At 62.9% G+C, this 115,343-nt stretch carries 88 protein-coding genes and 4 tRNA genes (2 of these 92 running past the window's edge); 37 read left to right on the forward strand and 55 right to left on the reverse strand.

The genetic code is table 11. From position 1 onward, the window contains the following. The 6 genes from GM658_RS03605 to rpsL form a co-directional block, all read right to left on the reverse strand. A protein-coding gene (locus GM658_RS03605) for a TonB-dependent receptor plug domain-containing protein (protein WP_155452637.1) crosses the window boundary here: on the reverse strand, window positions 1-1,788 show its 5' portion. It extends 1,020 nt beyond the left edge of the window; 1,788 of the gene's 2,808 nt are visible here — the first part of the coding sequence; the start codon lies at window positions 1,786-1,788; its stop codon lies off the left edge, out of view. Between the two features lie 275 nt (window positions 1,789-2,063). Further along, complete coding sequence (rpsJ, locus tag GM658_RS03610; protein ID WP_028101676.1) at window positions 2,064-2,381, reverse strand: 30S ribosomal protein S10; 318 nt, start codon at window positions 2,379-2,381, stop codon at window positions 2,064-2,066. A gap of 117 nt (window positions 2,382-2,498) precedes the next feature. Further along, window positions 2,499-3,689 (reverse strand): elongation factor Tu, encoded by a 1,191-nt coding sequence (gene tuf / locus GM658_RS03615; protein ID WP_155452638.1) that lies wholly within the window; start codon window positions 3,687-3,689, stop codon window positions 2,499-2,501. A gap of 78 nt (window positions 3,690-3,767) precedes the next feature. Then, window positions 3,768-5,873: an elongation factor G gene (fusA, locus tag GM658_RS03620; protein WP_155452639.1), complete on the reverse strand. Its 2,106-nt coding sequence runs from the start codon at window positions 5,871-5,873 to the stop codon at window positions 3,768-3,770. A gap of 102 nt (window positions 5,874-5,975) precedes the next feature. Next, a complete protein-coding gene (gene rpsG / locus GM658_RS03625; protein ID WP_155452640.1) occupies window positions 5,976-6,446 on the reverse strand; it encodes a 30S ribosomal protein S7 in 471 nt (156 codons plus the stop codon). A 109-nt stretch (window positions 6,447-6,555) separates the two neighbouring features. Further along, complete coding sequence (rpsL, locus tag GM658_RS03630; RefSeq protein ID WP_028102972.1) at window positions 6,556-6,939, reverse strand: 30S ribosomal protein S12; 384 nt, start codon at window positions 6,937-6,939, stop codon at window positions 6,556-6,558. 403 nt (window positions 6,940-7,342) lie between these two features. Between rpsL and GM658_RS03635 the strand changes: the two genes are divergently transcribed. Beyond that, window positions 7,343-9,211 (forward strand): phosphoethanolamine transferase, encoded by a 1,869-nt coding sequence (locus GM658_RS03635; RefSeq protein WP_155452641.1) that lies wholly within the window; start codon window positions 7,343-7,345, stop codon window positions 9,209-9,211. A 2-nt stretch (window positions 9,212-9,213) separates the two neighbouring features. On the opposite strand, the gene GM658_RS03640 is transcribed toward GM658_RS03635, so the two are convergent. The 3 genes from GM658_RS03640 to GM658_RS03650 form a co-directional block, all read right to left on the reverse strand. Continuing rightward, window positions 9,214-9,678, reverse strand: coding sequence for a DUF2269 family protein (locus GM658_RS03640; RefSeq protein ID WP_371865024.1), 465 nt, complete (start codon window positions 9,676-9,678; stop codon window positions 9,214-9,216). Further along, entirely contained in the window at window positions 9,666-10,949 is a 1,284-nt protein-coding gene (locus GM658_RS03645) for an SDR family oxidoreductase (protein ID WP_170298662.1), read from the reverse strand. The genes GM658_RS03640 and GM658_RS03645 overlap by 13 nt, the downstream gene beginning before the upstream one ends. An 89-nt stretch (window positions 10,950-11,038) precedes the next feature. Beyond that, window positions 11,039-11,566, reverse strand: a complete 528-nt coding sequence (locus tag GM658_RS03650) for a GbsR/MarR family transcriptional regulator (protein WP_155452643.1) — start codon at window positions 11,564-11,566, stop codon at window positions 11,039-11,041. Window positions 11,567-11,670: 104 nt separating this feature from the next. Between GM658_RS03650 and GM658_RS03655 the strand changes: the two genes are divergently transcribed. After that, entirely contained in the window at window positions 11,671-12,804 is a 1,134-nt protein-coding gene (locus GM658_RS03655; RefSeq protein WP_155452644.1) for an acetyltransferase domain-containing protein, read from the forward strand. On the opposite strand, the gene GM658_RS29645 is transcribed toward GM658_RS03655, so the two are convergent. Beyond that, complete coding sequence (locus GM658_RS29645; protein WP_371865025.1) at window positions 12,801-14,303, reverse strand: MutS-related protein; 1,503 nt, start codon at window positions 14,301-14,303, stop codon at window positions 12,801-12,803. The two genes, GM658_RS03655 and GM658_RS29645, sit on opposite strands and share 4 nt — an antisense overlap. Window positions 14,304-14,521: 218 nt before the next feature. On the opposite strand from GM658_RS29645, the gene GM658_RS03665 reads away from it, so the two are divergent. The 9 genes from GM658_RS03665 (at window position 14,522) to GM658_RS03705 (ending at window position 23,668) form a co-directional block, all read left to right on the forward strand. After that, window positions 14,522-15,787 carry an efflux RND transporter periplasmic adaptor subunit gene (locus GM658_RS03665; RefSeq protein ID WP_155452646.1) on the forward strand — a complete coding sequence of 422 codons (1,266 nt, stop codon included), beginning with the start codon at window positions 14,522-14,524 and terminating at the stop codon, window positions 15,785-15,787. A gap of 18 nt (window positions 15,788-15,805) precedes the next feature. Beyond that, entirely contained in the window at window positions 15,806-16,510 is a 705-nt protein-coding gene (locus tag GM658_RS03670; protein ID WP_155452647.1) for an ABC transporter ATP-binding protein, read from the forward strand. A gap of 1 nt (window position 16,511) precedes the next feature. Then, the gene (locus GM658_RS03675; RefSeq protein WP_155452648.1) at window positions 16,512-17,822 is read left to right on the forward strand and encodes an ABC transporter permease; all 1,311 of its coding nucleotides are present in this window, start codon (window positions 16,512-16,514) and stop codon (window positions 17,820-17,822) included. Window positions 17,823-17,829: 7 nt separating this feature from the next. Beyond that, complete coding sequence (locus tag GM658_RS03680) at window positions 17,830-19,065, forward strand: ABC transporter permease (RefSeq protein WP_155452649.1); 1,236 nt, start codon at window positions 17,830-17,832, stop codon at window positions 19,063-19,065. A 166-nt stretch (window positions 19,066-19,231) separates the two neighbouring features. Further along, window positions 19,232-20,590 carry a sigma-54-dependent transcriptional regulator gene (locus tag GM658_RS03685; protein WP_155452650.1) on the forward strand — a complete coding sequence of 453 codons (1,359 nt, stop codon included), beginning with the start codon at window positions 19,232-19,234 and terminating at the stop codon, window positions 20,588-20,590. A gap of 147 nt (window positions 20,591-20,737) precedes the next feature. Further along, entirely contained in the window at window positions 20,738-22,042 is a 1,305-nt protein-coding gene (locus GM658_RS03690; RefSeq protein WP_155452651.1) for a sensor histidine kinase, read from the forward strand. A 24-nt stretch (window positions 22,043-22,066) separates the two neighbouring features. Beyond that, window positions 22,067-22,219 (forward strand): hypothetical protein, encoded by a 153-nt coding sequence (locus GM658_RS03695; protein WP_155452652.1) that lies wholly within the window; start codon window positions 22,067-22,069, stop codon window positions 22,217-22,219. After that, window positions 22,200-22,955, forward strand: coding sequence for a spermine/spermidine synthase domain-containing protein (locus GM658_RS03700; protein ID WP_155452653.1), 756 nt, complete (start codon window positions 22,200-22,202; stop codon window positions 22,953-22,955). The genes GM658_RS03695 and GM658_RS03700 overlap by 20 nt, the downstream gene beginning before the upstream one ends. Before the next feature lie 86 nt (window positions 22,956-23,041). Beyond that, window positions 23,042-23,668, forward strand: a complete 627-nt coding sequence (locus GM658_RS03705; protein ID WP_229416738.1) for a Crp/Fnr family transcriptional regulator — start codon at window positions 23,042-23,044, stop codon at window positions 23,666-23,668. Here the strand turns inward: GM658_RS03705 and GM658_RS03710 are convergent. Both GM658_RS03710 and pdxR read right to left on the reverse strand, forming a co-directional pair. Continuing rightward, complete coding sequence (locus GM658_RS03710; protein ID WP_155452654.1) at window positions 23,665-24,294, reverse strand: Crp/Fnr family transcriptional regulator; 630 nt, start codon at window positions 24,292-24,294, stop codon at window positions 23,665-23,667. The genes GM658_RS03705 and GM658_RS03710 overlap by 4 nt on opposite strands. 92 nt (window positions 24,295-24,386) lie before the next feature. Next, window positions 24,387-25,871: a MocR-like pyridoxine biosynthesis transcription factor PdxR gene (gene pdxR, locus GM658_RS03715; RefSeq protein ID WP_155452808.1), complete on the reverse strand. Its 1,485-nt coding sequence runs from the start codon at window positions 25,869-25,871 to the stop codon at window positions 24,387-24,389. Between the two features lie 70 nt (window positions 25,872-25,941). Here pdxR and GM658_RS03720 point away from each other — a divergent pair, with 70 nt between their 5' ends. Beyond that, the gene (locus tag GM658_RS03720; RefSeq protein ID WP_155452655.1) at window positions 25,942-26,583 is read left to right on the forward strand and encodes a pyridoxamine 5'-phosphate oxidase family protein; all 642 of its coding nucleotides are present in this window, start codon (window positions 25,942-25,944) and stop codon (window positions 26,581-26,583) included. Window positions 26,584-26,602: 19 nt separating this feature from the next. After that, a complete protein-coding gene (locus GM658_RS03725; RefSeq protein WP_155452656.1) occupies window positions 26,603-27,052 on the forward strand; it encodes a GNAT family N-acetyltransferase in 450 nt (149 codons plus the stop codon). Here GM658_RS03725 and GM658_RS03730 read toward each other — a convergent pair. From GM658_RS03730 to GM658_RS03780, 11 genes are all read right to left on the reverse strand, one after another. Then, window positions 27,049-27,837 carry a PPK2 family polyphosphate kinase gene (locus GM658_RS03730; protein WP_155452657.1) on the reverse strand — a complete coding sequence of 263 codons (789 nt, stop codon included), beginning with the start codon at window positions 27,835-27,837 and terminating at the stop codon, window positions 27,049-27,051. The genes GM658_RS03725 and GM658_RS03730 overlap by 4 nt on opposite strands. 26 nt (window positions 27,838-27,863) lie before the next feature. After that, complete coding sequence (locus GM658_RS03735; protein ID WP_371865026.1) at window positions 27,864-29,552, reverse strand: hypothetical protein; 1,689 nt, start codon at window positions 29,550-29,552, stop codon at window positions 27,864-27,866. Then, window positions 29,549-31,600, reverse strand: a complete 2,052-nt coding sequence (locus tag GM658_RS03740; RefSeq protein WP_155452658.1) for a hypothetical protein — start codon at window positions 31,598-31,600, stop codon at window positions 29,549-29,551. The genes GM658_RS03735 and GM658_RS03740 overlap by 4 nt, the downstream gene beginning before the upstream one ends. Continuing rightward, window positions 31,584-32,642: a hypothetical protein gene (locus GM658_RS03745; protein WP_155452659.1), complete on the reverse strand. Its 1,059-nt coding sequence runs from the start codon at window positions 32,640-32,642 to the stop codon at window positions 31,584-31,586. The genes GM658_RS03740 and GM658_RS03745 overlap by 17 nt, the downstream gene beginning before the upstream one ends. Beyond that, on the reverse strand, window positions 32,639-33,529 hold the full coding sequence (locus tag GM658_RS03750) for a DUF58 domain-containing protein (RefSeq protein WP_155452660.1): 891 nt from the start codon (window positions 33,527-33,529) through the stop codon (window positions 32,639-32,641). Before GM658_RS03750 ends, GM658_RS03745 begins: the two co-directional genes overlap by 4 nt. A 2-nt stretch (window positions 33,530-33,531) precedes the next feature. Continuing rightward, the gene (locus GM658_RS03755; RefSeq protein WP_155452661.1) at window positions 33,532-34,533 is read right to left on the reverse strand and encodes an AAA family ATPase; all 1,002 of its coding nucleotides are present in this window, start codon (window positions 34,531-34,533) and stop codon (window positions 33,532-33,534) included. Beyond that, window positions 34,530-35,150 carry a DUF4159 domain-containing protein gene (locus GM658_RS03760; protein WP_155452662.1) on the reverse strand — a complete coding sequence of 207 codons (621 nt, stop codon included), beginning with the start codon at window positions 35,148-35,150 and terminating at the stop codon, window positions 34,530-34,532. Before GM658_RS03760 ends, GM658_RS03755 begins: the two co-directional genes overlap by 4 nt. A 3-nt stretch (window positions 35,151-35,153) precedes the next feature. After that, entirely contained in the window at window positions 35,154-36,488 is a 1,335-nt protein-coding gene (locus GM658_RS03765; RefSeq protein WP_155452663.1) for a TldD/PmbA family protein, read from the reverse strand. A 9-nt stretch (window positions 36,489-36,497) separates the two neighbouring features. After that, window positions 36,498-38,135 (reverse strand): TldD/PmbA family protein, encoded by a 1,638-nt coding sequence (locus GM658_RS03770; protein WP_155452664.1) that lies wholly within the window; start codon window positions 38,133-38,135, stop codon window positions 36,498-36,500. 70 nt (window positions 38,136-38,205) lie between these two features. Then, entirely contained in the window at window positions 38,206-39,543 is a 1,338-nt protein-coding gene (locus GM658_RS03775; protein WP_155452665.1) for a TldD/PmbA family protein, read from the reverse strand. An 11-nt stretch (window positions 39,544-39,554) separates the two neighbouring features. Further along, window positions 39,555-41,189 carry a TldD/PmbA family protein gene (locus GM658_RS03780; RefSeq protein WP_155452666.1) on the reverse strand — a complete coding sequence of 545 codons (1,635 nt, stop codon included), beginning with the start codon at window positions 41,187-41,189 and terminating at the stop codon, window positions 39,555-39,557. A 315-nt stretch (window positions 41,190-41,504) separates the two neighbouring features. On the opposite strand from GM658_RS03780, the gene GM658_RS03785 reads away from it, so the two are divergent. Beyond that, window positions 41,505-42,293, forward strand: a complete 789-nt coding sequence (locus GM658_RS03785) for a class I SAM-dependent methyltransferase (protein WP_155452667.1) — start codon at window positions 41,505-41,507, stop codon at window positions 42,291-42,293. Next, window positions 42,294-43,157, forward strand: coding sequence for a substrate-binding periplasmic protein (locus tag GM658_RS03790; RefSeq protein WP_155452668.1), 864 nt, complete (start codon window positions 42,294-42,296; stop codon window positions 43,155-43,157). A 217-nt stretch (window positions 43,158-43,374) separates the two neighbouring features. On the opposite strand, the gene GM658_RS03795 is transcribed toward GM658_RS03790, so the two are convergent. From GM658_RS03795 to GM658_RS03810, 4 genes are all read right to left on the reverse strand, one after another. Beyond that, entirely contained in the window at window positions 43,375-44,985 is a 1,611-nt protein-coding gene (locus GM658_RS03795; protein WP_211841807.1) for a serine hydrolase, read from the reverse strand. Between the two features lie 2 nt (window positions 44,986-44,987). Then, on the reverse strand, window positions 44,988-46,829 hold the full coding sequence (locus GM658_RS03800; protein ID WP_155452669.1) for a M1 family metallopeptidase: 1,842 nt from the start codon (window positions 46,827-46,829) through the stop codon (window positions 44,988-44,990). A 60-nt stretch (window positions 46,830-46,889) separates the two neighbouring features. Then, window positions 46,890-55,550, reverse strand: a complete 8,661-nt coding sequence (locus GM658_RS03805) for a GH36-type glycosyl hydrolase domain-containing protein (protein ID WP_155452670.1) — start codon at window positions 55,548-55,550, stop codon at window positions 46,890-46,892. 158 nt (window positions 55,551-55,708) lie between these two features. Next, window positions 55,709-57,523 carry a glycoside hydrolase family 35 protein gene (locus GM658_RS03810; RefSeq protein ID WP_155452671.1) on the reverse strand — a complete coding sequence of 605 codons (1,815 nt, stop codon included), beginning with the start codon at window positions 57,521-57,523 and terminating at the stop codon, window positions 55,709-55,711. A 157-nt stretch (window positions 57,524-57,680) separates the two neighbouring features. On the opposite strand from GM658_RS03810, the gene GM658_RS03815 reads away from it, so the two are divergent. Then, window positions 57,681-59,819: a TonB-dependent receptor plug domain-containing protein gene (locus GM658_RS03815; RefSeq protein WP_155452672.1), complete on the forward strand. Its 2,139-nt coding sequence runs from the start codon at window positions 57,681-57,683 to the stop codon at window positions 59,817-59,819. A 74-nt stretch (window positions 59,820-59,893) separates the two neighbouring features. On the opposite strand, the gene GM658_RS03820 is transcribed toward GM658_RS03815, so the two are convergent. Continuing rightward, entirely contained in the window at window positions 59,894-61,855 is a 1,962-nt protein-coding gene (locus GM658_RS03820; protein ID WP_155452673.1) for an aminotransferase class V-fold PLP-dependent enzyme, read from the reverse strand. Between the two features lie 99 nt (window positions 61,856-61,954). On the opposite strand from GM658_RS03820, the gene GM658_RS03825 reads away from it, so the two are divergent. Further along, on the forward strand, window positions 61,955-62,440 hold the full coding sequence (locus GM658_RS03825) for an Lrp/AsnC family transcriptional regulator (protein ID WP_155452674.1): 486 nt from the start codon (window positions 61,955-61,957) through the stop codon (window positions 62,438-62,440). A gap of 31 nt (window positions 62,441-62,471) precedes the next feature. After that, the gene (locus GM658_RS03830) at window positions 62,472-63,635 is read left to right on the forward strand and encodes an HPP family protein (protein ID WP_155452675.1); all 1,164 of its coding nucleotides are present in this window, start codon (window positions 62,472-62,474) and stop codon (window positions 63,633-63,635) included. Here the strand turns inward: GM658_RS03830 and GM658_RS03835 are convergent. Continuing rightward, entirely contained in the window at window positions 63,632-64,258 is a 627-nt protein-coding gene (locus GM658_RS03835; RefSeq protein ID WP_170298651.1) for a retropepsin-like aspartic protease family protein, read from the reverse strand. The genes GM658_RS03830 and GM658_RS03835 overlap by 4 nt on opposite strands. A 103-nt stretch (window positions 64,259-64,361) precedes the next feature. Here GM658_RS03835 and GM658_RS03840 point away from each other — a divergent pair, with 103 nt between their 5' ends. Continuing rightward, the gene (locus GM658_RS03840) at window positions 64,362-66,647 is read left to right on the forward strand and encodes a DUF1631 family protein (protein ID WP_170298652.1); all 2,286 of its coding nucleotides are present in this window, start codon (window positions 64,362-64,364) and stop codon (window positions 66,645-66,647) included. Between the two features lies 1 nt (window position 66,648). On the opposite strand, the gene GM658_RS03845 is transcribed toward GM658_RS03840, so the two are convergent. Together GM658_RS03845 and GM658_RS03850 are read right to left on the reverse strand one after the other, a co-directional pair. Beyond that, on the reverse strand, window positions 66,649-67,041 hold the full coding sequence (locus GM658_RS03845; protein ID WP_155452678.1) for a hypothetical protein: 393 nt from the start codon (window positions 67,039-67,041) through the stop codon (window positions 66,649-66,651). Continuing rightward, window positions 67,038-67,508 (reverse strand): cupin domain-containing protein, encoded by a 471-nt coding sequence (locus GM658_RS03850; RefSeq protein ID WP_155452679.1) that lies wholly within the window; start codon window positions 67,506-67,508, stop codon window positions 67,038-67,040. The genes GM658_RS03845 and GM658_RS03850 overlap by 4 nt, the downstream gene beginning before the upstream one ends. A 98-nt stretch (window positions 67,509-67,606) precedes the next feature. On the opposite strand from GM658_RS03850, the gene GM658_RS03855 reads away from it, so the two are divergent. Next, the gene (locus tag GM658_RS03855) at window positions 67,607-69,424 is read left to right on the forward strand and encodes a DUF885 domain-containing protein (protein WP_155452680.1); all 1,818 of its coding nucleotides are present in this window, start codon (window positions 67,607-67,609) and stop codon (window positions 69,422-69,424) included. Between the two features lie 123 nt (window positions 69,425-69,547). Here GM658_RS03855 and GM658_RS03860 read toward each other — a convergent pair whose 3' ends face one another. Continuing rightward, complete coding sequence (locus tag GM658_RS03860; protein WP_155452681.1) at window positions 69,548-69,991, reverse strand: acyl-CoA thioesterase; 444 nt, start codon at window positions 69,989-69,991, stop codon at window positions 69,548-69,550. Window positions 69,992-70,138: 147 nt separating this feature from the next. On the opposite strand from GM658_RS03860, the gene GM658_RS03865 reads away from it, so the two are divergent. Then, a complete protein-coding gene (locus GM658_RS03865; RefSeq protein ID WP_155452682.1) occupies window positions 70,139-71,560 on the forward strand; it encodes a sensor histidine kinase in 1,422 nt (473 codons plus the stop codon). Here the strand turns inward: GM658_RS03865 and GM658_RS03870 are convergent. Together GM658_RS03870 and GM658_RS03875 are read right to left on the reverse strand one after the other, a co-directional pair. Continuing rightward, on the reverse strand, window positions 71,504-71,809 hold the full coding sequence (locus tag GM658_RS03870; protein ID WP_155452683.1) for an Mpo1-like protein: 306 nt from the start codon (window positions 71,807-71,809) through the stop codon (window positions 71,504-71,506). The genes GM658_RS03865 and GM658_RS03870 overlap by 57 nt on opposite strands. After that, window positions 71,784-72,419, reverse strand: a complete 636-nt coding sequence (locus tag GM658_RS03875; RefSeq protein WP_155452684.1) for a helix-turn-helix domain-containing protein — start codon at window positions 72,417-72,419, stop codon at window positions 71,784-71,786. Before GM658_RS03875 ends, GM658_RS03870 begins: the two co-directional genes overlap by 26 nt. 243 nt (window positions 72,420-72,662) lie before the next feature. On the opposite strand from GM658_RS03875, the gene GM658_RS03880 reads away from it, so the two are divergent. The 5 genes from GM658_RS03880 to GM658_RS03900 are packed head-to-tail and all read left to right on the forward strand — an operon-like array spanning window position 72,663 to window position 78,267. Beyond that, the gene (locus tag GM658_RS03880) at window positions 72,663-73,643 is read left to right on the forward strand and encodes a hypothetical protein (protein ID WP_155452685.1); all 981 of its coding nucleotides are present in this window, start codon (window positions 72,663-72,665) and stop codon (window positions 73,641-73,643) included. Window positions 73,644-73,663: 20 nt separating this feature from the next. After that, on the forward strand, window positions 73,664-74,977 hold the full coding sequence (locus GM658_RS03885; protein WP_155452686.1) for a hypothetical protein: 1,314 nt from the start codon (window positions 73,664-73,666) through the stop codon (window positions 74,975-74,977). Between the two features lie 26 nt (window positions 74,978-75,003). After that, on the forward strand, window positions 75,004-76,662 hold the full coding sequence (locus GM658_RS03890) for a hypothetical protein (protein ID WP_229416739.1): 1,659 nt from the start codon (window positions 75,004-75,006) through the stop codon (window positions 76,660-76,662). Window positions 76,663-76,678: 16 nt separating this feature from the next. Further along, a complete protein-coding gene (locus tag GM658_RS03895; protein ID WP_155452687.1) occupies window positions 76,679-77,479 on the forward strand; it encodes a peptidoglycan-binding domain-containing protein in 801 nt (266 codons plus the stop codon). Continuing rightward, window positions 77,476-78,267, forward strand: coding sequence for an amidohydrolase family protein (locus GM658_RS03900; protein ID WP_155452688.1), 792 nt, complete (start codon window positions 77,476-77,478; stop codon window positions 78,265-78,267). Before GM658_RS03895 ends, GM658_RS03900 begins: the two co-directional genes overlap by 4 nt. On the opposite strand, the gene GM658_RS03905 is transcribed toward GM658_RS03900, so the two are convergent. Both GM658_RS03905 and GM658_RS03910 read right to left on the reverse strand, forming a co-directional pair. Then, the gene (locus GM658_RS03905) at window positions 78,209-79,549 is read right to left on the reverse strand and encodes a sigma 54-interacting transcriptional regulator (protein WP_229416740.1); all 1,341 of its coding nucleotides are present in this window, start codon (window positions 79,547-79,549) and stop codon (window positions 78,209-78,211) included. The genes GM658_RS03900 and GM658_RS03905 overlap by 59 nt on opposite strands. 180 nt (window positions 79,550-79,729) lie before the next feature. Beyond that, window positions 79,730-81,331 carry a right-handed parallel beta-helix repeat-containing protein gene (locus GM658_RS03910; RefSeq protein WP_170298653.1) on the reverse strand — a complete coding sequence of 534 codons (1,602 nt, stop codon included), beginning with the start codon at window positions 81,329-81,331 and terminating at the stop codon, window positions 79,730-79,732. A 114-nt stretch (window positions 81,332-81,445) separates the two neighbouring features. On the opposite strand from GM658_RS03910, the gene GM658_RS03915 reads away from it, so the two are divergent. The 5 genes from GM658_RS03915 (at window position 81,446) to GM658_RS03935 (ending at window position 85,602) form a co-directional block, all read left to right on the forward strand. Continuing rightward, window positions 81,446-81,811: an MmcQ/YjbR family DNA-binding protein gene (locus GM658_RS03915; protein WP_155452691.1), complete on the forward strand. Its 366-nt coding sequence runs from the start codon at window positions 81,446-81,448 to the stop codon at window positions 81,809-81,811. Between the two features lie 10 nt (window positions 81,812-81,821). Further along, window positions 81,822-82,040 carry a hypothetical protein gene (locus GM658_RS03920; protein WP_155452692.1) on the forward strand — a complete coding sequence of 73 codons (219 nt, stop codon included), beginning with the start codon at window positions 81,822-81,824 and terminating at the stop codon, window positions 82,038-82,040. Between the two features lie 185 nt (window positions 82,041-82,225). Beyond that, a complete protein-coding gene (locus GM658_RS03925) occupies window positions 82,226-83,776 on the forward strand; it encodes an FAD-binding oxidoreductase (RefSeq protein ID WP_155452693.1) in 1,551 nt (516 codons plus the stop codon). An 83-nt stretch (window positions 83,777-83,859) separates the two neighbouring features. Next, window positions 83,860-84,681 carry a hypothetical protein gene (locus GM658_RS03930; protein ID WP_155452694.1) on the forward strand — a complete coding sequence of 274 codons (822 nt, stop codon included), beginning with the start codon at window positions 83,860-83,862 and terminating at the stop codon, window positions 84,679-84,681. Between the two features lie 69 nt (window positions 84,682-84,750). Beyond that, window positions 84,751-85,602: an endonuclease/exonuclease/phosphatase family protein gene (locus GM658_RS03935; RefSeq protein ID WP_229416741.1), complete on the forward strand. Its 852-nt coding sequence runs from the start codon at window positions 84,751-84,753 to the stop codon at window positions 85,600-85,602. Between the two features lie 113 nt (window positions 85,603-85,715). Here the strand turns inward: GM658_RS03935 and rpoC are convergent, their stop codons facing one another. The 13 genes from rpoC to GM658_RS04000 all read right to left on the reverse strand — a co-directional run bounded on the left by rpoC (window position 85,716) and on the right by GM658_RS04000 (window position 99,491). After that, complete coding sequence (gene rpoC / locus GM658_RS03940; RefSeq protein WP_155452695.1) at window positions 85,716-89,939, reverse strand: DNA-directed RNA polymerase subunit beta'; 4,224 nt, start codon at window positions 89,937-89,939, stop codon at window positions 85,716-85,718. A gap of 108 nt (window positions 89,940-90,047) precedes the next feature. Further along, window positions 90,048-94,157 carry a DNA-directed RNA polymerase subunit beta gene (rpoB, locus tag GM658_RS03945; RefSeq protein WP_155452696.1) on the reverse strand — a complete coding sequence of 1,370 codons (4,110 nt, stop codon included), beginning with the start codon at window positions 94,155-94,157 and terminating at the stop codon, window positions 90,048-90,050. Window positions 94,158-94,347: 190 nt separating this feature from the next. After that, window positions 94,348-94,725: a 50S ribosomal protein L7/L12 gene (rplL, locus tag GM658_RS03950; RefSeq protein WP_155452697.1), complete on the reverse strand. Its 378-nt coding sequence runs from the start codon at window positions 94,723-94,725 to the stop codon at window positions 94,348-94,350. A 64-nt stretch (window positions 94,726-94,789) separates the two neighbouring features. Continuing rightward, window positions 94,790-95,287, reverse strand: coding sequence for a 50S ribosomal protein L10 (gene rplJ, locus GM658_RS03955; RefSeq protein ID WP_028103002.1), 498 nt, complete (start codon window positions 95,285-95,287; stop codon window positions 94,790-94,792). A 247-nt stretch (window positions 95,288-95,534) separates the two neighbouring features. Continuing rightward, complete coding sequence (gene rplA, locus GM658_RS03960) at window positions 95,535-96,230, reverse strand: 50S ribosomal protein L1 (RefSeq protein WP_090436077.1); 696 nt, start codon at window positions 96,228-96,230, stop codon at window positions 95,535-95,537. Between the two features lie 2 nt (window positions 96,231-96,232). Next, on the reverse strand, window positions 96,233-96,664 hold the full coding sequence (gene rplK, locus GM658_RS03965; RefSeq protein WP_028103004.1) for a 50S ribosomal protein L11: 432 nt from the start codon (window positions 96,662-96,664) through the stop codon (window positions 96,233-96,235). Between the two features lie 89 nt (window positions 96,665-96,753). After that, window positions 96,754-97,347: a transcription termination/antitermination protein NusG gene (gene nusG, locus GM658_RS03970; protein WP_155452698.1), complete on the reverse strand. Its 594-nt coding sequence runs from the start codon at window positions 97,345-97,347 to the stop codon at window positions 96,754-96,756. Further along, the gene (gene secE / locus GM658_RS03975) at window positions 97,347-97,730 is read right to left on the reverse strand and encodes a preprotein translocase subunit SecE (RefSeq protein ID WP_155452699.1); all 384 of its coding nucleotides are present in this window, start codon (window positions 97,728-97,730) and stop codon (window positions 97,347-97,349) included. Before secE ends, nusG begins: the two co-directional genes overlap by 1 nt. 38 nt (window positions 97,731-97,768) lie before the next feature. Further along, a tRNA-Trp gene (locus GM658_RS03980) sits at window positions 97,769-97,844 on the reverse strand. Window positions 97,845-97,924: 80 nt separating this feature from the next. Next, a complete protein-coding gene (gene tuf / locus GM658_RS03985) occupies window positions 97,925-99,115 on the reverse strand; it encodes an elongation factor Tu (protein ID WP_155452638.1) in 1,191 nt (396 codons plus the stop codon). Window positions 99,116-99,183: 68 nt separating this feature from the next. After that, window positions 99,184-99,258, reverse strand: a tRNA-Thr gene (locus GM658_RS03990). A 22-nt stretch (window positions 99,259-99,280) separates the two neighbouring features. Beyond that, window positions 99,281-99,354 (reverse strand) — tRNA-Gly (locus tag GM658_RS03995). 51 nt (window positions 99,355-99,405) lie between these two features. Then, a tRNA-Tyr gene (locus tag GM658_RS04000) sits at window positions 99,406-99,491 on the reverse strand. 198 nt (window positions 99,492-99,689) lie between these two features. On the opposite strand from GM658_RS04000, the gene GM658_RS04005 reads away from it, so the two are divergent. Further along, a complete protein-coding gene (locus tag GM658_RS04005; RefSeq protein ID WP_170298654.1) occupies window positions 99,690-102,947 on the forward strand; it encodes an EAL domain-containing protein in 3,258 nt (1,085 codons plus the stop codon). 145 nt (window positions 102,948-103,092) lie between these two features. Here GM658_RS04005 and GM658_RS04010 read toward each other — a convergent pair whose 3' ends face one another. The 3 genes from GM658_RS04010 to GM658_RS04020 all read right to left on the reverse strand — a co-directional run bounded on the left by GM658_RS04010 (window position 103,093) and on the right by GM658_RS04020 (window position 108,027). Next, the gene (locus GM658_RS04010; RefSeq protein ID WP_155452700.1) at window positions 103,093-104,667 is read right to left on the reverse strand and encodes an HDOD domain-containing protein; all 1,575 of its coding nucleotides are present in this window, start codon (window positions 104,665-104,667) and stop codon (window positions 103,093-103,095) included. Window positions 104,668-104,691: 24 nt separating this feature from the next. Further along, on the reverse strand, window positions 104,692-106,344 hold the full coding sequence (locus tag GM658_RS04015; protein ID WP_155452701.1) for a tetratricopeptide repeat-containing response regulator: 1,653 nt from the start codon (window positions 106,342-106,344) through the stop codon (window positions 104,692-104,694). A 102-nt stretch (window positions 106,345-106,446) separates the two neighbouring features. Next, on the reverse strand, window positions 106,447-108,027 hold the full coding sequence (locus GM658_RS04020) for a DUF3369 domain-containing protein (protein WP_155452702.1): 1,581 nt from the start codon (window positions 108,025-108,027) through the stop codon (window positions 106,447-106,449). A gap of 144 nt (window positions 108,028-108,171) precedes the next feature. Here GM658_RS04020 and GM658_RS04025 point away from each other — a divergent pair, with 144 nt between their 5' ends. Then, on the forward strand, window positions 108,172-108,663 hold the full coding sequence (locus GM658_RS04025) for a chemotaxis protein CheW (RefSeq protein ID WP_155452703.1): 492 nt from the start codon (window positions 108,172-108,174) through the stop codon (window positions 108,661-108,663). Window positions 108,664-108,710: 47 nt separating this feature from the next. On the opposite strand, the gene GM658_RS04030 is transcribed toward GM658_RS04025, so the two are convergent. Further along, entirely contained in the window at window positions 108,711-109,664 is a 954-nt protein-coding gene (locus GM658_RS04030) for a J domain-containing protein (RefSeq protein WP_155452704.1), read from the reverse strand. Between the two features lie 12 nt (window positions 109,665-109,676). Beyond that, window positions 109,677-110,825, reverse strand: coding sequence for a class I SAM-dependent methyltransferase (locus GM658_RS04035; RefSeq protein ID WP_155452705.1), 1,149 nt, complete (start codon window positions 110,823-110,825; stop codon window positions 109,677-109,679). A 53-nt stretch (window positions 110,826-110,878) separates the two neighbouring features. Here GM658_RS04035 and GM658_RS04040 point away from each other — a divergent pair, with 53 nt between their 5' ends. Genes GM658_RS04040 through GM658_RS04055 form a run of 4 tightly spaced genes read left to right on the forward strand, consistent with a single transcriptional unit; the run spans window position 110,879 to window position 114,213 of the window. After that, complete coding sequence (locus GM658_RS04040) at window positions 110,879-111,652, forward strand: SDR family oxidoreductase (RefSeq protein WP_155452706.1); 774 nt, start codon at window positions 110,879-110,881, stop codon at window positions 111,650-111,652. 22 nt (window positions 111,653-111,674) lie between these two features. Then, window positions 111,675-112,073, forward strand: a complete 399-nt coding sequence (locus GM658_RS04045; protein ID WP_155452707.1) for a dihydroneopterin aldolase — start codon at window positions 111,675-111,677, stop codon at window positions 112,071-112,073. Beyond that, window positions 112,070-112,972 carry a tRNA 2-thiocytidine(32) synthetase TtcA gene (ttcA, locus tag GM658_RS04050; RefSeq protein WP_155452708.1) on the forward strand — a complete coding sequence of 301 codons (903 nt, stop codon included), beginning with the start codon at window positions 112,070-112,072 and terminating at the stop codon, window positions 112,970-112,972. The genes GM658_RS04045 and ttcA overlap by 4 nt, the downstream gene beginning before the upstream one ends. A gap of 56 nt (window positions 112,973-113,028) precedes the next feature. Further along, complete coding sequence (locus GM658_RS04055; RefSeq protein ID WP_155452709.1) at window positions 113,029-114,213, forward strand: hypothetical protein; 1,185 nt, start codon at window positions 113,029-113,031, stop codon at window positions 114,211-114,213. Here the strand turns inward: GM658_RS04055 and GM658_RS04060 are convergent. Beyond that, on the reverse strand, window positions 114,194-115,343 hold the final stretch of the coding sequence (locus GM658_RS04060; RefSeq protein WP_155452710.1) for a GH92 family glycosyl hydrolase. It continues 1,172 nt past the right edge of the window; the window shows 1,150 of its 2,322 coding nt (coding positions 1,173-2,322); its start codon lies beyond the right edge, outside the window; the stop codon is at window positions 114,194-114,196. The two genes, GM658_RS04055 and GM658_RS04060, sit on opposite strands and share 20 nt — an antisense overlap.

The following is a 115,343-nucleotide window of genomic DNA, read 5'->3' on the forward strand; positions in this document are numbered from 1 at the left end:
TGCGCGGAAGCCGCCGGTGGCGGTAGTACGCAGGATCAGGCCGTCGAACGGGGTGTACTTCAGGCCCAGCTTAGGCGATACGTGGGCTTCGGACTTGTTGGTCTTGTCCAGGCGCGCAGCCGCGGACAGCTCCAGGCCCTTCAGCAGAGGCACCAGGGTTTCGCCGAACACGGCGCCCTGGTAACGCGAATCGCTCACCTGCAGGCCGAAGATGCCGACCAGGTCACCGCGCAGCACGTTGTCCGAGCTGGCCATTTCGTAGTGTTCCTTGCGCACGTCGGCGCCCACTGCGAAGCTCATTGGGCCGGCTGGCAGTTGCATCACTTCGCCGGTCAGCAGGCCGTCGATGAAGGTGATTTTTGCCTTACCGGCAGTGGTACGGACCGGGAACATGGAGTCCAGCAGGGCTGGATCGTTCTGCTGGCCGAACTTGTAGGTGCCGTTGACGATGGCGTCGGTGTAGCCGACGGCGCTAGGAGCACGGGTAGCCTTGGTCGCCTTCGAATCCATGTAGCCGACGGCGCTCTTCCAGTCGTAATCGCCCAACGAACCTTCCAGGCGCAGCATGACGCGGTTCTGGTTGGAGTCGGTGCGGTTGAAGTTGAAGCCGTCGCCGGTATCCAGCAGGCGGGCACGGATTTCAGTCGGGGTGGCGTACGGATTATACGCGTGGCCAACCGGCAGCTTAGGATAGGAGAACGGACCTACCATCTTGCCGTCGATCGCGTTGTACCACACGCTGCGGCTGGAGGTGGTGCCGCCGTTCTGGGTCGAGAACGGAGCAACGATGTATTCGGTTTGCGCGCCAGCCGAAGTGATTTCGAAGTTGGCGTCGATGTCGCCGGCGATCTTGAAGTGGGTGTTGCTCAGCAATGCCCAGCGGCGGTTGTCAGTGGTCTGGCCAGCATAAGGCAGGGCGTCCCATTTGCAGGCGCCGTCTTTTGGATCGATGGCGTCAACCGGGCAGCTTGCTGCCGGCTTCAGGACGCCGCCTACCAGGTAGTTGCCGGCTGGCGAATAGGTGCTCTTGGCATCCCAGGTCGAACGGCCCGGGGTCTGGCGGTGCCAGTCAGGTACCAGGCCCTTGTCGCGCATGTCGCCGGTGGACCAGCCGTCCGCCTTGCGGCCTTCCACGGCCAGGTAGGTGTTGTAGCCATCTTTCTCAACGTCGCCGAAGCCGAACAGGCCGGATACGGAACGGGTGCGCTGGTCAGCGAAGTGCTGCGCTTGCGCATAGTTGGCCTTCAGCTTGATGCCGGTGTAATCCTTGCGCAGGATGATGTTGACCACGCCAGCCATGGCGTCGGAACCGTAGGTGGCGGATGCGCCATCCTTCAGCACTTCGATGCGTTCGATCGCGTCAGCCGCAATCGCGTCCAGGTTGGTGAAGTTTTCTTGTGCGCCGTCGGCCAGGCCGTACTGCGCGATGCGGCGGCCGTTGACCAGGATCAGGGTCGCAGCTTTGCCCAGGTTGCGCAGTTCGATGCCGGAGGAGCCGGTGGCAAAGCTGCCGGAGCTGGCGGAGGCGGAGCTGATGTTGGTGTCGACGGCGGAGATCTGAGTCAGCACGCCCAGCACCGAGGTCTGGCCGGTGCGCTCGACGTCAGCATGGGTGAAAGTCTGCAGGGCGCCGGCGTTTTCGCGCGCGCTCTGTTTGATGCTGGAACCGGTGATCTCCACGCGTTGCAGCTTAGGTGCTTCGGCTTCTTGTGCGAAAGCTGGGGCGGCGAATGCGACTGCCACAGCGGCAGCGATTACGCTCTTATTCAGGTTTGGCTTAGCGTTCAACTATTTCACTCCCTAATATTTACTTATGAAAAATAAAAGCCGTGAATGATAATCGAAAAATTGGGAATGTGGCTAGTTTTACCGAACGTTCAATAATTGTCTTAAAGTGTCACCAATATGTATTTGCTGTTCATTTGGCAATTTGCCGAATTTAATTTGTTATCAGAAAACAAAATAAGAAAGCCCGCATATGCGGGCTCTTTCGTTTTCACGCCTCGGCGCAAATAAAAAAGCCCGCCGAAGCGGGCTTTTCTTGTCTTGCGACGAAACCGGGATTACTGCAGTTTGATTTCGACGTCCACGCCAGCTGGCAGGTCCAGCTTCATCAGGGCGTCAACAGTCTTGTCGGTTGGATCCACGATGTCCATCAGGCGCTGGTGGGTGCGGATTTCGAACTGGTCGCGCGAAGTCTTGTTCACGTGCGGGGAACGCAGCACGTCGTAACGCTGGATACGGGTTGGCAGAGGAACCGGGCCTTTTACCACAGCGCCGGTGCGCTTGGCGGTGTCAACGATTTCCAGTGCGGACTGGTCGATCAGCTTGTAGTCGAAAGCCTTCAGGCGGATACGGATCTTTTGGTTTGGAGCGGACATGCTTATTCCTTAAAAGAACGAACCGGCAACAATATGTTTCCGGCAATGTATGTAAATACTGCGACGGGCCGACATGATAGCACATGCCGGCCCGTTTTCGATCAGACTAAAAAACGATTAGTCGATGATCTTGGCAACCACGCCGGCGCCGACGGTACGGCCGCCTTCACGGATTGCGAAACGCAGGCCTTCTTCCATAGCGATCGGGGAGATCAGCTTCACGGTGATGGAGACGTTATCGCCTGGCATAACCATTTCTTTGTCCGCTGGCAGTTCGATGGAACCGGTCACGTCGGTGGTACGGAAGTAGAACTGTGGACGGTAGTTGTTGAAGAACGGGGTGTGACGGCCGCCTTCATCTTTCGACAGAACGTAGATCTCGCCGGTGAAGTGAGCGTGCGGCTTGATCGAGCCTGGCTTCGCCAGAACCTGACCACGCTGAACGTCTTCACGCTTGGTGCCGCGCAGCAGCAGGCCAACGTTGTCGCCGGCTTGACCCTGGTCCAGCAGCTTGCGGAACATTTCCACGCCGGTGCAGGTGGTCTTGACGGTGTCAACGATACCAACGATTTCGATTTCTTCGCCGACCTTGATCACGCCGCGCTCAACACGACCGGTCACCACGGTACCGCGGCCGGAGATCGAGAACACGTCTTCCACTGGCATCAGGAAGGTGCCGTCAACAGCGCGCTCTGGGGTTGGGATGTAGGAATCCAGGGCGTCGGCCAGGCGCATGATGCACTCTTCGCCCATTTCGCCTGGCTGGCCTTCCAGCGCCATACGTGCCGAACCCTTGATGATTGGCAGGTCGTCGCCTGGGAATTCGTACTTGGACAGCAGCTCGCGCACTTCCATTTCGACCAGTTCCAGCAGTTCTGCGTCGTCAACCAGGTCGCACTTGTTCAGGAACACGATGATGTAAGGAACGCCAACCTGACGCGCCAGCAGGATGTGCTCGCGGGTCTGCGGCATTGGGCCGTCAGCTGCGGAGCAAACCAGGATCGCGCCGTCCATCTGCGCAGCACCGGTAATCATGTTCTTGATGTAGTCGGCGTGGCCTGGGCAGTCAACGTGAGCGTAGTGACGGGTGGCGGTCTCGTACTCGACGTGGGCGGTGTTGATGGTAATGCCGCGTGCTTTTTCTTCTGGAGCAGCGTCGATCTGGTCGTAAGCTTTCGCTTCGCCGCCGAACTTCTTCGACAGAACGGTTGCGATTGCAGCGGTCAGGGTGGTTTTGCCGTGGTCAACGTGACCGATGGTGCCAACGTTCACGTGCGGTTTAGTCCGCTCGAACTTTTCTTTTGCCATTTTAATTCTTCCTCAGAACTTTAGATTTAAGGTCAAACCAGGCGGGGGGATCTTCCCCCGCCCGGGTAAATATCAATTTTACTTCGCTTTAGCGGTGACGATTGCGTCGATCACGTGCTTAGGCGCCTCGGAGTAGTGCTTGAACTCCATGGTGTAGGTCGCGCGGCCCTGGGTCGCGGAACGCAGGATGGTCGAGTAGCCGAACATCTCCGACAGAGGTACCTCTGCCTTGATGATCTTGCCGCCGCCGCCTGGGATCTCGTCCATGCCCTGCACCATACCGCGGCGGGACGACAGGTCGCCCATCACGGTACCGGCGTAGTCTTCCGGAGTCTCGACTTCCACAGCCATCATTGGCTCCAGAATCACTGGGTTGGCGCGACGGCAAGCTTCCTTGAACGCCATCGAACCGGCCATGCGGAATGCATTTTCGTTCGAGTCAACGTCGTGGTAGGAACCGAAGGTCAGGGTGACTTTGACGTCGACCACTGGGTAGCCAGCCAGAACACCGTTGTTCAGGGTTTCGCGCACGCCTTTTTCCACCGCAGGGATGAATTCGCGAGGAATCACACCGCCCTTGATCGCGTCGACGAATTCGAAGCCCTTGCCTTGTTCCTGTGGTTCCAGGGTAACAACAGCGTGACCGTACTGACCGCGGCCACCGGACTGCTTGACGAACTTGCCTTCCACGTCGGACACCGACTTGCGCACGGTTTCGCGGTATGCAACCTGTGGCTTGCCAACGGTTGCTTCCACGCCGAATTCGCGCTTCATACGGTCAACGATAATCTCCAGGTGCAGCTCGCCCATACCACCGATGATGGTCTGGCCGGATTCTTCGTCGGTCTTCACGCGGAACGAAGGATCTTCCTGTGCCAGGCGGTTCAGGGCCAGGCCCATCTTTTCCTGGTCAGCCTTGGTCTTAGGCTCAACTGCCTGCTGGATCACTGGCTCTGGGAACACCATCTTTTCCAGGGTGATGATCGAGGATGGATCGCACAGGGTTTCGCCGGTGGTCACGTCCTTCAGGCCCACTGCAGCGGCGATGTCGCCGGCGCGGACTTCCTTGATCTCTTCACGCTGGTTAGCGTGCATCTGCAGAATACGGCCCAGACGCTCTTTACGCTGCTTGACCGAGTTGTACACGGTGTCGCCTGCGTTCACCACGCCGGAGTAGACGCGGAAGAAGGCCAGCTGGCCCACGAACGGGTCGGTCATGATCTTGAATGCCAGGGCAGCGAACTTCTCTTCGTCCGAAGCCTTACGGGTAGCTGGCTGTTCGTCTTCGTCGGTACCGGCAACGTCAGCGATGTCCACTGGCGATGGCAGGTATTCGATCACGGCGTCCAGCATGGCCTGCACGCCCTTGTTCTTGAAGGCGGTGCCGCACATCATCGGAACGATTTCCGAAGCGATGGTACGCTGGCGCAGGGCTTGCTTGATCTCTTCTTCAGAGAGTTCGCCTTCTTCCAGGTACTTGTTCATCAGGTCTTCCGACGCTTCAGCAGCGGCTTCAACCATCTTCTCGCGCCATTCAACGGCGGAATCCTGCAGTTCTGCAGGGATGTCCACGTAGTCGAACTTCATGCCCTGGGACGCGTCGTCCCAGATGATGGCCTTCATCTTGACCAGGTCGATCACGCCCTTGAAGTTGTCTTCAGCGCCGATCGGGATCTGGATCAGGATCGGGTTGGCCTTCAGGCGCGAACGCATCTGCTCGTAGACCTTGAAGAAGTTGGCGCCGGTACGGTCCATCTTGTTCACGAAGGCCAGACGAGGGACCTTGTACTTGTTAGCCTGGCGCCACACGGTTTCAGACTGTGGCTGCACGCCGCCCACTGCACAGTAAACCATGCAAGCGCCGTCCAGAACGCGCATCGAACGCTCCACCTCGATGGTGAAGTCAACGTGCCCTGGGGTGTCGATGATGTTGATGTGGTGTGGCTTGAAGTTGTTGGCCATGCCATTCCAGAAGCAGGTCGTCGCTGCCGAGGTAATGGTAATGCCGCGCTCTTGCTCCTGCTCCATCCAGTCCATGGTGGCGGCGCCGTCGTGCACTTCACCAATCTTGTGGTTCACGCCGGTGTAGAACAGCACGCGCTCGGTAGTGGTGGTCTTACCGGCGTCGATGTGAGCGGAGATACCGATATTACGGTAGCGCTCAATGGGGGTCTTGCGGGCCATAATTGATCCTAAATCTTTGAATGGACAAAACCGAGCAGCATTTTCTTGAGAAAAATGTGCCCGGCTTGAACTAGGCCAGCCACGAATGGCCGGCCAAACGTATTAGAAGCGGAAGTGCGAGAACGCTTTGTTCGCTTCAGCCATACGGTGGACTTCGTCACGGCGCTTCATTGCACCGCCACGGCCTTCCGCGGCTTCCAGCAGCTCGCCGCCCAGGCGCTGTGGCATGGACTTTTCGGAGCGCTTGTTAGCGGCTTCACGCAGCCAACGCATGGACAGGGCCAGGCGGCGCACTGGGCGCACTTCGACTGGAACCTGGTAGTTAGCGCCGCCAACACGGCGGGACTTCACTTCAACCAGCGGCTTGGCGTTGTTGATCGCTGCGGTGAACACTTCCAGCGGGTCCTTGCCGGACTTGGATTGGATGTGGTCGAAGGCGCCGTAGATGATGTTTTCTGCAACCGACTTCTTGCCGGACAGCATCAGGACGTTTACGAATTTAGCGACTTCGGTGCTACCGAATTTTGGATCCGGCAGAATTTCGCGCTTGGGTACTTCACGACGACGTGGCATGTCATTTCCTTTTCTTCAGTTGAGCGCCTCTGATTTGGCACTCGCGGTGGCCATCATAGCCATCCACTTACTCGGTCTCGCGACCGCCTCAACTCAGTTAAACTGCAAATTACTTCTTAGCGGCCTTAGCGCGCTTCGCACCGTACTTGGAACGAGCTTGCTTACGGTCTTTCACGCCCTGGGTATCCAGAGAGCCACGGACCATGTGGTAACGCACACCCGGCAAGTCTTTTACACGACCGCCGCGCAGCAGAACAACGCTGTGTTCCTGCAGGTTGTGGCCTTCACCGCCGATGTACGAAATCACTTCGAAACCGTTGGTCAGACGCACTTTTGCAACTTTACGCAGTGCCGAGTTAGGCTTCTTAGGAGTGGTGGTGTACACACGGGTGCACACGCCACGCTTTTGCGGGCAGTTTTCAAGTGCCGGCGATTTGCTCTTCACGACCAGCTTGGTACGTGGTTGGCGAATCAATTGGTTGATGGTTGGCATCGTTTTAAATCCAACAAAATTACAGCATTGACAACCCGGGCAGCCTTGCCCGGGGGCTAAAACGGTATCTCTTAGGGTGCGCTGAACGTCGCTCAAAAAGAGGCGTATACGATGCGCAGACTAAATTGAGAACTCGCGAGTATATACCTGGTTAACAGCTCAGTCAACCTGAATGCGGAAATTTTAGGCAGCATTGCGTGGCGCGCAACGCCGGCCCGGGCCTATACATTAGGCAGCAAGATTCAATGCAGGATGTCCATCATGCCATCAATCGGCGTCCGGTGAAACGGCTGATTCAGGGCCGGTACGCGCCCGCGACATATTTGCCCTGTTGTAACTTTTCCTCTTCCGCTGCCGGATTTGGCTGGATAATACGGCCTGATCAAGACCACCATTGCCGGAAATGCGACTGCTGCTGCGCCCTTCACACCTGTTTATCCTGATGAGCTACCTGGCCCTGTCGGCGGTGCCGTTCGTGCCGCTGCTCCTGGGCAAGCCGGTGGAGCAGCCCTGGCAGCTGGTGGGCATGGAGCTGGTGGCGTGGATTGCCGTGTGGGCGCTGTTCAAGCGGCCGGCCTATTTCCACTGGCTGCTGATCCCGGCCTTCCTGGCGCTGCCGACCGAAATCTACCTGTTCGTGTTCTACGGCCAGGGCATCTCCCCCCACCACCTGGGCATCCTGGCCGAAACCAGCCCGCGCGAGGCGCTGGAATTCCTGGGCAATAAAGTATGGAGCATGGTGGCGGTGATGATCGCGGTGGCCGTGTGGTGGGTGCTGAGCTTCCGCGCCGCGCGCCAGACCCGCGAGCTCGATTGGCATGACGGCTCGCGCTGGGTGGCGCTGGCCATCCTGGTGGTGCTGGGCGCGGTGGCGGCCTGGGGCTATGAATTCGGCGTCGACGCGGCGCCGCCAAGCGGCCCCTACGCCCACAGCGGCAGCGTCAAGGCCAGCCGCGCCAGCGCGTCGGACGATGCGGACTCGGACGACGACGCCTCCGCCAGCGGGGCCGAACGCGGCGCCCACACCCTGCACCTGCCCGGTCCCGCCCTGCCCCACTGGGCCCGCGTGCCGCTGGAGCCGAAAGCCTTCATCGAATCCTGGCCCTTCGGCCTGATGGCGCGCGGCTACGACTTCTACAAGGAGCGCCGCTACCTGTCCGAGCTCAATGAGCGCAGCGCCAGCTTTGCCTTCGGCGCGCGCCAGCTCGATGGCGGCAATGAGCCGGAAATCGTGGTGATGGTGCTGGGCGAATCGTCGCGCTACGACCGCTGGAGCCTGAACGGCTACAGCCGCGAAACCAATCCCCTGCTGGGCAAGGAAGGCAACCTGGTGCCGTTGTCGGACCTGATTACCTCGGTCTCGGCCACGCGGCTGTCGGTGCCGGTGATCATTTCACGCAAGCCGGCCACGCAAAGCCTGAAGGACGGTTTCAGCGAAAAGTCCTTCCTCACGGCTTACAAGGAAGCGGGCTTCAAGACCTGGTGGCTGTCGAACCAGATCTCATTCGGGCAGTACGACACGCCGGTCTCCGTCTTCGCCAAGGAAGCGGACGTGATCCAGTTCCTCAACCTGGGCGGCTTTACCAACAGCTCCAATTTCGACTCGGTGCTGTTCGAACCGCTGAAGCGCGCGCTGGCCGACCCGGCGCCGAAAAAGCTGATCGTGCTGCACTCGCTGGGCAGCCACTGGAACTACAGCCAGCGCCACCCGAAAGAATTCGACAAGTGGCAGCCGTCGCTGTTCGGCATCGACAAGCCGGTCTACACCGACCTGAAAATCAAGCCGCAGCTGAACAACAGCTATGACAACTCGATCCTGTACACCGACTGGTTCCTGGACCATGTGATCGGCGACCTGAAAGCCACCAACCAGCTGGCGTCGATGCTCTACGTGGCCGACCACGGCCAGACCCTGTACGACGGCTCCTGCCGCCTGGCCTTCCACGGCCACAATACGCAATATGAATTCCACGTGCCGGCCTTCATGTGGTATTCGGAGCAGTACCGCGAGCGCTACCCGGAAAAGGTGCTGGCCCTGTACCGCAACCGCAAGGCCAGGCTGGCCACCGAGAACATCTTCCACACCATGCTGGACGTGGCCAATATCCGCTACCCGGACGACAAGCCGGAATGGAGCTTCCTGAACAAGGACTTCAAGGTGCACAAGCGCGTGGTGGACAGCTACGGCTGGACCAACTACGACAACGCCACCTTCAAAGGCGATTGCCGCGAAGTGATGGACAAGGGCAAGCCTGGCTCACAGGAGAAGTAGCCTCAGGCCGGCTTGTTCACCATCAGCCAGTACACCGCCAGCATGGCGACGAAGGCGGGATAGCCAAGCAATTCCCAGCGCCGCGCATAGCGCCAGTACAGCGCGGGCAGTTCGGTGCTGGCTGCATGGGCGGCCAGCGCCAGCTTGCCCATGCGGATCTGGTACCACACCACGGGCAGCCAGCAGGCGCCGGCCAGCACATACAGCGCCAGCGAAGCCTTGATCCATAAGGCATCCAGCGGATAGCCGGCGAGATAAATCATCCAGGCGCCCGACAGCGGCTGCACGATCACGGCAGGCGTGGTGAACCACCAGTCGGCGCGCACCACCAGCTTCGACACGACGGCGATGGTTTCCACCGAGCCGGAACGGTTGGCGAAATACAGGTAGAACGCCGTGCCAAAGCCGGTGCCGACCAGCAGCACCGATGACAGGATGTGGATGGTCTTGATGGTCAGGTAGTCCACGATTTTTCCTCCGCAAACAAAATGATCAGGATCGCCAGGATCGGCACATTCTTCAGCAAGGGACCGAAGGGATGCCACAGGTATTCCGGCAGGCAGGCCGCGATCACCGCGCTGTAGCCGAGTACCAGCGCGCCTTGCGCCAGCCAGAGCGCACGGCGCGGGCGGGCAATGCAGGCGATGCCGAAGGCGGCGTCCAGCGCCGCTGCGCCGTACAGTGCCGCGGTGGCAGGCCAGCCTTCGATGCCAACCCGGGCCAGCATGGCAAGGCTGTCTGCCGGCGGGTAGGCGAAGGCGCTGACCAGCGCGGTGGCCAGCCAGACGACGGCCAGGCTCCAGCGCAGCAACGCATTGCGCCAGCTTGCCAGCGGGCGCAGGCGGAGCAGTTCGCCGCTTGCGGCTGGTATGAATTCGCTGATAGGGCGCGGCGCGCGGCCAAGCAGTTCGCGCATTGCGGTGGCGGCGCAATGCGCATCTTGCTCGCGTACAGCGCTGCCGGCGCGCAGCATGCGCCAGTTGTCGGGAGTGAGCGGGACGCCGGGAAGTTTCCCGCCCAGCCATGCGGCGCACGCCATTGCCCAGGCGGGGATGTGCAGCACGGGCGCCGGCGGCAAGTGCATGGCGCGGCGATAGGCGGCCAGCATTTGGTCGTAGCTGGCCGCGCTGCCGCCGGCGCATGCGATCACACGGCACGCTGGCGTGGCGGGATCAAGGGACGCTTCCACGGCCAGCGCCAGGTCGTCGATGTGGATCGGCTGGAAGCGAGCCGCGCCAAGTTCCGGCGCGGCCACCATGGGCAGGCTGGCCATCTTGCAGAACAGGGCCGCCGAATCGCCCCCGGGACCGAACACCAGCGACGGGCGCAGGATGATCCATTCAAGCGGGAGCGCCATCAGCGCCTGGTCCGCAGCGCGCTTGCTGGTGAAGTATGCAGTGTCGCCGCTTTCCGCGCCGAGGGCTGAGACCTGCACGACGCGGCACACGCCCGCCTCGGCGCACGCGGCAAACAGGGCCGATGGCGCCACGGCATGCAGGGTGTCGAAACGCGCCGCGCCATGCTCGCTGATGATACCGACCGTGTTGACGACGGCGTCCACGCCGCGCAAGCGTTCGATCCATGCGGCTGTGGACAGGTCCACGCTGTAGTCGATGGCCACATCGCCCGGCTGCGAAGGGCGGCGCACGCCGCGCAGGACCTCATGCCCTGCCGCTGCCAGCCGCGCGCAGACTGCGCGGCCAATAAATCCTGTGGCGCCACATACCAGCACTTTCACCATCAACCCCTCATGACAGTAATTTCTGTCAAAACAGAAATATCAATTTCAAAAAAACGGGCATCACTGCCCGCCGTCCTGCGCTCCGATTACTGCTTGCCGCGAATTGCCCGGCTGATCTTGGCGCTCACGCCCAGTGTCTTCATCAGCGTCTCGGGCTTGTAGCGCAAGAGTTCGTCCGACAGCGTCGCCATGATGTCGATGAACTTCAGGGTTTCTTCAATGCGTTCGCGGGTGCCCTCGTCTTCGTCCGCCATGGCCGGATTGGCCAGGCAATCGGCCAGCGCGGCGGCGGTAGGGTCGATCTCGCGCTGGCGGCGGCCGGCGACGATCAGCTTGAACAGCTCCCACACATCGGTCGAGGTTTCAAAGTGGTCGCGGCGGTCACCCCGCAGGTGCACCACCTTCACCAGGTTCCACGACTGCAGCTCTTTCAGGCTGTTGCTGACGTTGGAGCGCGCCACGCCCAGCGTTTGCTGGATTTCTTCGGCATCCATCGGGCGCGCCGCGAGATACAGCAGCGCGTGGATTTGCGCCACGGTGCGGTTGACGCCCCAGCGCGAGCCCATCTCGCCCCAGTGCAGTACGAATCGTTCGGCTATCGGTTTCAGTTCCATGCCTGCCATTCTATGCTTACATTAATTTCTGTCAAGACAGAAATTAAAAACGCCACGCTCATGTCTTGCTAGAATGACCAGACAACAAAATAACGGGGCAGCATATGGAAAACAGGGGACGGCTCGCCAGCATCGACATGCTGCGCGGTTTGGTGATCGTGCTGATGGCGCTCGACCATACGCGCGACTTTTTCGGCGCCGCGCAGTTCAATCCGGAGGACTTGGCGCAGACGACGCCGCTGTGGTTCGCCACGCGCTGGATCACGCATTTGTGCGCCTCGACTTTTGTATTGCTGGCGGGGAGTTCAGCCTACCTGCGCGGAACCAAGGCCGGCATTCCGGCGCTATCGCGCTACCTGTTCACACGCGGCTTGCTGCTGCTGGTGCTGGAGGTCACCTGGATCTCGTTCAGCTGGCAGTTCGCCTACAACATCACGATCCTGCAGGTGATCTGGGCGCTGGGGATGGGCATGGTTGTGCTGGCGGGACTGGTGTGGCTGCCGCTGCCGGCCGTCGCCGCCGTCGCCGCCTTGTTGATCCTGCCGCATAACCTGTTCGATGGTATCCAGTCCAACAACCCGCTGTGGATGATGTGGCACCAGAGCGGCTTCTGGCCGGTGGCCGGCAATTACGGTGTGTTCATCGCCTACCCGCTGATGCCGTGGGTTGGGCTGATCGCAGCGGGTTACGCGATGGGTCCTGTCTTCAGGTGGGATGCGGCGCGGAGGCAGCGCCTGCTGGTGCTTGCAGGTGCGGTGCTGCTGCTGGCGTTTGTCGTGCTGCGGGCGGGGAATTTCTACGGCGATCCCGATCCGTGGTCGCCTCAGGGACGCGGCCCGGTGTGGGACTTCATTTCCTTCATGCGCGTGCACAAATACCCGCCTTCGCTGCTCTACCTGTGCGCGACCATCGGCATTGCCCTGCCATTGCTGGCGTGGTTCGAGCGCATCCGGCCCGTGCCCATGCTGCTGATGTTTGGCGGCACGCCGATGTTCTTTTACGTGGTCCACATCGCGCTGATCCACTTCCTGTCCGGCGTCTACTTCCTTGTGCGCTACGGCTCGATACCGACGGGCGGGCCGGGCGGTTTGACGCTGCCCAAGGATTACGAGCCGTCGCTGGCCGTGGTCTACATCGCCTGGGCCGCGATGATCGCGATCATGTATGGCTTGACCAAACTGTGGCTGCGCCGCGGCAAGCGCAAGGCGCCTCCTCCGCCGGCAGGCGCCGCCGCTTAAGCGGACACCAGGCGGCCGGAAAGGCGTTTGTAGACGTCGCGGGCGCGCTGTTCGATGGCGGGTTCGAAGCCGGATTGCGCCAGCAGGGTCAGGCCGTTGGTGTCGGCCAGCACGCCGGGCGTCAGGGCCAGGCGACCGGCGCGCTTTTGCACCAGCAGCGGCACGCAGCATGGCTCCAGCAGCTGCGCCAGCACCACATTGTGCGAAGACACCAGCACGGTGCCGCGCGCGCATAACTGCTCCAGCACTGCGGCGGCGGCGGAGACCGACTCCAGGTGGTTCGTGCCGCGGAAAATCTCGTCGATGATGAACACCGCGCGCTGCGGCTCCTTCGCCAGCGCCAGCAATTCTTGCGCGCGGCGCAGCTCCGATTGATAGAGGCTTTCGCCACCTTCCAATGCATCCTCATTCTGCATGCTGGCGTAGACCGGCAGGTTGGGCACCCGCGCTGCCGCCGCGTAGCAGAAGCCGAAGGCGCGTGCGGCCAGCAAATTCAGGCCGACAGTGCGCAGCAAGGTGCTTTTGCCGATCCCATTCTGGCCGCTGATGAAGGCGCTCCTGCCTTCCAGGGACAGGTCCAGAGCCTCGGTGCCGGACAACAGCGGATGATGCACGGCTTGCAGCTGGATCTCCTGCTCCCAGCCTTCCTCCGCCCAGCACCATTGCTGCAGGGCGGACACATGGCGCGCCAATGCGAGGTCGGCATCCAGGCCGGCGACCAGCCGGTAGCTGTCGCGCAGGAAGGCAGCGTGTTCGCGCACCAGGCGGCGCGTGGCGAAGAAGTGCTTCAGGTTGGCCAGCATGAACCAGTCGGCATATTCGGCCACGCCAGGGGCGGCGGCGACTTTGTTGCGTGCCAGCTTGCCGCGCAGCTGGGCGGCTTGCGCCACGCCGGGCGCGTCTTCCTGCCGGCTATGAACGTAGAGCTGCAGCTGCAGTGCCTCGGCGACGGGCTGCCAAAGCTGCATGCGTGCACTGAAAGCGACCTGGATTGCCGCGAGGAGCAGCGACAGCACGAGCGTTGGGACCAGTGCCGGCAGCCAGAAGAAGCTGGCGGCGATGCAAACCAGGAAGGCCAGCGGCAGCAGCCAAAGCCAGCCAGCCCAGCGCGGCGGCGGCGCAAGCGGCGACGCTGACGCCGCGCGGCTGGCGCCATCCGAGCCGGATGCCGCCAACAGCGGCGGCAGGAACAGCGCCTCGCAGACCTCCGCGCTTGCCTCACGCAAGTGAGAGAGCTGGGCGGCGAGGCGTTCACGCACCGCGCCGTCGGACAGCAGCGCGCGGACACGCCCGGACGATGCAGCGCCCGCGTCCTGGCCGCGCCGCAAGCGACGGTACAGCATCTGCCTGCCAAAGATGCTGGCGCCCGCACCCAGTTGCGCGAGGTAAGCCGGCAACAGCAAGTCCTGCCAGGTCTGGCCATCCACCGCGCCATTGCCCTCGGCACCGGCGAGCTCGTCGTACCGCGCCACTGCGCTTTCCGGGAACGGATACTCCACAGAACCACTCCTTGCCACAAAGATAACCCTACAAGTATAGCCGCTTACCAAAAAATCAAGTAGCACGGCTTGCGGACGGGCGGACAGCGTGGACAGGGTGGACGCTCGCGGACAGCCCGAACACCAAGACATGCTCCTTACAAATCAACCACTTAGAAGCTGGCACACTTCATGCATGGGCAAGCTTGACCAAATCACCAGACACCAGGAACAAGAACATGATCCGCGACACCTCACACCAGGACCAAGTGCTCGCCGCTCCCAGCAGCCGCATTCCGCGCCGCAAATTGCTGCTGCTGGCAGGCGCCGTGGCATTGCTGGCCGCCGGCTACCTGCTGCTGAAAGGCTGGAGCAGCAGCGAACATTCGATCAGCGCGGCGCGCCTGCGCATCGGCGAAGTCACGCGCGGCACCCTGGTGCGCGACGCCGCCGTCAACGGCCGCATCGTGGCCGCCGTCAGCCCGACCCTGTATTCCACCTCCACTTCCACGGTCGAACTGAAAGTGCATGCCGGCGACACCGTGAAAAAAGGCCAGGTGCTGGCCGTGCTCGAATCGCCCGACCTGGCCGACGAACTGAAAAAAGAACAGACCCTGTTCAACGAACTGCAAGCCGAAGTCGCGCGCCAGCAAATCCTGGCCCGCAAGCAGAAGCTGGCCGCCCAGCGCGAAGCCGACACCGCGGAAATCGACCGCGTCTCCGCCCAGCGCACCCTGCAGCGCTACGAGAGCGTATCGACCGACGGCATCATCGCCAAGATCGATATGCAGAAGGCCAGGGACGCCGTGGCCGCCGCCGACATCCGCGCCAGGCACACCAAGCAGGCCGCCGAACTGGAAGGCGACAACGTGGCGCTGGAGCTAAAAACCAAGACCGCGCAGATGGAGCGCCAGAAGCTGTCGCTGGCCAACGCCCAGCGCCGCGTCGACGAACTGACGGTGCGCGCGCCGGTCGATGGCTTCATCGGCACGCTGTCGGTGGCCAACCGCAGCGTGGTGCAGGCCAACACGCCGCTCATGACCCTGGTCGACCTGTCCCAGCTCGAAGTCGAGCTGGAAGTGCCGGAAACCTATGTCAACGACCTGGGCCTGGGCATGACCGTGGAAATCGAAGTGGCCGGCGTGAAGACCAAGGGCAAGCTGTCGGCCCTGTCGCCGGAAGTGGTGAAGAACCAGGTGCTGGCGCGCGTGCGCTTTGACCAGCAGCCGGAAGGCGTGCGCCAGAACCAGCGTGTGTCGGCGCGCCTGCTGATCGACGAAAAACACAATGTGCTGATGGTGCCGCGCGGCCCGTTCGTGGAATCGGAAGGCGGCCGCTTCGTCTACCTGGTGCAGGACGGCATCGCCGTGCGCACCCCGGTGCAGCTGGGCGCCACCAGCGTGGCGGCAGTGGAAATCGTCAATGGATTGAAACAAGGCGACAAGATCGTGGTCGCCGGTACTGAAAGCTTTGAGAACGCCAAGCGCGTCTCGATCAATAAATAACCCCTACGGAGATTGAACATGCTGCGCATGACTAACCTGAGCAAAGTGTATCGCACCCATATGATCGAAACCCACGCGCTGCGCGGCTTCGAGATCGATGTCAAGCAGGGCGAATTCGTCACGGTCACCGGCCCTTCCGGTTCCGGCAAGACCAGCTTCCTCAACATCGCCGGCCTGCTGGAAGACTTCACCAGCGGCGACTACGTGCTCGACGGCATCAACGTCAAAGGCATGGACGACAACGCCCGTTCGCGCCTGCGCAATGAGAAGCTGGGCTTCATCTTCCAGGGCTTCAACCTGATCCCCGACCTGAACCTGTTCGACAACGTCGACGTGCCGCTGCGCTACCGCGGCTTCAACGCCGCCGAGCGCAAGGAGCGCATCGAGGACGCGCTGGCCAAGGTCGGCCTGGCCTCGCGCATGCGCCACTTCCCGGCCGAACTGTCGGGCGGCCAGCAGCAGCGCGTGGCGATCGCGCGCGCCCTGGCCGGCTCGCCCAAGCTGCTGCTGGCCGACGAACCGACCGGCAACCTCGATACCCAGATGGCGCGCGGCGTGATGGAGCTGCTGGAAGAGATCAACGCCGAGGGCACCACCATCCTGATGGTGACCCACGATCCGGAGCTGGCGCAGCGCACCCAGCGCAACGTCCACATCATCGACGGCCAGGTATCGGACCTGGTGCGCAAATCGCCATCGCTGGTGGTTGCCAAGGAGGCTTGAGATGTTCCAATACTATTTCCTGCTGGGCGTGCGCAGCCTGCGCCGCAATCCGGTGCTGACGGCGCTGATGGTACTGATCCTGGCGGTCGGCGTGGCGGCCTCCGTTTCCACCCTGACCATCCTGCACGTGATGTCGGGCGACCCGATCCCGGGCAAGAGCGAGCGCCTGATCGTACCGTTGATCGACAACGGTCCGCTCAAGGGCTACACGCCGGGCGAGCGCGATGGCGATGAAATGTCCTACCGCGACGCTGTCAACCTGCTCGCTTCGGGCCAGGGAGACCGCCGCACCGCGATGCGCGGGGCCTCCGGCACCGTGGAACCGGCGCGCAAGGACATGCCGGTATTTACCGTCGAAGGCCTGACGCCGACGCGCGACTTCTTCGCCATGTTCGAGGTGCCGTTCCAGTACGGCGGCCCGTGGAGCGAGGCGGACGACAAGGCCGGCGCCGACGTGGTAGTCCTGAGCAGCAAGCTGGCGGAAAAGCTGTTCGGCAATGCCAACCCGGTCGGCCAGCGCGTGCGCATGTTCGGCTTCGACTATTCCGTGGTCGGCGTGTTCGGCAAATGGGACCCGGTGCCGCGCTTTCACCGCATCATCGGCGGCCCTGGCGCCTTCGGCGCCGAGGACGAGTTCTACATCCCATTCCACAACGCGGTCCGCCACGAGATGGGACAGAACGGCAACATGAACTGCAGCAGCGAACGCGGGCCCGGCTACCAGGCTTTGCTCGATTCGGAATGCGTCTGGATCCAGTTCTGGTTCGAACTGCACTCGGTGTCCGACCGCCCGCAGCTGCAAGCCTGGCTCGACGCCTATGCCGCGGAACAGCGCAAGCTGGGACGCCTGCAACGCAATGCACCCAACAAATTGTTCAATGTGATGGAATGGCTGGAGGAGCAGAAAGTGGTGGGCAAGGACAGCCGCCTGTCGGCCATGCTGGCCTTCGGCTTCCTGCTGCTTTGCCTGGTCAACACCATCGGCCTGCTGCTGGCGAAATTTTCGGTGCGGGCGCCTGAAGTGGGTGTACGCCGCGCGCTGGGCGCTTCGCGCAAGGATATCTTCACCCAGTTCCTGATCGAGAGCGCGGTGGTGGGCCTGGCCGGCGGCATCCTCGGCCTGGTCCTGGCGCTTGCCGCCCTGACCCTGATCGGCAGCATCTCCGAACAGATCGCCGTCACCACCCACATGGACTGGATGATGCTGCTGGTGACCTTCGTCATGTCGGTCAGCGCCGCCATACTGGCCGGCCTGCTGCCGACCTGGCGCGCCTGCCAGGTCACCCCGGCCCTGCAACTGAAATCGCAGTGAGGACAATATGGAAATCAAACCAATCTTTTCCGCGCTGATGCGCTCCAAGACCGGCCCGATCCTGGTGGCCGTGCAAGTGGCGCTCAGCCTCGCCATCCTGGCCAACGCCCTGCACATCGTCAGCGTGCGGCAGGCGGTCACGGCGCGCCCGACCGGCATCGTGAATGAAGAGCAGGTGTTCAGCATCAGCGTGAAGGCCCTCAATCCCGGCGGCCACGAGCAGCAGATCGCCATGCAGAAGGCGGAGGCCGCCGCCCTGCGTGCCGTGCCGGGCATCACCTCCGTTGCCAATACCAACCAGATCACGCTGTCGAGCTCCGGCAACTACAACAGCGTGGCCGCCAACCGCGAGCAGGAGCGCAGCACCGCCAGCCCGACCATGTACGTGACGTCCGATTCGCTGGTCAAGACCTGGGGCCTGAAGATTATCGACGGCCGCGATTTCACGCCGCAGGACGTGCTGGAGTTCGACCAGAATACCAGCAAGGCCTTCCCCACCGTGGCCCTGATCACCAAAGCGCTGGGCGAAAAGGTATGGCCGGACGCGGCCAGCTACGTCGGCAAGAGAATGTATTACGGCACCGGCGCCGAAGCCCGCGAAGTCAGCGTGATCGGCGTGATCGAGACCCTGGAAACGCCAAGCGCCGCGATGGGCGCCGAAGGCGAAATGTCGACCATGGTCCCGGCCCGCAGCTCCGGCGCCTCGCGCACCCTGTACACCCTGCGCGCCGAACCGGGCCAGCGCGACCGCGCCATGAAGGACGCCGAAGAGGCGATGCGCAAGCTGCATAACGGCCAGGTGGTGGTGCACAGCAAGACGCAGTCGGAACAGCGCGTGAACCGCTACAAGGCCGACTACGCGCTGGCCTGGATGCTGATCACCGTCAGCGTGCTGCTGATGGTGGTGACCGCCAGCGGCATTGTCGGCATGGCCAGCCTGTGGGTCACGCAGCGCCGCAAGCAGATCGGCGTGCGGCGCGCGCTGGGGGCGCGCAAGTTCGACATCCTGCGCTATTTCGTGACCGAGAACCTGATGATCACCACCACCGGGATTGTCGGCGGCCTGCTGGGGGCGCTCGCCCTGAACCAGGTGCTGGTGTCCAGGCTTGAACTGGAGCGCTTGCCGGCGGAGTACATGGTGATTGGCGCCGCGGCGTTCTGGGCGTTGGGCATCGCCGCTGTGTACGGGCCCGCGTGGCGCGCCGCCTCGATCTCGCCGGCGATGGCGACACGCTCCGCTTAAACCGGTCAATCTGGGGCCAGCATCTGCCGCCGCGGGTGTCGGCTGTGCGACTTTGCTCTTCGCAAAATGCCGACGGCCCCATCCCAAAGCACAGGTCACAAGACCTTTGGGGGGCTGCCCCTTTGGGTCTGCCCCTGGTTACCGGGTTTTCATGTATCCTGCCAAAATGCCAACCGTACTCATCATCGACGACAACGCCGCCGTCGCAGTCGCCCTCGAAGTCCTGTTCTCCCTGCACGACATCGACTCCCTGCGCGCCGCATCGCCAGAAGAAGGCCTCGCGCTGCTCGACCAGCGCAGCGCCAGCATCGACCTGGTGGTACAGGACATGAACTTCAGCGCCGACACCACCTCCGGCGAAGAAGGCATCGAACTATTCCGCGCCATCAGAAAGCGCCATCCCGACCTGCCGGTCATCCTGCTCACCGCCTGGACCCACCTGGACGCCGCCGTCGACCTGATCAAGGCCGGCGCCGCCGACTACCTGTCCAAGCCCTGGGACGACAAGCGCCTGATCGCCACCGTACGCAACCTGCTGGAACTGGGCCAGGCCAACCGCGCCCTCAACCAGCACCGCAGCGGCGAACTGCGCCAGCGGCGCGAACTGGAACGCTTCAACCTGCGCAAGATGGTCTGGAACGACCCGGCCACCGAACGCGTGATCTCGCTCGCCTGCCAGGTCGCGCGCGCCGACGTACCGGTGCTGATCACCGGCCCGAACGGCACCGGCAAGGAGCGCATCGCCGAAATCATCCAGGCCAATTCCGCCGTGCGCGAAGGCCCTTTCGTGGTGCTCAATTGCGGCGCCCTGCCGGCCGAACTGATTGAAGCCGAATTATTCGGCGCCGACGCCGGCGCCTACACCGGCGCCTCCAAAGCCCGCGAAGGCAAGTTTGAAGCAGCCGACGGCGGCACCCTCTTCCTCGACGAAATCGGCAACCTGCCGCTGGCCGGCCAGATGAAGCTGTTGCGCGTGCTGGAAACAGGCCGCTTCGAACGCCTCGGCTCCAACCGTGAACGCCAGGTGCAGGTACGCGTGATCAGCGCCACCAATGCCGACCTGCCGGCCATGATCCGCGCCGGCAGCTTCCGCGAAGACCTGTATTACCGGCTGAACGTCATCGAACTGCGCCTGCCGCCGCTGGCCCAGCGCCCCGGCGACATCCTGCCGCTGGCACGCCACTTCCTGGGCACCGAACGCCAATTGCGCGCCGACGCCGAAGCAGCCCTGCTGGCGCACGGCTGGCCCGGCAATGTACGCGAACTGAAAAACGTCATGGCGCGCGCCAGCCTGCTGGCCCACGGCGACGCGATCACCGTCGCCGACCTTGGCCTGCCGGCCGCCAGCGCCAGCAACGGCCACACCGTCCCTGGCGCCAGCCACGACCAGGAACCCGACCGCGACGCCATCATCGCCTCGCTGCAGCGCGCCAGCGGCGTCGTCGCCCAAGCCGCCGCCGAGCTCGGCCTGTCCCGCCAAGCCCTCTACCGCCGCATGGAACGCCTCGGCATCGCCCGCCCATGACAGCACCCCGTCCTCCCCTACTGTTCACCCCGTGTACCACCTTGGGGGCACACCCGAAATGGGACACGGGCTCTGCCGCGCGGCGGCCGAGGCCGTGTCCCGATTCGGGTGTGACCCCAGGGTGGGACACGAGGTCATCCGTTTAGTATGCGGCTCTCTCTCTTGACGCGCTGGTCGGCGCTGGTGGGGACGCTGACGGCGACTGGGATCTTGATCGCGCTTGGGTTGGATCAGCTTCTGCCCAGGCATCCGACCATCGTGGTCGGGATTTCTTTGCTGTGCCTGGTGCCGCTGGCCGTCATTACCATCCGGGCGCAGCTGCAGCACCAGCTTTCGCTCTACCGCGCGCTGACGGGCACCGTCACCAGTTACCGCGATGGCGATTTTTCCTTCAGCCTGCACTGGCCGCAGAACGATGAATTGAGCGACCTGGTGGCCGCACACAATGAGCTGGGCCATGTGCTGCGCGAGCAGCGCCTGGGCCTGGTGCAGCGCGAGCTGCTGCTCGATACCATGGTCCAGCACACGCCGGTGGCCATGCTGCTGGTGACCGACAACGACGCCATCGTCTTCGCCAACCTGGCCGCGCGCCAGCTGGTGAACGAGGGCCGCAAGCTGGAAGGCTTGCACCTGCCCGAGCTGCTGGCGCGCGTGCAGCCCGCCCTGCGCGATGCAATGGGCCGCGGCGGCGATGGCCTGTTCACCATCGGCGACAGCGAGGAAGAGGAGGTCTTCCACCTGGCGCGGCGCAGCTTCAGCCTGAACGGCCGCCCGCATGAATTGCTGCTGCTGCGCCAGCTCACGCAAGAGCTGCGCCGGCAGGAAGTGCAGACCTGGAAAAAAGTCATCCGCGTCATCAGCCACGAATTGAACAACTCGCTTGCGCCCCTGACCTCGCTGGCCCATTCCGGCGCCGAACTGGTGCGGCGCGGCCAGACCGAGCGCCTGCCGCAAATCCTGGCCACGATCGAAGAGCGCACGCGCCACCTGGAAAGCTTCATCCTCGGCTACGCCCGCTTCGCCAAGCTGCCCACGCCGCGCCTGGAGCAGCAGGATTGGCGCGCCTTCCTGGCCGCGCTGTCCGACCAGGTGCAGTTCAAGCTGCAAGGCGAGGTGCCGGAAGAAGCGCATGCCTTCGACGCGGCGCAGATGGAGCAAGCCCTGCTCAACCTGCTGAAGAATGCCCACGAGTCGGGCTCGCCGCCGGACGAAGTCGGACTGGAGCTGCGCCGCCAGCAAGGCATGCTGCGCATCGAGGTGCAGGACCGCGGGCCCGGCATGAGCGAAGCGGTGCTGGCCAATGCCCTGGTGCCCTTCTACTCCACCAAGCGCAGCGGCACCGGCCTGGGCCTGGCCCTGGCGCGCGAGATCGCCGAAGCCCATGGCGGACGCATCACACTGGCCAACCGCGAAGGCGGCGGCCTTGCCGTGACTTTGATACTACCCCTCTGATGTAGATCAAACGACGCGTCAATCGTGCGGCCTACCTTGCAGGCGCCCGGCCTGCGCTTTTCCGGAAACTCCGCCGGTCCGGCCTCGGCCAGCTATTCCGGCACGCTCGATATCAGCCCGGTGCGGGCAGGCGGCCGGGCTGGTAAACTAGCGCTCTATGCCATCCCGAAGATTTGACCAGCCTGGTTTTCCTCCCGCCACCATCACCGAGTTTGAAGGCGTGCGCTCGCTGCACCTGGGTACCTCCTGGGTGCAGGGCGCCATGCGCATTGCAAAGCCCGATGTGATCGAGCTGGAGTACGTACGCATGATGATGATGTGGACGCTGTTCCTGCCGGCGCCCCGCCATATAGTCCAGCTCGGGCTGGGCAGCGCGGCCCTGACCAAATTCAGCTACCGCCAATTCCCCAAGGCGCGCGTCACGGCCATCGAGCTCAATCCGAACGTGATCGCCATGTGCGAGGAAAAGTTCGGCCTGCCGCCGAACGACGGGCGCCTGGACGTGCGGCAGATGAATGCCATGGATTTCGTGCTCGACCCGCGCAACCACGGCACGGTCGACGCCCTGCAGGTCGACCTGTACGACGAGGAAGCGCGCGGCCCGGTGCTCGACACGCCGGAGTTCTACCAGGCCTGCTATGACTGCCTGGGGCCGGACGGCATCATGACCACCAATGTCTTCGGCGACTTCGACAACTACGCCAAGAACCTGCAGCATATGGAGCTGGTGTTCGACGCCGTGGTATGGCTGCCCGAAGTGCACGACGCCAACATCGTGGTGATTGCCTTCAAGCGCTCGCCTTCCATCGATTTCTCGGTGCTGTACGAACGCGCCAGCCAGATCAGGAAGACCATGAACCTGAACGCCAAGCCATGGGTCGACGGCTTGCGGGACTGGATGGCCGGCGCGTAGTCCAGCTACACGCGGTCGTGCTATATTGCGGGGTTCGTTGTTTCGCACGAGAAACAACATTGTCAAAAAGACCAAGAGTTTCCGCAATGTCCGATGTCTTCCTCAAGCAGCGCGAAGAGTTCGTCCAGCAATCGATGAGCCGGGTCGGCGTATCGCGTGCATTGTTCGACGAATTCAACCGCATCCTCGCGCCGCACGTGACCCATGTCGAATTCCGCAAGGGCGACTACCTGCAGCATGCGGGGGTGCCGGCCAGCGTGGCCTACTGGCTGTATCGCGGCGTGGCGCGGCGCGGCATGTTGACCAAGGACGGCAGCGAGGTGACGATGGCGTTTTCTTCGGAAGGCGAGTCCTGCGGCTCGCACCACGACCTGCTGGCGGCGCAGGACGGCCTGCCGGCGCAGGAATTCATCGTTGCGGAAACGGCCATCACAGGCGTGCGGGTGGAGTGGGCGACGCTGGCGCGCCTGCGCGAAGAGCACTGCATCATGCGCGAGTATTACCTGAAGGTGTCGGAGCTGTCGATCCGCCGCTATTCGCAGAGCAGCCTGATCCGCAGCATGACGTCGGCCAACTGCCGCCTGGCGGCTTTCCGCGAGCAATACCCAGGGCTGGAGCAGCGCATCGCGCAGAAGTCGCTGGCCTCCTTCCTGGGCATCACCCCGCAATACATGTCCACGCTCCTGAAACAGGAGCAGGACCAGGTGCGTTAAGCGGCTTCCTGCATCTGCTCGCGGCGCATCAGCTGCGACAGGTAGGCCGGCGTGATCTGCAGGTAGGATGCCAGCACCTTTTGCGAAATGCGGCGCTCCAGCTGCGAATACTCTTCCCGGAAATTGAGCAGGCGCTCTTCGGCGCTCGATGCGGTGTGCGTGATGAAGCGGCGCGCCTGGCAGCCGACGGCAAACTCCAGCAGCCGCACCATATAGGCCATCAGCGCCGGGTCACGGCTGCGCAGCTGGCTCATTTGCTCCCAGTCGAAGCGATAGCCCTGCACCGATGTCTCGGCCACGATGAAGGAGCGCGAAGGCTGCTCGCCGCGGTACTCCAGCAAGTCTTCGTAGGCATTCGCGATATGCCCTTCGGTGGCGAAGCGCATGGTCACTTCGTTGCCGCCTTCGCTCACGTAGCCGACGCGCGACACGCCGCCGGTCAGCCAGAATACTTCGCGCGCGGTCTGTCCCACGCGCTGCAGCAGTTCGCCGCGCCGCACCGCAAACGGCACCGCCAGCGGCTCGATCGCGCGGCTGGCGGCGTCGAATAGTTGCTCGTCGACGGCGTAGCGCGCCATCATGTCGGCCTTGAAATGTTGCCGCAGTTTCAGGAAATGTTGATTCATTGCACCCCAGTTCATGTCTCTTGTTTTTGACTACATCTGGTCAGGCCAGATTTACTTCATTCTAAAAACATGGGCGCTCTGGTAAACATCAACTATTTGAACTTTCGGTAAAAATTTTCATAGGCCGTTAAATGAACAACAGCGGCCAGGCGCTTGACCAGGCCATCCATTTGCGCCGGCGCCACCTGGCCATAGCCCAGGGCCAGGCCATGCCAGTTGCTTTGCCCTGTCACGGCGTGCGTGCTGAGCGCGTTGGCAATCATGCCTTCCTGCTCCAGTGCGCGGCGGCTGATCTCGACGTCGGACAGGCGCGGATCTTCCCAGCGCAGCGACAGGTGCATGCCGGCCGAGGCGCCGCAGACGGTGGCGATGCTGCCCAGGTGCTTGTCCAGTGCTTCCACCAGGGCGTCGCGCCGCTCGCGGTACAGGCGGCGCATGCGGCGCAGGTGCAGCGCGAACTGGCCGCTGCGCAGGAATTCGGCCAGCGCCAGCTGGTCGGCGGCGCGTCCGCGCGAGGCCGATTGCTGGCGCATGGTGGCCAGCGGCTGCACCAGCCAGGGCGGCACCACCAGGTAGCCGATGCGCAGCCCAGGGAACATGGTCTTGCTGAAGGTGCCGCAGTACAGCACCGGGGCATCCGGCTGCAGGCCCTGCATCGACGCCAGCGGCGGGCCGTCGTGGCGGAATTCGCTGTCGTAGTCGTCTTCGACGATCAGCGCACCGCAGGAGCGCGCGCCGTCGATCAGCGCCATGCGCCGCGCCAGCGACAGCACAGTGCCGGTCGGGTATTGATGCGAGGGCGTGCTGTAGATCAGGCGCGGCGGGCGCTGTGTCCAGTCCTCCTCGCGCGGGGCGATGCCATCATCGTCGACGTCGATGCCTTCCAGCTTCACGCTGGCGGCGCGGAAGGCGGCCATGGCGCCGCCGTAGCCCGGATTTTCCATCCACAGCGTTTCGCCGGCGTCGGCGCAGGCGCGGCCGCACAGGTCAAGGCTGCTCTGGCTGCCGTCGGTGATGAACACTTGCGCCGGTTCGCAAACCACGCCGCGCGAGGCGCGCAGGTAGTCGGCGATGGCTTCGCGCAGCACCGGCTCGCCGCATGGGTCGCCGTAATTCAGCTTGTCGGTCGGCAGCGAACGCCAGGCGCGTTCCAGCAGGCGGCGCCACAGGCCGATCGGGAAGCTTGGGAGATCGGGCACGCCCGGCACGAAAGGGGCGCCGGTAGCTGCAGAGGCGGTGCTGTGGCGCAGGTTCTGCGCACGCTGCGACAAACCTTTGTACGGCACGACCACGCTGGCCTGGTGCTGGCGCACTGGCGCCACGGCGGCGACGATGGTGCCGCTGCGGTCCGTGGTGACATAGCCTTCACTGGTCAGCTGTTCGTACGCGTACAGCACGGTGTTGCGGGCCACGCCCAGTTCCGCCGCCAGCGCGCGCGTGGCGACCAGGCGGGTGCCGGGAGCGAGCGTGCCGTCGCGGATGGCGGCGCGCAGGCACTCGTGCAGCAGGCGTTGGCGCGGCCAGCCATGGTGTCCGTGACTGGCGGTGAAATTTGAAATCAGCAGCGAGTAGTCCAAACTTGGCTCCATGGTTTTGCGCACCCCTGGACCTGTTGCCGGGGCCAGCGGGACATTATAGTCCGTCGTTATGAAAACGACACTACCCCCTTCCGACCGCACGCGCGTCAAGCGCATCGCCCGTAACGCCAGCTATGAACAGGACCAGGCCCGCGCCATCGTCGATGCGGCCTATATCTGCCATATCGCCTTCAGCGACGGGTACGGCGCGCATTGCATCCCGACGGCCTGCTGGCGCGAAGGCGATTACCTGTATATCCATGGTTCGAACGGCAGCCGCATGCTGCAGCAGCTAGTGGCGCAGGATGCCTGCGTCACCATCACGCATTTGGACGGGCTGGTGATGGCGCGTTCGGCTTTCAACCATTCGATGAATTACCGCTCCGTGATGATTTACGGCCGCTTTGAAGAAGTCGACGAAGCTGGCAAGCGCGCTTCGCTGGCGGCCTTCATGGAGCATCTGGCACCGGGCCGGCAGGCTGAAATCCGTCCCGGCAACGACAAGGAGTTTGCCGCCACCACGGTGCTGCGCATCGCCCTGGCCGAAGCGGCGTGCAAAGTGCGCAGCGGCGGCGTGGAAGACGATGAGGAAGATATGGGTGTGGCTGCGTGGGCCGGCATCCTGCCTTTCACCCAGTTGCGCCTGGCGCCGCAGCAAGACCCGGCCTGCCAGGTGGCGCCGCCAGAGTATGTGCGCAATTGGGCGGCCTGATTTTCACTTGAGGAGATATATGAGTACCATCACTGTTCGCCAAGCCTTGCTGTCCGACCTTGACGCGCTGGTCCCGCTGGTAGACGGATATCGCCAGTTCTACGGCCGCGAGGGCGATGCATCCGCCGCCAGGGAATTCCTGCTGGCGCGCTTCGATCACAGCGAATCGATTATCTTCATCGCATTCGACGGCGAGCGCGCGGTTGGTTTCACCCAGCTCTATCCCAGCTTTTCCACTGTATCGCTGGCACGGACCTTCATACTCAACGATTTGTTTGTCGACCAGCCGGGACGCCGTAAGGGCGTCGGCGGAAAACTGTTGTCGGCTGCAATCAACTATGCCAAAGACCTTGGCGCGATCCGCCTCACGCTATCGACGGCAACCACGAATGAAGCAGCGCAGGCGCTGTACCAGGCCGCGGGCTGGGTGCGCGACGACAAGTTCTTCGTCTACCACTTCGCTGTTTAGCGGACCTTGAGCTTGTGCAGGCGCTTGTCGGGCGGCGGCCAGTCGAGCCGCATCCCGCGCAAGGTTTCCAGCAGCACGCGTGCGACCGCTTCGTTGCGGTAGCGCTTCGAATCAGCGGGGATCACGTACCACGGTGCGTGATCGGCATTGGTTGCGGTGATCGCATCGCTGTAGGCTTTCTGGTAGTCCTTCCAGAGCTCGCGCTGCTTCAAGTCTTCCGGATCGAACTTCCAGTGCTTGTGCGGGTCGTCGACGCGCGCTTGCAGCCGTTCGCGCTGCTCGTCCTTCGATATATGCAGGAAAAACTTGACGATGGTGGTGCCGCTTTCGGCCAGCATGCGTTCAAAGTCACGGATCTGCGCGTAGCGGCGCTTGCATTCGGCCGGCGTGATCATGCCCACTACGCGCGTGATCAATACGTCTTCATAATGGCTGCGGTTGAAGACGCCGATTTCGCCGGCCTTGGGCACTTCGCGGTGGATGCGCCACAGGAAGTCGTGCGCAGCCTCGATTTCAGTGGGGGCGCGGAAGCCGGTCGCGTGCAATCCCATGGGGTTGATGCTGCTGAACAGGTGGCGCACGGTGCCGTCCTTGCCGGAGGTGTCCGTGCCCTGTAAGACGATCAGCAGCTTGCGTTTGCGCTCGGCATACAGCATCTCCTGCAAATCGGAGATGTCATCGAGCACTTTGTCCAGCGCGTCCTGGTCCGGCTTGGCGTCGGCTTTGGCGTCCTTGTCGCGCAGCTTGAGACTTGGCTTGGCCCGGAATTGATCGATCGCTTTCATGCGACGACATTAGCACAGCTTTCCGCTCAGCGGCGTTCGCGCCACCAAAGCAGCAGCAGGCTGGAAGCGAAGGCGAGGCCGAGAAGCCAGCGCGGAACCGCACAGGCCCATGCTTGTTGCGTGTCCGCGACGGCAGCGGGGGCTGCTGCTGCGCTGCCGGCGCGGGGGAGTCTCGCAACTGGCTGGGCGCTGCGGCTGGCATAACGGGCCGTCGCGTCATGCCGCAGCGCCGCTTGCCACGCCGGCCAATCCTCGACGCTGTAGACGAAGACCGCGCTTTCCGTGTCCTGGCTGTTGAGCGCCAGCCAGCCGGCAGCGCGCGGCCAGAACGCCACGCAAGCGGCATCGGCGCGCTCGCTACGCGCCTGCCAGCGCATGGCTTCCTGCCCCACGCTGACGGCGCCGCCTGCCGCCACGCCTTGCGCGCATAGCTCGGTGCGCAAGCCTGGCAGCGGCATCGGCTCCGCCTCGAGCCAGCGCACTTTCTGCAAGCTACCAAGCGCCGCCATGTCCAGTACCTGCTGCCACCATTGTCCCAGCGCCGCAGGTTCGCTGATTGCATGGCGGTGCCAATCGCGCACGCCCAGCCAAAGGAGACGGCCTTTTTGCCATTCGCGCTGCCACAGCCAGGGCTTGCCGTCCTTGTCACGGGCAAAGGCTTGCCAGGCGCCGCCCGCAGCCGGGATCTGCGCTCCTGCGGCGAAATCTAGTGTGGCGCCCGACAGCAGCAGATGCCGCATGTCTTCCCGCTCGGTCGTGGCCGATTGCGGCGCCAGTTTCAGTCCGAGTTCGCGCTGCCACAGCGCCGCATCGCCCGCATTGCCGCCCAGGACCAGCACAGGCATGCCTTGCGCTGCCTGCGCCAGCGCGCCGCGCAGCCCGCCGCTTTCAAGCCAGGCAGCGTCCGCCACCAGCAGGTTCGGATGGACTAGCGGTGCGCGCGCTTCCTCGCTGCGGGTGAGCGACTTGCCAAGCGTGGTTTGCCAGTCGATGATGGAGTTCGAATCCGTCAGCAACTGGTTCAGTACCCGCGTGTCGAACGATGGCGCGCCAAAGCGGCCTTGCACTTGCAGTGGAATCGCGTCGAGGACGCGCAGCGGCACCGGGCCTTGCGCGGCGGTTTTTCCGTCCTTGTCCAGCAGGCGCGCCTGCAGCACCATAGTTTCCGCCATTGGCGGCTGCCATTGCACGCTCAGCGCCTCGGCCACCGCATCGCCAGCACGCGCTTCAGCGAGCAACTGGCCGTTTTCAGCCAGCAGTTGCAGGCGCCAGCCGGCTTGCGGCGTGCCGCGCCGTACGGTTAGCGCAAAGCTGCGCCCCAAGGGCAAGGTGCGCGGAAAATCCAGCCATAGCAAGCCTTCGTTTGACGGCTGCCATTGGACCCGGCGCACAGGCATGTCGCGCCATTGCGCTTCCTGCAGGCCATGCCCCTTGATTTCGATCAGGGCATTCCTCGGCGTCGATGGCAGTTGCGCCAGCGCCGAGGCAAGAGCGTCGCTCGGAACGATGCCGGCACCGGTGGTATCCAAGGCCAGCGGTCCCGCGCTGCCGGAAGCCGTCAACGTTGCGGGTGCAGCCAGCAGGGCCGCGAGCGATATGCCGGCAGCAAAGGCCAACGCCGCATCGGCCCAGTGCTTCCCGCGCAGATACAGCAGGGCGCTGGCCGTACCGGCCAGCGCAGCGCCGGCGTACAGCAGGTTGATGTCCACGTTCACTGCGCCCCCTTCCCTTGCAATGCCAAGCCGAAGCGCGTCTGCGCTTGTGGACGGGCCTGCAGCAAGACGGGCGCTTGCGCGATAGTTGCGCGCAGCCAGGCACGCAATTTTGCGCGGCAAGGCTGGCATCCATCGGCAACATCCTGCACTGCGGCTTGGGCGGCCAGGCGCTGTTCATCGTCCGGCAGCCGGGCCACGGCTTCGCGCGCCGCCTTGCTCCACAGGGCCGGTAAAGCGCCGTCGCCGCCCAGCGCCTGCACCAGGTCGCGCACATCGCCTGGCATGAACTCATCCGCTGCGGCTTGCGCACGGCGGTAGCTTGCGGCGCCCGTCATTTCCCCGGTCATGCGTTTTTCTTCCTTGATCGCTGGCGGCACAAAAGCCGTCCGGTGCAGGTAGACGCGTTCGGCCTGCTGCAGCTCCTTGATTGCACCCAGCGCCTTGTACTCCGGCGGCAGCGCTGCTTTTGGCACAATGGCTCGCAGCTGCTTTTCAGCGTCCCACATCGCGCGCAAGGCGCGGCGCAGGACCTCTTTCGTCGCCGGGTCGAAGATGGTGGCGTTGCCTTCCTGGTCGTGCGTGTGGCCATATTCAGCGGCGATATTGCCGGTACCGAAGCCGCCTGGGCCCTTGGTTTCCGCGGCGCCGCCATGCGCGTGGCCATCGTCATGCTCATCGCCGCCGAACAGGGAAGACTCTTCACCGAGGAACTGGCCGTAGCGCAAGCGCAGCTTGGCCTGGTCTCCGGCGATTGCTTCGCTGCGTGAACGCACTGCGGCGGCGCCAAGGCGCGGCATGTCGGCTACCAGTTGTTCGGTGTCGATGATGATCTGGCGCTGGCTGCGCAGGTTTTCCGGCTTCGCCAGCGACGGCAGGGCGGTTGATTCCTGCGCCTCACCTGGAGGGCCGGGCAAGCGCAGGGTGTAGGTTGGCGACTGAGCGATGTGCGGCGCAGGCGCGTTGTCGCTGGCGCGTACGAAGAAGTACAGCTCGTCGCCTGGTTCCATGCCAAGCTCCTTCAACAGCCATTGCTTGTTCCAACTGCGCTTGCGCGGGTCCGGCGAAGCTGGCAGCGGGGTTTCCTTGTCCGTGAACCGGATGTTTTCTCCGCTGCCGCGTGCGAGCGTCATGTGCAGCGTAGCCCTGGTGATTGCGTAGTCGTCACTGACATTGACGCTGATTTGTGCGCTTTGCGCTTCCGGCTTCAGGACGCTCACCGATTCGTTTGGCGCGGCGATCGTTACCTGCGGCGGCAGGTCGGGCGTCACGCGGATCGTATAGCGCTGGGACGGATTCCTGCGGTTTCGCCAGAATGCTGAATCGATCGCCGTCCATTCAGCGCATTTGCCGGCCGGGGTTTGCAGGGTCTGGCCGTCGCCAAGTTCGATGGCCGCGTCGGCGTTGATGGCGCACCAGCGCACTTTACTGTGCTGAGGGACCTGCAAGTCGCGCGCCCCGCCTTCGCTTGGCTGGACCCCAGTGTATGCAGGCGGCTCCGTGCGCAGGCTGATGCCGGCCACTGCTCCTGCCTGCACTGCCGGCCCGTGGCCTTGCGGCGTCGAGTGCGGCGCGCCATGCGCGGCGGCGTATGCCCAGGCACCCGCTGCGGCGACGATGGCCAATGCCAGCGGGATTGCGTTGAAACGGGATTTTTGTTTTGCGATATTGCCGAGGCGCTCATCGGTGAGCGCGCCGCCGATACGCGCCAGCAGGCGATTGCGTTGCAGTTCCCCCAGGGGCGTGTCAGGCGCCGCCGCCAGCATTGCGCTGCTGTCCTCCAACTCGGGGACGGCGGCATTCAGCCACGATGGCAACTTGTCTTCGATCCGTTTGCGCCAGATGGTGAAGTCGATTGCGGCCCAAAGCGCGGCCGCTGCTGCCAGTGCGGCCAGCACGCTCGGCGTTACCGGTGTCGAAACATTGTTGTTCGCGATGGCTAGCGCGGCGACAGGAAGCAGCGGCAGCAGCCAGCTGGCGGCGCGGCGGCGGACCAGCGCGTGCAGCATGCGCTGGCGCACGCTGGCCAGATGGTCAGCGGCGGCGGGCATGGGCCAGGATCCTTTCGGCTGCGAACAAGGCCATCAGAGCAAGGGCCAGCCAAGCCGGCGAGCGTGCCAGGGGTGTCGGCAGCGGCTTGTTGCGAGCGGGTGCCATGGACTGGGCCGGCATTGGGTAGGCCGCGGGGAGTAATGTGGCGGCTTGCCAGCGCTCGTAAAGGGCGCGGGCGGCGTCGATGTCTTGCAGCGGCCACTTGGCAGCAGTCCAGGTGAGGCCCTGCGGCGTTTGCTTCTGCCCGTCGGCGCCGGCGCGCCACCACAGGGGTGCTTTCCAGGAAGGCGGCGGTTCGGCGTCCTGGCGGTCCCAGACAATCAATTCGGTTTCCGGTGTTGGCGTGTCCGCAATCACATAGCGATTGGCGCCGTCTGCGGCAGTGCTGAAGGCCGCGAACAACGCTTGCCAGTTCGCGATCCGCTGGGGCGGCGCAACGACGACCACATGGCGGTCGCGGGGCGCCACGGTGGGCATCGGCGCGAGGTGGCCCGATGCGCTGGCCGCGGCAGCGGAAGAAGCGAGTGCGGCGGGAGCATGGGCAGAAGCAGCATCCGGGGGCGAAAGGCGCAGCTCGGCGGCGTGGGCCAGGCGCGGGCGGAGCGCTGGCATCGCGGCGCTTGGCGCGAGGATCAGGAAGCGCGCCTGCGGGCGCCATTCATGCTCGTTCAGGGCGAGCCAGTTCCATACGTCGGCCGGCAGCGGCTCGCGTGCGGCGGCGGCCATGCCGGCGGCCTGGATTTGCTGTGCCGTCCATGGCGAGGATTCGATTGCTGGGTCGACGAAAACAGTGTCTCCCTTCCACGGCATTGCCAGCACCGCGAGCCAGGCGATCAGCGCAAGCAGCAGGGCGAGCCGCACCAGCAGGAGCGGCACGTCCGACCAGCGCAGCATGCGCTGCTGCTGCGGCGCTGCGGCCGGCAGGAAGCGGGCGGTGGCCAGGAGCTCGGTACGGGTACGTTCGCGTTTGCGCATATGCCACCACACCGGCAGCAACAGCACCGGCAAGGCGAACCACCACAAAGGCTGCATGCTGGTCATGGCCGGCGCGCCTCCGGATTGCGCAGCCAGGCGCGGAGTACCTCGCCCAGCGGCTGCTCGATACGCGCCTCGCAAAGCGGCACGTCATGCTGGCGGCAGGCGCCTCGGACTGCACCGAAATGCGATTCGAGCGCCGCGCGATAGGCTTCGCGTCCCTCTCGGGCAAAGCTGTGCAGGCCGCCGTCGGCTTCCGGATCACGGTAGGCGTGGCCGGCGGCGATATTCGCCTCGACTTCGGCCTCGGTGCGCAAGGCGAGCATTCGCACGTCATGCCGCATATGCCGCAGGCGGATCAAGGCCTCTCCAAGGGGCGAAGGCCAGTCCAGCGCATCGGTGGCGGCGAACACCATGCTTTGCGAACGCGCGAAATGCAGGCTGGCGCGCAGCGTCTCCGCATCGGGCAATCCTCCCGCCGGCGTGGCGCGCTGAAGCGCCGCCAGCACGCGCTGCAAATGGCGCGGCCCACGCGAGGCTGGTGTGAACTCGACGCGCCCTCCCGACAGCAGCAGCAAGCCGAAAGCATCGCCCTGGCGCTGCGCAATCGCCGCCACGCAAGCCAGCGCCGTGCGTGCGTACCAATGCTTGCTCAGGCCATCCACGCGGCGGCTTGGCTCCGCCATCGATGCACTGGCATCCAGCACGAGCCAGGTAGCGACGTGGCTGTCGCGCTCCGCTTCGCGCACGTAATAGCGGTCGGCGCGCGCCAGCAGTTTCCAGTCCACGCGGCGCCATTCGTCGCCGGGCGCATACGCACGGTACTCGGAAAACTCAACGCCGGCGCCGCGTTCACGGCCAGCGTGGATCCCATGGCCAAGGCCCGCCAGAACGTGGCGGATCACCAGTTCAAGGTCGGCGGAATGCGCCAGCAGCACAGGTGTTTCCAGCATGCTTATTCTGGCTTGATGGCGTCGCGCAGGGCGGCCAGGATATCGGCGATCGCAATGCCGTCAGCTTCCGCTTCGAAGTTGCGCAGCACGCGGTGCGCCAGTACTGGCAGCAGCATATACACGATGTCTTCACGCGTGACGGCAAGGCGGCCCTGCATCAAGGCGCGTGCCTTGGCAGCCAGCACCAGCGCCTGGCCAGCGCGCGGACCAGCGCCCCAGCCGACGTGCTTCTTCACTGCATCGACCGTCGTTTCCCGCGGCCGGGTGGCGCGCACCAGGCGCGTTGCATAGCGCAGCAGGTGTTCGCCGATTTCGATGTCGCGCACCAGCGCTTGCAGGCGGAGCAAGGTTTCCGCGTCCATCGCCGGCTCGGCGTCCTTCAGGCCGGCGTGGGTGGTTGCGGACACCATCGCAATCTCTTCGTCTTCGCTGGGATAGCCAACATCGATATGCAGCAGAAAGCGGTCCAATTGCGCTTCGGGCAGCGGATAGGTGCCTGCCTGCTCGATCGGGTTCTGCGTCGCCAGCACGAAAAAGGGGCGCGGCAGCTTGTGCGTGCGGCCGGCGAACGTCACCGAGCGCTCCTGCATCGCTTCCAGCAAAGCCGACTGCGTCTTCGGCGGTGCACGGTTGATTTCGTCCGCCAGCAGTACCTGCGTGAATACCGGGCCTTGCTGGAAGCGGAATTCGCGCTTTCCTGTCGCGTGGTCCTCCTCCAGGATTTCGGTGCCGACGATATCGGACGGCATCAGGTCGGGCGTGAACTGCACGCGGCGGAATTCCATGTCCGTCGCCTGCGCCAGCGACTTGACCAGCAGCGTCTTGCCCAATCCCGGAACGCCTTCGACCAGCGCATGTCCGCCGCTTAGCAGGCAGATGACCAGGGAGTCGATCACCGATTCCTGGCCGATAATGACGCGGCCCATGCTCGCCTTCAGTGCCTTTACCTTGGCGTGCAGCACGCCGATTTCGTTTTCGCTCCAGCCGCTTTCAGCCACGGTCATGCTCCCAACGCGTATTGAATGATGTTGACTGCGAAGCGCGTGTTGTCGATCGCCAGCCAGCGCTTGTTGCGGAAATCATAGTCCCATTCGCAGCCATAATCCTTGTTGCTATACAAAAGCCTGATGCGGCCGTTGAATTCCACCGCCTTCAGGTACTCGTGCACCAGGTCGTCGCCCCAGCCGTTCAATTCCATCCCAGTATTCGGCGGACCATCGAACTTGAAGAAGGCCGAATACAGCGAGTGATTGTTGGGGATCTTGTGCAGGGCCTTGGGCCCGAAAATTTTCGCCACTTCCGCTTCGAACGACTTCGCGAACAGTCCGTCGATGTCATGGTTGCAGTCGTCAACGAAGACGAAGCCGCCGCCCCGCACGTAGCGCTCGAAATTCTTCCGTTCTGCCGGTGTGAATTGCACCAGCTTGTGGCCGGCCAGGTAGCAGAACGGGGCCTCCAGCATCTTGGGGTCGGACAATGCCACGATGCGCTCGACGGGATCGACTTTCAGGGTCGTGTATTCGACCAGCGAGTTAAGCACGTTGCTGGGCATGCGGATGTCGACGTCCCAGTCGCCTGACTCGTAGGTCAGGCGGGTGAAGTAGAAGTCGTAGGCGGGCATTCCTCAGACCGCGTCGGACAGCGATGTGAAGTTGAAATCACGTACCTTCATCGCCGGGATCATCAGCTTGCGCGAATCGGTATCGCCGATCAGCACCGGACGCCCCAGTTCATCGATATTGTTCAACATCGATACCGGACTGTCGTTGAAGCGGAAGTTCTTGATCGGGTGCTTGATCTTGCCGTTCTCGATGTAGAAGGTGCCATCGCGCGTCAGGCCGGTCAGCGCCACCGATTGCGGGTCCACCATGCGGATATACCAGGTGCGCGTCACCAGGATGCCCTTCTTTGTCGATGCAATCAATTCCTCGGTCGACTTGGCGCCGCCTGCCATGATGATATTGCCGGCCGACGGAGTCGCCGCCTTGCCCTGCTTCTGCGCCCAGTAGCGGTTGTAGTCCAGCGATGTAATCATGCCGCCCTTGATCAGGTCGCGGCGCGCGCGCGCCTGCATCGTTCCCTGGTCCCATGGCAGCACCGGGGCATTGGCATCCCATGGATCGGTCCAGACGTTCACCTGCTCGTCAAACAGCTTGTCACCCAGGCGGTTGGCGCCGCCCTTCTTCGACAGGAAGCTGCGGCCTTCGTCGGCGGAACGCGCATCGAAAGCGCTGAACATGAAGTTCAACAAGTCGTTGGTGGCGGCAGGCTCCATCACCACGGTATAGCGGCCCGGCTCCAGCGCCTTGGCGTCCACCGAACGCAGCGCCTTTTCAATGGCGATCTCGGAAGCTGCGCGCGGATCGAACGATTTGGGATCGTAGGCCGAACGGTTGACCCAGCCCGAACCACGGCCATCATCGGTGCGCGTGGTCACGGTGAAATTCAAGCCGCCCATTTCCTGGAAGCCGAACACGCCATTCGAGTTGGCGATGCAGTCAAAACCGATGCTGTCGTTGAAGAAGCCCGCAGCCTGCAGTCCCGCTTTCTTCGCCGCATCAATGCTGGCAAAGGCCACATCGGCACGGTATTCCGGGCTGAATGCCTCGGCGTTACGTTGGAACGTATTACTGGCCTTGAAGTCCTGCTTGCCCACGGCCGGCATGAACTCAGGATTTTCGGGCGCCAGTCGTGCGATTTCCTCGGCCCGGCGTACTGCCGCTTCCAGCGACTTCGCATCGAACTGGTTGCAGGTAGCAGCACCCTGCCTTTTGCCGAAGGCGACGCTGACCACCAGCGTAGTGTCTTCGATCAGGCCGGCGGTGGAAACACTGTTGTTCGCATAGCGCACATTACCCTTGCGGCTGCCGCTCAGGTTCACGCGGCATCCATCGGCCTTGGACATGGCCATCACTTTGTCGCAAATGCTTTTCGCTTCGTCTTTGCTCAGGAGTTTCATCGGGTGTCCTTAGTCAATCTTGCGGGCGGTGTTGATCACATTGATGCCGTTGAAGCGCGTGGTCGAGGAACCGTGCGACACCGCGCTCACCTGGCTTGGCTGGCCTTTGCCGTCGAAGAAGGAGCCGCCCATGCGCCAGTCGCGCTGGTCGCAAGTCGCCGAGCAGGAATTCCAGAACTCCTGCGTATTCGACTGGTAAGCCACGTCGTTCAGCATCTGGCCTATCTTGCCGTCCTTGATTTCGTAGAACAGCTGGCCGCCGAACTGGAAGTTGTAGCGCTGCTGGTCGATGGAATAAGAGCCGCGGCCCAGGATGTAGATGCCCTTCTTCACGTCCTTTACCATATCGTCCACCGACATGGTCTTTTTGCCCGCCTCCAGCGAAACGTTCGGCATGCGCTGGAATTGCACGCTGCTCCAGGAGTCGGCGTACGAGCAGCCGTGCGACGCTTTCTCGCCGATGATCTTCGCCTGGTCGCGCGTGGCCTGGTAGTTCACCAGGATGCCGTTACGGATCAAGTCCCACTTCTTCGAGGCCACGCCTTCGTCATCGTAGCCCACATAGCCAAGGGAGCCCGGCGTGGTCTTGTCGGCGACGATGTTGACGAGGTCGGAGCCGTACTTGAAATTCTTGCTCTTCCACTTGTCCAGTGTGGCGAAGGAAGTGCCGGCGTAATTGGCTTCATAGCCCAGCACGCGGTCCAGCTCCGTGGCGTGGCCCACGCTCTCGTGGATGGTGAGGAACAGGTGTTCCGGGCTGAGCACCAGGTCGTACTTGCCCGGCTCGACCGACTTGGCCGTCAGCTTTTCGCGGGCCTGCTTGCCGGCCGCGCGGGCGTCTTCGATGATGTCGTAGCCGCCGTTGTACAGTGGTGTGACGCCGCCTGGCGCACGCACTTTGTGCTCCGGCCCGGCGTCAAAGAATTCGTAGCCCATGCCGGCCGGCGACGACAGGCCGTCGCGCGTGCGGAATTTTCCGGTCGCCTTGTCGACTGCAGTAGCGGTGAACGGGGACCACAGGCGGTGGATATCCTGGTCGATGTAGGAGCCATCGGTGGAGGCGAAATATTTCTGCTGGTTGACCTGGAACAGGTTGGCCGTCATGAAGGAGGCCCCGGCTTCCAGGCCAGCCTTGTTCGCGGCCAGCAGCATGTCGGCCTTTTCCTTGATCGGCACGGCGCGCCAATCCTTCTTGAAAGGCGTCTGCCATGCCACTTCGCCCACGCCTTTGACCGGCGCGAGTTCTACCGGCGAGGCCTGCAGCCGTGCGTTGGCGCGCGCGATGGCCACGGCCTGGCGCGCGGCGTCGGCCACAGCGTCCACTGTCAGGGCGTTGGTGGCGGCGAAGCCGTAGGCGCCGTTGGCGATCACGCGTACGCCGACACCGGTCGATTCGGTGTTGATGATGTTTTCGACGCGGGTGTCGCGGGTGGTGATGAACTGGTTCAGGTAGCGGCCGATGCGGACGTCGCAGTAGCTGGCGCCGGCTTTGGTGGCGGCGTTCAGCGCGGCGTCGGCAAGTTCTTTCTTGAACTTGCGGGCCATCGGGTTGAGCAGGTCTTCGGCGGCGATGGCGTTGCCGAAGACGGGGATCAGCATGGTGCTGCCGGTTGCGGCGGCGACTTTCAGGAAGGATCTACGTTCCAATGGGTGCTCCAAAAACTTTTGAACCCGGTAAACCTGGGTCAGACCCAAGGGTCTGACCCACTCAGCGGGTTTAGACTGCGTCGGACAAAGAGGTGAAATTGAAATCGCGCACCTTCATCGCAGGAATCAACAGCGAAAACTGCGACTCATCGCCCGCCAGCACTTCCGGCCGGCCCAGCTCTTCGATGTTGTTCAGCATCGACACAGGGCTTTCGTTGAAACGGAAGTTCTTCACCGGATGCTTGATCTTGCCGTTCTCGATGTAGAAAGTACCGTCGCGGGTCAGGCCGGTCAGCAGCACGGTCTGCGGATCGACCATGCGGATATACCAGGTGCGCGTCACGAGGATGCCCTTCTTGGTTGAAGCGATCAGCTCCTCGGTCGATTTGGTCCCGCCGGACATGATGATATTGCCCGGTGCGCCAACCGCACGCTGGTTCATCTTCTTGCCCCAGTAAGGCGAGTAGTTCATCGAAGCTATCTTGCCGTGCTTGATGATGTCCATGCGTTCGCGCGCCAGCAAGGTCTGGTTATCCCAAGGCAGTACGGCAACATCCTTATCCCACGGGTCGGCCCACACGTTCACCTGCTCATCGAACAGCTTCTCGCCCATGCGGTTGCCGCCGCCCTTCTTGGCGAGGAAGCTGCGGCCTTCGTCCGCCGAACGCGCATCGAAGCTGTTGAACATATACGCCAGCAGGTCGGACGTCGCGGCAGGCTCCAGGATCACGGTATATCGGCCCGGCTCGAGCGCCTTGGCTTCGGCCGAACGGATCGCCTTTTCCATCGCCACTTCAGCCGCAGCGCGCGGATCAAAGCGCGCCACATCCTGCGCGTCGCGCCGTACCCAGCCCGAACCGCGGCCATCTTCCGTGCGCACGGTGCAGGTGAAGTCGATGCCCGTCTGCGTCTGGTGGCCGAACACGCCGCGCGAGTTGGCGATCGTTTCGAACGATGACTGGTCGGTGAAGAAGCCCGCCGCCACCAGGCCCTTCTTCTTGCAGGCCTCGATGCTGTAAGCCGCCACTTGCGCGCGGTACTCGGGGTTGATGGCGTCGGTCGACTTGCTGAAGGTATCAGACCCTTTGAACGCCTGCTTGTCCGGCGTCGGCATGAATTCCGGATTTTCCGGCGCCAGCCTGGCCAGCTCCTCGGCGCGCTGCACTGCCTTGGCCAGCGATTTGTCGTCGAACTCGTTGATGACCGAGGTGCCCTGCTTCTTGCCGAAGGCGACGGATACGGACAGCTGGGTGTTTTCCACCAGGCCCGCGGTCGACACCGCATTGCGCGCATAGCGGATATTGCCGGTGCGGCTGCCGTTGATGGTGACGATGCATTCGTCGGCTTTGCTCAGCGACATGACCTTGTCGGCGATGCGCTTGGTTTCTTCCTGGTTCAGGATTTTCATTCGCAGTCCTTTCAGCCGATCTTGCGGGCAGTGTTGATCACGTTGATGCCGTTGAAACGGGAAGTCGACGAACCGTGCGACACCGCGCTCACCTGCATCGGCTGGCCTTTGCCGTCGAAGAAGGAACCGCCCATGCGCCAATCGCGCTCGTCGCACATGGCGGTGCAGGCGTTCCAGAACTCCTGGGTATTGGACTGGTAAGCCACGTCTTCCAGCATCTGGCCGATCTTGCCGTCCTTGATCTCGTAGAACATCTGGCCGCCGAACTGGAAGTTGTAGCGCTGCTGGTCGATCGAGAAGGAACCGGCGCCCACGATGTAGATGCCCTTCTTCACGTCCTTCACCAGTTCATCCGGCGTAATCTTCTTCTTGCCCGGCTTGAGCGACACGTTAGGCATGCGCTGGAACTGCACATTGCTCCAGGAATCGGCGTAGGAGCAGCCATGCGACTCCTTCTCGCCGATCACCGCCACCTGGTCGCGCGTGGCCTGGTAGTTGACCAGGATGCCGTCCTTGATCAGGTCCCAGTGCTTGCACTTGACGCCTTCGTCGTCGTAGCCGACCGCGCCCAGGGAACCCGGGATGGTCTTGTCGGCTTCGATGTTGACCAGGTCCGAACCGTACTTGAATTTCTTCGACTGCTGCTTGTCCAGCGTGGCGAAGGAAGTGCCGGCGAAGTTGGCTTCGTAGCCCAGCACGCGATCGAGCTCGGTCGGGTGGCCGACCGATTCGTGGATGGTCAGCCACATGTGTTCAGGCGACAGCACCAGGTCGTACTTGCCCGGCTCGACCGACTTGGCGGTCAGCTTTTCCTTGGCCTGGCGGCCGGCGGCCTTGGCATCTTCGACCAGGTCATAGGAGCGGCCGTACAGCGTGGCGACGCCGCCCGCTGCCTTGATCTTGTCTTCCTTGCGGCCATCCAGGTACTCATAGCCCATGCCGACCGGCGTGCCCAGGTCGGAGCGGCTGCGGAATTTGCCGGTGGCCTTGTCGACGGCGGTCGCAAAGAACGGCACCCACAGGCGGTGCAAGTCCTGGTCGATATAAGAACCGTCGGTGGAAGCGAAGTATTTCTGCTGGTTGACCTGGAACAGCAAGGACTGGATGAAGGAAGCGCCTGATTCCAGCGCGCCCTTGTTGGCGGTGATCAGCAGATCGGCCTTGTCCTTGATCGGCACCGTGCGCCAGTCTTTCTTGATCGGAGTGGCCCAGGAAACTTCACCCACGCCCGGCGTCGGCGCCAGCACCACGCCCGCGGCCTGCAGTTTGGAGTTGGCCTTGGCGATGGCGACCGCCTGGCGTGCCGCGCCGGCCACGCCGTCCGGCGACATATCGCTGGTGGCGGCAAAGCCGTAGGCGCCATTGGCGATCACGCGCACCCCCACCCCTGCGGATTCGGTGTTGGTGACGTTTTCGATGTTCAGGTCACGGGTGGTGATGAACTGGTTCAGGTAGCGGCCGATGCGCACGTCGCAGTAGCTGGCGCCGGCCTGGGTGGCGGCGGTCAGCGCGGTATCTGCCAGCATCTTCTTGAACTTCACTTCCACGGGTTTAATCAGCTCGTCGGCCGCAATGGCGCGGCCAAATGGCATCATCATGGCGGCCATCGCACCGCCGCTCATGTTGAGGAATGCACGTCGTTCCATAGTCTCTCCAGGGTTATCGTTTTACCTAAGACAGCTTGCAGGAGACCAATCGTACGCAATTTTTATGCCATTGTGTAAAGCTTGTACAAACCAGAAACATACTGAATAAAAGGAGGGGCGAAAAAGGGGACGTAACGCTTTTTCTTTGAAAAAGCGTTACGTCCCCTTTTTCGCCCCTCCTTTTATTTGTGTCCGGACAGTGTCCGCACGGCGTCCGGAGCGGACACTTGACCGGGCGACCAGCTTGTCCGATCATCAAGTCCCGGGCGACCGGATACACCGTGCCGCCCGCCCAACGAAAAAGGAGACTCCTGAATGAAACAGTATGTCCTGGCCGGCCTGCTGGCCGTTGGCTTCACCAGTTTTTCCGGCGCCGCCCTGGCCGATCCTGCCCTGAAGGCTGCCATCGCCAGCCCTGCCCGCGCAGCCGAAAACGTCAAGCGCGACCAATACCGCCACCCATACGAAACCCTGACCTTCTTCGGCATCAAGCCGAATATGACCGTGGTTGAATTGTCGCCGGGCGGCGGCTGGTACACCGAGATCCTGGCACCTTACCTGCGCGACCAGGGCAAGCTGATCGCCGCCGGCACCGCCAACGGTGCCGAAGGCTTCCAGAAGTTCCTGGCCAAGGACCCGGGCCGCGACAAGGTTACTTACGGCACCTTCATGCCGGGCAAAGGCGTGTACAACTACGCACCGAAGGGCAGCGCCGACATGGTCCTCACCTTCCGTAACGTCCACAACTGGATCGGTATCGGCGACGAGGGCATGAAGAAAATGATGGCCAATATCTACGACAGCCTGAAACCTGGCGGCATCTTCGGCGTCGAGGAACACCGCCTGCCGGCTTCGATGAAGCAGGACGCTGAAGCCAGCTCCGGCTACGTGCATGAAGACTACGTGATCAAGATGGCCGAGCAAGCCGGCTTCAAGCTGGTAGCCAAGTCCGAAGTCAATGCCAACGCCAGGGACGACGCCAACCACGAAAACGGTGTCTGGGCGCTGCCGCCTACCTTCACCAACAAGGACAAGGACCGCGCCAAATATGCCGCCATCGGCGAGAGCGACCGCATGACCCTGAAGTTCGTCAAGCCGCAATAAGTGCTGAAAACGCTGCAACGCGCTGCCGCCGGCCTGCTGCTGGCGGCAGCATCCACCCTTGCCTGCGCCGCCGATACGGCGTCCAGCGCGCCACTGATGCGTTTTATCCTGCCTTCCGTCACGCCGGGCTCGGAAGTGCAGGTGACCTACTTCCACCTGCTGCTGCGCCTTGCGCTGGAAAAGACGGAAGGCCCCTTCTCCATCGAGTTCTATCCCTATGAGCTGACCAGCCCGCGCCGCGCGCTGGAAATCAAGCGCAACGGCGTGATCAACATCATGTGGGATGGCACCAATGTTCAGCGTGAACGCGAACTGCTGCCGATCCGCGTATCGCTGGTGCGCGACTTGAACGATTACCGCGTGTTCATGATCCGCAAGGAGGATGAAGCACGCTTTCGCGACGTGCGCACGCTGGAAGAATTGCGCAAGATGACTGCCGGCGCCGGCGCCAATTGGCCTTCAGTGGACGTGCTGCGCCACAATGGCCTGAAGGTGGAAACGACGGTTAACTACAGCTCGCTGTTCCCCATGCTGAAAGCGAAACGCTTCGACTTCATGCCGCGCGGCGTGCATGAGGCCTGGGCCGAAGAACAGCAATATGGCAAGGAAGGATTGATGGTGGAGCCGACCATCTTCCTGCATTACCGCGTGCCGTTCTACTTCTTCGTCAGCAAGGATAACAAGGCGATGGCGGAGCGGGTGGAGCGAGGTTTGAAGCTTGCCCAGGCCGACGGCAGCTTCGATAAGCTTCTGAATGGCTACCCGGCTTTCCGGCGCGCTCTGGCGGAAATCGCAGGGCACAAGCGCAAGGTATTTGAACTGGAACTCCCTATCGGGATTGCAAGCGACTCATCAAAGCAATAAAACCGTAACCGGCGACAAACATGCCGCACAGCACCACCGCAATCGACAGGATCAGTTCGTTCATTCACACTCCAATGTGCAGATACAGGCATAGGATTATGCTGCATTTGCACATAAAAGAAGCTCTCGAATTCTCACTGCTTTGTATGGAATTTGTCAGGCGCGGGGCCAAGCTGGAAGGTGGCCACGCGGCGCATTTGCCGCGTGGCAAAGCGACTTATGGTTTCTTGACCGGAGTGAAGTTCAGGTCTGCGAAGTCGTAACTGAAGTCCGTTTCGGTGGAGATGGGCGCCATCTTCATGCGTTCGATCGAACCGTCCGGGTTCAGCGCAAACGTCACATAAGCGTCGGCGTTGAAGTTGCGCTCTTTCCAGCGCACGATGAAGGTGTCGTGCTGGAAGTGCTCCAGCGTTCCGGTCAGGTCAGGCGTGCGGCTGAAGCTCATCACCTGCCTGCCGCCCGCCTGCTTGATGCTCACCGTGCCATACCAGTCGTCTTTGTAGTCGCCGTTGTAGGAAGCCAGCGGCAGCGAAGGCTTGGACGCTGCCGCACGGGCCGCGCTCAGCTTGCCCTGGCGCGCCAGTTCCTCCTTGTGCATTTCGGCTTCCTGCTCGGCGTAGAGCTTGATCCAGTCGGTCGGCGCCACCCCCATGTAGTTGTCCAGGATGCGCCACTGCAGCGCCGACATCGACGGGCCATTCTCGGCATTGGTGAAGATGGCCACGCCCAGTTTCTCTTCCGGCACCATCACGATGCGCGAATAGAAGCCTTGCAGCGCGCCGCCGTGCATCACGATCTTGCGGCCGCGGTAATCGCGCAGCTGGAAGCCCAGGCCATATGCGGCGAAGTTCGGCTTGGTGGCCATCAGCGCCGGTTTCGGTTCGCTGACCTTCATCGGCGTTTGCTGGCTCCACATTTCGCGCGCCTGCTTGGCGCTGAACAGCTGCTTGCCATTCTCCATCTTGCCTTCGTTGAGCAGCACCTGCATCCACTTGGCGATATCCTCGGCATTGGTCTGGACGCCGATCGCGCCCACCGCGTTCTGCACCGGCATCGGCTTGACCACGGCAGCCTTGCCATTGATCTTGCTGTGCGGCGCCGAGTAGTCGGCGGTCTTCAGCATTTCCTCCACATTGGTGGTGGTGCCGTCCATGCCCAGCGGGGCCAAAATATGTTCGCGGGTCGCCGCTTCCCAGCTCTTGCCGGACTTCTGCGCGATGATCTTGCCGGCCACGATGTACAGCAGGTTGTCGTAGGCGTAGTTGTTGCGGAAGCTGGTGGCCAGCTTCACGTTGCGCAGGCGGTCGATGATTTCATCGGTGCTGAAAGTAGTGGTCGGCCACCACAGCAAATCGCCGGCGCCCAGGCCAAGGCCGCTGCGGTGTACCAGCAGGTCGCGCACGGTCATCGTGTGGGTCACGTAGGCGTCGGCCATCTGGAAGCTCGGCAGGTGCTTGGTGACAGGATCGTCCCAGGACAGCTTGCCATCGTCCACCAGCTGCGCCAGTTGCGCCGCCGTGAAGGCCTTGGAATTGGAAGCGATCTCGAACAGCGTCTTCGCCGTTACCGGCGCCGGGTCGCCCAGCCTGCGCACGCCGAAGCCCTTGGCGGCGATGACCTTGCCGTCTTTCACGATGGCGATGGCCATGCCCGGCACGTCGAAAGTCTTCAATGCCAGGTTGACGTCGCGATCGAGGTCGTAGGCCGGTGCAGCAGCGGCGCTTGCCGCAACTGCTGCTTCCGGCGCGGCCAGCGCGGAGGTGGTCACAGCGGCGCCGGCGGCAAAGGCCAGCATGAGCAAGGTGGCGAGTGGTTTCTTCAGCAGCATGGTCATTTCTTCAGCAATTTGTCGACGGAACCCTGGGTCTCAGGGTGGTAGCGCGGGCGGGCCTTGGCGTAGACCGACTTGGCCCAGGCAGCTTCGTTCGGATTGGCCAGCAGCGCCTTGTACAGCGGCACCACGAACTTCTGGCGGCCCACGCTCATGAGGAAGGCGTTCAGCGGCTCGCGCACGCCATAGCCAGCGTGCACGGACGCCAGCAGGAAGCGGAAGCCGATTTCATTATTCTTCGTATCGTGCAGCTTGAAGGCGTCATCGAGCTCCTTCATCTGGGCGGCGTTGGCCTTGCCATCGATGCCGTTCAGGAAGTGCATCCACTCCAGCGCGATCCAGCCTGGCGTCTCCAGCAGGCTGGTGGCGAGCTCGCCCTTCAGCCAGGCTTCGCGCTTGGCATCCAGCGCGGCCAGGCGCGGTGAATTCACGTACTGCGCAGTGGACGGGATGCCGCTGCCATGCAGCCATTCATCCAGTTCCGCATCGCCCATGATGACGGGATTCTTCGCCAGCAGGTTCTTGTGCAGGTAGTCGACGAATTCTTCGGTGGTCGCGGACTGGAAGGCATGCTGGTCGAACCAGCCGCGCAGGAACGGGTCGAATACTTCGCGGCCGGCGCGCTCTTCCAGCGTGTGCAGCAGCCAGGCGCCCTTCGGATAAGCCAGTCCCTCGTCGGTATAGGTGTCGGGATTGGTGTCAGGGTCCTTGGTCAGCAAGGCTTGCTTGGCGGGCGGGATGTCTTTCAGCGAAGCGATGGCTTCGGCCTGCTCCACCTGCAGGTTCATGTCCGCCACTTCCTTGCCGTACAGGCTTTCCACGATGCGCGTGGTGACGTAGGTGGTGAACCCCTCGTTCAGCCACCAGTGCTTCCACGAAGCGTTGGTGACCAGGTTGCCGGACCAGCTGTGCGCCAGCTCGTGCGCAATCAGGTCGTTCAGGCTGCGGTCGCCTGCGATCATGGTCGGGGTCAGGAAGGTCATGCGCGGGTTTTCCATGCCGCCGATCGGGAACGACGGCGGCAGCACCAGCATGTCGTAACGCCCCCAGCGATAGGGACCGTACAGCGATTCGGCGGCGCTCACCATTTTCTCGGTATCGGCCAGTTCATAGGCGGCGGCATCAATGCGGCCCGGTTCCGCGTAGACAGCGGTACGCGGTCCGAGGTTGCGCAGCTCGATTTCGCCGATGGCGATGGCCAGCAGGTAGGCCGGTATCGGCTGCGGCATCTTGAAGGTCCAGCCGCCTTTGCCGGTGGCGTGCTGGTCGCCCTCGGCACTCATCACCACGCGCATGCCGGCAGGTGCGTCGATGCGGGCGCTGTAGGTGAAGCGTACGGCCGGCGTGTCCTGCACCGGCGCCCAGGAACGCGCGTCGATGGTTTCCGACTGGCTGAACATGAAGGGACGCTTGCCCGACAGGGTCTGCTCGGGATTCATCCACTGCAGCGCGCTGGCGGTTGGGGCGGTGCGGTAATAGATACGCACTTTTTCGGGCTGGGTTTGCAGGGCGATGCGCAGGGCGCGGCCCTTCTTCGCGTCCTGCTTGTCGAGCATGAAGGAGGCCGGCGCCCAGCTGCCGTCCGGGCGCAGCACCTGCACGCGCGCGATTTTCAGCTGGCGGGTGTCGAGCACCAGGGTGCGGGCCGACTTGTCGACCCAGTTCAGCGACAGCTCAGCGTAACCGTCGAGCGTCTTGCGCGCGAAGTCGGCTTTGAGGTCCAGGTGCAGGTCGGTGGTGCGCACCTGGTCATAACGGGCAAAGCTCAGCGGATCCTGCGCCCAGGCGGGCATCGCAAAAGCTGCGGCCAGCGCAGCGGCCGGCAAAGACAGTCGGAACATGGCATCTCTCTGTTGTTACAAGCGCGCAGAGGATAGCACACCGGCCGCAGACATCGGGTTCTATGCCTTCACCTCGATCTCGTAGGTGTTGCCATCGTCCGCCAGGGCGATCTCGGTGGGCGAAGCGCTGGCCTCGCCGCGCGTGATGCGCAAGACGTAGGTGCTGCCGCCGTGCTTGTATTGCAGCGTGAAGCCGGGCCAGCTGGCCGGCAGGCGCGGTGAGAGCAGCAGCTTGTCGGCCTGGCGCGTCAGGCCAAGCAGGGATTCCAGCAGCAGGCGGTACATCCAGCCGGAGGAGCCGGTGTACCAGCTCCAGCCGCCACGGCCGACATGCGGCTCAACGGCGTAGACGTCGGCCGTCACCACATACGGCTCGACCTTGTAGCGCTGGCTGGATGCGGGATCGGAACCGTGGCGTACCGGATTGATCATCCGCATCAGGTCCCAGGCCCGCTCCACTTCGCCCAGCCGCGCGAAGGCCATCACGGTCCAGATGGCGGCGTGGGTGTACTGGCCGCCGTTCTCGCGCACGCCCGGCACGTAGCCGCGGATGTAGCCCGGGTTCAGACCGGACTTGTCGAACGGTGGGTCGAGCAGCTGGATCAGGCCGAAATCGCGCCGCACCAGGCGTTTGTCCACTTGCTCCATCGCGCCTTCCACGCGCGCCTTGTCGGCGGCGCCGGTCAGCACGCCCCAGCTTTGCGAAATCGAGTCGATCTGGCATTCCTCGTTCTGCGCGGAGCCCAGCGGGGTGCCGTCGTCGAAGTAGGCGCGGCGGTACCATTCGCCATCCCAGGCATGGGCTTCGATATTGGCTGCCAGCTGTTTGGCCTGCTCGCGGCACTCGTTGGCGAAGGATGCGTCTTCGCGCCTGTCCGCCACTTCGGCAAAGCGTTGCAGCACTTCGATCAGGAACCAGGCCAGCCACACGCTCTCGCCCTTGCCATGCTCGCCCACCTTGTCCATGCCGTCGTTCCAGTCGCAGGAGCCGATCAGCGGCAAGCCATGCTCGCCGAAACGCAGTCCGTTGCGGATGGCGCGCACGCAGTGTTCGTACAGGTCGCCGCTCTGCGCCGAGCGCGTCGGCATGTCATAGTACGAATCCTCTTCCGGCGACACCGGACGGCCTTCCAGGTAGGGCGCTTTCTCGTCCAGCACCGACATGTCGCCGGTGCTGGCGACATAGCGCCACGCGGCCAGCGGCAGCCAAAGGTAGTCATCCGAGCAATGCGTGCGCACACCGCGGTCCGACGGCGGATGCCACCAGTGCTGCACATCGCCCTCGATAAACTGATGTCCGGCGCACAGGATCATGTGCTCGCGCAGGATATCCGGCCGCGTGTGCACCATCGCCATCGCATCCTGCAGCTGGTCGCGGAAGCCGAAAGCACCGCCGCTCTGGTAATAGCCGCTGCGCGCCCACATGCGGCAGGCGATGGTCTGGTACATCAGCCAGCCGTTGGCCAGCACGTCGAGTTCAGGTTCCGGCGTCTGCACCTGCACCGCGCCCAGCACCTTGTCCCAATGCGCGTGCACTTCGGACAGCGCCTGCAGCGCAGCGCCGCGCCCGCCGTGGCGCTGCACGATATTGGCCGCATCGGCGTTGCGGCGGCCGCCCATGCCCAGCACGAAGACGATCTCGCGGTCCTGCCCCGGCTGCAGTTCGAATGGCGCCTGGATCGCCGCGCAGGCGTCCAGCCCGGCGCCGGCCTTGCCCGACAGGCGTACACGCCGCAGCGCCGCCGGCCGCGCCAGGCTGCCATTGCGGCCAATGAATTCGCTGCGGTCGCATGTCACGGTGCGCACCGAAGCATCGGCATTGAAGAAGGCCACGCGGCCGGTGAATTCCGTGTTGTAGGCGTTGCGCGCGAACAGCGCGCCAGTCACCGGGTCGATCTCGGTCACGATATGCATGCCCGATTTGGAGCGCATATCGCCCAGCACCCATTCCACATAGCCCGTCACCGACAGCTTGCGCACCACGTCCGACTCATTGTGCACCCGGATCACGGTATAGCGCACCGGCGCGTCCAGCGCCACGAAGGTGGTCATGCGGCTGCTGATGCCCGCCTCCGCATAATCGAAGGAGGAATAGCCGAAGCCGTGGCGCGTCAGGTAGCTGCCTGCGCCCGGCGCCGGCAGCGCGCACGGCGACCAGAAGCGGCCCGTCTGTTCGTCGCGCAGGTAGAAGGCCTCGCCGCTCAGGTCCGACACCGGGTCGTTGTGCCACGGCGTCAGGCGGAATTCGTGGGCGTTTTCCTGCCAGGTATAGGCCTGCCCGCTTTCCGACACCACGCTGCCGAACTGCGGATTGGCCAGCACGTTCGACCAGGGCAGCGGCGTGCGCTGCCCGGCGCGCGTGGAGATGACGTATTCCTTGCCGTCCGCAGTGAAGCCGCCCAGCCCATTGGACAGGATCAAGTCGGCCGGCAAGGCCACGCCGGCGGGCTCGGCGCCGCGCTCGCGCTCTGCGATTTCGCTGCGCGGTTCGGCCAGCAAAGGCGGCATGCGCAGCGAAGGCGCCACTCCGCGTTTGAGCTGCTCGGACAGCGTACCGCGTTCGTCGCTCAACACCGCCCGCGCCACCGTCTGCAGCAGCACGCGGTCTTCCGGCGAAATGCTTTCGGTCGGCCGCACGAAGATGCCGCCGGGACGGTCAATCGCCTGGGCGTCGATGCCCGAAGCGATCAGGCCCATGATCTGGTCATGCAGCGCCTGGCGGTAGCCGGAACGGTCCTCGTACCAGATCACCAGGTCCACCACCAGTCCTTTCAGGCGCCAGTAGGCGTGCGCCTGCACCAGCTGGCGCGCCAGCTCGATGTTGGAGGCGTCGCGGATCTCCATCAGCACGATCGGCAAATCGCCGGAAATGGCGTATGCCCACAGGCCCGACTGGCCGCGCTGGTTGCGCACCAGGATGCCGGGATCGGCGCGCAGCGCGGCATTCGGATAGATCACGTGATTCGCCAGCCGCGCATACAGCTGGGCCTCGGCCTCGCTCGCATTGAGCTGGCGCAGCACCACCTGGCTGTGGGTCCAGGCCAGCTCGAACACGCGGTCGGCCATGTGGCGGTCCTGGTACTTGTCGATCAGGTATTGGGCCGCGTCCCGGGTATCGGTCATGCCGGTCACCACGTCGATGACCGACACTTGTCCCGGTTCCAGCGCAATGCGGTAGCGGATCGCCACCACCGGATCGAGCACCGAGCCTTCGCTGCCGGACAGCGGACCCGGTTGGCGCACCGCCAATGGCGACTGCGCCGTGTTGCCGCGGCCGATGAAGCGGGCGCGGTCCGTCTCGTACGACACCTGCTGCACTTGTGCATCGTGCACCGTCATCACGTGCAGCAGGTAAGGCGTTTTTTCGTCCTTGCCGCGCGGACGGCGCGTACACAGGATCGCGCTTTCGTCCTCCACGATCTCGGTTTGCACGAACAGCTTGCTGAAGGCCGGGTGGGCATTGTCGGCCGGCGCCGGCGCCATCACCACTTCGGCAAAGCTGGTGAATTCGATGATGCGGCGGCGCTCGGAATGGTTGGTCACCCGCGTGCGGCGCATCTCGATATCGTCTTCCGGCGAGACCACGATCTCCGTGTACAGCTCGATGTCGTTGTCGCTGCGGCGGAATTCGGCGCGGCCTTCGGAGAAGATCACTTCCAGCCGTTTCGGTTCGGCCTGGGTCGGCTGGTAGGTGGTGGACCAGACGGCGCCGTCCTCCACGTCCTGCACGTAGCAGAACTGGCCCCAGTTGTCGCAGGTGCTGTCTTCGCGCCAGCGCGTCACGGCCAGGTTGTTCCAGCGGCTGTAGCTGCCGCCGGCGCTGCTCACCATCACGTGGTAGCGGCTGTTGGACAGCAGCTGGGTTTCCGGCACGGGCGGCGTGTGCTGGTTCATGATGCGCATGGGCGCGGCCTGCTCCGGCGCGGTGCTGCGCACCGAGGCCTGCTCGGCGCTGGCCGAATGGAAGGCGCCGATGCGCGGGCTGCGCTCCTGCAGCACCAGCAGCGTCGACTGCAGCAGCGGATCCGATTCGAAGCGGCGCTGCATCGGCCTGTCGTTCAGCACATAGCTCAGCGCCAGGAAGCCCATGCCCTGGTGGTGCACCATGAAGGACTTGATGATGGCGTACTGCTGGCCGCGCGGCAGGCGCGCCGCCGTGTAATCGATCGCCTCGTAGAAACCATAGCGGCCCATGAAGCCCATGGCCGCCATCTTCTGCAGGTTCTGGCAGGAAGCGTCCGGGTCGACCATCAGGCCCAGCATCGTGGCGTAAGGCGCCACCACCAGGTCTTCCGCCAGGCCGCGCTTCAGGCCGATGCCGGGCACGCCGAAAGCGCGGTACTGGTAGTTGAGGGCCGCGTCGGTGGTGTTGTAGCCGGATTCCGAAATTCCCCACGGCACGTTGCGCTGCCTGGCGTATTCCACCTGCGCCGCCACCACCGACTGGTAGGTCTGGTCCAGCAGGGTGCTGGGGTAGGTCGGCATCACCAGCAGCGGCATCAGGTACTCGAACATCGAGCCGCTCCACGACAGCAGCACCGGCTGGCCGTGCACGATGCACAGCTGGCGTCCCATGGCGAACCAGTGCTCCTGCGGCAGCTGGCCCTGGGCGATGGCGACGAAGCTGGCCAGGCGCACTTCGGAAGCCAGCAAGTCGTAGCAGCTGGCGTCGAGCCGGCGCTCGCTCAGGTTGTAGCCGATGGCCAGCAGCTTGGTGGTCGGATTGAACAGGAATCCGTATTCGACCTTGGCGAATTCATTGGCCTGGTGCGACAGGCGGTTCATGGTGTCGAGCCGTTCGCGCGCGCGCGCGGCGCCCTGCTCCACCAGCGCCGACAGCTGCTGCTGGCGCTCGCGCTCGTCCGGCGCCAGGTCGCTCAAGGCGGCGCCAGGCAGCGGCCAGCTGGCCAGCTCGCGCAGCGTCGGGATGCGGTCCAGCGTGGTGTCGTATTGCGCTTCGGTCTGCGCCGTGACCCAGGGGGCGAAGGCATCCAGTTCGTCCAGCGCACCGCGGCATTGCGCGTGCAACGCGCCCGCCCATGCCGCCAGTTGCGGCTCGAGCGGGGCCGACGCTTGCCGGATGAATTGTTCGCAGCCCTCGCAAGCCCGTACCAGCCAGGCGCGCTGCTGGCGCAAGCTGGCCGGTACCGCCGGGATCGGCGCGGCGATGGCGCTTTCCAGGGCGGCCAGCGCCTCGGCCGACACGCCGCCGGCGGAAGCGACCGTCTCCCGCACCAGCGCGCAGGTAGTCGCCAGGCCTTGCGCCAGGTTCGGATGCACGATGGGCAGTTCGGCCACGCCCACCAGGCCGGCCTGCAGCGTGAGCAGATGCCCCGCCAGGTTGCCGCTGTCGACGGTGGAGATATAGATCGGCATCAGCGGCTTCATCGACTGCGTGTCGTACCAGTTGTAGAAGTGGCCCTGGTGGCGCTCCAGCTGCGCCATGCTGTCCAGCGTGCTGACGGTGCGCGCCGCCAGTTGCCCGCCGGTGATGTAGCCAAAGTCGAAGGCGGTCAGGTTGGCCAGCAGCGCCATGCCCATATTGGTGGGCGAAGTACGGTGCGCCACCACCTGGCTCGGATGCTCTTGCATATTATCTGGCGGCAGCCAGTTGTCTTCCGGCCCGACAAACGTTTCGAACCACAGCCAGGTCTTGCGCGACAGCTTGTGCAGGAACAGGTTCTGGTCTTCGTTCAGCGGCGTCTGCACCCGCGCTATCGGTTTGCTGATCCACCAGGCCACCAGCGGTGCGGCGAACCAGGCCACCAGGAAGATCAGCGCCGCCTCGAACGCCCTGGGGCGCTGCAGCGCCAGTGCGGCGCCGGCAGCCAGTGCGATCAGCGGCGATACCCACATCGTGCTCCAGTTGCTGGCCAGGCTGGCGCCCGAGCGGGACAGTGCGGAAGCCCGCCATTCCAGCAGCCGGCGGCGCGAAACCAGCAGGCGCCAGCCGGTGCGGACAATCGCATCCAGGCTGACATAGGCCTCGTACGGCAGGAACACCAGCGTCAGCAAGGCATGCGAGAACTGCAGGCCGCAGCGCTGCAGCGAAGCGGGCACGTGCTGGCTCCACAAGGTGTCGGACGGCTTGCGCAGCACGTCATAGAGCCCGCTCACCAGCGGCGGCAGGAAGATGATAGCCAGCACGGCGCACGTCCAGAACCAGGGGTGCGGCAGCAAGGCGAAGGCCATCAGCAGCGTCAATGTGAGGACAGGCGCCACCAGGCTGCGGCGCAGGTTGTCGAACAGCTTCCAGCGCGACAAGGCCGACAGCGGGTTCGCTTCGCGCTTGCCGCCCGCCAGCGGCACGCGCGGGGCCAGCCAGGCCAGCAGCTGCCAGTCGCCGCGGATCCAGCGCTGGCGCCGGCTCACGTCGTCGCGGTAGCGCGCAGGGTAGTGTTCATACAGTTGCGCATCGCTCAGCAAGCCGGCGCGCAGGTAGCAGCCTTCCAGCAAGTCGTGGCTCAGGATGCGGTTGGCCGGGAAGCGGCCGTCGAGCACTTCCTCAAACACGTCGACATCGTAGATGCCCTTGCCGATAAAGGAGCCTTCCGCAAACACGTCCTGGTACACATCGCTGACGGTGCGGGTGTAGGGATCGATGCCCGGCTCGCCGCCGCACAGCTTTTCGTAATGCGAGGCGTCTTCGCTCGGCAGGCTGACCGTGACGCGCGGCTGCAGTACGCCATAACCGGCAACCACGCGCCGCACGCGCGGGTCGACGCGCGGCATGTTCAGCGGATGGCACATGGTGGCGACGAACTGGCGCGCCGCATCGCGCGGCAGCTGCGTGTCGGTATCCAGCGTGATCACATATTTGAACGATGGCAGGTCGTCGATATCACCCACGATCAGCGAGAACGCGTCCTGCGCGCCGCCGCGCATGAAGCGGTTCAGGTCCGACAGCTTGCCGCGCTTGCGCTCCTCGCCCATCCAGGCGCGCTGCGATGCGTTCCAGCGGCGCGGGCGGTGCAGCAGCAGGAAAGGCGCAGCAGACCCTTCTTCCGTGTATTTCAGGTTCAGGCGCGCGATGTTGGCGGCGGCGCGCTCGGTCAGCGCGGCATCGGTCGGCAGCGTCTCCTCCTGCGCATCGGCGAAGTCGGTCAGCAGGCAGAAACGCAGGTTGGGGTCGCGGTTGGCGAGGAAGCGCACTTCCAGCTGCTCGCACAGCTCGTCGACGTTTTCCTTGTTGAACAGCAGCGTCGGCACCACCACCATGGTGCGCGCGTCCGGCGGAATGCCGTTGCGGAAATCCAGGCGCGGCAAGGGTCGCGGCTCGACAAACAATGTGGCGGCCCAGTTCACCAGCGCCAGCGCCAGCTGGCTGCTGCCCATCAGGCCGAGGATGGCCAGCACCGCCAGCGTCCACGGCTGCACGCCGTCGCGCCAGGCGCGTTCCAGCATCAGCGCAGTCGCAATCACCGACAGCACGCCGATCGCGCCGAGGTAGGACAGCAGGGGCGAAGTGCGCAAGGTGCGCTTGAGGGAACGCAGCGGCGGCAGGCGCACGCCCACCTGGCGCTCCAGCAGCAGCATGCCATCGCCCACCAGGTAGTAGCCGACGTGGTGCAGGCGCGAATCGACATCGCCCGCGCGGGTGCGCGCCAGCTCGAGCGCTTGCCGCGCCACTTCCGCCTCCGTGGCCGGGGAATAGCGCGCCATGCGCTCCACGCAGTGGCGGTATTGGTCGCGCGTGAAGAAGTCCATGTCCGGATAAGTGCCGGCTGGGTCCTCGCGCAGGGTCTGTTCGACCACGCTCATGGTCTCGACGAACTCCTGCCAGTCCATGGTGCTGAGGAAGCGCAGGCTGCCGATGCTGTTCGAAATCGATACCTGTTCGGCCGCCTGCAAATGGATCTCGGCCTGGATCAGCTGCTCGATGGTCTGCCCCGCTTCCGCCAGGCGATAGGTGATCCAGTTCAGCGCCAGCGTCAGCACCGGGCTCTGGCCCTGCAGGCGGCGCGCCAGTTCGGCCACGAAACCGCTGGTGATGGGCGGCTCCGAGCGCGCCATATCGGCCACCAGCAAGATCAAGCCGCTCGGGTTCTTGTCGGCGATTTCCAGCATCTGGTCGGCCCAGCTGTTCGCCAGGTCGCGCTGGAAGCGGTTTTCCGCCACGCGCGCGGCGACGCGGCGCAGGTTCTCGATCAGCGCCAGGCGCAGCATGATCGGGATAGCCCACAGCTCGCCCAGCTTGAGCGTTTCCTTTTCCTGGTAGGCCTCGACGAAGCGGCACAGGCTTTCCGGATCGACGCGGCCGTCGCCGTGGGCGATGATTTCCAGCGCGATCTGGTAGACGCGCGGCGTGCCCTCGGGCGCGCCTTTCGCCAGGCGCGGCAATTCCTTGCTGTAGTCTTTGGGTAAATGGCGCCGCGCAGTGCGGATCTGGTCTTCGATCAGGTAATAGTTATCGAGCAGCCACTCGGAAGCGGGCGTGACCTGGCGGCCTTCCTTCACGGCCTCGGTCAAGCCTTCGCAAGTGGTCGCGATCAGCGCTTCGTTTTCGCTCAGGCGCGCCAGCAGGCGGTCACCGCCGCCACGCTTGCTGAGTTCGTGGCTTGCAGCCAGGGAACGACCATGGTGTTCCATCTGCTGCGCGCTGAACAGTTCCCCGCGCAGCGGCAAATCGTCGTCCTCGCCAGCTCCGCTTTGCAGGGAGCCCGATTCGGATTCCTTGAACCCGGCACTTGCGGCCGGCCATAAAAAAAGACGCTCTTTCAAGGGGGCCTCGCATTATTCTTCGCACTGCCGCGCAGACGGGCAGTATCTTTCAAAGAATGTTATGCGGGCGCACGAAAGATGACTGTTCGCTAGCGTACATATGAAGCCCGGCTCCGGTCGAGCCCGTGTCCGTTTGCTCGACCTGACCCCGACTTTTATCATGGTGTGCTGAACACCGGGTCGGGCAAGCCTTGCAGGCTCAGGGCTTCTTTGGCGCCGTCGAGATCGAGGACGATGATTTCGTTGTCGCCTTTTTTCAGCCATGGCGCTGGAAGGAACAAGCTTTGCTGTGGGCCAACACGCCAATAGCGGCCGAGATGGTGGCCGTTGACCCAGACGTGGCCTTTGCCCAGCATGCGGGTGTCGAGGAACGTGCTGCCCGGTGCATTGACGTTGAAGTGGCCGCGCCAGAAAGTCGGGCCGGCCTTGGCCGGCATGCTGCGCTTGAAGCACAGCCCGCTCAGGTCGTCCAGCGGCAGTGTGAAGACTTCCCAGTCGAGCAGCGCTTTGCCGCCCAGGCTCACCGGGCGCGTGAGGCCCTTGCGCTCGTCCGCCAGCAGCGGGCCGAAATTCACGCGGCCCATGTTTTCCACCACGACGTCCAGCGTGCTGCCGGCCTTGAAGTCGATGTCGGCTTCGTGCTCGTTGCGGCGGCGGTCGAGCGTGGCGATGATGGCGCCGTCTTCGAGCACGTGGGCGTAATCGCGCACGGAACCGAGGTCGAGTTTGCCCGCTGCCGCTTGCGCAAAGCGCTTGCGGTAGACAATGAAGCCGTATCCCTGGCCATACGCTTCCATATTGCGTGCCAGGTGCGAGGCGATCGGTGTTGGCAGGGAATCCGTCAGCGCTGCCGACTCGTCCAGCGTGAAGCGCGGAATAGCGATGCTCGGCGCAGTTTTGGGCAAGTCCGGCAGGCGCTCGCCCGGAGCCAGGTGGCGGGCGATGGCTGCGCGGATGGCGAAGAATTTTGCTGTCGGCCGGCCGGCCTCGTCGATGGCGGCGTCGTAGTCGTAGCTGGTGGTGTCGGGCTGGTAGGTGGTCGCGCTGGCGTTGGCGCCTGGCTGCCAGCCGAAGCTGGTGCCGCCGTGCGCCATGTACAGGTTGAAGGAAATGCCCTGGCCCAGCATCCAGTCGACGGCGTCGGCTGCCATCCTGGGGCTGGTCTGGTGGCGGCGCTCGCCCCAGTGGTCAAACCAGCCGGCCCAGTATTCGCCGGCCATGCGCGGCACGTTCTGGCGGAAGCCGGCCAATTGCGCAAAGGCGTCCTTCACTTCATCCAGGCTGCCGTTGAAGTTGACGACGGCGGTCACGCCAGGCAAGGTGCCGCGGTCGAGCAGGCTTGGGTCGGGGCCGTCGGAAGTGAACAGGGGCGTGTCGAAACCTGCGTCGTGCACTTGTTTCCGGATGGCGGCCATGTATTCGTGGTCGTCGCCGTAGGAGCCGTATTCGTTCTCCACCTGCGTCATCAGGATCGGTCCGCCGCGCGAGGACAGCAGCGGCGCCACTTCCTGCGCCAGGCGCTTGAAGTAGCGCTCGGTCGCGGCCAGGAAGCGCGGGTCCATGCTGCGTACGCGCAGGCCCGGCGTGCGCAGCAGCCAGGCAGGGAAGCCGCCAAAGTCCAGCTCCGCGCAGACATAGGGCCCCGGGCGCAGCACCACATTCAAGCCTTCTTCTTTTGCTGTGCGGACGAATGCGGCGAGGTCCAGGTTGTCGCTGAAGTTGAAGCGGCCCGGCTCCGCTTCGTGCAGGTTCCAGAACACATAGGTGGTTATGGTGTTCAGCCCCATGGCCCGCGCCTGCTGCAGGCGCTCACGCCAGAAGGCGCGCGGTATGCGCTCGTAATGCATGTCGCCGGAGCGGATGACATAAGGTTTGCCGTCCAGCTCGAAGCGGTCGCCCACCACGGCAAAATGCGGCGCCGCCTGCGCGTTCAGCGCCGCCATCACTGCGCCCAGCACCGCCAGGCGTTTCATTATCGTTTTCCGCAAGCTTGCCTCCTGTTTGTGGTAACGCTATCTTATCTGGATTTGCAGCAATTTTGTTATCCGTTTGTAACGAACGATCGATAAGCTGCTGGTTACCTTGTTCCCGGTGTATCCTGCTGGGTTTCCGAAAAGCCAAAACCGTTGTATGAAGAAAATTGCCCTGCCCTTCCTGCTCATCGTGCAAGCCTTGCACCTCGCATATGCCGACGACCAGCCCACCCCAAAGGTTGAGATCAAGGGCAGTGCCGCCATGGATATCCGCCGTAACGACACCGCCACCAAGATCGTGGTGACGCAGGAAGAAATCCTGAAGAACGGCGATACCAGCATCGGCGAAGTGCTGAAGCGTTTGCCGGGCATCACGATCGACGGCGTGCAGGGCCGCGGCGGCAATATCCGCATGCGTGGCCTGGGCAGCGGCTACACCTCCATCATGCTGAATGGCGAGCCGGCGCCACCGGGCTTCTCGCTCGATTCGCTGACGCCGGACATGATCGAGCGCATCGAAGTGATGCGCGCCGCCACCGCGGAATTCAGCACGCAGGCGATTGCCGGCGGCATCAACATCGTCCTGAAGCGCGCCATCTCCACCGCGCAGACCGAGATCAAGACCGGCGTGCAATCGGAAAACGGCCATCCGGGTGCGAGCCTGAACCTGCAGATGTCGGACCGCAAGGGCCCGTGGTCGTACTCCATCGGCGGCGGCATGATCTACAGCGACATCGACCGGCCAAGCCACGTCGTTACCGAGGCTTCGGGCGATGCGCCCCTGCTGCGCCGCGCAGAAGACACCAGCGAAGGCAGCTTCCGCAACTTCAACCTGGCCCCGCGCATCAACTATGCGATCAAGCCGGGCGACGTGATCACGTCGCAAAGCTTCATCGCGCTCAACCGCTTCCGTGCCCACAACACAGAACAAGTCGCTACCCTGACGGGCGAAGAGCCGATGTTCAGTGGCTTAAGCCAGGACATCAAGGCCGACTTCGAACTGTTCCGCACCGACTTGAGCTGGGCCCGTCCGCTGGCCGATGGCGCCAAGCTCGATATGAAAGCAGGCGTCAATTACAACCACCGCAAGTCGGAGGCGCCCAACCTGCAGACCGGCACCCTGTTCGAGCGCACCCGCACCATCACCTCCGCATCGACCGACAAGGGCTTTACCAGCACCGGCAAGTATTCCAGCCCGCTGGTGCCGGGCCACGCGCTGGCCACTGGCTGGGACGTAGGCTACAGCAAGCGCGATGAAGACCGCATCCAGCGCGAAGAGTATTGGCGCGCGCCGGCCGGCACCGCGCCGCAGAACCTGGACCAGGTGTACTCTGCCGACGTGGTTCGTCTTGCTGCCTATGCGCAGGATGAATGGAATGTGACCGACCGCTGGTCCGTGTATTTCGGCCTGCGCTGGGAAGGCGTGAACATCAAGAGCACCGGCAGCGATTACGGCAGCATCGACAGCAATTCCAGCGTTCTGAGCCCGCTGTTCCAGACCCTGTATAAATTCGGCGAGAAGAAGAAGGACCAGGTGCGCCTGGGCCTGACCCGCACCTACAAGGCGCCGGGCGTGGGCGACCTGATCCCGCGCCGCTTTACGTCCAATAACAATAGCTCGACCTCGCCCGACTCGATGGGCAACCCGGACCTGAAGCCGGAGCTGGCCTGGGGCCTCGACCTGGCGTTCGAGCACTACCTGGGTGAAGGCGGCGGCCTGCTGTCGGCCAGCACCTATGCGCGCCGCATCCAGGACATCACGCGCCGCCGTGTCGACTTCATCGATGGCTCCTGGGTGTCGCGCCCGGTCAATGCCGGTACGGCCAATACCTACGGGCTGGAGCTGGAGGCCAAGTTGCCTTTGCGCGCGATCATGAAAGATGCGCCGGGCGTGGAGATGCGTGCCAACGTGACGCGCAACTGGTCGCGGCTGGATACGGTGCCGGGGCCGAACAACCGTCTGGACCAGCAGGTGCCGGTCAGCGGTACCGTCGGCGCGGACTGGAAGCTGGATAAGACGCCGTTGACGCTGGGCGGGTCCTACTCTTACCAGGGCGGCGGCGAGGTGCGCATTTCCGACAGGCAGTATGCCTACGCGGTTCCAAAGCGCGCGCTGGATGTGTATGGCTTGTGGAAGTTCTCGCCGAAGACGCAGCTGCGCCTGTCGGCGGCGAATACGCTGCACCAGGAGAACCTGGCGCGGTCGTCCTACGCCGAGGCGAATGGGCTGCGCAGCGATACCACCTTCACCCCGACCTACACCCAGTTCCGCGCGATGCTGGAGATGAAGCTCTAAACCCATAAAACCCGGGTTTAAAAAAAAAGCGGCGACCCGAAGGCCGCCGCAAACAGGATACCACTTCGCAAAATTTACGCAGCCAGCGCCAACCCCGGCGCTGCCAGGGCAATCCCCCCGCCCAGGCTGAAAGCATTACGGTAGCCAAGCCTGCGCATGCACTGCGCCGCCTTGGCGCTACGATTCCCGCTGCGGCAGAAGAACACCAATGGCGGCTGTTCTGCAGCACCCAGCCACCCCGGCACAAACGCGGCCAGCCGGCTCAAAGGCACGCTCTGCGCCGCGCGTCCGCCTGGAATGCAGGCCGCCTGCTCATACGACTCGCGCACATCCACCAGCACCGCCTGCGGCTGCGCCTCCAGCAAGCGTGCCAGCGCCACGCTGTCCAGGCTCAAGTCAGCGCCAGCGACCCCGCCCTGCGCCTCCGCACGCAAGCTGGTGCAGCAAGCATTCAATTCTTCACGGCCAGTGCACAGCAGGGCATCGGCAGGCACCGCGCCCGCCAGATCGCGCAACGCAGCCATGCCGGTAAAGGCATAAGCCACACGATCACCACTGCACAGCAGGTAAGCCTGCTGGTCGGCATCGAGCGCCACGCGGCGCAGGGACTGCGCGCCAAACGCCAGGCTTGCCGTATCGGCCGTCCACGAAGCGCCATCGCGCGTGGAAAGGCGGGCCAGCAGCTGGTAGCCATGGCTGCGCAGCAAGCTGTCGACGCGCTCCGCGAGTTCCGCCTGCAAATCGATCGCGATGCATTGGTGCGATGGAGCATCCAGCAGCAGCCAGGTGTGGTTGCCTGCCAGGCTTAGTTGCAGCACGCCCTCCGGCGCGCTGGCTCCGGAGACTGGCGTATCCAGCAAGCCGGCATCGCGCAGCGCCTTGCCGCAGCGCTCGATGCGCGCGCAGGCTTCGTTAATCATTTCTTCGCTGGCCAATGGGCCGAACGACATGCGCACCGCACTGCTGCTGCGCCAGGCGGGCAAGCCCATGGCGTCGAGCACATAGCTCGGCGCCGCCTTGGATGCAGAACAGGCGCTGCCCGCGCTGACGCGCACATTGGCGGCGTCAAACACGTCCAGCAACTCTTTGCTCGACAAGCCAGGAACGGAGAAGTTCAGGGTAGTCGGCAATGCTTTTTCAAACGGGGCATTGAAGACAATGCCCGGCAAGGCTGCGCGCAGGCTGGCCGCCAGCTTTTCGCGGAAGCCGTGCAATTCGGCCGGCGTACGGAACGTGCCGCCTTCTTCCAATGCGGCCAGCACGGCGCCCAGGGCCGCAATGCCTGCCATGTTTTCGGTACCGGAGCGCAGGCCGGCTTCCTGCCCCCCGCCCATCACCAGCGGCGTGTATGGCGCGCCTTCGCGCACGTACAGCATGCCGATGCCTTTCGGCGCGTATAGCTTGTGGCCGGAGAATGGCGCGTAATCGATGCGGGTGTGGCCGAGGTCGAGGGACAGCTTGCCCAGGCCCTGCACGCAGTCGACCATCCACAGCGCCTGGCTGCCGTCCAGTGCAGCGGCAATCCCAGGCAGGTCGGACACCACGCCGGTCTCGTTATTGGCGGCCATGGTGCAGACGAAGGCCGCCTGCGGCGCCAGCGCGCGCAGGGCGGCCAGGTCGTGGCGGCCGTCGCCGTCGACCGGCAGCTTTTTCAATTCCAGGCCCAGGCCCAGCAGGCGATTCCAGTGCGCCAGCGCTTCCGGCACCGCCTTGTGTTCGGTGGCGCCGTACACCAGCAGGCCGCCGGTGGTTTCGCCGCGCTCGCGGCGTTCGCGCAGCGCGCACAGCGCCGACAGTACAGCGGTCTGGATGCCTTCCGTGGCGCCGCTATTGAACATGATGCGGCCGGCGCCCACGCCCAGCAGGCGGCGGGCGCACTGGCGCACGATGTCCATCATGGCCTTGGCCTTGAGGCCAGTGGCATGGGTGCTGCTTGGATTGCCAAAACAATCACGCATGGCTTGCACCGCCGCGTCGACCGCAGCGGGCAGCACACAGGTGGTGGCATTCCCGTCGAGATAAATTTCTTTGCTCATGTGGATAGTTTACGAAACAGCGCCGAATTGCCCATTCCAAAATTACTCCAAACCGGCTGCAATGTAGAATAAGCATTCCAAATATCGATATAAGTAAAAATGAACGATCTCGACCGCTACGATTACGCGATACTCGGCGCTTTGCAGGTGGATGGCACGCTGTCCGTGGCGGAGCTGGCGGAAAAGGTTGGCCTTTCCACCACGCCGTGCTGGAAACGCCTGAAGCGGCTGGAGGAGGATGGCTATTTCGAGCGCCGCGTAGCGATCATCAACCGCCGCAAGGCAGGCCTGCCGGTGACGGTCTTCGTCAGCGTGCGCACCAGCCAGCACGATGAAAAATGGCTGGCCAAGTTCGCCGCCGCCGTGGAAGCGCTGCCGGAAGTGCAGGAATTCCACCGCATGAGCGGCGACGTCGACTACCTGCTGAAAGTGGTGACCACCGATATCGAAGGATATGACCGTTTTTACAAGAAGCTGATCAAGGCGGCGCAGCTGACCGGCGTTTCTTCCGCCTTCTCGATGGAGCAGATCAAGTACACCACCAGCCTGCCGCTTGACCTGGTGTCGCACGGCGCCGGCGGCTGAGAGTTACGCTCAACCGTGGGATAATGCCGGGATGCTGAAATCCCTGCTTTTATCGTTAGTTCCCGCCCGCAGTAATACCAGCCAGCGTGAACGCCTTCGCGCCAGCTTCGGCGCCCTGCTTGGCCTCCTGCTCACCGCCGTCGTTGCCCACGCCATGCTGGGCGACCAGGCCATCTGGATGGTGGCCCCGATCGGCGCCTCCGCCGTGCTGCTTTTCTGCCTGCCAGCCAGCCCGCTGGCCCAGCCCTGGTCCATCATCGGCGGCAATGTGGTGTCGGCCCTGATGGGCGCCCTGTGCGTCAAATTGTTCGGCGACGGCACGCTGGCCATCGGCCTCGCGACGCCGATGGCGATTGCCGCCATGTTCGCCCTGCGCTGCCTGCACCCGCCCGGCGGCGCGGCAGCCCTGATGGTGGTGATCGGCGGACCAAAGATCCACGCCATGGGTTTCGGCTTCGGCCTCGGTCCCGTGCTGATCGACTGCGTCGTGATCGTGATGGCCGCCATCGCCTACAACAACCTGACCGGCCGCCGCTATCCGCACAAGCAGCTGCTGGCCCACCCCAACCCGCATGCCACCAGGGACCAGGTGCCGACGGTGCGCCTGGGCTTCCAGCCCGAAGACCTGGACGCCGTGCTGCGCCAGTACAACCAGGTGCTCGACATCAGCCGCGACGACCTGGAAGAACTGTTCCTGAAGACGGAAATGCGCGCCTACCAGCGCCGCTTCGGCATCATTACCTGCGGCGAAATCATGTCGAAGGACGTGGTGACGGCGGAATTCGCCACGCCGCTGGAACAGGCCTGGCGCGAAATGCATGACCACCGCATCGCCGCGGTGCCGGTGCTGAACCGGGTCCGGCGCGTGATAGGCATCGTCACCACCAGCGACTTCATGACGCACGGCGGGCTGCACGATTACCACGGCATGCGCCGCCAGCTGCGCGAATTCCTGCGCCCCAGCGGCACCAGCCATTCGGAAAAGCCGGAAGTCGTTGGCCAGATCATGGTGAAGAACCCGCGCACCGCGCGCATCGACACGCCGATCACGGAGCTGGTGCCGATGATGGCCGATTCCGGCTTCCACCATATTCCCGTGGTGGACGCGGAAAACCGCTTCGCCGGCATCGTCACGCAATCGGACGTGGTGGCCGCCTTGTACGAAAGCCGCCTGGCCGAGGCGACAGCCGCTTAGAAACGCTTGCTCAAGGTGAGCTTGCCAGCTTCCGTCTTCATGTCGACCCGCTTGAGGACTGAATTGCCAAGCAGGATGACCGGCAGCGGCGCTTCACTGACGGTGGCGTCGACGTTGGCGAATTCGAGCTCGCCGATCTTGAGCCGGTCAAGCTTGACCAGCCACACTTCCGTGGTGCCGTTGGCGGTGGAGCTCATGCCGCGCCGTCCTTTGCCGCGGTAATCGATGCCCATCTTGCGCGCCAATGCGGCCGGGATGGAAACGAAGGAAGCACCGGTGTCCAACAGCATCTGCACCGGTACGCCATTGATCTCGCCCTGTACGTTATAGTGGCCCAAAGGATCGGGCGACAGTACCATGGAGTTGCCGCCTGCCGCAGGGGCGGCGGCGTATTCGCCCAGGCGGATGGTATAGCGCTTGCCGTGCTCCTCGATGGTCGCTTCGCCGGAAGTCACGGCCACCAGCTTGCTGCCGTCGGGCAGGCTGGCGCCCACCGGAAAAGTCTTGGCCGGGCCGCCATTGACCGACAGCAGGGCCTTCTCTTTGAGGGTTCCGACCAGGCTCACGTCGGCATGGGCAGATGCCGCGGCGAAGATCAGTGAAGCCATGAAAGCTGTGCGCATGGCGGAAACTCCAGTTCGGATTGCATTGAATATTGCATTTTGACACAACTCAACCGTTAATTTGTTGGCTTTTCGGTGCAACATTTCGCTAGAATCAATGCATATGCAAACGTTGAAACGGGTGCTCGCGCTTGCCCTTGAAGAAGCGCAAACCGGATTTGGCACCCTGTGCAGGCGGATGACCGACCGGGCCGATGCTGCGCTGGGTGAATCCGCGCGCACGGCGTCTCCGGCGGACCAGCGCATGGCCAGTACCTGCCGCCTCTTCCTGCGCGAGCACGGGGCCGCCCTGCGCGCGCGCATGGAGCGCGCCTACTCCGCCCTGCTGGCACGCGCCGTGCAGACCATGCACACCGACTTGCGCACCGGCCTGCACGACTTCCGCGCCGACACCCTGTCCCTGGTCGAAGATGAAGTGGTGACACGCCAGATCGAGGTGGAGCGCCTGCTGTTGCGTCTGCGCGACGCCGATGAACTGAGCCTGGGCCACCTGAACCTGATCATCGCCCAGATGCATGGCGACAGCGAAGTGCGCGAACGTGAAAACCCGTTCCGCCCTTACCTGATGGCGCGCGCCCTGTACGACGGCCTGCAGGCCATCGTGACTGACGAAGCGCAAAGCAAGCTGCTGTTCGACGTGCTGTCGGAAGCCATGACGGTGGAACTGGGCGATTTCTACACCCGCCTGCGCGAGGTATTCGAGTCGCGCGGCATCCGTTCGCGCCTGCTGGCGCGGCCTACGGCATTGAACAAGCGCGAAAAGGAACGCCTGGCATGGCAGCGCGCCGTTACCGGCCAGGCCGACGCCGACCAGGCCATGCGCCAGCGTGTGGAACGCCTTGGCGTCCTGCAGCAGCAGATCCAGCAACAGCAGTTCGACTTGCCGCAAGGCGTGGCCGGAGCGCCGCACGGGATGCCGCCAGGCGCCCAGCCGGCCATGCAGCATGGCGGCATGCCGATGCATGCCAAGCCGGAGTTGCAGGAGCTGGTCTACAGCTTCTTCACGCCCTCCGGCATGAAGTACAGCGCGCAGCCGGCGCAAAGCCAGCTGCGCCAGCAGCTTGACGGCGCCTTGCGCCAGCTGCAGCGGGAAAATATCAGCTCCGGCCCGCAAGCGCCGCTTGCCCTGCTCGACCGGCTGGCCAACCTGCCGCCCGGCTCCGAGCGCATCGTGGTAGAACTGGTCGGCATGCTGTTCGAATTCATCCTCAACGACGAGCTGCTGCCGAAGGGCATGCGCGAGCAGCTGTGCCGCCTGCACGCCCCCTTCCTGCGCGCCGCCCTGCAAGACCTGGACGTGCTGCAGGGCGCCCATCTGCCGGGACGCCGCCTGCTGGACCGCATCGGCAGCGCCGCCGCCGGCATTGGCGCCGACTCGCCGCTGCTGCAGCCGCTGCAAGGCGAAGTCGAACGCGTGGTCACCGTGGTGCTGGAACAGTACGAACGCGACCCGGTGGTTTTCGCCAACGCCGAAGAAGAACTCGATGGCTTCCTGACCAGCCTCCTGCGCGAATGCGACCCGGTGGTGCGGCGCTGCATGCCGGCCCTCGAGCGTGCGGTGGAAGTGGCGCCGCAACTGGCCGCCGTTGCCGATGCGCTGCGCGGACAGCTGGAATCGGTGAACGTCGAGCGCCGCATGATGGACTTCATCACCGGCACCTGGGCACAGGTGATGGTGCATACGAAAGGCCGCCAGCCCGATTACGGCAAGCTGCTGCCCGAACTGGTGTGGAGCGCGCAAGAGAAGATCGCGCCCGAAGAACGCGCCGCGCTGATGAAAATGCTGCCGGCATTGGGGCGCGAACTGCGCGCCGGGCTGGCCGTAATCGGCATGCAGGAAGCTGCCGCGCAGGCGGCGCTGGACCAGCTGGTATCGCTGCACATGGACGTGCTGTCCAATAGCCTGCCGCCGTCGGTCTTGCCGCGCATGAGCGTGGCGGGACTGCGCGCGCGCTTTGGCGCGATCGACCTGGACCAGCCGATCGCGCTGGCCGCCGATGGCTTGCGCGCCGACGCCCTGCCGGGACAAAGCCAGTTCCGCGCTGAATTCGCGCTGCACGGCATCCTGGCCACGGTGCAGCCAGACCCGGTGCTGGCCACTGCTTCTTCCAGCGACGACGAACTGCTGCAATGGGCGCATGCCGGCAACGGCTTCGAGCTGCTGTCCGACGACAATTACGTGCAATGGCGCCTGAGCGCCGTGGCGCCGCGCAAGGCCGGCTTCCTGTTCACCGCACAGGGCCAGTCCGCGCCGCTGGTGTATTCGCGCGCCGCGCTGCTGGCGGCCATGCGCGAAGGCAGCCTGCGCCCGCTTGAATATGCGCCGCTATTCGAACGCGCGGTGGAGTCGCTGATGACGGGTGCGGAATCCCTGGACGCCGCCGCCTGAGTCATAACGAAGCGTCTTCAAACTGCCACATATACCAGCAGCCGTCCTGCTGGCGGAAGCGATAGTAGTAGACCAGCGAATCCGAATCGGGCCGGAATACCGTCAGCTCCGCCTGCGCCGGACTGGCGGACTGGCGGCTCGACAATTTTTCAGTCCTGATCAAGTCCGCCAGCAAGTCCGTTTTGGCGAACTGCTCGCGCGACACCAGCGTTTTCTTTTCTTGCAGCGCAGCGATCGATTCAAGCGGGAACACGGTGCGCCCGGTAGCGAACGGGCGATCGCTCATGTAGCGCGGCAGGAAGGCATCGAACTTCTCCTGCCCGCAGCCGCGCGGCGGCGGCGCCGTCGAACAAGCCGCCAGCGCAATCGTCAGCAAGGGTAGAAATTTCTTCATATGGGGCCGAAGTCCTTGCCTTCGGAGAGTTTGTAGACCTTGATCTTGTCGCCGGTGCGCACCATGCGGCGGTCCAGCGCAGGGAAGTCCGCCACTTCGCATTCCAGGTTCTCGCCGCCCATCAGGTAGACCAGGTCTTCCGTGCCGCGGTTGATCATCTGGTGCGCTTTGGATGGCGTCGGAAAGCCGACAAAGTCCCCTGCCTCCAGCGCATAATCTTCGCCATCGATATGCGCGACGCCGCGCCCGGACAGGATGTAGACCCATTCCTCTTCGTTGTGATGCAGGTGGTAGGCGAACGACTCCTTGCCCGGCTTCAGGCGGCCGATGTTCACGCCGGTGCGCTTCAAGCTCGCCATGCGCGACAGCTGCGAACCGCTGATTTCCGAGTTCGGATTCCACGGATGCGAGAACGTGCCTTCCGCTTCCTGCGCGGCGGCTTGACGGACGATGTGCGGATACGACATGCTGGCCCCTTCCTTCGTTGTTGGCGGTCTCGCAACATTGTAGCAGCGGGCCTGCTCGGCTATGCTTAGCGCTCCTTCATTTACCCGGATCAAGACAAATGAAACATCGTATTACCCTCGGCGCGCTGGCCGCCGCCGTTTTGCTGGCGTATGCACCTGTCCACGCCAACGCTGCCGCAGCCAAGCCGGCTGTGGCGGAAAAAGCCTCCGCCAAAAGCAGTGAGGCAGCGAAGAAGCAGTTCTGGGCATTGGCCGACGAGTACTACGATGCGATCGCAACATTCGATCCGGTCGGCGCCTCGCAAAACGGCGACAACCGCTTCGACGACCAGCTGGGCACCGCCCTCTGGCCGGCCACGCGCGCCAAGCAGTTCGACCTGTACCGCGCATTCACCAAGCGCCTGCACGCCATCCCGCGCGGGAAGCTGAACAGCGGCGACCGCACCAGCTACGACGTGATGGCCTATGAGCTGAAGAACTACCTGGCGTCCGAGCCATTCCCCGACCACCTGCTGCCGATCGACCAGATGAGCAGCATGCCGGTCACGCTGGCGAATTTCGCCGGCGGCGACGGCGCGCAGCCACTGACCACGGTCAAGGAATACGAGGCTTACCTGAGCCGCCTGAACCAGCTGCCGGGCTGGATCGACCAGGCCATCGTCAACATGAAGGAAGGCATGGGCAAAGGCATCACCCAGCCCAAAGCCCTGATCGAAGCCGCGCTGCCGCAATTCCAGAAACTGGTCAGCGATACGCCCGAAAAGAACATCTACTACACGCCGGTGACCAAGTTCCCGGCCAGCTTCAGCGACGCCGACAAGCAGCGCCTGAGCGCCGCCTACCGCGCCACCGTGGCCGACAAGCTGAACCCGGCGCTGAGCAAGCTCTCCACCTTCATCGAAAAAGAATACCTGCCGGCCTGCCGCACCAGCACCGGCTGGAGCGCCCTGCCGAACGGCGCCGCGTGGTACAAGGTTCGCATCGCCGACTCCACCACCACCAGCAAGGGCGCGGAAGAAATCCACCAGACCGGCTTGCGCGAAGTCGCGCGCATCCAGGCCGAATACGCCAAGCTCGGTCCTAAGCTGGGCTACAACGGCCCTGCCGCCGGCTTGCCGACCTGGGTCGCACAGCAGCCGAAATTCTTCCCGTTCAAGACGGAAGACGAAGTGCAAGCCGTGTACCGCAAGCTGAACGACGTGCTGGACACCAAGCTGCCATCGATGTTCACCCTGATCCCGAAGGCCAAGCTGGACCTGCGCCTGGAGCCTGAGCTGAGCCGCGACACCGCCTCCGACCACTACACCGCGCCTGCGCTGGACGGCTCGCGTCCGGGCGTGTTCTGGTCCGTGGTCACCGACCCGACCAAGTACGGCAGCCCAGGCATGACCACCCTCTTCCTGCACGAAGGCAAGCCAGGCCACCACTTCCACATCGCCCTGATGCAGGAACTGGACATGCCGAAGTTCCGCAAATTCGGCGGCAACAACGCCTTCACCGAAGGCTGGGCGCTGTATGCGGAAACCCTGGGCAAGGAGATGGGCCTGTTCGAAGATCCCGCCCAATACTTCGGCCACCTGAACGATGAAATGCTGCGTGCCGTACGCCTGGTGGTCGACACCGGCATGCACGCCAAAGGCTGGACGCGCGAACAATCGATCAAATACATGACCGAAACCCTGGGCGACGAAAGCGTCGCGCGCAACCAGACCGAGCGCTACATGGCCTGGCCGGCGCAAGCCCTGTCGTACAAGACCGGCGCCCTGAAGATCCAGGAACTGCGTGCCAAGGCCGAGAAGGCCCTGGGCAGCAAATTCACGCTGGCCAAGTTCCACGCCATCGTGCTGGGCGACGGCACCCTCCCGCTCGCCTTGCTGGAAACCAAGGTCGACGCCTGGATCGCCGCCACCCGCTAACAGCCGTGCCCGTGTCCCACCATGGGGTCACACCCGAAATGGGACACGGGCTCGACCAGCGAATAGCTGGGCCCGTGTCCCGATTCGGGTGTGACCCCATGGTGGGACACGGGCTGGGCAGTTTCACTTTTTCAGGGCGTAGCGCTTGATGCGCTTGAGCACGAGCTCCGGCAGCGCGGTGATCTGCTTGGCGTGGTTGGCGAATACGATCTGCTGCCGGCCTACCGATACGGGATGCCCTTCGGAATAAAAGCGGAATTCCAACCAGAATGAACATTTCCGCACATCGTAAGTATTCATTTCGCAAGACACTTCCTGGAATGGAAAAGTCTCTTGCAAATAATCATTCTCCGCATGCTTGGTGATAAATACCCCCTCTGCCTGCAGCATGTCGCGCGAAATACATTCATAAAACCATTTTTCCCGGCAAATACCCTGCCATTCGAAATAACGCGCGAAATAAGTATTGCCGTAAGCGTTTGAATCTTTGAGGAAAATCGCAATCTTGTGGTGGAAAGTCATTTCGGCTGCTGCTGGGGCGTCGGGGGCTGGGACGTGCACGTACATAGGACTATTTCTCCATAAAAGTAAAACGGCTTAGTGCCAGCCCTTACTTTTTCTTATCTGCGCGCCGAACTATTGATATTCCTCAATACTTGTCCAATTTCTTGACAATAAGCTGTTAACAATCTGTTCATCAGCTGAGGAAACTCAATGTATGCGTTAATACCGGCATTGGTCTCAGCCCTGTTTATTGGCTATGGGCTGTATGTGTTGCGCTCGCGCGGCCCGAACCGGGTCGGCCTGACGTTTTTCGCGGTCTGCGCGACCACCTTCTTCTGGCAGGCCAGCTGGGCCCTGCTGTTCCTGACCCGTAACCAGGACACCGCCATGGCCCTGGCGCGCCTGGGCTACCTGCCGATCCTGTTCCTGCCCACCACGCTGTACCACTTCATCATCGAGCTGACCGGCGCCCGCGATGAAAAGCCCGGGCTGTACATCAGCTATCTGTTTGCCTGCGGCCTGGGCTTGCTGCTGCCGACCACGGACCTGATGCTGTCCGGCCTGCAGCACTACTTCTATGGCGCCTATCCCAAGGCCGGCTTGCTGCATCCGCTGCACCTGGCGCAGACCGTGCTTGTGATTGGCCGCGCCTTGCTGCTGTTGTACCGCCGCCAGCAGCTTGCCGTGTCGACCGAGCGCACGCGGCTGCGCTATGTGCTGCTCAGCATCCTGATCTATTTTGGCGCCGCCAGCGATTACCTGTGCAACTACGGTGTCGAGATGTATCCGCCGGGCGTGGCCTTCATCGTCGCGTCGCTGGGACTGATCGCGCAAGCCATCGTGCGCCACAACCTGCTGGCCGATCCGATGGCCGCCGCGGCTTCCATCGCGCACGAGATGCGCACGCCGCTGGCCAGCATTCGCAGCCAGACCCGCATCCTGGCGCGTAACCTGCCGGAACTGATCGCGGGCTACCGGCCCGATCACCAGGGCGCCCTGGGTGCACGCCAGCTGGAACACCTGGGCGAGATCGCGCGCAGCATCGATGCCGAAGTGTCGCGCTCCAACTTCATCGTCGACATGCTGCTCGCCTCGGCGCGCGACGGCGTCATGAAGCGCGAGAGCTTCGCCGTGCATTCGGTCAGCGTGTGCGTGGACGAGGCGATGGCTTGCTATCCCTTCTCCGGCGCCGAGCGCTCTCAGGTGCGGGTGGCGATCCGCAACGAGTTCAGCTTCCACGGTTCGGACGTACTGCTGATGTTCGTGCTGTACAACCTGCTGAAGAACGCGCTGCAAGCCGTCAAGCTCAAAGGGACTGGCGCGGTGGATGTGGAATGCTATTCACGCGGTGCGCTCAACTGGCTGGTGGTGACGGACAACGGACAGGGCATTACCCCCGACGTGCTGCCCCATGTGTTCGAGCCGTTCTACACCACGCATTGCAGCGGTGGCGGCACCGGCATGGGCCTGGCCTTCTGCAAGCGGGTAGTGACGGCCTTTGGCGGCGAGATCGGCTGCGAGTCGGAAGCCGGCCGCTACACGCGGGTGGCGATCAGCCTGCCGCGCACCCTGTCCTCACCACGCCACGCGTCCCGTCAGCATGTCGCGGAACATTACCCAATCGCCCATTAGGCTGAACAGGGGATACTTGAAGGTGGCCGGCCGGTTGTGTTCGAAGAAGAAGTGGCCAACCCAGGCAAAGCCGTAACCGACCACGGGCAGCAGCCACAGCAGCGCCAGCTCGCCCGTCACCATGGCCGCGGCCAGCAGCAGCAGGACGATGCTGGAGCCGGCGAAATGCAGGCGGCGGCAGGTGCTGTTGGCGTGCTCCTGCAGGTAGTAGGGGTAGAACTCTTCAAACGTCGTGTAACGCGTCTCCATGGCCTTCCTCCGGGTGGACTTCCTTGATAATGCGATCGAGGTCGGTATCGTCGCCCAGCACGAACACCTTGCGTTCGGACAGCATCTTGAGGATGAAGGGCTGCTCTTCGCGCAGGCGGCGCTGGAAGTCGTCGACCGAATACAGGTTGGGATTGATCTTGCGCCGCAGCAGCCGCTCCGCCACCGGCAGCCTGCTCAGCAGCTCGCCATAGGTGGTGTTCTCGCCGATCAGCAACAGCTCGACCGGGGCGCTGGAATCTTCCGCCTGCTTGACCGTGGTGCCATAGACGAAGGCCACGCTGAGCTGCCTGCGCATCGGCGCCAGCGCGGAATTGAGTACGCTGACCAGGCCGAAGGTTTTCTTGACCAGGCTGGCCAGCTCGGCATACACGATATTGTCTTTGTTGGGGCGGAACTGGCGCACATTGCCGATGCGTTCGGAGACGATCAGGCCGGATTCGTGCAGGCGCTTGAGTTCGCGCTGTGCGGATGCGCTGCCCAGCCCCGTCAAGCGCATGATTTCGTTGAGGTGGAATCCCTCATTCACGCGCACGAACAGCAAGCCCAACAGCTTTTGCTGGGCCGGTGTAAACAGGGCCGAAGCGATCATGAGCCAAATATTAGCATGGCATTTGCACCCGCCGCCAGATCGGCGTCGGCATCCGTGAGTCGAACTGAAGCCGGCTTCACACCGCAAGGCGGCTCAGTGAAGCCGGCTTCCTTCCTTCTGCTTTTCCTTTCCCCACGCCCCCTCTCAAGGGTCGTAACAAATCGGCAGGCATGGCATTTGCACATCACCCGGCATGGGCGCATAGCCGTTCATCCACCGATGTCCTTTTATGAGGAGCAAGTCATGCACAACACTGATCGCATCCAGCAATTCATGGAAGCAGGCGAATTTGCACCTGCCTATGCCCAGGGCGAGTTCCCTCAGGAATATGCCCAGCAGGAGTATGCCGGACAGCAGGAGTACGGCGGCTACCAAGGCGAATATGCGCCGACCTTTGAGGCTGAATATCTTGGTGAGCTGGTCAATCCGATGACCGGCGAGATCAACCAGGAAGCCGAACTCGCCATGGCTGCCGAACTGCTGTCTGCCAGCAACCAGCAGGAGCTGGACCATTTCCTGGGCGGCCTGGTACGCAATCTGGGACGCACCTTCCGCCGCGTCGCCGCGTCGCCCCTGGGTTCCATGCTGGGCAATGCGCTGAAAGGCGTGGCGCGCGCGGCGCTGCCAACCCTGGGCGGTGCGCTGGGCAGCCTGATCCCGATTCCCGGCGTCGGTACTGCGCTGGGCGCCGCTGCCGGCAATATGGCCAAGAACGCGCTGGGGCTGGAGATGGAAGGCTGGTCCAACGAAGACCGTGAGTTCGAGGTGGCGCGCCGTATCGTGCGCATCGGTATCGAAGGCGCACGCGCCATGGATGGCCTGCCCGAAGGTGAATTCACCAACCAGCAGGAAATCGGCGGCATCCTGAGCAGCATCGCCGGCAAGATCCTTCCCTCCATCGGCAATATCGGTTCGGCCGTGCTGAACGGCTTGACCGGCCAGGCAGCGAGCGGCGGGCAAGCCAGCGGCGGCCTGTCGGGCGGCATGCGCGTGACCAGCCCCGGTGGATGGAATGTGCAACTGGGCGGACAGGCTGGCGGCCAGGCTTCGGCCGGTTCCGCAGTCGGCATCAACACGCCGGCCCCGCGCGTGCCCTTCCAGCCAAGCTATCGTCCGGGCATGACGCCCAACCTGCCGGTTCCCGGCGCCGCCGGCCACCAGCGTTCAGGCGCCTGGCGCAAGATCGGCCGCAACGTCATCCTGTACAACGTGTACTCGCGCTGACATGCGCCGGGGAGACCGCCATGTCGCATGCCCAAGCCATCCGCATGATCGAATACGAGGCGCACTCGCTGCTCGAACGCCTCAACGAAGTGCGGCCCTTCGCGCTGACCTTGCCGATGGTGGCAGCCGCCGCGCCTTCGGTGGCGGCGCAGGCGGCCATCGAAAAATTCCTGGCCGACGGCCGCAGCCAGCTGCGCAAGCTGGCGCGCCGTTTCCTGCACTGGCTGCATTCACCGGCTGGCAATGGAGCGGCGCCGGACCTGGTGCAGCGCCGCTATGCGATCGTGCGCATGCGCTTCCTGGACATGCTGACACAATTCGACGTGTTTGCCGATGCACTGGCGGAACGCAGCCAGCACAATTACGGCGAGTGGCTGGGTGGGCTGGACGTGCTAGCGGCGGATGCATTGCAATTGCCCTGCCGTCCCTACTTCAACCCGCCGGTGATCTGCCACCTGGACCGCGAACCCGGCGCCGCCATCCGCCGCGTGCGGGCGCGCATGCCGGGGGGGGGATTGACGCCGGTCGCCATTATCCGCATGCCGCGCGAGCGCATGGTCGGCAGCGCCATCGCTTCATCGCTGGTGCATGAAGTGGGGCACCAGGGCGCGGCCTTGCTGGAATTGGTGGAACAGCTGCAAGCCGCGCTGGCGCAGATGGCAGCGGCGCGGCCAGCGCAGCGCCAGTGCTGGCTGTGCCTGCGCATCTGGCTGTCGGAAATCATCGCCGACTTCTGGAGCGTGGCGCGCGTCGGCATCACGTCCACGCAAGGCTTGATGAGCGTGGTCAGCCTGCCGGCTGCCTTCGTCACGCGCTTTTCCGTCGACGACCCGCATCCGCCGCCATGGATCAGGGTCAAGATCAGCGCCGCCATCGGCAACGCGCTGTACCCCGACCAGCAATGGCAGCAGCTGGCCGATACCTGGGACGCACTGTACCCGCTGCACCAGGCGGCGCCGCAGGATGCCGCTGCCTTCCGCGAACTGGAACGCGTGATCCCCGAGTTCGCCGCGCTGCTGGCAGGCTTCCGTCCCGCCGGTCTCGGCGGGATGGCCCTGGCCCAGGCTTTCCCGCTGGCGTACTGTGCGCCGGCGCGCCTGCGCAGCCTGTGGCAGGAGCAGCGCCGCAACAAAGGCACGCTGGCCCTGCTGCCGCCGACCCAGGCTTGCGCCGCCATCGGCCAGGCCAAGTTCGACGGCTGGATCAGCGCCACCGAGGAAGTTGCCCTGCTGCGCCGCCTGCTGCGCTTCTGGGCCCTGCACAGCACCATCGACGCTCGCACCGTTTGCGCCCAGGCGCGCCCGGCCCCGCCGGCCCTGGCCATCGCCTTCTAATCCGTTTGCTAGCAAAGGAGCACACCATGTCCAAGAAGATTCCCAAAGGGTCCAAAGCGCCCAAAGGCGCGCCGGCTTCGACGCATCTGGCCCCGACCAATTCGCTGATCACGCCAGCGCCAGCCGCTGCGCAACCCCTGGCGCAGCCCGTGCATGCGCCTGCGGCGGCGGCTGCCGTTGCCGCTGGTACAGCGCCACACGGCGCGCAGACCCACCTGCCGCATGCGCCCAGCGCCCCGCTGCCGGTCCAGCTGTTCCGCAACACGCCCGATCCGTCCAGCGACCCATTCACCGCCTACTACCTGATGGTGCGCAGCGCCAGCGATTTCCTGAGTTACAACAACTTCGAGGCCTTCGTGACGGCGGTGCTGGGCACCAAGCCTCTGCCGCAAGGCCTGCCCGACTTGCCGCCGTATGAAAAGCTGGTCTACATCGCCCACCTGTTCGTGGCCTGCCATGGCCAGTGGGTGAAGAACTGCTTCCAGAGCGGGGCCGGGCTGCAAAGCGTGACCAGCAAATTCCTGCCGCCCAACGGCACCCAGCCAATCGGCGACATGGACGAGGCCAACCGGATCTTCCATCCCTATGTGCTGGACGTCCACCAGCTCGCTGCGCAAGCAATCGAGCTGTTCGACGCCACGCCCCATGGCAGCACCAATCGCTCGCCCTCCAGCGATGCGTACACGCTGGTGCAAAAGCTGATCGAAATGAATCCGCGCGTGCCGCACCTGCCGCAAGACCAGATCGACTTATGCGCGTTCGACGGCTTCGTGCAATACAAGCTGGAAAATCCCTGCATGACGGAGCTGATCTGGAACTACTGGCTGGAAGAAGGCATGCTGGTGCAAGGCATCAACGCCATCACCCTGCGTTTCCAGAACCGGCTCTACCCCGGCGGCGACAAGCTGGCGCGCTGCAATATCTCGCACCTGCGCCCGCTGACCAACCTGCTGTGGGACTATGTGCGGCATGAGCCGGACCGCCTGTCGCTGGCACGGCGCGCCTACGAGTACGACCACCAGTACGGCCTGCGCCTGCGCGGCAGCGCGGTGCCGAACCTGATGCCGGCCGACAGCCGCACCTCGTTCATCGAAGCCTTCCACCGCGTGCTGCAGGAAGCCTGCCGCTACTACCGCACTTCGATGGACACCACCATGCACGCCGATGCCTTCCCGATGCTGAACTGCCTGCGCGAGCTGCACCTGATCCTGGCTGAAGGCAGCGACAACCAGTACAGCGACATGCCCACCACGGCGCGCTCGGAAATGCTGCTGCAGCAGCTGATCACGGCGCGTCCGGAGATCCACGATTTCCTGGGCGGCAAACCGGGCGTGCCTTATGCCGAAGCCTGGATGCCGCATATGGACACCCTGCGCCAGATCATGGGCTGGAACGACGCTTCGATCCGCCACTACCAGACCCTGGCCACCTGCGGCGAAATGATCCTGCTCGGCATCCGCCACCTGAACTGGTCCGACATCAAGGATTCCAGCATCGCCGCCAACTGGCTGACCGCCTGCCGTCCCGAAGTGCAGAACTATGTGCACTCCTACCGCGCGGTGACGGGCGTCGACCTGGGCGTGTTCGACACGCCGGTGGTGGCCGGCAAGGAATGGACGGTGCAGCCATCGGACCTGATCAACCGGCGCCGCCTGGCCGCGCAGCAGCCGCGCCTGACCCAATAGCCTGGAGGATGCCGCCATGATGAACGGATATCCCAGCATCGCCCAAGCCATGCAGCAGGCCGGGCCGGCCGCCGGCCAGTGCCGCTGCCAGCAAGGCTGCGTGTGCCACCCGGGCCAGCCCTGCCGCTGCAGCAGCGGCTGCACCTGCAGCCACGCCAGTGCCGCCGCACAGGCCAGCCTGCGCACGCGCAACTGGATCGCGTCGGGCGAAAACGAAATGCGGCGCCGCTCCAGCCGCGGCGTGTGGCTGCGCACCAGGGCACGCAATATGCTGCAGCAGCGGGTAGCGCGCCAGAACGACTGGACCCGCCGTACACAGTTGAATGGCGCGTTCGCGCGCCGCTTCAACTGGGGTCCGCAAATGGGGCCGGTCAGCCGCGTCATCGGCAGTCCGTATCCCCAGCCTGACAGCCGCCGCTTCATGTTTGCGCTGGCGCGCTGGCAGCAGCGGCACGGACTGCCGGTGACCGGCATCCTGAGCCCCAGCATCTGGCGCCGCCTGCTCGCCATCCTGCAGGCCTATCCGGCCGCTGGCGCCCCGATCGTGACTGGCGGCTGGCCGCAGCCCGCCGCACCATCGGCGCCGGAGCCCGACGGCTACCCGCCATACGGCGCTGATGCTGGATTCGCTGCGGACGCCGGCGGCAGCAGCGTGGGGCCGGCAGCAGCGGACGCGCCGGACGACGCAGCGATGCCGCTGCCAGGAGACCCAGGTAGCGCGGGCGAGCCGGCTGCGGACGGCAGCGAATTCGCCCCGGTCGGTTTCCGCAACCGCCGCAACTACGCGCATGCCCAACAGGCGATGGGGCAAGCATGATCATCGACGCCCACTGCCACGCCGGGCCGGGCGACGGCTTCACCGGCCCCTGGGACACTTGCGCCCCGCTCGATGACTATCTGGCCAGGGCGCAACGTGCAGGCATCGCGCACACGATGATCTGGGCCGCCTTCCACAGCGACTACGCCGTCGCCAACGAAGCCGTCGCCGCCATCGTCAAGCGCGATCCCGCCCGCTACAGCGCCCTCGCCTTCGTGCACGCCGCCCGCGACCGTGGCCGCATTGGCGCCATGGTCGAACGGGCGGTGCGCATGCACGGCTTCCGCGGTATCAAATGCCATCGCGCCGATGCCCGCATCACGCGCGAGATTTGCGACGTCGCCGCACACCTGAAGGTGCCGATCCTGTATGACGTGCTCGGCGAAGTGGAATCCGTGTCGCTGTTTGCGCCCGCCTACGGCAGCGTCAACTTCATCATTCCGCATATGGGCAGCTACGCCGACGATTGGCGCCACCAGCGCAACCTGATCGATATCCTGGTGCGCTATCCCAACGTGTACACCGACACCGCCGGCGTGCGCAATTTCGACAACCTGGTGGAAGCGGTGCAGCGCGCCGGTGCGCACAAGGTGCTGTTCGGTTCCGACGGCCCATGGATACACCCCGGCGTGGAGCTGGCCAAGGTAAAGGAAATGATCGTGGAACTGAAACTGGATGACCGGCGCGCCGCGCAACTGCTGGGCCGCAATGCCGCAGCCCTGTTCCGCCTCAGTGCAAATCCGGCCCGCGCGCGGCAGCCTTTCGAAGGTGTAAAGCACGCGGCGTAACTCCCAGCCAGCTGGCTGCGGCGGTGATGGACTCGGACTCCTCCAGCGCCAGCCGCACTGCCGCAGCCTCCACCATGCGGCCCAGTTCTTTCAGCCCCACGTTTTCGCGCAGTGCCGCGCGCACGAAGTCATCGACATAGGCAGCGTGCCATAGCGGCGCTTCCGCCTGCGCCGCTGCGCCGTCCGCGCCCCACGCCTGGATCTCTTCATCCGGCAGGCAAGCCAGCGACAGCGGGCCTGCGCCCGCATAGCGGCGCATGCAAGCCAGCACCAGCTGGTACAGCTCACGCACATTGCCACTGTAGTGTCGTGCCGCAAGATAGTCGAGCAAGCTGGGCGAAGCAGCAGGCGCATCGCCGCCGCCGGCATGAGCGATGAAGTGCCTTACCAGCGAAGGAATGTCAGAACGCCGCTGAGCCAGTGACGGCGTGCGGCAAGTCATTGCCGCGATGCGGTAATACAGGTCGGCACGGAAGCGTCCTTCCGCCACCTCAGCCATCAGATCCCGGTTGGTTGCGCACACCAGGCGGAAACTGGCGCGCTGCCACTGCGTGCTGCCGACGCGCCGGTATGCCTTCTCCTGCAGGACACGCAGGAACTGGGCTTGTAATTCCAGCGGCAGCTCGCCCACTTCATCGAGGAACAAAGTGCCGCCATCGGCACAGGCGATGGCGCCATCGCGCGCGCTGCTGGCGCCGGTGAAGGCCCCCCTTTCATGACCAAACAATTCACTGCCGGCGATATCACGCGACAAGGTCGTGCAATCGACCACCACCAGCTCATGCTGCCGCGCCTGGGGGTCGAGCGAATGCAGCATGCGCGCCAGAAGCTCCTTGCCGGTGCCGGTCTGTCCCGTCAGCAAGACGGCAGCAGAACTGAATAGCGCACACTCCGCGATGGTGCGTAAAGCCCCCACCCACGCCGCGCTGCCGCCGATCAGGTTATCTGCCACCAGCGGCAGGCATAAAGCCGCATCAACCTGCTCCCAGCGCTGCAAACGGCTGCGGATGACCTCCAACGCTTGCGCCGATTCTTCAATGACATCACCGATGCCCATTGCCACCAACGCGCGTTCCACGCCGGGGCATGGCGATCGATGAAACAGCAAAGTACGGCAGGGAGGAAGCACCTCATCGCCCATCAGCGCAAGCTGGATGCGATGCAGCGCTTCATGATCGAGGCTATCCGCCACCAGGATCTTGCTGGACCAGGGCTGGCACTTGGGCGGCACCTCCAGTTCGCGCAGCAAGATACGCCGCAAGTCCTCGGCAGAGTTTTGCAACGCAACGATATAAGGAGCCGCCATCTGCACCCCGCGCCGTTGATTGAGCTGCGAGGGAACAGTGTAACAAGCGGTGACATGTTTGACGATCACGGATTGTCACGTGCGCGCACTCATGCATTTCTCCAGTTGCCGTTACTGCCGACTAGTAGTATATGCGGCGCCATATGCGCGCCAGTCTCATTGCGCCTGTGGCGAAGAGCCCTTGTAGCTATTCTCGCGGAATCCGGTGGCGGCAAACCAGCGCTCGACCAGTGCCGCCGCCTTGCCGTCTGCCCGCGTGCCGGCTGGATAGCCGTGGAAGCTATTCTCACGCCACACCATGGCGGTGTAGCTGCCTTCCTTGTTTTTCGTGCGGTACATCACGCCCTGGTTGCTGGTGTTGACGAACTGGTTGCCATGCAGTTCAACGGCATTCGGGCTTTTGAAATCGGCGTTCTCGATCAGCGGCGTAGCGCCGTGGGCGACAATCAGGTTGTCCTTCACCAGCGCCGTATCGACACCGGCCATCATGATCGCGCGCCGCCCGTCGTTGACGCTCAGGTTCGATTCGACCAGGACGCCTTCCGTTGTAGCGCGGTTGCCCAATCCGTCGCGGCCGCAGGCGCAGAACAGCATCATGCCGCCAGCGTTGTCGTGGCTATAGTTCGCATGGAAACGCGTATTGCGCGTGCCCATGTCGGCATCGAACGCCATCCCGTCACCGGGCTCGATTTCTTCGCGGTGGCGCACACCGTACACTTCGTTGTACTCGAACAGCGCGTCATCTGTGTTGATTGCCCAGGCGCCAGCACTGTTGCCGGGAGCACGCATCCAGATGTCGTACAGCAGGTTGGCCACCACCTTGGGTGCCACGGCAGTGCGCACGATCAATCCGTCGCCGCCGATATTGTGGATTTTGTTGTGGCGGATCGCGATACCTGTCGACGGGAAGAAATCGCTGGCGGCCTGCGTGCCCGCCGCCTTCATGTAATCAGCATTGCCTTTGTACGGCGCGAAGTCGCCGCAGGGCGCGCCACGTTGGCGGCACATCCACGCCGAACGGTTGGAGACGCCGATTCCGTCTACTTGATAGATCTCGCTGTTTTCGATGACGACATCGTCAAAGCTGGTCTTCTTCTGCTTGCTGCCCGGACGTTCCAGCAGGCGCGTCACGGTGAACAGGATGCCGCCGGTTTCTTTATAGGCCAGCTCCCGGCCCGGCGCATCCTGCAGGTAGCCGCGTACGTGGTGCACATAAACGTCGTTGATGCGGTAATGATGGCCGACGCCAAAATCCTCCAGTTGCACCAGCAAGCCGACGCGGCCCGCTTCCGCCAAGCCGTCGTTGCTCAGCTCAAGGCTGTTGATTTCCCAATGCTCAGAATTCATAAGGTGCAGTGCTGCTGGTCGAACCACACCATCGTCGGCTTTGCATAGCGAATGATAAGGACTGATGCCGTTTGCTGTCTTGTGTGCTTCCGTCTGGGATTGATCGGGGTCGGATTGCGCGGCGCTGCAGCCGGCAGCAATGATTGGCCGACCCAGCGAGAGGTCACCATAGGCATCGACCACGATAGGCGCGCCGGGTTTGCCCGAACTGCCAGCCGGCGGCTTGAAGCTGCCGTGGCATGTCATGCCGCGCTTGAACAGCACGCGCGTGCCAGGCATCAGCCGCATTGCATTCAGTTGCTCCAGCCGGTTCAACGGCCGCTGCAGGCTGCCATCAGCATTGGCCACCTGCGAGGAACAATCGACATGCAAAGTCTGCGCTGCCAGCGCATCGGCACGCCAGCCTGCCATGATCAACGCCACTGCAAATACCACATGCCTCATCGCTGCCCCGCTGATTATGATAACGTTATCTCAAGTCTAGCCCCAAATGCAGGGCAAGGTCAACAACGTTATTATTCCCGAATGAACACCACCCAGTTGAAAACGCATTGCGGCGGACTGCCCGGCGCACACAGCCACCTGCATGCGCCGCCGGTCAACGTGCTGAGCTACAAGGTCGGCGAAAAAACATTCGCCTACTTTAAGACCAGTGAGCCGGAGCAATGGCGTTTCAGCTTCCGCGCCTCGCCCGACCGCTTCCTCGAACTGACCGGCATGCCGGGCGTGAAGCCTGCACGTTATATGGGGCGCTACCACTGGGTCACCATCGTCGATGTGCGGCGCTTCCCGGCCGACTACCTGGTCGAACTGGTGCAATGGTCCTACGACAAGGCCCTCTCTTCCCTATCGAAAGTAAAACAGCGCGAGGCCCTTGGCATGCCCTTGTGAAATGGTGCGGATGGGCTATAACTTAAGCCTGGATTCCCGCTTCCCCGCCACCTCCAACAAGGAGCGCCATCATGAAGAGCAAGGCATTAGCGGTATTCGCGGTGTCCACCCTGCTGTGCTGGAAGCGGCCGGCAAGAAACACGTCAGCGGCTGCGCTGCCGGCGCCGAATGCACCTTCTTCATGACCTCCGAAGGCAAGTTCGACCTGATCGGCGATTCGAAGAAGTAGCATCGCAAAATGTCCACCTTGGGATCAGGAACCAGGGTGGGCATTTCTCATCTAAGTCGCAGATTCGCGACGAACAATCCCCCGAAGTGACAAAGCGCGCCTTTTGCGGCTGGGCTAATGCTGTAGCTTTATCGGGCTGCACTGTTTTCACCGTCTGACCACCTACCAACAAGAAAGGCAAGACCATGAAGAAAACAGCATTCCACCCGCTGCGCAAGCTCGCCCTGGCCGGCAATCCAAATCGACCGCTGCTCGGGGCCAAGACTTACACTCCTCCGCTCATCGCCTATCTGGAAGAACATGGCATCAGCCCCGCCGCATTCCAGGCACTGACAAAGAAGCTGAATGGCCAGGTCGTCACGCCGTTCGATCCACCTTATGCCAGCGGGCGCATGGACAGCGACAACGCCTTCAACCGTTATCCGCTGATGATCGTCTACTGCACCGGCAGCGCCGACGTGGTCGAGGCCGTCAAGTTCTGCAGCGAGCAGAACCTCGCGGTTTGCATGCGCGCCGGCGGACACAGCACCGAAGGCTACTCGGTACTCGATGGCCGCGTGCTGATCGATGTTTCCAACATCAAAGGCATCTTCGTCGACGAGGTAGGCATGACTTCCACCGTCGGCGCGGGCGTGACCTGGGGCGAGTACAACCAGGAGCTGAATGCATACGGCCTGCACAATCCGGGCGGCAGCTGCAACTCGGTCGGCATGGCCGGCTATACGATGGGCGGCGGATACGGCTACACCAGCATGCGCTGGGGTATCGCCTGCGACAGCTTGCTCGAGGTGCGCATGGTGACGGCCACTGGCGAAATCGTGACCGCCAACGCCAAGTCGCATCCCGAGCTGCTGTGGGCGCACCAAGGCGGCACTGGCGGCAACTTCGGCATCGTGGTCGGCATGAAGTACAAGCTGGAGAAGCTGAAGGATGTCTGGCCCATCCAGGTCAACTGGCCGATCGATGACGCTGCAAAAGTTTTGAAGACCTGGCAGGACAAGATGACCAAGACGCTGCAGGATTTGGACCTCGGCCTGCTCGGCTTCCTCGCCATCGAAGAGGTGCCGGGCAAGGCGCCAGGCGGCGAAAGCTGCACCATCAACCGCCCCTACTTCTGCATCCGCGGCATCTATTCCGGCGCCAGCAAGGATGCGGCGCAGGCGGCCATGCAACCGCTGCTCGACATTGGCACGCCAAGCTTCCCGGCAGGCCCGCTGTGGCAGCACCAGATTCCCTACGCGGCCGCCAACGAGCATTTGCTCGATAACGTTGAGGGCATCATCCCCGACACCATCAAGGAAACCAAGCGCTGCGCCTACATCGAACGCGCCCTGAGCGAGCAGGAATTCCAGAAGATGGTCGACTACTTCAAGACCAGCCCGAATCCCTACAACATCGTTTCGATGGAACCCTACGGCGGCGCGATCAACAAGGTCGCGCCGCACGAAACCGCCTTCGTGCATCGCAACGCCTACTTCGACATCTTCACCGATTCGTTCTGGATGCAGGACAGCGAAAAGGCAGAAGCCTTCCGCTGGCTGAAAGACTATTACGAATCGCCGGACATGAAAGGCCTGTGGTCCAACCGCTACTACCAGAACTATGTGAACGCAGAATACAAGGACTGGCAGCACGGCTACTTCGGCGAAAACTACGACGAGCTGCAGCAGGTGAAAGCGCAATGGGATCCGGATAACCGCTTCCGCTACCCACAAAGCATTGAGCCCGCGAAATAACGGTGACAATGAGTGAGTTTCCTTCCTGCTGCAGGGCCTATACTCGATTGAATATGGCCCCGCCAGCATGGAAGGAGACTTTCGTGGGCAGAATCTATCGTGATAATCAGCAAGAAGAGCCGGGTGAGTTTTGTTCGGCGCTGGCAATTGGTGACTCATGGTTCTGGTACCCGAACCATAATCTGCTGGAAATACTGGTCGACCATCCGCGCACATCAGCAGATCATTCCAACGTACGCCTTCTCGGCTACAACGGCGCGGAGCTACAGGACTACGTCGGGGCGGGCAGGTATGCGCGCGAAGTTGAGCACTGGCTCTCCCCTCTTTGGAAAGATGGGTTTTCTGAGTTCTATATCAGCGGGGCGGGGAACGACGCTGTCGACTATTCCCTGGCTTTGCGCGCCGACTGCTCGACATTCACTTCAGCGGAAGAATGCTTTGATCCCTTTGGGGTCCAGACCCTGCTTCGGCGCATTTCTTCGGCCCTGGGCTCGCTGATTCACGACATCCGTTGGGCGTATAAGGACGATCAGATCGTGCGCCCTATCTTCCTCAACGGCTACGACTATCCGACGCCGGATGGCAGGGGCTTCCAGTTCGGTCCAGTGAAAGGCGGCCCCTGGCTTGCACCGGCAATGGACAAGGCTCGCGTCAAGCCCAATTTGGCATTGCGGCAGCAGATCATGGAGATCCTGATAGACCGGCTGAACGACGAAGTGTTCGAGCCCTTCGACCAACCCGGAAACGAGATTGTCCATATCGACAGCCGAGGCGTGCTCGCGCACTACCCCGGCAAATATAAGCTGGACTGGACCAACGAAATACATCCCACCAATGGCGGGTTTGCGAAGATCTTCGAGACTGCGTGGCTGCCGCAGTTGCTCAAATACCAGATCGCCAGATAAATGGGCGGCCTTCCGAAGGCGGTTCGGCTCTCGCATATACTGATGAGCCCGAACTTCCCTTCCTGGAGCATGATGAAGATACGCCTCGGTTTACTGCAGCTCGCCTTCCTTGTTGCCCTCGCCCCTTCGGCTTTTGCCCAGCAGGATGCGACGCTGAATATCGCCACCTATAACTTGCGCATGAACACTGCGGAGGACGGCCCAAACGCCTGGCCCCACCGCAAGGAGCTGGTCGAGAGACTGGTGCGCTATCACGATTTTGATGTCTTCGCGACGCAGGAAGGGTTGCCAGACCAGATCGCTGACCTGGGCGGCATGCAGGAGTACGCGCACGTCGGCGTCGGCCGCGATGATGGCAAGCAGGCCGGTGAACACTCCGCCATCTTCTACAAGCGCCAACGTTTCACCCTTTTGCGCAATGCCGACTTTTGGCTGAGCCAGACGCCTGACCGCCCGTCGCTGGGGTGGGATGCTACGTGCTGCCACCGTATCGCATCTTGGGCGCAACTGCAGGACCGCCAGACCGGCCGCAAATTCTACTTCTTCTCCGTTCACTTCGACCACGAAGGCGAAGTGGCGCGTCGCGAATCGGCCAAGCTCATGCTGCGGAAGGTAAAGGAAATTGCCGGTTCAGCTCCGGTGATCGTGGCCGGCGATTTCAACTCGGTGCCGGAGACCGAGCAAATCGGCACCATGAAGTCACAGTTGGCCGATGCGTTCGACATCAGTGCGAAGCCAGCCTATGGCCCGGTAGGTACTTTCAACGGATTCAAAATCGACAGCCCGCTGAAGGAGCGTATCGACTACGTCTTCGTCAGCCCGCAAGTGAAGGTGCTGAGCTACGCGGCGCTGACCGACTCCTTCCACGGCCGCTTCCCCTCCGATCACCTGCCAGTACTGATCAAAGCCCGGATCAACTGAACAGCCCGTGTCCCACTTGGGGTCTGACCCCATGGTGGGACACGGACTCAGCTGTGTATCGGTCAAAAAAAAACGCCACCCGAGGGTGGCGTTTTTGCTGGCGTTGAAGCGGATTACGCTTCGTCGCTGTGGTGCGGTTCGTCCGCTGGCAGTTCGGCCACGATGGCGGCGCGTTCTGCTTCCAGCAGCGCTTTGCGCTCTTCGGCTTCCCACACTTCCTTCTCTTTGCGGGCGCGGTGGAAGGCCAGGCCGGTACCGCCTGGGATCAGGCGGCCGACGATGACGTTTTCCTTCAGGCCGCGCAGACCATCGCGCTTGCCCATGATCGCAGCTTCGGTCAGGACACGGGTGGTTTCCTGGAACGATGCGGCCGAGATGAAGGAGTCGGTCGACAGCGATGCCTTGGTAATACCCAGCAGGACGTTTTCATACGTTGCAGGGATCTTGTTCAGGGCATTGACGCGATCGTTTTCTTCCAGCAGTTCGGAACGCTCCACCTGCTCGCCGACGATGTAGTCGGTGTCGCCGGCATTGGTGATCTGCACGCGGCGCAGCATCTGGCGAACGATCACCTCGATGTGCTTGTCGTTGATCTTCACGCCCTGCAGTCGGTACACGTCCTGCACTTCGTCGACGATGTAGCGGGCCAGCGCTTCGATACCCAGCAGGCGCAGGATGTCTTGCGGATCGGCTGGGCCGTCCACGATCATCTCGCCCTTGTTCACCACCTGGCCGTCGTGCACCAGCACTTGCTTGTCCTTGGTAATCAGGAACTCGTGCTTGTTGCCGTCCATGTCGGTGATTTCCAGACGCTGCTTGCCCTTGGTTTCCTTACCGAAGGCCACGGTACCGGTGACTTCCGCCAGCATGCCCGCGTCTTTCGGCGAACGTGCTTCGAACAGTTCCGCAACGCGTGGCAGACCACCGGTAATGTCTCGGGTCTTCTGCGATTCGGTCGGGATACGCGCCAGAACCTCACCCACGGACACTTGCTGGCCGTCTTTCACCATGATCAGCGCGCCGACCTGGAAGCCGATCGCCACTGCGTGTTCGGTGCCGGCGATCTTCACTTCGCCGCCGTCTTCGTTCAGCAGTTTCACCTGTGGACGCAGGGCTTTGCCTGGGGAACCGCGACGCTTGGCGTCGATCACCACCAGGGTAGCCAGACCGGTCACTTCGTCGACCTGGCGCGCCACGGTCACGCCTTCTTCGATGTTTTCGAAGCGGATGGTACCGGCGTACTCGGTAATGATCGGACGGGTCAGCGGGTCCCAGGTTGCCAGAGGAGCGCCGGCCTTCACAGCCATGCCGTCCTTGACGATCAGGGTCGCGCCGTACGGCACCTTGTGACGCTCGCGCTCACGGCCGTGGTCGTCGGTGATCAGCACTTCGCCGGAACGGGAAATGACGATCTGGGCGCCCTTGCCATTGGTGACGTAACGCATCGTGGCGGTGAAGCGCACGGTGCCGTTCGACTTGGCTTCGACCGACGATGCCACTGCTGCACGCGATGCCGCACCACCGATGTGGAAGGTACGCATGGTCAGCTGGGTACCAGGTTCACCGATCGACTGCGCTGCCACCACACCGACTGCTTCGCCGGCGTTGACCAGCAGGCCGCGGCCCAGGTCGCGGCCGTAGCACTTGGCGCACAGGCCGTAGCGGGTGTCGCAGGTCAGCGGGGTACGAACCTTCACTTCGTCGATGCCGACGCGTTCGATCTCTTCCACCATGTCTTCGTCCAGCAGGGTGCCGGCTTCGTACAGGGTTGCCTGGGTTTCAGGATTGACGATGTCGGTGCCTGCCACGCGGCCGAGGATACGGTCGCGCAGGGCTTCGATCACTTCACCACCTTCGACCATCGCCTTCATCAGGGTGCCGTTGGAAGTGCCGCAATCGTCTTCGATCACCACCAGATCCTGGGTCACGTCGACCAGACGACGGGTCAGGTAACCGGAGTTCGCGGTCTTCAGCGCGGTGTCGGCCAGACCTTTACGAGCGCCGTGGGTCGAGATGAAGTACTGCAGAACGTTCAGGCCCTCGCGGAAGTTCGCGGTAATCGGGGTTTCGATAATCGAGCCGTCAGGTTTAGCCATCAGACCACGCATACCGGCCAGCTGGCGAATCTGTGCTGCGGAACCACGCGCACCGGAGTCGGCCATCATGTAAATCGCGTTGAACGATTCCTGGGTCGACTTGGTGCCGTCGCGACGGATCACGTCTTCGACTTTCAGCTGGTCCATCATCGCCTTGCCGACTTCATCGGAGGTCTTGCCCCAGATGTCGACGACCTTGTTGTAACGTTCGCCGGCGGTGACCAGACCGGAAGCGTACTGCTGCTCGATCTGCTTCACTTCCGCTTCGGCGGTCGCGATCATGGTCTTCTTGACGTCCGGTACCAGCATATCGTCCACGCAGATGGAGATACCGGCACGGGTTGCCAGGCGGAAGCCCGACTGCATCAGCTGGTCGGCGAACACCACGGTGGCGCGCAGGCCGCACTTGCGGAAGGACGTGTTGATCAGCTTGGAGATCTCTTTCTTCTTCAGCGAACGGTTCAGCACGCTGAATGGCAGGCCCTTCGGCAGGATCTCGGACAGGATGGCACGGCCAACGGTGGTTTCGTAACGGGTCAGGGTACGCACGAACTCGCCGGTCGCTGGATCCTTTGGATTCTCAACGATACGCACGGTGATGCGGGTGGCCAGTTCGACTTCCTTGTTGTCGTAAGCACGGATGACTTCGGACACGTCCGGGAACATCATGCCTTCGCCCTTGGCGTTGACTGCCTCGCGAGTCGCGTAGTACAGACCCAGCACGATATCCTGGGAAGGAACGATCGATGGTTCGCCGTTCGATGGGAACAGGATGTTGTTCGAAGCCAGCATCAGGGTGCGGGCTTCCATCTGTGCTTCGATCGACAGCGGAACGTGGACTGCCATCTGGTCACCGTCGAAGTCAGCGTTGAACGCTGCGCAGACGAGCGGGTGCAGCTGGATCGCTTTGCCTTCGATCAGCACCGGCTCGAAAGCCTGGATACCGAGACGGTGCAGGGTTGGTGCACGGTTCAGCATGATCGGATGTTCGCGGATCACTTCTTCCAGGATGTCCCACACCACTGGCTCTTGCACTTCGACCAGCTTCTTGGCGGCCTTGATGGTGGTCGCGAGACCCATCAGTTCCAGCTTGTTGAAGATGAATGGCTTGAACAGTTCCAGGGCCATCAGCTTTGGCAGACCGCACTGGTGCAGTTTCAGCTGTGGACCCACCACGATCACGGAACGGCCGGAGTAGTCGACGCGCTTACCCAGCAGGTTCTGACGGAAGCGGCCGCCCTTACCCTTGATCATTTCAGCCAGCGACTTCAGCGGACGCTTGTTGGCGCCGGTCATCGCCTTGCCGCGACGGCCGTTGTCCAGCAGCGAGTCCACCGCTTCCTGCAGCATGCGCTTTTCGTTACGCGTGATGATCTCTGGAGCACGCAGCTCCATCAGGCGCTTCAGACGGTTGTTACGGTTGATGACGCGGCGGTACAGGTCGTTCAGGTCGGAGGTCGCGAAGCGGCCGCCATCCAGCGGGACCAGTGGGCGCAGTTCCGGCGGCAGCACCGGCAGCACTTCCATGATCATCCAGTCTGGCTTGATGCCGGAACGCTGGAATGCTTCCAGCACTTTCAGGCGCTTGGCGTACTTCTTGATCTTCGCTTCGGACTTCGATTCCTTCAGTTCCACGCGCAGGGCTTCGGCATCGCGGTGGATGTCGATCGAGCGCAGCAGTTCGCGGATACCTTCAGCGCCCATGAAGGCGGTGAAGTCGTCGCCGTACTCTTCGTACTTGGCGGCGTAGTCGTCTTCCGACATGATCTGGCACTTCTTCAGCGGGGTCATGCCTGGATCGGTCACAACGTATGCTTCGAAGTACAGGACGCGTTCGATATCGCGCAGGGTCATGTCCAGGACCATGCCCAGACGCGACGGCAGCGATTTCAGGAACCAGATGTGCGCAACTGGGGATGCGAGTTCGATGTGGCCCATGCGCTCGCGGCGCACTTTGGCCAGGGTCACTTCAACGCCGCACTTTTCGCAGATGACACCGCGGTGCTTCAGGCGCTTGTACTTGCCGCACAGGCATTCGTAGTCCTTGATCGGGCCAAAGATCTTGGCGCAGAACAGGCCATCGCGCTCTGGCTTGAAGGTACGGTAGTTGATGGTTTCTGGCTTTTTGACTTCGCCATACGACCACGAACGGATTTTCTCAGGAGAGGCCAGACCGATCTTGATCGCGTCGAACGACTCGTTTTGCTGTACTTGCTTGAATAAATCGAGCAGGGCTTTCATGTATCACTCCAGATAGTGACGAATTCTTTAAGGTCGGGAAAAAGGGGACGTACCCCTTTTCTCCCTTTGGGAAAAAGGGGTACGTCCCCTTTTTCCCTGTGCGGTGTCTTAGTTGCGTTCCAGGTCGATATCGATACCCAGGGAACGGATCTCTTTCACCAGCACGTTGAACGATTCCGGCATGCCGGCATCGATCACGTGATCGCCCTTGACGAGGTTTTCGTACACTTTGGTACGGCCGTTCACGTCGTCGGACTTCACGGTCAGCATTTCTTGCAGCACGTAGGACGCGCCGTACGCTTCCAGTGCCCACACCTCCATCTCACCGAAGCGCTGGCCACCGAACTGGGCTTTACCGCCCAGAGGCTGCTGCGTCACCAGGGAGTAAGGACCGGTGGAACGGGCGTGCATCTTGTCGTCGACCAGGTGGTGCAGCTTCAGCATGTGCATCACGCCCACGGTGACTTTGCGCTCGAACGCTTCGCCGGTGCGGCCGTCGTACATGGTGACCTGGTTCTTGGACGGGGTCATGCCCAGGTGCTTGGCGATGTCGTCCGGATACGCCAGGTCCAGCATGCGGCGGATTTCCGATTCGTGCGCGCCGTCGAACACCGGAGTCGCGAACGGCACACCCTTCTTCAGGTTGAATGCCAGCTTCATGATCTCGTCGTCGGACAGGGAAGCGATGTCTTCCTTGGCGCCGGACTCGTTGTACACGGTGGTCAGGTACTTGCGCATCTCTTCGACCTTGATCTGCGCTTGCAGCATTTCGCCGATACGGATGCCCAGGCCCTTGGCGGCCCAACCCAGGTGGGTTTCCAGGATCTGGCCCACGTTCATACGGGACGGAACGCCCAGTGGGTTCAGCACCACGTCTGCCGGGGTACCGTCAGCCATGTATGGCATGTCTTCCACCGGAACGATACGGGACACAACACCCTTGTTACCGTGGCGGCCTGCCATCTTGTCGCCGGACTGCAGGCGGCGCTTGACGGCCAGGTAGACCTTGACCATCTTCTGCACGCCAGGCTGCAGTTCGTCGCCCTGGGTCAGCTTCTTGCGCTTCTCTTCGAAGGCCAGGTCGAACTGGTGGCGCTTCTCGGCGATGGATTCCTTGATGGCTTCCAGGGCCTTGGCCATGTCTTCGTCGGCAGGACGGATATCGAACCAGTGGAACTTGTCCAGGTCGTCCAGGTAGTCCTTGGTGATCTTGGCGCCTTTGGCCAGCTTCTTCGGGCCGCCATTCACAACTTGGCCGATCATCATCTTTTCCAGACGCTGGAAGGCGTCGCCTTCCACGATACGCATCTGGTCGTTCAGGTCCAGGCGGTAGCGCTTCAGTTCATCGTCGATGATCTGCTGGGCGCGCTTGTCGCGTGGGATGCCTTCGCGGGTGAACACTTGCACGTCGATGACGGTACCAACCATGCCGGATGGAACGCGCAGCGAGGTGTCTTTCACGTCGGAGGCTTTTTCGCCGAAGATCGCGCGCAGCAGCTTCTCTTCCGGAGTCAGCTGGGTTTCGCCTTTCGGGGTCACCTTACCGACCAGCACGTCGCCGGCTTGCACTTCAGCGCCGATGTACACGATGCCGGATTCGTCCAGGCGAGCCAGCTGGTTCTCGGCCAGGTTCGAAATATCGCGGGTGATTTCTTCCGCGCCCAGCTTGGTGTCACGGGCAACCACGGACAGTTCTTCGATGTGGATCGAGGTGTAACGGTCGTCTTTGACGACGTTTTCCGAGATCAGGATCGAGTCTTCGAAGTTCAGGCCGTTCCATGGCATGAAGGCCACGGTCATGTTCTGGCCCAGTGCCAGTTCGCCCAGGTCGGTCGATGCGCCGTCGGCGATCACGTCGCCTTTGGCCACACGGTCGCCCACTTTGACGATAGGACGCTGGTTGATGTTGGTGTTCTGGTTGGAACGGGTGTACTTGATCAGGTTGTAGATGTCCACACCGACTTCGCCAGCCTGTGCTTCTTCATCGTTCACGCGGATCACGACGCGGCCCGCGTCGATGTAGTCCACCACGCCGCCGCGCAGTGCCTGCACGGTGGTGCCGGAGTCGACTGCCACGGTACGTTCGATACCGGTACCGACCAGCGCTTTTTCAGGACGCAGGCAAGGCACGGCCTGGCGCTGCATGTTGGCGCCCATCAGTGCACGGTTCGCGTCATCGTGCTCCAGGAATGGAATCAGCGATGCTGCAACGGAAACGATCTGGCCTGGAGCAACGTCCATGTACTGCACGCGCTCCGGGGAGACCAGGATGGTTTCGCCGGCTTCACGGGACGACACCAGTTCGTCGACCAGCTGGCCTGCATCGTTCACTTTGGCGTTTGCCTGGGCGATGATGTAGCGGCCTTCTTCGATCGCGGACAGGTAATCGATCTTGTCGGTGACCTTGCTGTTTTCAACTTTACGGTACGGGGTTTCCAGGAAGCCGTACTCGTTCAGGCGGGCATACAGTGCCAGCGAGTTGATCAGACCAATGTTCGGGCCTTCAGGCGTTTCGATCGGGCACACGCGGCCGTAGTGGGTCGGGTGCACGTCGCGCACCTCGAAGCCTGCGCGTTCGCGGGTCAGACCGCCAGGGCCCAGGGCCGATACACGGCGCTTGTGGGTGATTTCCGACAGCGGGTTGGTCTGGTCCATGAACTGCGACAGCTGGGACGAACCGAAGAACTCACGGATAGCAGCCGAGATCGGCTTGGAGTTGATCAGGTCGTGCGGCATCAGGTTGTCGGCTTCGGCCTGGCCCAGGCGTTCCTTGACGGCGCGCTCAACGCGCACCAGGCCGGCGCGGAACTGGTTCTCGGCCAGTTCGCCCACGCAACGTACGCGGCGGTTACCCAGGTGGTCGATATCGTCGACTTCGCCGCGGCCATTGCGCAGCTCAACCAGGATCTTGATCACGGCCAGCACGTCGTCGTTCGACAGGGTCATGGCGCCGGTCAGTTCGTCACGGCCGATACGGCGGTTGAACTTCATGCGGCCCACGGCGGACAGGTCGTAGCGGTCGGCGCTGTAGAACAGGCCGTTGAACAGGGCTTCCACCGACTCTTCGGTTGGCGGTTCGCCAGGACGCATCATGCGGTAGATCGCGATACGGGCAGCGGTCTGGTCGGCGGTGTCGTCGATACGCAGGGTCTGCGAGATGTAGCCGCCCTGGTCCAGGTCGTTGGTGTACAGGGTCTGGATGGCGGAGATGTTGGCTTCGCGCAGCTTGCCCAGGGTATCTTCGGTCAGCTCGTCGTTGGCCAGTGCCACCACTTCGCCGGTTTCCGGATCGACGATGTTCTTCGCCAGTACGCGGCCCAGCAGGTAGTCTTCCGGCACGGAGATGTGCTGGATGCCTGCGGCTTCGATTTCGCGCACGTGCTTGGCGTTGATACGCTTGTCCTTGGTGACGATGGTCTTGCCCGACTTCGGATCGACGATGTCGAAGCGCGCGACTTCACCGCGCAGGCGTTCGGACACGAACTCCATCTCCGCGCCTTCCGAACGCAGGTTGAAGTTGTCGAAGACGAAGAAGTTCGCCAGGATCTGTTCCGGGGTCATGCCGATCGCCTTCAGCAGGATCGATACCGGCATCTTGCGGCGGCGGTCGACGCGGAAGTACAGGATGTCTTTCGGGTCGAACTCGAAGTCCAGCCAGGAACCGCGGTAAGGGATGATACGTGCCGAGAACAGCAGCTTGCCGGACGAGTGGGTCTTGCCGCGGTCGTGCTCGAAGAACACGCCTGGCGAACGGTGCAGCTGGGACACGATGACACGCTCGGTGCCGTTGATCACGAACGAGCCGGTGGTCGTCATCAGGGGCAGTTCGCCCATGTAGACTTCCTGCTCCTTCATTTCCTTCACGACCGGCTTGGTTGGCGATTCCTTGTCCAGGATCACCAGGCGCACTTTGGCGCGCAGCGGGGAAGCGAAGGTCAGGCCGCGCAGTTGGCATTCCTTGACGTCGAACGCCGGGTCACCCAGGACGTAGGACAGGAATTCCAGACGGGCGAAGCCGTTGTGGGAAACGATTGGGAAGATCGACGTGAAAGCCGATTGCAGGCCTTCGTTCTTGCGGTTTGCAACTGGAGTGTGCTCTTGCAAGAAGTTCTCGTAAGACTCGAGCTGGGTAGCCAGCAGGAACGGAACGTTGTGGACGTTGGCGCGTTTCGCAAAGGACTTGCGAATGCGTTTCTTCTCAGTAAATGAGTAGTGCATGGACACTCCGTGTGAGACAGGAAAAGGTAGAGAATTCAGCGTTGCGGGCGCGCTTCGCAAAGCTCAATTCACTATAAAACAACAACTTCTACTTCAGAGACGACAAAGGAGCCAAGGGCGGACCCACCCTTTCGGATGAGATCCGCCGCATTGGCTTCCTAAACTAAGGCAGTTACCCGCCTTGGTTCAATTACTTCAGGTCAGCTTTCGCGCCGGCTTCTTCCAGCTTCTTCTTAGCTGCTTCAGCGTCGGCCTTAGCCATTGCTTCTTTCACGGTCTTCGGTGCGCCGTCAACCAGGTCTTTGGCTTCTTTCAGGCCCAGACCGGTGATTTCGCGAACAGCCTTAATCACGCCAACTTTGTTAGCGCCGACTTCGGACAGAACCAGGTTGAATTCGGTTTGCTCTTCAGCAGCAGCTGCGCCGCCGGTTGCGCCACCAGCTGCTGGAGCAGCCATTGCAGCAGCGGACACGCCGAATTTTTCTTCGAATGCCTTGACCAGTTCGTTCAGGTCCATTACGGACATTTCGGACACTGCGTTCAGGATGTCGTCTTTGGAAATTGCCATTTGAAACTCCTAATTTGTTTGTAGTACTACAGAATTGGTATTGACTAAGAAACCAGGCCAGCGATTAAGCGGCTTCGGTTTCTTTTTTGGCTGCCAGAGCAGCCAGGCCACGTGCAAAGCCCGACACCGGAGCCAGCATAACGCCCAACAGCTGCGAGATGAGGACTTCACGGCTAGGAATGCTCGCCAGTGCGGTAACGCCAGCTACGTCGAGCTGCTTACCTGCATAGTTACCAGCCTTCAGGACCAGTTTGTCGTTGGTTTTGGCGAAGTCGGCGAGGACTTTCGCTGCAGCAACAGCATCATCCGAGATCGAGTAGATCAGCGGACCGGTCATGGAATCGGCCAGAGCGGCGAACTGCGTGCCTTCTACTGCACGACGTGCCAGGGTGTTCTTCAGAACACGGATGTACACGCCTTGCGCACGCGCATTAGCACGGAGTTTAGTCAAGTGACCAACCTGGATGCCACGGTACTCGGCCACAGCGATAGTTTGCGCAGTTGCTACTTTTGCGGAAACTTCGGCAACGACGGCCTTTTTGTCATTCAGATTGAGACCCACGGTCTTCTCCTTAAATAATGCTCGGCTTGCGCCTCGCATCGGTTCGAACAACGGCGTCCGAGGTTTAGGAGTCTAAAGGGACTACATAAACTTGTTCGGGTACACCATCTGCGTTGGGAGCTTTCACTATTAACCAGTTGCCTGCCTGATGCATCCGGCCCAACGGTCTTTGAAGGCCTGCCGGCGGCTTTCACCGCCGACAATCCCAAAGATCCGCCCCACCTTCCGGTGAGGACTTAATTCTTAATCAGCCGTTCAGGCCAGCGTGGTCTACGCGTACGCCGGCGCCCATGGTGGACGACAGGGATACTTTACGCAGGTACACGCCTTTGGACGAAGCTGGCTTAGCCTTGTTCAGGGCGTCGATCAGAGCAACCAGGTTGGTCTTCAGATCAGCGTCGGTGAACGACTTGCGGCCGATGGTGGCGTGGATGATACCAGCCTTGTCGGTACGGTACTGAACCTGGCCGGCTTTCGCGTTTTTCACAGCGGTAGCGACGTCAGGGGTAACGGTGCCAACTTTCGGGTTAGGCATCAGGCCACGTGGGCCCAGGATCTGGCCCAGGGTACCAACGATACGCATGGTGTCTGGGGAAGCGATCACGATGTCGAAAGGCATGTCGCCGGCTTTGACGCGCTCAGCCAGGTCTTCCATACCAACAACGTCAGCGCCGGCAGCTTTAGCTTGCTCAGCCTTGTCGCCGGTTGCGAACACAGCAACGCGAACAGTTTTACCGGTGCCAGCTGGCAGAACCACGGAACCGCGAACAACCTGGTCGGACTTCTTAGGATCCACGCCCAGTTGTACGGACACGTCGATCGATTCGTTGAACTTGGCGGTCGCCAGTTCTTTGATCAGAGCAACAGCGTTGTCGAAAGCGTACACTTTGGTACGGTCAACTTTAGCCTTGATGGCTTGAGCGCGCTTGGACAGTTTTGCCATGATTAGATGCCCTCTACGGTGATGCCCATGGAACGTGCGGAACCAGCGATGGTGCGAACAGCAGCATCCAGGTCGGCAGCGGTCAGGTCCGGGGTCTTCAGTTTAGCGATTTCTTCAGCTTGCGCGCGGGTCAGCTTGCCTACCTTGTCGGTATGTGGCTTAGCCGAACCTTTTTGCACGCCGGAGTGCTTCTTGATCAGGAAGGTCGCTGGAGGGGTCTTCATCACGAAGGTGAAGGACTTGTCGGCGAACGCAGTGATCACGACTGGGATTGGCATGCCTGGTTCCATACCTTGGGTCTGCGCGTTGAACGCTTTGCAGAATTCCATGATGTTCAGACCGCGCTGGCCCAGTGCTGGACCGATTGGAGGGGATGGGTTTGCCTTACCAGCTGGAACTTGCAGCTTGATAAAGCCAATGATTTTCTTTGCCATTTGGGCACTTCCTATCGTTGGATTGAGTAGTAGCGCCCCGCACGCGGCGGGGCTCCTCTTGTTTGACTGATTAGACGCTCAGCCCGGCGTTAAATCTTCTCGACTTGACCGAATTCGAGTTCGACTGGAGTCGCGCGGCCGAAGATGGTGACGGAAACACGCACCTTGGATTTTTCGTAGTTGACTTCTTCCACGTTGCCGTTGAAGTCGGTGAACGGACCATCCTTGATGCGGACTTGCTCGCCCACTTCGTACAGCACTTTTGGACGTGGCTTTTCCACGCCTTCCTGCATTTGCGTCATGATCTTTTCGATCTCGCGCGCAGGAATCGGAGTCGGCTTGTTCGACTTGCCGCCAATGAAGCCGGTCACCTTGCTGGTGTTTTTCACCAGGTGCCAGGTTTCGTCGGTCATTTCCATTTCAACCAGGACGTAGCCCGGGAAGAAGCGGCGCTCGGTAACGGACTTCTGGCCGTTACGAACTTCAACGACTTCTTCGGTCGGCACCAGGATCTGGCCGAACTGGTCTTGCATGCCGGCGCGCTCGACACGCTCCATCAGGGCGCGCTGCACGCTTTTCTCCATACCGGAGTATGCATGCACGACATACCAGCGCTTGTTGCTGACTGGCGTCGACACAGGCTGCTCAGGCTGGCCTGGCTCGTCTTGTACAATTTCGCTCATTATTTCTTCCAACCCAGGATGAGGTCGTACAACACAAATTCGAGGATCTTATCCGTGCCCCACAGGAAGATCGCCATTACCACCACAAAGGCGAACACGATCAGAGTGATCTGACGGGCTTCTTTGTGGGTAGGCCACACAACCTTCTTGGTCTCGCGAACGGATTCCTTCGCAAAATTCAGGAAATCACGGCCAGTAGCAGAGGTGTACGCGATGCCAGCGGAAATGAGCAAACCAACCACAAGCGCGGCTGCCCGCACAGGGGTTGGTTTACCGGTCAGGACGAAGAATCCGACCACGCCTGCAATCAACGCCACAACTGCCAACACGACTTTGAGCTTATCGCCCGTCGTGCTAACGGTTTGCACGGATTGATTAGACATTTACTTTTTTTACTTTCGGTGCCCTGCACCAGATTCGGTGGCAGGGGCGGAGGGCATCGAACCCCCAACCTTCGGTTTTGGAGACCGACGCTCTGCCAATTGAGCTACGCCCCTACGTAAAACTTAACAGTGAATCCGTAATTCTAGCACCCCTCACTGAGGAGCGCTAGTCTTGGCTGGATTCTTTCGACTTATTAGTCGATGATCTTGGCAACCACGCCGGCGCCGACGGTACGGCCGCCTTCACGGATTGCGAAACGCAGGCCTTCTTCCATAGCGATCGGGGAGATCAGCTTCACGGTGATGGAGACGTTATCGCCTGGCATAACCATTTCCTTGTCCGCTGGCAGCTCGATGGAGCCGGTCACGTCGGTGGTACGGAAGTAGAACTGTGGACGGTAGTTGTTGAAGAACGGGGTGTGACGGCCGCCTTCATCTTTCGACAGAACGTAGATCTCGCCGGTGAAGTGAGCGTGCGGCTTGATCGAGCCTGGCTTCGCCAGAACCTGACCACGCTGAACGTCTTCACGCTTGGTGCCGCGCAGCAGCAGGCCAACGTTGTCGCCGGCTTGACCTTGGTCCAGCAGCTTGCGGAACATTTCCACGCCGGTGCAGGTGGTCTTGACGGTGTCAACGATACCAACGATTTCGATTTCTTCGCCGACCTTGATCACGCCGCGCTCAACACGACCAGTCACCACGGTACCGCGGCCGGAGATCGAGAACACGTCTTCCACTGGCATCAGGAAGGTGCCGTCAACAGCGCGCTCTGGGGTTGGGATGTAGGAATCCAGGGCGTCGGCCAGGCGCATGATGCACTCTTCGCCCATTTCGCCTGGCTGGCCTTCCAGCGCCATACGTGCCGAACCCTTGATGATTGGCAGGTCGTCGCCTGGGAATTCGTACTTGGACAGCAGCTCGCGCACTTCCATTTCGACCAGTTCTAGCAGTTCTGCGTCGTCAACCAGGTCGCACTTGTTCAGGAACACGATGATGTATGGAACGCCAACCTGACGTGCCAGCAGGATGTGCTCGCGGGTCTGTGGCATTGGGCCGTCAGCTGCGGAGCAAACCAGGATCGCGCCGTCCATCTGCGCAGCACCGGTAATCATGTTCTTGATGTAGTCGGCGTGGCCTGGGCAGTCAACGTGAGCGTAGTGACGGGTGGCGGTCTCGTACTCGACGTGGGCGGTGTTGATGGTAATGCCGCGTGCTTTTTCTTCTGGAGCAGCGTCGATCTGGTCGTAAGCTTTCGCTTCGCCGCCGAATTTCTTCGACAGAACGGTTGCGATTGCAGCGGTCAGGGTGGTCTTACCATGGTCAACGTGACCGATGGTGCCAACGTTCACGTGCGGCTTAGTCCGCTCGAACTTTTCTTTTGCCATTTTAGACTCCTAACAAATGTTGAGTTGCTGGGCACGCGCCCGACTATCAGATAGATACTGCAGAATTCTGGTGCCCTTGACGTGGATTGAACACGTGGCCTCTCCCTTACCAAGGGAGTGCTCTACCACTGAGCTACAAGGGCTTATTTTTACTACTGTGCTGCATGGAGCGGGTGAAGGGAATCGAACCCTCGTCTTAAGCTTGGAAGGCTTCAGCTCTACCATTGAGCTACACCCGCGAGGTTCCGACTACATTCGACTGCTGACTTCACTTAGCTACCTGCAAGCTTTGGTGGAGGGGACTGGATTCGAACCAGTGTACTCATAAGAGGGCAGATTTACAGTCTGCTGCCTTTAACCACTCGGCCACCCCTCCGCGAAGGAACCGCAGAGTATGAAGCATGTTTCTTACACTGTCAATACCGTTATTTGCTTATTTCGCAAACGCTGCATGACGTGCGCTTCGGGGCGAGATTGTAATGGCTACCCCTGCAAATTTGCAAGTGTTGTTTTTGCGTTGCACATTTTGCTTTAGAATCGGTCAACTTATCCCGTGCACCGGAGCGCTTATTCTGTGAAGAATCCCTCCCCCAGCTGGCCACGCACCCTGGCCGCCAACCTGCTGTTACTGGCGGTATATTCGGTCGTGGGCCGCTTTTGCCTCCACCTTTCGCTGGCGCCAGGCTATGCCAGCCCGCTCTTCCTGCCGGCCGGGATTGCTTTGGCAGCCGTGGTCACGTTCGGGCCGCGCCTGCTACCCGGCGTTGCCGTCGGCGCACTGCTCATCAATTTCCTGCCCTTGCCGGGCGCTCCCAACCCGCTCAGCCTGCCGCCCCTGCCGCAAGGGCTGGCTGCCCTGGCCGCAGCCTTTGGCTCGGCGCTGCAAGCCTGGCTGGGCATGCTGTACTTCCGCCGCGCCATCCGGCCGGAAATCGGCTCCGGCCGCGATGTGCTGCGCTTCCTGCTGCTGGCAGTGTGCGTCACCCTGGTCAGCTGCACGCTATCGAATGGCGTGGCGGTCGCGGTCGGCGCCATCTCGCCGGCAGGCTGGCTGACGAGCTGGCTGACCTGGTGGATTGGCGACGCCATCGGTGTACTGCTGGCGGCGCCGCTGTGCTGGGTCGTGTTCGGCCAGCCGCGCGCCTTGTGGCAAAGGCGCCGCCTGCTGGTAGGCTTGCCGCAGCTGCTGCTGGTGACGCTGTGCGTGCTGCTGTACGTGCTGGTGGCGCGCTGGGAGACCCGGCAGCACCTGGAAGGCTTCCGCCTCAAGGCCCAGCAGGTGGGCGACTTGCTGCAAGCCCGCTTCAGCGAACACGAACGTTATGTCTTCGCCATGGCGCGCGCCATCAACCGCTATGGCCGTGTGATGTCGGCGCGCGGCTTCGAGAATATCGCCCACGGCTACCTCGACCAGCGGTCCGAGCTGCTGTCGATGGCCTGGCTGCGTCCAGTGTCCGAAGCCGAGCGTCCCGCCTTCGAAGCCTGGGCCCGTGAGCAGATCGGCCCGGACTTCCACATCATCGCCCCGTCCACCGGGCCGGGCCATAGTCACAGCCATGATCCTCGCAGCCATACCGCCGTCCCGGCCGGCGAGCATATGGTGACGCTGTTCATCGAACCCGCAGCGCGCCGCCACTACCTGGGCCTGGACTGGCTGGCCGAACCGGTGCGCGCGCATGCCGTGCGCGAAGCACTGCGCACGGGCAAGCCTGTGGTCAGCGCACCGGTCATGCTGTCGCAGCCTGGCGAAGGCAGCGGCGTGGTGCTGCTGCAGGCCGTCGATCCCGGCGATGGCCAGCCGGCTGCCGGCATGCTGATGCTGGCGATGCAGATCGATTCCTATGTGAAGGGCGGCCTGGCTTCGGCCGAATTCCCGCATATGCAGGCGCGCCTGGTGGACCGCAGCCAGCCTGGGCCGACCACGCTGGTTGACCAGTTGTCACGCGCGCCGAATGGCGACGACTACTGGCGCAAGCTCAGCTTTGGGGGACGCGAATACGAACTGGTGCTGGAACCCTCAGCAGCCTATATGGTGCACCAGCACGGCTGGCAAAGCTGGCTGGTGCTGAGCGCCGGCCTGATGCTGACCGGCCTGCTCGGTGCGCTGATGCTGCTGACCAGCGGCGAACGTGCCCAGATCCAGTTGCAGGTGAAGGAATCCACCACGCGCTTGCGCGAACGCGAAGCACGCCTGCAAGCGATCCTGGACAAGGCAGCCGACGCCATCCTGACCATTGGCGCCGACGGCCTGCTGGTATCGGCCAACGCCGCCGCCGGCCGCCTGTTCGGCTATGCGCCCGAAGCGCTGGCCGGCATGCTGCTGGCGAGCCTGCTGCCGGAAGCGGAAAGCGACAGCGCCGCCCGCCTGCTGCGCAATATCGCCGCGGGCGCCAGTCACGAGCACGAATCGAGCGGGCGCCGCCATGACGGCAGCATCTTCCCCATCGCCGCCTCGGTCAGCGAGGTGGAGCTACCCGATGGCAATGTGTTCGTCGCCATCCTGCACGACCTGACAGAGCAGCAGCGCGCCCAGGAACGCATCTACAAACTGGCGCACCACGACCCGCTGACCGGACTGGACAACCGCCTCTCGCTGAACCTGCGCCTGGACCAGTTGCTGGCGCAAACCCGCCGCTCGCACGGCACGGCGGCCGTGATGTTCCTCGACCTCGACCACTTCAAGAAAATTAACGACACCCATGGCCACGCAACCGGCGACCAGCTGCTGGTGGCGGTGGCGGACCGCCTGCGTGAATTGCTGCGCGAAGTCGACACCATCGCCCGCCTCGGTGGCGACGAGTTCATCGTGGTCACGGCAGGCACGGTGACGCCGGCCGATGCCGGGCAGATCGCGCAGCGCATCGTGGCCGCGCTGGCCGAGCCCTTCCAGCTGGCCGGCAAGACCATCCACACCGGCACCAGCGTCGGCGTGGCGATGTTCCCGCCTGACGGGCACGACAGCGCCACCCTGCTGCGCCACGCCGACACGGCGATGTATGCGGCCAAGAGCCAGGGACGCGGCAATTTCCAGTTCTTCGAGGCGGCCATGAATGCGGCGACCCACGAGCGGCTGCTGATGGAAAACCGTTTGTGGCAGGCGCTGGAACGCAAGGAATTCGAGCTCTACCTTCAGCCGCAGGTGGAGCTGGCCAGCCGCCGCGTGATTGGCGCGGAAGTGCTGCTGCGCTGGCACCATCCCGAACTGGGCATGGTGGGGCCGGACCGCTTTATCCCGATTGCGGAAGAATCGGGGCTGATCTTGCCGCTGGGCGAATGGGTGCTGCAGCAGACGGTGGATTTGCTCAGCCGCTGGAAGGGTTCGCTGAGGCTGGCGGTCAACCTGTCGGCGCGGCAGTGCAGTGGGGTTTCCTTGCTGCCCTTGCTGGACCGGTTGCTGCGCGAGAGCGGGATCGATCCTGCACTGCTGGAGCTGGAGATTACGGAGTCGGCCGCAATGCAGGACCCGGAACGCAGCCGGGATTTGCTGCGCGAGCTGCGCGCACGCGGGATCAAGGTGGCAATCGATGACTTTGGGACGGGGTATTCCTCGCTCAGCTATCTCAAGTTGTTTGAAATTGACCGGATCAAGATTGACCGGGGGTTTGTGAAGGATATCGAGAGCGATCCGAATGATGCGGTGATAGTGTCGGCGACCATCGGGCTGGCGCATTCGCTCGGGCTGGGGGTGGTGGCCGAGGGCGTGGAGACGGAGGCGCAGGTGGCGTTCTTGCGCGGGAAGTTCTGCAATGAGGCGCAGGGGTATCTGTTTGCGCGGCCGATGCCGGTGGGGGAGTTTGAGGCGCTGGCTGGCAGCTTGCCTGTGCCGGCTTAAACCCGGTGAACCTGGGTCTGATCATCTGCCGGGGAAATGGTTCCAGGTCTTTGACTTATTGCGACGATCAAAAGCCGGAAACCAACCACGCGGCTGCGGAACCGTTGGGGGTCTGACCCTTGGGCCTGACCCAGGTTTGCCGGGTTTAGGGTGACAGCGCCGCCAACACCTGCGCCTTCAGCGCCCGGATCAGGGAAGTCTCATCCGGCGGCACCCCTTCCGGCGCCGGCTGCGAACGGTCCGCATAAAACAAGCCCAGCTGCACCCCGTTCACCACCAGCGGCAGCACGATGAAACTGCGCGCATCCGGCAGCAAATCCCTATGCCACTGCGGCAGCAGATCCTGGATCTTGTTGGTGCTCGCATCGGCGATCATCAAATCGGCATCGTTATCCAGCGCCAGGTGGAACAGGTCCTTCCCCTGCAAGGGAAACACAAAGCCTTCCTGCCGCGCCGCCAGCTTATCCCCCAGCGCAATGCGCGCGCGGAACTGCGCCGCCTTCACATCCTTCAGGCACACCGTGGCGAAACGGAACCCCATGCTGCGGTACAAAGTCTCCAGCACCGCCTGCACCAGCTCATTGACCTTGGCCTTGCCCTCGACCCGCATTTCCGTCAGCTCCTGCACGCCCGCCAGCAAACGCTCGCGCGCGTCGTACGGCTTGCCGCTCGGATAAGCGCCCTCCTTCGCCCCGGAATCCAGGCTGGCCAGCGCCAGCACGCTCGGCAGCGTCCCTGCAGCATCGGCCCCGGCAGCCGCCGGCGCCGCCTCCGCTTCCGCGTACGGATCGCCCGGCTCGCCATACTTGCCGCCGACGCCGCCATCCAGCTGCATACTGTTGAGCAAGGCATCCATGCCGCTGCGCGCGCGCGTCAGCACGGTGGTGATCTGCTCCTTTTCCAATCCCAGCGAATTGCCGTAGCGCTGGTGCAAGGCGCGCACGTCCTCTGGCTTCACGCCCCCCACACGGGTCAGCGCCCTCGCCGCCTCGATGCTGAAGGTGACGACCTGGCGGATCCATTCCGCGCGGTCGGCCGGCGGACGCAAGGTGCTGCCATAAATCGGCTGCAGCGAACGGATGATCACCTCGGGAATCTTCCATTCGCGCAGTACCGTGGCAGTCAAGGTGTCGTAGCTGCTGCCCAGGATCATCTGCGATGCCTGGCCGTGCGAATGTTCGCCCGCCTCGATCAGGGCATTGATTTCACGGAATCGCTCATGCTCGCGCGAGGCGATCATGAGCGGGCCCAGGTTCTTGAACAGCGCGCCGATGGAAGCTTCTTCCGCCTTCTGGTATGGGCTGTAGCGCGCCAGTTCGCGCCCCACCAGGCTGGCGCACAGCGCCGCCTCCAGCTCCACCCGCACGCTCTTCGCGTGCTTGCTGTTGGACATGGTGTCGACCAGCATCATGGCCAGCGCCGTGGTTTTCACATTATCGAAACCAAGCAGCGAAATTGCGTGGGAAATAGTGGTTACCGGCGCGCCGGACGCCTGCCGGTATTGCGGGGTATTCGCCAGGCGCAGGATTTTCTGTGTGAGCGCAACGTCCGACAGCACGTGGTAAGCCAGGCTTTGCGTGCCCTGGTCGTCGGAATCGGCCATCTGCACCACGCGCGCCATCGAAACGCCGAGCGCGAACAAGCCCTCATCGTCGCTGCACAATTTTTTCAGCAGGTAGGCGCGGACCGGGCGCTCTTCAGGGGTGTGGCTAGTGTTCATGACCCATTGTAGCGCCAGCGGCTATCAGATCGCGATGCGCACCCCTGCTTCACGCCGCGCGGCGGGCCGGATGTTGTATTTCTTCAATATCTCCTGGTGCAGGCCGGCCAGCGCGTTGAGCTTGGTGTTGGCCGGATCGAGGCGGCGCACGGTGGCCACCAGCGCCAGCACATTGCGGCCGAGCTTATCGTCCCAGCCTTCGTTTTCCAGGCATTTCAGGATTGCCACCGCGGCGTTGAAGGCGACCTGCGCGTTGTCGGGCAGCTTGGCAACCGCTTCCAGCATCAAGTCCACCGCGCCGCGGAAGTCGCCCTGTTTTGCCAGCGCGGCGCCGGCCGCCACCATCTCGCCCACTTCGTTGCGGCTCTCGTCGGCCAGGCGCTGCGCCAGCTCGGCGCGGCCGCTCTGCGCCATCATGCGCATGGCGCGCGCCATGGCGCCAGGGGTGGCCGAATTGCGCATGACGTCGCGCATGACTTCGGTTGCCTGCTCTTCCCTGCCGACGTCCAGGCAGGTGCGCGCCAGCTCCATCTTCATCTCGTTCGACAAGCCAATGGCCTCGCGCACGCCTTGCAAGGCCGAGTCGATCGACGCATTCATGCGCGCTGTATTGCCGGTGAATTCGTGCAGCGCGGCCGAGGCGATTGCGCTGCAGACTTCGGTATTGGGGGCGCCTGCCAGGGTCTTGTCCAGGTCGCGGATCACGGCTGCCGCCTGCACCGGATCGCCCTTCTTGACCAAGGTTTGCGCCAGCTTGGCGTGGTCTTCCGGCGTGCGGAATTCCGAATAGCGGGTCTTGCTCACCACCTGCTTCAGGGCACGCTCGGCCCCGTCGACGTCGCCCGCTTCCAGTGCCACCTCGCCCAGCCGGCGCAAGCGGCGCACCGCATGCGGCGACAGCTCGACAGCGTTGGCCAGCACGGCTTCCGCTGCCGCCAGGTCGCCCTTCGCTTCATGGGTGCGCGCCAGCCAGTCGTAGGCGTCAAGGAAGCGGCTGTTCTTGCCCAGCAAGTCTTCCAGCATGTCGCGCGCCTCGTCGTAACGGCCGCGCAGATAGAGGGTCTTGGCCTGGCCCAGGCGCGCCCAGTGCACCTGGCGGCTTTCCCACAGCTCGGCATAGATGGGCTCGGCCAACTCCGGCTCACCGGCCTGGATGTGCAGCTCGGCGCGCTGCCGGCGGAACTCCAGGGCAAAGCGCGGCTGCGCTGCTTCCCCCTCTTCGCATGCTTCGATCGCGGCCCGCAGATCACCCATTTCGACCAGCTGTTGCACCGGCAGCATGGCGTTGCGGCGGTCGACCGCACGCCAGATGCGTTCCAGCATGGCATCGGCGGCAAAAGGCTTGAGGATGTAATCGTTCGGCATCAGCTCGGCCGCGCTGACGACTTTACTGAACTGGCCCTCGCCGGTCACCATGAAGAACATGGTCGAGGAAGTGATCAGGCGGTGGTGGCGCAAGTCTTCCAGCATCTGCTGGCCGTCCTGGCCGCCTTCCAGCGCGTACTCGCAAAGGACCAGGTCGAAAATCCGGTGTTCCAGGGCGCGGATCGCCTGGTTGGAGCTGGCGGCATCTTCAATCCGCTCCAGGCCGCACAGGCTCAGCATATTGTGCAGGCTGGCGCGCATGCTGGGATTGGGCTCGATGACCAGCGCTGTCAGGCCCTTCAGTTCATTCATGGCTTTCGGCGTAGGACTAGGGCTGTCCTTATTCTATTACGCGCCGTGTTTTTTGGTGAGAATGCACATGGCAGCGCGGCGCGGCTGCCATGCTGCGATTCCTTACGCGCTATGGCCCAGGCCTGGATTGCGTTCCACCACATCGTTCAGGGCCGCCACCACTTCCGGATCAAACTGGGTGCCCGAACGATCGCGGATATACGTCATGACTTCCGGATAGGGCCAAGGCTCCTTGTAGGGGCGTTCATGCAGCAGGGAATCGAACACGTCGACCACGGCCACGATGCGCGCCGAGAGCGGGATCTGCCTGCCCTTCAGCTGGTTCGGATAGCCGCCGCCATCCCAATGCTCATGGTGGCCGCCGGCGATTTCCGCGCCATAGGTCAGGTAGCTGACACCATCGACCATATTGGCCGCGCGCTCCAGCACGCTGCGCCCGACGGCGGCGTGGGTTTGCATCAGTGCCCGCTCGTCATCGGTATGCGGGCCCGGCTTGAGCAGGATATGGTCGGGCGTGGCCACCTTGCCCACGTCATGCAGGATGGAGGCCAGGCCGATCATATCGACCAGCTGCGGCGTCAGTTCATCGTCATAGACACCGCGTTCCTTCATGCGCGCAGCGATGGCGGAAGACAGCTGCTGCACGCGGCGCACATGGCCGCCGGTGCAGCCGTCGCGGAATTCCGCCAGGTCGGCCAGGGCCACCACGGTCGCTTCCTGCGCCTTGCGCAGCTGGCCGAACATGTACAGGTTGTCGAATGCAGCGGCAATACGCTCGCAGAACACTTCCAGCAGGTCGCGCTGGATCTGGGCCAGGGGCCATGGCGGCGTGACGGAAATCAGCACGTCGCGGTTTTCCTGGGTATGGATGTAGAGCACATTGGCCGGATGATCGAACTGGCTCTTCCGCTCCTGGAAAGCCTTGCGGATGGTCGGCCACAGCGGATGGTTGTCCGGCATGCGCTCGCTTTCGGCGAGCGGCGCGTAACCGCCGGTGGCGGCCACCACGGTGGTATCGCCGGTATCGACTTGCATCAGGCATAGCACGCCGTCCGCCCCCACGTCGAGGATGGCGGAGACCTGGTTCAGCACGCCGGAAGCAAATTCACGCAGGGAATGGATCTGGTACAGGTTGGTCGCGCCGGCCAGGATCTTGCCAAGGCCAATGCGCGAACGCTCCAGCATGTTCAGGCTCTCGTAGGCGCGCAGGGCCGAGATCACGGTGGTGAACAGCTTTTGCGTGGTGAGTTCAGTCTTGGCCTTGTAATCGTTGATGTCGTATTCGATGATCACACGCTGCTCGGGCGCCTGGCCCGGCTGGCCGGTGCGCAGCACGACGCGCACGATGGAATTGTGCAGTTCTTCGCGGATACGGCGCGCCAGCAGCAGGCCGGCATCGTCGGTCTCCATCACCACGTCCAGCAGGACCAGGGCGATGTCAGGCGTATCGCGCAGGATTTCAAACGCCTCGCGGCCGCTGTAAGCCGAGAACAGCTCCAGTTCCCGTCCTTTGAAGCTGACGTTGCGCAGCGCCAGGCGGGTGACCGCATGCACGTCCTGGTCATCATCCACAATCAGCACGCGCCACAGGCGCTGTTCAGGGGATCCGGCCGATGTTGGCTGCTTATCTTCTTCGTCTTCTTCGAGCAGCCAGTTATCATCGACGGCTTGGGGGTCCGCCATGAAATCTCCTTGAATTAATTGCGCTAATCTTTACATCCAGCATAATCAGATTTGACTAAGCTAGCAATTAAAAATTACCCCCTCGTAAATCACTTTGCACTCTGATACGCTTTGACAACACAGATTTTGCTAAAGGAAAAAACCATGCAAGTTACTGCGCAAGAAGACGCGAGCCAAGGCAAGGAATTCCTGGCATTCAAGCTGGGGGCCGAGGAATACGGCATTGATATTTTAAAAGTGCAGGAAATCCGCGGCTACGAAGCGGTAACCCGGATTGCCAACGCGCCCGAGTTCATCAAAGGCGTGATCAACTTGCGCGGCATCATCATTCCCGTGGTGGACATGCGCATCAAGTTCAAGCTGGGCGAGCCGGTGTACGACCAGTTCACCGTAGTGATCATCCTCAACATCAATGGCCGCGTGGTGGGCATGGTTGTCGATTCGGTGTCCGACGTGACGACGCTCACGCCCGAGCAAATCAAGCCCGCTCCCGACATGGGCACCGCCTTCAGTTCCGAATACATGATCGGCCTTGGCACGATCGACGAACGCATGCTGATCCTGGTGGACATCTACCGCCTGATGGCCAGCCCGGAAATGGGCCTGAGCGAAACCCTCGCCGCCGGCGCAGCGTAAAAAAGGGGACGTAACACTTTATTTGAAAAAGGGGTACGTCCCCTTTTTCAACCGGCTTTGCTGCGCGAGCAACCGTTCTGGCCGGGGCCGAGGTTCAGGTTCTGGTAGCGGATTTCGTATTTGCCGTTGGATAACTGGTCGACTACCAGCTTGTCGTGCGGCTGCACGTAGGCGTAGCGTACGTTGGAGCGGCGCTCCAGGTCGTACACCTTGATGAAGACCGGCGAGGCGTTGGAACTGTTGTCCAGCGTGAGCTGCATGTCTTCACCTTTGTTGCCGACGGGGAATCCTTCCACATAGCCGGACTGCGCCGGCCAGGGCTCGCCGTTGGGTGCTACCGGCGGGGCGACGTCGGCTTCGCAGTCGACGGCGGCACTGGGCAGCACCACCTGGGACAGGGCCAGCACCTTGATCGGCGGGGCCGCAGCGGCGGATACCGATGGTTCCGGCGAGTACGGTTTGGCGACGGCCCAGCCATCGTCCGGGGTGACTTTTTCCACGCGCGGGGGGTGGATTTTCGGGGTGGCGGAGGCGGTGGCCGTCAGTTCGGCGGGCGGCTTGCCGCCCCAGGCGCCGGCCAGGACGCTGGACATGGCGCGCGGTTCGGTCACCGTCAGCACGCCGCCCAGCCAGCCGGCAGCGGCGGCACCGCCTACCGTGCCCCAGAAGCGCCAGGACTTCAGGACCCGGCGCCGGCGCGGCAGGTCGAGCTGGTCCGACCAGCCCGGCTCATGGGCCGGCTCATGCCTGGTGCTTTCCAGCCACTCGATTTCGAATTCTTCCTGGGTGATCCACTCATCGTGCTCCTTGCGCCGTTGCGGATCGGACAGCGTGCCATAGGCCGTGTTGACGATCGCCATGATGCGGGCCGCCTTTTCATCCCCCGGATTCTTATCAGGATGATATTTCTGGCTCAGGGCCTTGTAAGCAGCACGTATAACTTCCTGTGGCGCGCCACGCGCTACCTTCAGGTTGTCATAGTGAGTATGTATCTTTCCCATCTCTCAATCATATTACAAACGGTGGCTGCGGTCGCTACGCAGCAGCTGCCCCGGCAGTTCGACGCCATGGCCGATCACCAGCACCTTGAACAATTCTCCCATTTCCGCTGGAGAAAGCAATTTCTGCAGCGCGTTGGCGTGCGGCAGGTAATGCAGGGCGTCAGCGGGGTCGAAGCGCTGCATCAGTTCGCCGATGCCAGCGCCGATCAGGAAGCCGGCCTGGCTGTTGTAGGCCATGACTTGCGCGCCTGCCTCCTGGGCAGCGAGCGCCATGGCCGTGAAGTCGACGTGGGCGGTGATGTCCTGCAGGCCGGGCAGGTAGAACGGTTCGGCATGGGCATGGTGGCGGTAGTGGCACATCAGGGTGCCGGTGGCGCGGTCGCCCAGGTAGAACTCGCGCGCCGGGAAACCGTAGTCGAACAGGAAGGCGGCGCCCTGCCCCTTCGCCAGCATCGCGGCCAGGGTGGCCATGAAACCGCAGCCGGCGCCATGCACTTCGGTCACATAGCCGACCGGCAGGGAGTCGGCGTCGGGAATCTGGCGCTCGATCTGCGCCCGCAGGGCGGCATCGGCGGCGCTTGGGCGCCAGGCGAAACCGGCGTCGGAAGCGGCCACGTGCAGCGATTGCCAGCCCTCTTCAGTCAGGGTGACCACGTCCACCGGCATCGCGTCTAGGACTTCATTGCCGAAGACGGCGCCTGCAAACGATTCCGGCAGCGCGTCCAGCCAGCGTACTTGCGGGAAATCGCGCAGCAGCTCCTGCTGGCGGGCGCGCAGTTCGCCGGACAGTTCGACGATGGCGTAGCTCTCCACAGTAATGCCGGCCGCCGCCGCTTCGGTCAGGATGTCCTTGGCCAGCTTGCCCGTGCCGGCGCCGAATTCAAGGATGTGCGGCGCGCTTTGGTCCATAATAGCGGCTGCGACATGCGCCAGCGTCTGCCCGAACAGGGCGCTCAGCTCCGGTGCGGTTGTAAAATCGCCATCCTTGCCCAGCTTGGCGGCGCCGCCGCTGTAATAGCCCAGGCCCGGCGCATACAGCGCCAGTTCCATGAAGCGGGAGAACGGGATGGCGCCGCCTTGCCGTGTCATGTCATCGGCAATCAGGCGCTGCAAGGCTTGGGACGCGGCCAGCGCGTCGGGGGAAGGTGCTGGTAAAGACATGCCGGCATTGTAGCGGTTCAGCGCTGCCCGGCGCCATTTTGCGCAATTTGACTATGACCAATTCTGAAGAAAACCCGCGCGTGGCCCTGGTGACCGGCGCCGGACGCCGCCTGGGACGCGAAATCGCGCTGGGCCTGGCGCGCGCCGGCTGGGATATCGCCGTCCACTACCGCAACTCGCACGACGAGGCGCGCCATGTGGCGCAGGAGATCGCCGCCCTTGGCCGCCGCGCCATCACGCTGCAATGCGAGCTGTCCGACGAGGAAGCGGTGCGCGGCCTGCTGCCCGCTGCACTGAAGGCGCTGGACCGCGTCGACTGCGTGGTGAATAACGCCTCCCTGTTCGATTACGATACGGACCTGGATTTCAGCCACGCCCGTCTTGACGCCCATATGCACGCCAACGTGGCGGCGCCGATCCAGCTCGCGCGGGCCCTGTACGACGCCACGCCGGAAGGCGGCCAGGCCGTGGTTGTGAACCTGCTGGACCAGAAGCTTTATAATCTCAACCCTGATTTCCTGTCCTACACCCTGTCCAAGGCGGCGCTGGAAGCGGCCAACACCATGCTGGCCCAGTCGCTGGCGCCCAAGGTAAGGGTAGTGGGCGTGGCGCCCGGCATCACCATGGTGTCCGGCGACCAGAGCGAGGAAGGCTTCGAGAAAGCGCACACCCAGACGCCGCTGGGCCGCTCCAGCACTCCCGAGGACATTGCTGCCGCCGTGGTATATGCGGCGGGCGCGCGGGCGATGACCGGCACGACCCTGCTGGTCGATGGCGGCCAGCACCTGCTGCCATCGCCGCGCGACGTGATGTTCCTGGCCAAATGAATATTTTTGAAAGATTAGCACCATGCTGTCCGCCCTGATTCACCCGCAACTGCAAGACTGCCGCCGGCTGTTCCTGCGCAACTATGAAGTGCTGATCAATATCGGCGTGCACGATTTCGAGAAGAAGGGCGAACAGCGCGTCCTGATCAACGTTGACCTGTACATCCCGCTGGCCGTGTCGACGCCGAAGGCCGACGAGCTGCACGAAGTGGTCGACTACGACTTCATGCGCGAGACCATCGCCCGCCGCATGGCGGAGGGCCACGTGCACTTGCAGGAAACCCTGGTCGACGACGTGGTGCAGGCCATGCTGGCCCACCCGAGCGTGCGCGCAGCGCGCGTATCGACCATGAAGCCTGACGTGTACCCCGATTGCGAGGGCGTGGGCGTGGAAGTATTCCGTATCAAGGACGCAGAATGAACGCAGTAGTGGACACCAAGGCCGAAGACAAGGTCGCCTACGAGAACAACAAGCTGCACAAGCGCCTGTGCCGCCTGGTGGGCCAGGCCATCGGCGACTTCAATATGATCGAAGACGGCGACAAGGTAATGGTCTGCCTGTCCGGCGGCAAGGACTCCTATGCCCTGCTGGATATTTTGATGACGCTGCGCGAGCGCGCGCCGATCAACTTCGAGATCGTGGCCGTCAACCTGGACCAGAAGCAGCCGAACTTCCCGGCCGACGTGCTGCCGGCCTACCTGGAAAAACTGGGCGTGCCGTTCCATATCGAGAACCAGGACACCTACTCGATCGTCAAGCGCCTGATCCCGGAAGGCAAAACCACCTGCTCCCTGTGCTCGCGCCTGCGCCGAGGCATCCTGTACCGCGTGGCCGATGAACTGGGCTGCAACAAGATCGCCCTGGGCCACCACCGCGACGACATCCTCGAGACCTTCTTCCTCAACATGTTCTTCGGCGGGAAGATCAAGGGCATGCCGGCCAAGCTGGTGTCCGACGACGGCAAGCATATGGTGATCCGCCCGCTGGCCTATGTGAAGGAAGAAGACACCGAGCGCTATGCCGCCGTGAAAAACTTCCCGATCATCCCGTGCGATCTGTGCGGCTCGCAGGAAAACCTGCAGCGCAAGCAGATCAAGGCCATGCTGCGCGAATGGGAGAAGAAGCATCCGGGCCGCGTGGAGAACACCTTCTCCGCCCTGTCCACCGTGGTGCCATCGCACCTGATGGACCGCGAGCTGTTCGGCTTCACCGACCTCAAGACCGACGGCATCGCGAACCCGCTGGGCGATATCGCCTTCGACGAGGAGCCTTGCTCCACGCCTGCTCCTTCGACGATCCCTCTCGTCAATTTGCAATAAAAGCAACTTCTCGGGGTAGAATAGGTCCCTTCTTTTTTCATCGAAGGGATCTCCCGATGCAGCGTTTCCTTGGCCTGTGCGCCGCTTTCCTGATGCTGTGTGTTTCGCCTCTCGTGCATGCGGAGGAGCAGCCCGGCCTTGCCGTGGCGGTGGATGTGCACCATGTAGCGAAAGACTTGTGGCGCGTGGATTACCGGTTTGCGCAGCCTGTTACGGCGGTCAAGCTTCATTCCATTGGCAAGTTCCGGCAGCAGGAGTGGAAGGTGCTCACGCCCGGCATGCGCATGACATCCGATCCGGACTCCGATGTCATCGCATCGAAGGGCAAGCCATTCAAGACGGCCAGCGTGCAGATCAGGACTTTCGATGGCTGGTCGCCCAAGGAGTATGTCTCCTTCAACCGCTTCGGCGATGGCGGAACGTCGGTCTACCTGGGCCACCTGCAAGGCGATGTCGAGCAGGGCAAAAAGACGCTCGCCATGCGCACCGATATCAAGCTGTTTGGCCTGGCGCAGGAAAACGTGATTGCTCCGCCGGCTAACCGGCTCGAGCCCGGTGGAGCGCGTGGCTATGCCTACTTTGGACCGTCGCAGGCGGTGCCGGCAGGCGCTGTGAAAATCCTGATTGATCCACGAACCCCGCAGTGGCTGCGCGAAACGATCCTCGATGCCGGCGCAAAGACCGCTTCCTACTATGAGAAAGCCTATCAGCGGGACTTAAAAGACGAGCTGCTGATCATGGTCTCGGTGGACAATTTCGAGTCGTCGGGTTTCTCGATGAAGGGGGGCGCCATCTTGGGCCAGGGGCAGGTTTCCTACAGGCTGGAAGGCAAGCAGGTGCTGCTCGATCATCCGAAACTGCGCGCGATCGCGGCACTGAACGTGGCACACGAGATGGCACACGTCTGGCAAATGGCGGTCGCCCAAGGCGGCATGCGCGGCGACCAGGATCCATGGATCCACGAAGGCGGTGCGGAGGCAATGGCACTCGATGCCTTGCTCCAGACCGGCGTGTACAGCGAAGAGCTGGTGAAGGCCTACCGCGCGAAGCAGGCCGCCACCTGCGAAAAACTAGGCGGCGCTGTCGATACCTACGACGGCATTTATGCCTGCGGCCTGATGCGCTTCGACAAGCTGGGCGTCGGTATCGTCCCACTTTGGCGCTCGATGATGCTGGCGACCGAAGTGAAAGGCGACCCCTATTCCCAGCAGATGATCGACGCTATCGTTTCGGCGATGTAGCCGCCGCTTCGGCGCGCGAGAAAGAATACGGCGCATCGGCCGGCGCAATGCCGCGCTGCTGGTTCGGTTGCGCCGACATCTCGACGTCGAAGGTAGCGCCGCGCTGGATTTCATCGTGGCCCAGCCAGTTGCGCTGGATTGCGCGGCCATTCAGTTTGGCGGAGCGGATGTAGCGCTTGCCGGCGTCATTGCCAGGCGCGTTGATGCGCAGCTGCTTGCCGTTCTCCAGGTGCACGGTGGCGTGCTGGAACAGCGGGGCGCCCACCACGTATTGGCCGACGGCCGGCGTCACCGGATAGAAGCCAAGGGCGGAGAACACATACCAGGCCGACGTCTGGCCGTTGTCCTCATCTCCGCAGTAGCCGTCCGGCGTGGCCTTGTACAAGCGGTTCAGCGTTTCGCGGATCCAGTACTGCGACTTCCATGGCGCGCCGGCGTAGTTATACAGGTAGAGCATGTGCTGGATCGGCTGGTTGCCGTGGGCGTACTGGCCCATGTTCGCCACCTGCATTTCGCGGATTTCGTGGATCACCGAGCCGTAGTAGCTGTCGTCGAACGTTGGCGGCATGCTCATCACGGTATCGAGCTTGTCGACAAAGGCGGCGCGGCCGCCCATCAGGTTCACCAGGCCGTCAATGTCGTGGAAGACGGACCAGGTATAGTGCAAGCTGTTCCCTTCGGTGAAGGCGTCGCCCCATTTGACCGGGTTGAATGGCGCCTGGAAGCTGCCGTCCTTGTTACGGCCACGCATCAGGCGCGTTTCCGGATCAAACAGCTTCTTGTAATTCATGGCGCGCTGGGCGTAGATGCCGATTTCCGATTCCGGCTTTCCGAGCGCCTTGCCCAATTGGTAGATCGCGAAATCGTCATAGGCGTATTCCAGCGTACGGGCGGCGTTCTCATTGATCTTGACGTCGAAAGGAACATAGCCAAGTTCGTTGTAGTACTTCACCCCGGCGCGGCCGACGGCGGACATGGGTCCTTCGTTGTCGGCGCCGTGCTTGAGCGCTTGCCACAAGGTTTCGATATCGGGGCTGCGGCTGCCTTTGATCCAGGCGTCAGCCACCACGGAAGCCGAATTGTTGCCGACCATGATGTCGGCGTAACCAGGGCTGGACCACTCCGGCAGC

This window comes from Massilia eburnea (assembly GCF_009720745.1).
GTDB lineage: Bacteria > Pseudomonadota > Gammaproteobacteria > Burkholderiales > Burkholderiaceae_D > Rugamonas > Rugamonas eburnea.

Bases quoted from the DNA above. Each gene is read 5' to 3' on its own strand.
- GM658_RS03650 (WP_155452643.1), bottom strand. From the start codon at position 11,566: ATGGAACTGAAACCGATAGCCGAACGATTCGTACTGCACTGGGGCGAG.
- GM658_RS04010 (WP_155452700.1), bottom strand. From the start codon at position 104,667: ATGAACACTAGCCACACCCCTGAAGAGCGCCCGGTCCGCGCCTACCTG.
- GM658_RS03740 (WP_155452658.1), bottom strand. From the start codon at position 31,600: ATGCCCGCCGCCGCTGACCATCTGGCCAGCGTGCGCCAGCGCATGCTG.
- GM658_RS03825 (WP_155452674.1), top strand. From the start codon at position 61,955: ATGAACGATCTCGACCGCTACGATTACGCGATACTCGGCGCTTTGCAG.
- GM658_RS03920 (WP_155452692.1), top strand. From the start codon at position 81,822: ATGGGCTATAACTTAAGCCTGGATTCCCGCTTCCCCGCCACCTCCAAC.
- GM658_RS03750 (WP_155452660.1), bottom strand. From the start codon at position 33,529: ATGCTGGAAACACCTGTGCTGCTGGCGCATTCCGCCGACCTTGAACTG.
- GM658_RS03815 (WP_155452672.1), top strand. From the start codon at position 57,681: ATGAAGAAAATTGCCCTGCCCTTCCTGCTCATCGTGCAAGCCTTGCAC.
- rplA (WP_090436077.1), bottom strand. From the start codon at position 96,230: ATGGCAAAACTGTCCAAGCGCGCTCAAGCCATCAAGGCTAAAGTTGAC.
- GM658_RS03795 (WP_211841807.1), bottom strand. From the start codon at position 44,985: ATGCTGCTGAAGAAACCACTCGCCACCTTGCTCATGCTGGCCTTTGCC.
- GM658_RS04015 (WP_155452701.1), bottom strand. From the start codon at position 106,344: ATGAATGAACTGAAGGGCCTGACAGCGCTGGTCATCGAGCCCAATCCC.
- GM658_RS03685 (WP_155452650.1), top strand. From the start codon at position 19,232: ATGCCAACCGTACTCATCATCGACGACAACGCCGCCGTCGCAGTCGCC.
- GM658_RS03665 (WP_155452646.1), top strand. From the start codon at position 14,522: ATGATCCGCGACACCTCACACCAGGACCAAGTGCTCGCCGCTCCCAGC.
- GM658_RS03860 (WP_155452681.1), bottom strand. From the start codon at position 69,991: ATGTACGTGCACGTCCCAGCCCCCGACGCCCCAGCAGCAGCCGAAATG.
- GM658_RS03655 (WP_155452644.1), top strand. From the start codon at position 11,671: ATGGAAAACAGGGGACGGCTCGCCAGCATCGACATGCTGCGCGGTTTG.
- rpsL (WP_028102972.1), bottom strand. From the start codon at position 6,939: ATGCCAACCATCAACCAATTGATTCGCCAACCACGTACCAAGCTGGTC.
- GM658_RS03890 (WP_229416739.1), top strand. From the start codon at position 75,004: ATGTCCAAGAAGATTCCCAAAGGGTCCAAAGCGCCCAAAGGCGCGCCG.
- GM658_RS03875 (WP_155452684.1), bottom strand. From the start codon at position 72,419: ATGATCGCTTCGGCCCTGTTTACACCGGCCCAGCAAAAGCTGTTGGGC.
- GM658_RS03700 (WP_155452653.1), top strand. From the start codon at position 22,200: ATGCCATCCCGAAGATTTGACCAGCCTGGTTTTCCTCCCGCCACCATC.
- GM658_RS03845 (WP_155452678.1), bottom strand. From the start codon at position 67,041: ATGAAGAAATTTCTACCCTTGCTGACGATTGCGCTGGCGGCTTGTTCG.
- GM658_RS03855 (WP_155452680.1), top strand. From the start codon at position 67,607: ATGAAACATCGTATTACCCTCGGCGCGCTGGCCGCCGCCGTTTTGCTG.
- GM658_RS03810 (WP_155452671.1), bottom strand. From the start codon at position 57,523: ATGAAACGCCTGGCGGTGCTGGGCGCAGTGATGGCGGCGCTGAACGCG.
- GM658_RS03765 (WP_155452663.1), bottom strand. From the start codon at position 36,488: ATGAAACTCCTGAGCAAAGACGAAGCGAAAAGCATTTGCGACAAAGTG.
- GM658_RS03835 (WP_170298651.1), bottom strand. From the start codon at position 64,258: ATGCGCACAGCTTTCATGGCTTCACTGATCTTCGCCGCGGCATCTGCC.
- GM658_RS03880 (WP_155452685.1), top strand. From the start codon at position 72,663: ATGCACAACACTGATCGCATCCAGCAATTCATGGAAGCAGGCGAATTT.
- ttcA (WP_155452708.1), top strand. From the start codon at position 112,070: ATGAACGCAGTAGTGGACACCAAGGCCGAAGACAAGGTCGCCTACGAG.
- GM658_RS03900 (WP_155452688.1), top strand. From the start codon at position 77,476: ATGATCATCGACGCCCACTGCCACGCCGGGCCGGGCGACGGCTTCACC.
- GM658_RS03935 (WP_229416741.1), top strand. From the start codon at position 84,751: ATGATGAAGATACGCCTCGGTTTACTGCAGCTCGCCTTCCTTGTTGCC.
- rpsJ (WP_028101676.1), bottom strand. From the start codon at position 2,381: ATGTCCGCTCCAAACCAAAAGATCCGTATCCGCCTGAAGGCTTTCGAC.
- rpoB (WP_155452696.1), bottom strand. From the start codon at position 94,157: ATGCACTACTCATTTACTGAGAAGAAACGCATTCGCAAGTCCTTTGCG.
- GM658_RS04035 (WP_155452705.1), bottom strand. From the start codon at position 110,825: ATGTCTTTACCAGCACCTTCCCCCGACGCGCTGGCCGCGTCCCAAGCC.
- GM658_RS03820 (WP_155452673.1), bottom strand. From the start codon at position 61,855: ATGAGCAAAGAAATTTATCTCGACGGGAATGCCACCACCTGTGTGCTG.
- fusA (WP_155452639.1), bottom strand. From the start codon at position 5,873: ATGGCCCGCAAGACCCCCATTGAGCGCTACCGTAATATCGGTATCTCC.
- rpoC (WP_155452695.1), bottom strand. From the start codon at position 89,939: ATGAAAGCCCTGCTCGATTTATTCAAGCAAGTACAGCAAAACGAGTCG.
- GM658_RS03705 (WP_229416738.1), top strand. From the start codon at position 23,042: ATGTCCGATGTCTTCCTCAAGCAGCGCGAAGAGTTCGTCCAGCAATCG.
- GM658_RS03680 (WP_155452649.1), top strand. From the start codon at position 17,830: ATGGAAATCAAACCAATCTTTTCCGCGCTGATGCGCTCCAAGACCGGC.
- GM658_RS03760 (WP_155452662.1), bottom strand. From the start codon at position 35,150: ATGCCCGCCTACGACTTCTACTTCACCCGCCTGACCTACGAGTCAGGC.
- GM658_RS04045 (WP_155452707.1), top strand. From the start codon at position 111,675: ATGCTGTCCGCCCTGATTCACCCGCAACTGCAAGACTGCCGCCGGCTG.
- GM658_RS03870 (WP_155452683.1), bottom strand. From the start codon at position 71,809: ATGGAGACGCGTTACACGACGTTTGAAGAGTTCTACCCCTACTACCTG.
- GM658_RS04020 (WP_155452702.1), bottom strand. From the start codon at position 108,027: ATGGCGGACCCCCAAGCCGTCGATGATAACTGGCTGCTCGAAGAAGAC.
- GM658_RS03925 (WP_155452693.1), top strand. From the start codon at position 82,226: ATGAAGAAAACAGCATTCCACCCGCTGCGCAAGCTCGCCCTGGCCGGC.
- GM658_RS03785 (WP_155452667.1), top strand. From the start codon at position 41,505: ATGAAACAGTATGTCCTGGCCGGCCTGCTGGCCGTTGGCTTCACCAGT.
- GM658_RS03780 (WP_155452666.1), bottom strand. From the start codon at position 41,189: ATGGAACGACGTGCATTCCTCAACATGAGCGGCGGTGCGATGGCCGCC.
- GM658_RS03915 (WP_155452691.1), top strand. From the start codon at position 81,446: ATGAACACCACCCAGTTGAAAACGCATTGCGGCGGACTGCCCGGCGCA.
- rplL (WP_155452697.1), bottom strand. From the start codon at position 94,725: ATGGCAATTTCCAAAGACGACATCCTGAACGCAGTGTCCGAAATGTCC.
- GM658_RS03885 (WP_155452686.1), top strand. From the start codon at position 73,664: ATGTCGCATGCCCAAGCCATCCGCATGATCGAATACGAGGCGCACTCG.
- GM658_RS03725 (WP_155452656.1), top strand. From the start codon at position 26,603: ATGAGTACCATCACTGTTCGCCAAGCCTTGCTGTCCGACCTTGACGCG.
- GM658_RS03755 (WP_155452661.1), bottom strand. From the start codon at position 34,533: ATGACCGTGGCTGAAAGCGGCTGGAGCGAAAACGAAATCGGCGTGCTG.
- GM658_RS04040 (WP_155452706.1), top strand. From the start codon at position 110,879: ATGACCAATTCTGAAGAAAACCCGCGCGTGGCCCTGGTGACCGGCGCC.
- GM658_RS03775 (WP_155452665.1), bottom strand. From the start codon at position 39,543: ATGAAAATCCTGAACCAGGAAGAAACCAAGCGCATCGCCGACAAGGTC.
- tuf (WP_155452638.1), bottom strand. From the start codon at position 3,689: ATGGCAAAAGAAAAGTTCGAGCGGACTAAACCGCACGTGAACGTTGGC.
- GM658_RS03895 (WP_155452687.1), top strand. From the start codon at position 76,679: ATGATGAACGGATATCCCAGCATCGCCCAAGCCATGCAGCAGGCCGGG.
- GM658_RS04055 (WP_155452709.1), top strand. From the start codon at position 113,029: ATGCAGCGTTTCCTTGGCCTGTGCGCCGCTTTCCTGATGCTGTGTGTT.
- nusG (WP_155452698.1), bottom strand. From the start codon at position 97,347: ATGAGCGAAATTGTACAAGACGAGCCAGGCCAGCCTGAGCAGCCTGTG.
- tuf (WP_155452638.1), bottom strand. From the start codon at position 99,115: ATGGCAAAAGAAAAGTTCGAGCGGACTAAGCCGCACGTGAACGTTGGC.
- GM658_RS03710 (WP_155452654.1), bottom strand. From the start codon at position 24,294: ATGAATCAACATTTCCTGAAACTGCGGCAACATTTCAAGGCCGACATG.
- GM658_RS03910 (WP_170298653.1), bottom strand. From the start codon at position 81,331: ATGGCAGGCTGGCGTGCCGATGCGCTGGCAGCGCAGACTTTGCATGTC.
- GM658_RS03830 (WP_155452675.1), top strand. From the start codon at position 62,472: ATGCTGAAATCCCTGCTTTTATCGTTAGTTCCCGCCCGCAGTAATACC.
- GM658_RS03800 (WP_155452669.1), bottom strand. From the start codon at position 46,829: ATGTTCCGACTGTCTTTGCCGGCCGCTGCGCTGGCCGCAGCTTTTGCG.
- secE (WP_155452699.1), bottom strand. From the start codon at position 97,730: ATGTCTAATCAATCCGTGCAAACCGTTAGCACGACGGGCGATAAGCTC.
- GM658_RS03720 (WP_155452655.1), top strand. From the start codon at position 25,942: ATGAAAACGACACTACCCCCTTCCGACCGCACGCGCGTCAAGCGCATC.
- GM658_RS03635 (WP_155452641.1), top strand. From the start codon at position 7,343: ATGCGACTGCTGCTGCGCCCTTCACACCTGTTTATCCTGATGAGCTAC.
- GM658_RS03850 (WP_155452679.1), bottom strand. From the start codon at position 67,508: ATGTCGTATCCGCACATCGTCCGTCAAGCCGCCGCGCAGGAAGCGGAA.
- rpsG (WP_155452640.1), bottom strand. From the start codon at position 6,446: ATGCCACGTCGTCGTGAAGTACCCAAGCGCGAAATTCTGCCGGATCCA.
- rplK (WP_028103004.1), bottom strand. From the start codon at position 96,664: ATGGCAAAGAAAATCATTGGCTTTATCAAGCTGCAAGTTCCAGCTGGT.
- GM658_RS03690 (WP_155452651.1), top strand. From the start codon at position 20,738: ATGCGGCTCTCTCTCTTGACGCGCTGGTCGGCGCTGGTGGGGACGCTG.
- GM658_RS03840 (WP_170298652.1), top strand. From the start codon at position 64,362: ATGCAAACGTTGAAACGGGTGCTCGCGCTTGCCCTTGAAGAAGCGCAA.
- GM658_RS04030 (WP_155452704.1), bottom strand. From the start codon at position 109,664: ATGGGAAAGATACATACTCACTATGACAACCTGAAGGTAGCGCGTGGC.
- GM658_RS03865 (WP_155452682.1), top strand. From the start codon at position 70,139: ATGTATGCGTTAATACCGGCATTGGTCTCAGCCCTGTTTATTGGCTAT.
- GM658_RS04025 (WP_155452703.1), top strand. From the start codon at position 108,172: ATGCAAGTTACTGCGCAAGAAGACGCGAGCCAAGGCAAGGAATTCCTG.
- GM658_RS03675 (WP_155452648.1), top strand. From the start codon at position 16,512: ATGTTCCAATACTATTTCCTGCTGGGCGTGCGCAGCCTGCGCCGCAAT.
- GM658_RS03670 (WP_155452647.1), top strand. From the start codon at position 15,806: ATGCTGCGCATGACTAACCTGAGCAAAGTGTATCGCACCCATATGATC.
- GM658_RS03730 (WP_155452657.1), bottom strand. From the start codon at position 27,837: ATGAAAGCGATCGATCAATTCCGGGCCAAGCCAAGTCTCAAGCTGCGC.
- GM658_RS03745 (WP_155452659.1), bottom strand. From the start codon at position 32,642: ATGACCAGCATGCAGCCTTTGTGGTGGTTCGCCTTGCCGGTGCTGTTG.